The following is a 115,343-nucleotide window of genomic DNA, read 5'->3' on the forward strand; positions in this document are numbered from 1 at the left end:
ATATCTAAAAAAGGGAACAGGTACTTAAGAAAAGCTATGTACCTGCCTGCATTGACAGCGGTAAAATGGGATGATACTTTTAGGGCCTTATATGCCCGGATCGTTGCAAAACAGGGAATTAAAATGAAAGGATTAGTAGCAGTACAACGAAAGCTGCTTGAAACTATATATGTGATCTTTAAACGAAAAGAAAACTATGATAAAAACTATGAAGAAAATAAGCAAAAAAATAGAGCGCAGATACAAATAGTATAAGGCTCTATACAGGATAGCTCAAGGCTTCCTAAGAATACAAAAATAGAAAAAATTATTATTTTTCTTGTAAATCAACACAGAATCTTCGGAGAGGGGTTGGGTGAGGACATCTATTATCTATTATCTCTTATCTATTGCAGTCTCCCTTTAACATTACCGCACTGTATATTAACATTTTATCGCTGTAAAGTTAAATGCATCCTAAAGATTTAAATTTTAAGACAACCTTAATAGACACCCCGTTTAACAATAGCTAACTTAGTAAAAGAATTAGAAAACACAGTTTTATTATTTACTGATTCAGCCTTTTACTGGCGGGTCTATAAACTAAATACTATAATTATGATACAGTCTGATAACAAATTTGATCATACGGCTGAAGAGCATGGATCGCACGAAAAAAAGAGCCCTATTCCGCAGGACCACGATGGTGTAAATTATAACGAGAAAGCCCATTTAAGCGGCAACATCCAGAAAAACACCATTGCCCACGAGAGGTCTCAACTTAATGCTAACCAGGAACAAAGGCCGGATAGCAAAAACCCTGAAAGAAACAGGGATAAATAAGCTTTAATAAACTAAACAATAAAACCCATTAAAATTAAACATTATGAGTAACAAAAAGTTGATCTTAGGGATTGCGGCCGGAGTTGCAGCCCTTGCAGTTGTAGGTATTGTACTTAAAAGAAAAGGTTACCTTGACGGGGTAATTGAAAAAGCTGAAGAATTTGGTGGCGAAATTGCCGACAAATACAGCAATATTAAAGATAGCGCACGCAAAAAATTTGACGAGGTAGTACAAAAAGGTACTGAAATTGCAGATAAATACAAATCTGAAGGTGCTGATGCAGCTAAAGATGCTGCAAAAACAGCAGTTAACCAAGCTACTGTCTAAACTTATTAGCATTTCCTAATTAGTTATAAAAGGTGTCCGTTTAATAATGGGCACCTTTTATTGTTAACTTTATAATCTAAAACAGCACTGTTATGAGGTTTTATATACTAACTATTACCGCAATTATTGCCGTTGCAACCATAGCAGGCTGCAAAACTAATAATGATGCCATTACCGGCGTTGCCCAAAATGCAGTAACCACCACGCCTACTGCAAGCGACACGGTACGCATTGCAAACGACTCTTTAGAATATGAGGTTATCATTATAGATGCCGGGTTTACATCGTGGCTGGCATCGCGTGCGCGGCCAAGGGGCTACTATGGCGAACCTTATCTTAAAAACAAAAACATAATGTGGACAACCGAGTGGAACAACCGCGTTTTAAACCAGCAGCGCTATGGCGATATGTATCAATTACGGATAGATTATAGCTCGCAAATAGATTATGGTTACGAGGTAAACTACCTGTTATACAACTACCTGGTGTTTTTTCAGCAAAGTAACAACCAACGCCTGGGCGGTATTGTGCCGCAGTATTGATAATTGGGGCATCAGCAATTTTAATTTAAGAAATTGAATGCCGTAATTTTAAGCAGCCGTTAAATTTATAAATTACGCTAAACCAAGCAATAAAAGTATTGTACTGCAATAGTAAAACCTCTATATTTGCGGCTTTGGCTAATAAAATGGAAAAACTAAAGCAACGCTGGGGAATAACGCATAACTACCAACTGGTGGTTATTTTTATTGTTTTTGCCGTTACAGGTTCTACATCGGCCTATTTATCTAAACCCGTTTTAGCCTGGCTGGGTTTAAGCAAGAACGATATTTCGCTTTGGCTGTACTACCCTCTTTACATTATACTTATCTTCCCAATTTACCAGGTGCTATTGATAAGTTTCGGATTCATATCCGGCCAGTTTAAATTCTTTTGGGCTTTCGAAAAACGCATGCTTAAAACATTAGGTCTTGGTTTTTTGTTTAAAGAGTAACCCCGCCCATCCATATATAACTATGCTTATGAGATCGCTTCGTACCTCGCGAAGACGGTACCTGAAGAGTGTTATCCAATCTAAGTATTGAACTAACTGCACACTGTACCCGTAACCGTCTTTGCGGGCAAAGTACAACGGAGCCGGCAATCTATCCTATCAACAATCAGATCGCTTCGTGCCTCCCGAAGACGGTACCTGAAGAGCGTTATCCGACCTAAATATTGAATTTAACTGCACACTGTACCCGTAACCGTCTTTGCGAGCGAAGTGCAACGGAGTGCGGCAATCTATCCTATCCATAATCAGATCGCTTCGTACCTCCCGAAGACGGTGCCTGAAGAGCGTTATCCGACCTAAGTATTGAACCCAATTACACACTGTACCCGTAACCGTCTTTGCGAGCGAAGTGCAACGGAGCGCGGCAATCTACTTATCACAATCAGATCGCTTCGTACCTCGCGATGAATGCATTCCTACGCTTTTTCAGCTCCGGAGGAGCGGCATATTTATAGAACACACAAGCACAAATGCAAAGAGCTTCGGAGAAGCGGCATATAAAATCTATACCGCTTTTTCCGAAGCTCAAAAAATCCCCCTAAATTATCTTAACTAAATATGACGTTCCTCCTGGAACTCACATAGATGCTTCTAAAAACTTACTGTTTCAATTTATTCTTGTAATTCTTTTTTAGCTTATCCAGCTTTGGCGTAATAACCATCTGGCAGTACGGCTGGTTAGAATTCTGGGCATAGTAATCCTGGTGATACTCTTCGGCCGGATAAAACGTACTGGCAGAAGAAATTTTGGTCACCACCTTTTTACCTTCATAAATATTCTGGTCGGTTAACAGTTTAATAAAATTCTCTGCCGATGCTTTTTGTGCCGGGGTAGTATAAAATATCTCGCTGCGGTATTGCGTACCCACATCGGCGCCCTGCCTGTTTAGGGTTGTAGGGTCGTGGGTTGCAAAAAATATCTCAAGCAGGTCTTCATAAGCAACCTCCTCAGGGTTGTAGGTAATTTGTATGGCTTCGGCATGGCCGGTAGTACCGGTGCAAACCTCTTTGTACGTTGGGTTTGCTACAGTGCCGCCAATATAACCCGATGTTACCTTCTCTACACCTTTAAGGTCGGTAAAAAAGGCTTCGGTACACCAAAAACATCCGCCGGCAAAAATGGCAGTCTCTGTTTTACCGTTTTCCAACGGCTTGTTGCTATCTGCTACCTGAATTTTAGACCTTACATTTCCAATCCGGTCTTCGGGAGATTTTTCTTTAGACTGGCAGGCTACCGAAACCAGCGCCAGCACTATTGCAGCAATTTTTTTCATAAAATTATCTTTCTCTATTAGTTGATGTGGTTTAGCAAATACGTGTGTTAACTAAACTTTACAACTCTATATACGAAATATTGTGCCAAAAAAGATTTATTATGTTTTAAAATGTTTGTTTCTTTGTCTTAAAACCTAATTGATGATACAGGCCAGCAACATTCATAAATATTACGATAATCTGCACGTTTTAAAAGGCGTTAACCTGCACATTAAAAAAGGAGAAATAGTATCTATAGTAGGCGCATCGGGCGCGGGTAAAACCACGCTGCTGCAAATACTGGGCACACTGGATGCCCCCCTTGCCCAAAACGAAACATCGCTGCTTATTAACGGCGAGAACATACTGGGCATGAACGATAAAACGCTGTCCAAATTCAGGAACCTTAAGCTGGGCTTTATCTTTCAGTTTCACCAGCTGCTGCCGGAATTTACTGCTTTAGAAAACGTATGCATACCCGCTTACATTGCCAACAAACCAAAAGCCGAGACTGAGGCCGAAGCCAAACGCTTGTTAGAATACCTTGGCCTGTCGCACCGTATAGACCATAAGCCGGGAGAACTTTCGGGTGGCGAGCAGCAGCGTGTGGCCGTTGCGCGGTCGCTTATAAACAACCCTGCCGTTATTTTTGCCGATGAGCCATCGGGCAACCTGGATACCAACTCTGCCGAGAACCTGCACAACCTGTTTTTTAAACTGCGCGACGAGCTGGGGCAAACCTTTGTTATTGTTACCCACAACGAAGAACTTGCCAACATGGCCGACCGTAAACTTGTAATGAGCGATGGCCAAATAGTACAGCAATGATTGTAATAGCAGTATATTGGCTGTTTTTATTTATACTGCTGCTGCCACTGGGCATTTTAGCCAAACACGTGCTGCAACTGCCTACCCAAAACGCTGTTATAACCCTTTTGCTGGGCATAGTGTTGCTAACGTGTGGCTTTACACTAACAGCATTTTTCTTTAAGCTGGGGGCGGTAAATTTAGTGTGCTGGTCGGCTTTAAGCCTGGCATCCGGCATTTACTTTAAAGGCGAGGTAAAGCAATTGCTAACCAACTTCGGCACAAGCCTTAAACGCCTGCCTACCTACTCTAAAACGGCTATTGCTATACTAACCGTTGGGGCGTTGTTTAAAAGCGCGCAATATCCTTTTATTACCGATAACGAAAGCTACTATATACAAACCATAAAATGGCTCAACCAATATGGCTTTGTAAAAGGGCTTGCTAACCTGCATGTTTTTTTTGCGCAGAATTCGGCGTGGCATATTTTGCAGGCCGGTGTCAACTTTAGTTTTGTTACGAACAGGATTAACGACATTAACGGTTTTGTTTTTTTAATCTGTACTGTATTCTGCGTGTCCGAAAGTGAAATATTAACCCAAAAAACACGATATTGGCTGGGTTTTGTGCCGGTATTTTCGCTGCTGCTATTTTTGTTTTTAGATGTGCCCTCGCCCGACCTGCCACTTTTGGTAATTGTGCCTATAATTGTACATTTATTTGTAACAGAAGACAGCAACAACAGCAATTTTAAGATAGCACTACTGCTGTTTATATTCCTCGTATCCATAAAGTTAACCATACTTCCGTTAGGTATTTTGTTTGTGCCGGGGTTATTCAGGAAGGGAAATATAAAGTTTGCATTACTAACAGGCATACCTATTGCCACCCTGTGGATTGCTAAAAATACCATAATCAGCGGCTACCCGCTCTACCCCATAGCCTACTTTAAAACTGATTTTGACTGGGCCATACCCAACAATTTATTCAACGCTATAATCTCAGGAACAGCAGATTATGGATATTACCGCGATGGCAGCCTGCCTGCCGGAATCTCAATGACCGGTAAATTATTGCTATGGCTACAGCAACGCGACCTTGCCCGCATAGTAAATATAGCTACATTGTTGGTACTGGGCATTTTACCCTTTACAGGGATACTTAAAAACAAAAAATACCGATTGGTATATGTGGCGCTACTGGTAAACTTTATTGCCGTGCTGCTAACGTCGCCACAGTTTAGGTACTTCATTTACATTACGTTATGCGGTTCTTTGCTTGTAATTGCGGCGGTTTATAATTACTTTAGGGCCAAGCCGGTTTACTTTAAATTCCTGGCTATTGCGGGCACATTGGCCGCTTTTGTAAGTTTTGTAAACGTTGGATTATCAGATCTTACCAGAAACAAGCTGCACCAGGAGGTGGCGCAACCGGCAGTATCACAAATTTACCTGCCGGAGAGAACTACTAAATTACCTAACCTTAACTACTTAAAGAAAACAACAGGTAATTTGGACTACTATTCGCCTGAGTACAACTTTTTTAGGTATGGTACCGCCGATGGCCCCCTGCCCTGCGTAAATACCAACCAGCTGGAGTACTTTGAGAAGAAATTAGGCATACTGCCCCAACTGCGAGGCGAAACCCTTACAGAGGGGTTTTATTCAGCTAAAATTAAATAAGATAGTGCCATGGTATTGATATTTTTAAGCTGGCTCTACATAATATTCACAACAGTTAACCTTGGTTTTTTAACTGATAAGCTACTAAAAACCAACATAAAAGACTTTGTTGTGTTATCGGTTTTCGGGTTGTTTAGCGTGACCATATTAGCAGGTACCTGGGCCATTTTTGACCGTATTAACTGGGGGTTTCACGCTTTTTTATTGCTGCTAAATACCTTGATATTTTTTAGATACAAGACTGATATTGTGGGTATTTACAAAAACCTCTATACATCGTTACAACAACTGCAAGCCAGCTTAAAAATATTATTAGGAATTATTACGGTATTAATTATAGCACAGTGTTCGGCTGCGCCTTATGTAATTGATAACGAGACCTATTACATACAAACCATTAAATGGCTCAACCAATATGGCCTTGTAAAAGGGCTTGGCAACCTGCACTTATTTTTGGCACAGACAAGTGCCTGGCATATAACGCAGAGTGCTTTTAGCTTCTCTTTTCTGTATAAAAACTTTAACGACCTTAGCGGGTTTTGCCTGCTATTGGGTAACCTGTTCGCCATCAATAAATTGAATAGCTATTTTACCAACAATAATAAAATGTATTTGGTACTTGGGTTGTTACCGATAGCCAACCTGTTTATGTTTCAGTTTATAAGTGCGCCATCGCCAGATACACCTGTATATGTGCTATCATTCATCATAATTTTCTATTTTTCAGAATATTACAAAAATACAACTATAGAATCGTTCACAACACTTTCGCTACTGGTTGTGTTCTGTATCTTTATAAAAACTACCTCGGTAAGCATTATACTACTACCAATAATTATATTAGTTAAGCACTACAGCTACCTCATACTGAAAATCTGGAAGATAGCTGTAGTTTCGGTATTGGTACTGGCACTTTTTCTGATAAAAAATACTATTGTGAGCGGGCATCCGTTTTTCCCAATAATGTCTGATGCTTTCCATACAGAATATGCTATACCATCGGGCATAATAGACCTGCACAACACTCAGGCTAAGACGTATAGCTATCTTGTTTCAGATGGCAACTATCAAAGCATGTCAGTTACCCACCTGTTTATACGATGGTTAACACTGCCTAAACTAAACGGTTTACTAAACAAATTAGCCATTTTACTGATAGTAATTTGCCCTGTACTTATCTATCGTTTTTGCAATAAGAAAACGTTTTGGATGCTATATTTTGCAATGTGCCTGCAAATGGCTGTGTTGTTTTGGACGTCGCCGCAGTACCGGTTTTTCTTTAATTTTTTATTATTTTTTAGTCTTTTTATCGTCGCCATAGTATTTCATAAAAAACAAAACACTATAATTACACTCCTGTTTATCAGCACCTTTATCACAGCATTTGTATTGATAAATCCGGTAGACCCAAACAAATTCTCCAATAAAAAATTTGTTATTCCATTGAGCCGTTTCAATGTGGCAAACATTGTTTTTCCGCATAGCAATACAAAGTTCAATACCGGCTTTATCTTACGAAAACAGGGTAATTTAGAATATTATTCGCCTGTGGAAAATCCGGCTTTAAAGTATTTAGGCGATGGCCCTTTGCCGTGTGTAAATTATGATGCTATAGAGTACAATCGCACCCAATTTGGCATTGTGCCACAGTTAAGAAGCGCTGACCTAAAAGATGGTTTTTACCCCGTGTTTGTTAAGCCTGATTAATTTAACATACTGTTTTTGTACCTTTGCTACATGCAGGCTACTATGGATATTTTAGAGTTAAAATCGTTTTTAGACGAGAAGGTTTTACAATACAACAACCCCAATTTTATAGAATCGGACCCGGTACAGATACCCCATCTTTTTACCCTAAAGGAAGATGCCGAAATTGTCGGTTTTCTTGCCGCCACCATTGCCTGGGGCAACCGGAAAATGATTATAAACAACGCTAAAAAAATGGTTACACTTATGGGCAGCAGTCCGTACGATTTTGTTATGACCCATAAAGAGCACCATTTAGAACCGCTTGAAAATTTTGTGCACCGCACCTTTAATGGTGGCGATTTTGCTACTTTTATAAAGGCTCTAAAGCATATCTATCTCAACCATAATGGCCTGGAGGGTGTGTTTGCAGCCCATCAGCAAAATGATAGCCTTCAGCCAGCCATCAATCAGTTTAAAAAGGTATTTTTTGAGATCGAGCACCAAAACCGCACGCAAAAGCACGTGTCTGACCCATTGGCGGGATCGGCAGCAAAGCGAATTAACATGTACTTACGGTGGATGATCCGCAACGATAACGCGGGGGTTGACCTTGGCTTGTGGAAAACTATTTCTCCTGCGGCACTCTCCTGCCCACTTGATGTGCATAGCGGCAACGTGGCCCGAAAGCTGGGTATCCTTCTGCGAAAGCAAAATGATGCCAGAGCCCTTGCCGAGCTTGATGCCCAACTGCGCCTTATGGATGCCACCGACCCTGTTAAATACGATTTTGCCCTGTTTGGATTAGGAGTTTTTGAGGGGTTTTAACCGCAATAACTTTTTTTTACTATTTTTGAAATCAAATCCAACCCACTATGAAAGCCTTAAAACTTATCCTTATTGTTTTTGCAACGTTTTTAGTTAGCAATACTGTTAGTGCCCAGGAGCAAAAAACGGTTCAGACTGCTGTTATTAAAACCGCTATTTACTGCGACCATTGCAAGCACTGCGAAACCTGTGGCGATAAATTTAACCAAAAACTGATTAAAGAAAAAGGCGTACAAATGGTGGTTCTGGACGAAAAGGCCATGACTATTAAAGTTACGTACAACAGCAAAAAGACCGACCTTAATAAAATAAAACTGGCTATAAGCAAATTAGGCTATGATGCCGATGATGTTAAGGCCGAAGCCGTTGCTTACGAAGGCCTGGACGACTGCTGCAAGAAAGGATAAGCCTTTTTATCCCATCATAAAATTTAATATTTTGATGTTGCATACCGGCAATGATGTCTGCCCTGAACCGCTGCCCGCGCAGCTGATGACGTCTGTTTAATGGCCTATGCCACTATACATGTATTAATTCAAGGCAAATTATGACGCGTTTTAAAAGACACATTGCTCCGCTACAAAAAATTCCGTATTTACCGTACCTGCTTAAATGGCTGCTTTTGGCACTGGCTATTGGCGTTTGCAGTGGGTCGGCATCAGCATTTTTTTTAAATGCGTTAGACTGGGTTACCAACTTCCGCGAAAGCCATACCTGGATAATTGCCCTGCTCCCACTGGGCGGACTGATTATTGGCCTTACTTATCATTATTACGGTACCGGTATCGTGAAAGGCAACAACCTGCTGCTGGAAGAACTGCACACCCCAAAACAAATTATACCATTTAAAATGGCGCCACTGGTGCTTTTTGGCACATTGGTAACGCATTTATTTGGAGGTTCGGCAGGGCGCGAAGGCACCGCAGTACAAATGGGTGGCGCTATTGCCGACCGCTTTACCCACATCTTCAAACTGAATGATTCCGACAGGAAAATCATTATTATAATGGGAATCAGCGCCGGGTTTGCATCGGTATTTGGCACGCCGCTGGCCGGGGCTTTATTTGCCTTAGAGGTTATGATACTTGGCCGTATGCGCTATCAGGCCATTGCACAAAGCTTTTTAGTTGCTTACATTGCCCATTATACCTGCATGGCCTGGCAGGTGTCGCATACGCATTACCACATTCCGGTTGTGCCGGCTATGCAGCCTGTAACTATATTGTGGATCGTGTTAGCAGGGATACTATTCGGTATAACCGCCCTGCTGTTCTCGCAAAGCATGCATTTTTTCAGCAATTTATTTAAGAAGATAAACTACCCACCATTGCGCCCCGTAATTGGCGGCGTAGTTATAGCCTTAGCCGTTTGGGCGTTGGGCACCACTAAATACATAGGATTGGGCATCCCTACCATTTTAGAATCGTTCGAAACACAACAGCCAGCATACGCCTTTCTGCTCAAATTAACGTTAACGGCTTTTACCTTGGGTGCCGGGTTTAAGGGCGGCGAGGTTACCCCCCTGTTTTTTATTGGTGCTGCATTGGGCAATGCTTTGTTTTTGTTTGTGCCGCTGCCCATAGCTTTGCTGGCGGGGATGGGGTTTGTAGCGGTATTTTCTGGGGCAACCAATACCCCCATTGCCTGTACTATTATGGGCATGGAACTGTTTGGCTACCAGTGTGGCCTATATATTGGCCTTGCCTGCGTGGTGGCTTATTTTTGCTCAGGCAGTAAAGGTATTTACACATCGCAAATAATTGGCGGGCCTAAGTATTTTCTGTATAAAAGGTTTGGTACAAAATAATTTATTTTAATAAATTTACCTCATTATGAAAAAAGTATTTATTAGGCTTAGTATTTTTTTGGGTGCCTTAATTGTTGTTTTTTACGTTTGTAAAATTACCGGCATTTATAGATTGCACACCTGCGTAACAATGGCTAATGAGCCTGCCCTTATGCCAAATTCGTTATTTGCAACGTCTAATCTAAAGACCGAAAAATCGGGCGATCTTATTACATTTAAACACGATACTGCCCTGTTTGTTTTTAGGCTTGTGGCAAAAGAAGGCGATGTGTTATTAATAAAAAATGGCAGCCTGTATGTAAATAACGTTAATTTAGATACCAAAGCCACCAAACATTCTTATCTGGTCAGCGAGCAACAATTCTTAAAATTATCACCAAGGCCTTATGCAATGCCTTCGCCTAATGGCGGATATATTGTTTTAATGGAAGATAATATTGCCCGTAAAGCCGGATTAGCTAACTATAAACAAATTGCTCAACAAAACGAGTCTGACCCCTACATTGTTAAAATATATGGTAAAGCCTGGAATAAAGATTTTTTTGGCCCGCTAACAATTCCTGAAAATAAATTATTTGTGTTGGGCGATAATCGTGACAATGCTTTCGATTCAAGGTATTTTGGACTTGTTGATAAAGAAAATCTTGTTGGGGTTGTACTAAAATAAAACCCGGCACTTACACAAGAAACCGGGTTTACATTGCATAATTTAGTTACCGTAAACAGTTTGCAAATACGCTTTTAACGGAGTTGGTTCTCTATCCAAAAGTTTCGGAAGATCGGTATTTTGGGTGTTGAATTCATCGGCTTTAATGGCTTGGGCAAAATCGCTTAACATGCCCACGTAAAATGGCGGTACACCGGCGGCGGTTAAGGCCTGTGCAAATTCTTCAGAAGTCGGACTGATGTAAGGCACTTCCTTTCCGGAAATTTCTGAAAGGATTTGCGCGATCTCTGCAAACGAATACGAAACATCTGCTGCTATGGTATACTCTTTATTATCATGCCCGGTTGTGGTTAGCACATTGGCGGCTGCCTGTGCCATATCGCTACGTGTGGCAAAGGGTACCCTGCCCTCGCCTGCCGGAAAATACACCCCTGTTTCTACGGCCTTTTCGCCAATAAACTGGGGCAGAACATCGGCATACAGGTTGTTGTTAAGGAGCGTATAGGTAAGTTCGGACTTTCTAAGATAATCAGATGTCCTGGCATGCACATCGGCAATATCTCCGGTAAGCGAATTATTAATGTCTTTAACATCGGCACTGGTATAAATTACGTGCTTAACGCCGTTTTGCTTAGCCGCATCTATAACGTTGGCATGCTGCCTGAACCTGTCGTCCATATCGGCCGAAGAGATTAGCAGCACCGTATCTATCCCCGTAAGGGCGGTGTTTAGCGAGTTGGTATTTTTGTAATCGCCAATGCGAATATCAATGCCTTTTGCCTTAAAATCGGCTGCCTTGTTTTCATCGCGTGCCAGCGCTGCAATTTGCGATGCCGGAAGTTTTTCCAGTAAAAAATTTATGGTGGCGGTGCCCAAATGGCCGGTAGATCCTGTAACTAAAATCATTTTTATGTAATTAAGATGTTGTACATTATTTGTACTGCAAACTTATTTATATTTGCTATCTAAATTATAGTACTATGCTTTTGGATAGCGATACCCTAAAGGATAGCATTGTTAAAAACAACACGTTATGGAAACCCAGGATTGCCTGCCCGGAATAGTTAACTGCCCAAAAGAAGCTATTATGCCCGTAAAAGATGCCCTGGAGGCGTTGAGCGGAAAATGGAAGATACCTATACTGGTTTCGCTTAGCCGCGGTACAAAACGCTTTAAGGAAATTAGTAAAGAGGTTGGCGGTATTACCGATAAAATGCTGTCTAAAGAGTTAAAGGATCTGGAAATGAACCTGCTTGTGAGCCGCAAGGTGCTGGATACCTTTCCGCCCACGGTAGAGTATTCGTGGACAGACCATAGCCGTACGCTTGGCAAGCTGATACACGAGTTACAGTCCTGGGGCAAACTGCACCGAAAAAAGATTATAGAAGGGTAAGTTGGTTGTTGGTTGATGGTTATTAGTTGATGGTTGTTGGTTGATGGTTATTGGTTGATGGTTATTGGTTGATGGTTATTGGTTGATGGTTATTGGTTGTTAGTTGTTGGTTGTCGGCCTGCTGATTTCTATCATCTCAAGTCTATCATCTCAAGTCTATCATCTTAAGTCTATCATCTTAACTCTATCATCTTAAATCTATCATTTTAACTCTATAATCTTAACTCTATCATCTCCCCCTACCGCACCATACTAAAATGCCCTTTATACTGCTTGCCGTTGCTGCGTATTACCACAAACCAATAATCGGTGCTGGGTAGTGCTTGGCCGTTGTAGGTGCCATCCCACGCTTCGAGGTAGCTTAGCTCGGTTAACAGTTTGCCATAGCGGTCGAATATCCGTGTTTTTAAGCCCGGCTCGTAAGCGGCAAATTTTACGTGCCAGTTGTCGTGGCTGCCATCGCCATTGGGCGTAAAAAATTTAGGGTAATTGAGCAGGTATACCTCTTTATCTGTACCGCCGCAGCCGTTTTTATCGCGCACATAAATAGTATAGACACCAATTTCAAGATCAGTAAAAATATTGCTGTCCTGGTAATTGGCCCCGTCTATAGAATATTCATAACTACCAATACTTGCTGACGATACATACACCTCGACGGTATTATCGTCATCGGTCCAGTCGTTAATTTCGATGCTGCTTATTGTGGCACTGTTAGATAGTACCACCGTAAAATTTTTAGTAACCGTGCATACTACATCGCCGTGGTTTTGGGTAACGGTAAGCCAGTAACTACCCGCCTGGGTAATGGTAATGTAGTTTGTGGTTGCGCCTGTAGACCAGGTGTAGCTATCAAAAGTACGGCCGGCACTAATGGTTATCTGGCTGTTCTCGCAAAGGTACAGCGTATCTTCTATCGGGATAACCGGCACAGCAATCACCGTAAGGGTAATGGTAACCACCTGGTGGCATTTATCGGCAGAGTCTACCCTTACATAAATGGTATTAATGCCAACAGTAACAGCATAAGCCGCAGGGTCCGCTATTAACCCCGAGGTATCGGCAGTATTGGCAGCGATGGCCGATGTGTAGTAACTAAAGGTAACACCACCATCAACCGTAATTTGCGAATTATAAGCGGTAAGGTCTACAATTTCTGAATTATCGTTTAAATCATCGCACACATAATTGGCCACATCACTAACCGGTATACTCGGGCTAATTATAGTAACCGTAACGGCAAGCCTTGCCTGGCTTTCGCAGCCATCAATGGTTTGTGTGCCATAGTAGGTAGTTCCGCTGATCAAAGCGGTATCAGAAGCTAACAGGGTGCCCGAGGTGGCGGCATCGTACCATTGCAGGCCAGTGCCTGTAGCTTCTAAAAGGGCAACCGTTGGGTTTTGGGTGGTGCAAAATTGCTGTGCGGCGGCACCAGTTGGCGCGGCAACATCCAACACCTGTATGGTTATGGACACGCGTAGGCTTTCGCAGATGTTTACCGTTTGCGTGGCATAGTACGTGCCGGTTTGCAATAGCGCCGATGCCGATAAAGCACTACCTCCTGTAGCATTGGCGTACCATTGCACATTGGTTCCGGTAACGGAAATAGTACTTGTAGTGGCATTATTATAAACACAAAATATTTGTGGCGATGCCGCAACAGGCAATGGCTCGCCGTTAACATAAGCATTGATTATGGCAATGGCAGGATCTGAAACGCACCCTAAACTATTTTTGGTAAGAATGTTATACGTGCCCGGGGCAATATTGCTCAGCGTAGTCGTGCTAACCCAGGTAGCCCCGTTATTAAAGCTGTAGGCAGTTTGAGAGTCGGCAATGGTTATTGTTCCCGTTGGGGTAATACAGTCGGGTTGGGTAATGTTTAATATTGGCACCGGCGGAAACCCTGATGCCGCAGGTATGGTTGCAGTAGCCGCTAAAGACGCACAACCCGCAGCATTTTTAACCATTATCAGGTAATCTCCGGGCACGGCATTTAAGGTATTCGTAGTGACCCATGTAGCACCGTTATCAAAACTATAATAAGGCGAAGCATCCTGTACGGTAAGCGTACCCAGTGCATCGGCACAGGTTAGCGGGGCGGCAGCAGTAACGGTTGGCGTGGCAGGCAATGCACCTCCCAGCTCAACATGGGCAATGGTTATGGCCGATATACAGCCCGAACTATTTTTAGCGGTTACATTATAATCGCCTTCGGGCAGATTGCTAAAAAGTGTGGTGGCAACATAATTGGTACCATCTATACTGTAGGTATTTCCGGCAGGTGCGGTAATGGTTAGCGAACCGTTAGACGTGGCACAATCGGCGGGTGTGGTGGTAACCGTAGGCGCATTGGGGGCGGGGTTTACCACAATGGTAATTATATTAGAAACCACCCTGCAAGTGACTGATGTTATTGTTTCTGCCTGCGCCGTGGCCATGCGATACATATAAGTGCCTGCCGTTTGTGGCTGCACTGTAAGCGTTGTATTGGTCTCGCCTGGCATGTCGGTCCACGTGGTGCCGCTATCGGTGCTTACCTGCCATTGGTACGACGGGTCGGAATATACAGACGTGGTAATACTGCCCGTAAACGTGTATTGCGGCACCTGCCCTTCGCACACATTAAAGCTCGTGGCCGTATTGTTATTAACTACCGATGTTACCAAAGGCCCGCAGGCCCTAAAGGTAATATCGTCCAAGGCAATATCGTTGCCGGGGGCTGCCCCTACCTTGTTGTTCCGCATACGGATAACAACGGTATCTACGCCCGCAGGGGTATCAAAATAAAAACCGTACTGTGTCCACAATGCGCTACCGGCCATAGCTATATTACCCGTATTGTAAGATGCCAGTATAGTACCCGACTCACTTTCTATGGTAAAGGTAATGTTGGGCGTACTGGTATCGTTGCTTTTAAGCAGGTTCATAATCCAGGAAGCAAACTCGTAGGTGGTATCGGGGCAAAGGCCGGTTACGGTTTTTTTGTAAAAATAATCGGTTATGCTAAGGCTGGCGTTAACCACCATCATATAGCCGCCGCCGGTATGGTCGGTAGTGGTCCACCAGGTGCCGGGGGTATTGGTGGTGCTTTCTATAGTGTAGCTGCCATCGTTAGGAAAGTTAGCACTCGTGTAGGTATAGCTGGTAATTCCGCTGCCAAGCGCAGCGCCATGAATGGCGGTACCCGACCCAAAATCGATCTTTACAACAGGGTCGCCCAGGCTGCCAGAGCACAATTGCGCATGGAGTTGTGGTATATATAAAAGGCTAACTAAGAGACAGTAAAAACGTATACATTTCATGGTTGAATGATTTGTATGTACGAATGTATTGTATTACAATCCTCACAAATTAAATATGAGGTAAAGGGCTGCAATTTTGAGGTAAAGGCATCTTTATCACTTATTTTTACCCTCAGAAAATAATTAGTGTAAATAATACAATTATTTTTATCAACTTTGTTAGTATCCACCAACCACTTATAATTCAAACCTTAACAATGCATTTACAATTACGCAAATATCTCGCAATCGTTTTCTTATTATCAGTTACAACTACTATAAAATCGCAAACTACGCCCGCTGCCATAACGGTAGACCTTAAAAACGAAATAGCCCCAATGGAACCCGTTTGGGCTTGGTTTGGTTATGATGAACCCAACTATACCTACATGAAGGATGGCAAAAAGCTGCTATCGGAAATTGCCGCCCTTAGCCCCACCCCTGTTTATGTGCGCACCCACAGCCTGCTGGTTAGCGGCGATGGCGTTGCTGCCCTTAAGTGGGGGTCTACCAACGCTTATACCGAAGACGTTAAAGGCAACCCCGTTTATAACTGGACCATTGTTGACAGTATTTTTGATACCTATGTGCAGCGCGGTATGAAGCCCCTGGCGCAAATTGGGTTTATGCCCGAGGCTTTATCATCGCACCCGGTGCCCTACCGCCATTACTGGAAACCCGGCGACCCCTATACCGATATTATTACCGGGTGGGCCTATCCGCCAAAAGATTACGATAAATGGCGCAACCTGGTGTACGAATGGGTTAAGCACTGCGTGGCCCGCTATGGCAAAAAAGAGGTGGAAAGCTGGTATTGGGAGGTGTGGAACGAACCCAACGGCCATTACTGGAAAGGCACGCAGGAAGAATTTTTTAAGATGTACGACTATGCCGCCGACGGACTTAAAAAAGCCCTGCCAACCGCTAAAATTGGCGGTATTAATATTGCCGGTACCCGCACCAAGGGTGCCCTGGAGTGGACTAATAATTTTGTAAAGCATTGTATTAGCGGCACCAACTATGCCACGGGTAAAAAAGGGTCGCCTTTAGAGGCCATACTTTTTCATGCCAAGGGCTGGCCAAAATCGGTAGACGGTGTGGTGCGTATGGATATGGCGCCACAGCTGCAGGATATAGAGGCCGGTTTTAAATTAACGGCATCGTATCCGGAAACGGAAGACCTGCCTATTATCATTGGCGAATCTGACCCAGAGGGCTGCGCGGCCTGCGGTATGGCTACCAACCCGGAGAATGCTTATAGAAACGGCACCATGTATAGCAGCTACACGGCAGCAACCTTTGCCCGTAAATATTTACTGGCCGATGCTACTAAAGTCAACTTTTTGGGGGCCGTATCATGGTCTTTTGAGTTTGAGAACCAACCGTGGTTTTACGGCTTTAGAGACCTGGCCACTAACGGTGTCGATAAGCCTGTGCTTAATGTTTTCAGGATGTTTGGCATGATGACCGGTAAACGCATTAAGGCAGAGAGCAACCGTATGCTTCCGCTACAGGAGGTGTTGAAAAACAGCGTAAGGGGCGCACAATCGGATATTGGGGCACTGGCAAACAAAGATAAAAAGAGTGCCGCTGTTATGGTCTGGAATTATCACGATGATGACAAACCGGGCCCTACCGAAGCCGTTAGCGTTACGATAACTAACATACCGGCCAAGAGTGCTACGCTAACCATTTATATGATCGATAAAGACAACAGCAACTCGTATGAGGTGTGGAAAGCTATGGGTTCTCCTCAAAATCCGACACAGGAACAGATTGCCACGTTAGAAAAATCGGGCCAGCTAAAAAGTATCAGTACAAAAACCATAAAACCAACTTTAGGTAAAGCAATCATTTCGTTACAATTAGCCCGTCAGGGTGTAGCTCTGATTAAGCTGGACTGGTAAATTTCACCTTAAAATTTTTCGAAACATTCTTAAATCAAAAATAATTTATAAATTTGCGTAACTGATTACGTAATTTTATTACACATTATTTTTACAATGGAATTATTTAAAGAATTGGGCAAAGTAGCCCTTGGCAGCAAACTGCGCCTGTTTACCGAAATGTTTACTAACGATGCTGCCCGTATTTACAGTTTATACAATATAGACATGCAGCCCAAGTGGTTTCCCGTCTTCTATGTGCTATCTAAAGGCGCGTCTAAAACCATAACCAGCATTGCCAAAGAAATTGGGCATTCGCACCCCTCTGTAAGTACTATTGTAGGCGAAATGGCTAAAAAAGGCTATGTTTTTGAGGCGAAGGACACCAGCGATGGCAGGCGTAACCTTATTGCACTAACCGAAGCCGGTGCCGAAATTACAGCTAAGATTCAGGATCAGTACGCCGACCTGAATAGGGCTATTGAGGATATATCATCGCAAACTACCTACGATTTGTGGAAGGCGATTGAAGAGTGGGAATATTTACTGGGTCAGAAAAACCTGTTGCGCCGTGTTGAAGAGCAGAAAAAACTCCGCGAAAGCGGCAACGTTACTATTGTAGCATTCAAGCCGGAGTATTACGATGCTTTCAGGAGCCTTAATGTTGAGTGGATATCTGAGTATTTTAAGATGGAAGAAGCCGATTACAAGGCACTGGATAATCCGCAGGAATACATTTTAGATAATGGCGGGCACATACTGGTGGCGCTTTACAACGGCGAGCCTTTGGGGGTATGCGCCCTTATAAAATTAAAGGACAGCAAGTACGATTACGAGCTGGCCAAAATGGCGGTTTCGCCAAAGGCACAGGGCAAAAACATAGGCTACCTGCTGGGCACTGCTGCTATAGAAAAGGCCAGGCAACTGGGCGCCGCTACCCTTTACCTGGAAAGCAACACCAAACTAAAACCGGCCATTAACCTGTACAACAAACTGGGCTTTAAAAAAGTGGCAGGCAACCCCACCCCTTACGAACGCGCCGATATACAAATGCTGCTGGAGCTAAAGTAGAAGCAGTTTATACGGCTGATAATTTCTGCGAAAGCTAATGGTTACATTAACTATTATAACTTATTTTTGATGCACATACAAACCAAGCCTTAAACCATGAAATTATTATTGCCCTTATTTATAGTAACTATGTTTACAGCATGTACACAACAGGTAGCATCGCAACAGGTACTGCCGTTATATAAAACCATACCTAACAGCAAGCAATCGGCCAATAAAGAAAAGACCGAGATGGCCAGTTACGGTATAGAAATTACCACAAACGTATCGGTTCCTACGCTTACCGTTTACAAACCCGCCAAGCCTAATGCGCAGCGCAGTGCCGTTATTGTGGTGCCGGGTGGTGGCTATGGCATGGTTGCCACGGGCCATGAAGGTACCGATGTTGCCAAGGCACTAAACAGCTGGGGCGTTACTGCCTTTGTTTTAAAATACCGCCTGCCCAACGATACTATTATGCCCGATAAAACCATTGGTCCGCTACAAGACGCGCAAAGGGCGATACAGATGGTTAGGGAAAATGCCAAAGAATGGAACATAGACACCAACAAAATTGGCATTATGGGCTTTTCTGCCGGAGGGCATCTGGCCGCAACGGCTTCTACACAATTCGACAATGCGGTTATAAGCAATGATAAAAAGGTGTCGCTACGCCCTGATTTTTCGATACTTATTTATCCGGTTATAAGCTTTACCGATAACCTGACCCACATGGGCAGCCGCGATAACCTGATAGGTAAAAAGCCATCGCAAAAAAGCGTTAACCACTACTCCAACGAGTTGCAGGTAACCGATAAAACCCCGGCAGCGTTTTTGGTACATTCCGCCGATGATGGCGCTGTGCCGGTTGGCAACAGCATTGCGTATTACCAGGCATTGCTTAAGCACAAAATTTACAGCGAAATGCTGCTGTACCCCTTAGGCGGCCACGGCTATGGCATGAACAACCCCACCACCGCCGATAAATGGATGGACAACCTTAAAAACTGGATGATAGCCGGTAAATTTTTGTAGTGGTTTTGATTAGGTGGTAATTGTGTGAAAATTATTATAAATAAGCCGCAACACCATCTGCCCAATTAAAATATGGCGTATTTTTATTAACAAGAATTACATTGTTTATGTTAGTAGAAAAAAGACTGCCCTTTAGATACCTTTTTAGCACCGTAAAATACGAAATGCTCATAGTGCTGATACTCGGCTTTGCCATTCATTTTTTAACCGAGCACTTTTACAATTACCTGCCCGAAATGCCGCTTACCATTGCCACCTTTTTAGGTACGGCAATATCGGTACTGCTATCGTTTAAAATGAGCCAGAGCTACGACCGCTGGTGGGAAGCCCGCAAGGTTTGGGGTGCTATAGTTAACGATTCGCGTACGTTTGTACTTCAGTTACAGGCGTTTGTATATACCGGTAATGCTACGGCACAAATAAAGACTATGGCCTACCGACAAATTGCGTGGTGCTACTCGTTAGGTCAGTCGCTCAGGGGGTTACCGCCGTTAGAGGACTGTGATGCATTTTTATCAGCCGAAGATATTGCCACTCTTAACAAGCACAAAAACAAACCGTTGGGCATTTTACAGCTTAACGTGCACCAGATTAGCGACCTGAAAAAAGACGACCATATCAGCGATTTTATACACGCCCAGATAAACACTACCTGTGTAAAATTTTCTGATAGTATGGGGATGGCCGAACGTATTAACAACACGGTTTTTCCTACCACCTACCGCCTGTTTTTGCACTTTACCATTTACCTGTTTGTAATAATCTTATCTATTGGTTTAAAGGGTATTATGCTGGCGTACGAAATTCCGTTGCTTACGTTAATAGCATTGGTGTTTTTCCTGTTGGAAAAAACAGCCTACTACTTACAGGACCCTTTTAGAAACCGCCCAAGCGATACATCCGTCACTGCTATTGCAAGGACAATTGAAATAAACATAAGGCAACTATTGGACGAAGAAGAACTACCGGAACCGGTTACTAAGGAAACGTTTTATATTATGTAAGCTGTAACAAATCAGCATACAGGCTGTAATTTTCATCATCAAAACATACAAAGGTAACCTGCATTATACTGTTGTTTTGCTTCAGGAAATCCTGAACGGTGGCAACTGCTATTTGCGCAGCCCTTGGTTTTGGGAAATGATATACACCCGTGCTGATATTTGGGAACGCTATGGTTTTGATATCATGCTCTACCGCGAGCTTTAAACTGTTGCTATAGGCATTGGCGAGCAGTTGCTCTTTTTCGGCCTTATTGCCGTTGTAAACCGGGCCCACCGTATGTATAACATATTTGGCGGGCAGCTTACCGGCCGTTGTAATAACCGCCTCTCCGGTTTTACAGCCACCCTGGCGGTTGCGTATGGCAATGCAATCATCTAAAATGGCCTGGCCGCCTGCGCGGTGTATGGCACCATCTACCCCACCGCCGCCAAGCAACGATGAGTTGGCCGCATTTACAATAGCATCGGCTTCAATTTTTGTGATGTCACCTTTAACGAGTTTTAGCTTAGAATTCATCGGTTAAAATAAATGATTGCCTTTTATATTCACCATATTTATTGAAATTTGTACTTACTTAGATCGAGATGTTATTCAAGAATATCTGAAATAATTTTTGAATCTTCATCAGACAAATATTTGTAAAGATCGATGTCGCGAAAGGAAACATCATATACCTTCTTCCATAAATAGTGAGATTTGTTGGCGAATTTTTCTTCATTTGCAATATCATTAACGTTAGTTAGATTTACACTAACAACTTTTTTTCCATTTTCAGGGATCGTTGACATCGGAGGTGGATTATTATCTGCCTCAATCTTTACTAATTTTTCCCTCTCAATTAGATTCGAAAAACTTTTAGCAAGCGAATATTTATTTAATTTAGCAACCACTTTATTTTCGCAAATAACACGACCTTCTTTATCAATGGCAATTACCTTTCTTGTATCATTACCTTCAAAATTCTTGCTCCATTGAAATATGACACATTGATAAATTTCCCCTGTTTTTATCTCGGGAGTTTTTCCACATTGAAATGGAAACAGTACTATAAAGAAAATTAAAATTTTGAAATTCATGTTTTAATTTAAAATTATATTCGAAAATATTTTTCATTTATATTTTCGGCATTGAGACAAACTATAAATTTTATCTATGATAAAACACTTCTTAATCTGAGTAAATCTAAAATTGCTATAAAACATGCAATTTAGCCTGAAACCAAAGTCCCAAAGTGAAATATCAAAATAATACACCTTGATTTTCAATATATTAAATTTCGCTTATTTGCATCAAAAATCGAAAATCAGTACACAAAATATGCGATAGAGATTATCTATATCTTACCGTAATACATTGCCTTAACAATACCATCGGATAGCCCAATTTTAGGAACGTAAATATTTCTGGCACCGCTCCATTTCATGGCGTTAAGGTAAATACGTGCAGCATAGATAATTACGTCGGCACGGTCCGGGTTTAGGCCAAGGTCGGATATACGCTGCTCGTAGCTCAGGTTGTTAAGAAACTGATATTGAGCATTTACGTAGAAAAAAGACAAGGGCTTATCCTGCTTTTTGCCCGACATTTTAAACAACTTATTGATGTTACCACCAGATCCAATCAGCGTAACAGCCTCATATTCATCGGTTACTGACTTTATCCACTTTTCAATTTCCTGCCACACCACCTCGTTAACCATGTTGTTAAGCAGGCGCACCGTACCGTTTTTAAACGACCTGGAAGCCACTATTTTACCATTGGCAAATAATGAAAATTCGGTACTGCCGCCACCCACATCAACAAAAAGGTAAGTCTGGTCGGGCTTTATAAACTCGTGTAAATCAGTGGCTGCGATAATCGAAGCCTCTTTTTTACCGTCTATAATTTCTATTTTGATATCGGCCTCACGCTCAATCTGGTCAACAACTTCGGCAGCATTGTAGGCCTCGCGCATTGCCGATGTGGCGCACGCCATATAGCGCTCTACCTTATGCACCTTCATTAGTAGTTTATAGGCCTTCATGGCATCGACCATGCGGCTTATGTTCTCGTCGCTAATTTCGCCTACGGTAAACGCATCCTGTCCAAGGCGGATGGGCACCCGCACAAGCGAGCTTTTGTTAAACTGCGGCTCCTTGCCATCCTGCTCTACTATATTGCAAATCAGCAGCCTCATGGCGTTAGACCCAATATCTATAGCAGCGTATTTTTTTATGTTAATCATTTAGAAAAGGGACTGAGGGACTAAGGTACTGAGTAACTGAGGCTTTCTAAGAACCTAAGATGCTAAGAGCCTAAGAACCTTTCTTTTATAATTGTTCGTAAATAACTTCCAGTTGGTTCCTGTAATAATTGTAAGTTTCAATCTGCGCCCTGAAAGGTTTGGCTTTTGGCTGCTTACGGTACTTATTTTCAAGCGATTCCGAGTGCCAGCGTGCCTTAACGTTACCCTTCCAGCCCAGCTCAAACGTGTCTATAAGCTCCTGTTTTATGCCCTCATCATAAATTGGGCAGGTAACCTCTACCCTTGAGTCGAGGTTACGGGTCATAAAATCAGCCGATGAGATGTAAATATCAGGATCGCCCTCGTTACCAAAAATATAAACGCGCGAATGCTCTAAGTAATTGTCTACTATACTAATAGCCTCAATATTTTCGCTCATGCCCTCTACGCCCGGTATAAGGCAGCACATGCCGCGTATAACAAGCTGTATCTTAACACCTTCGCGGCTGGCTTCATACAGCTTATCGATCATTTTAAAATCGGTAAGACTGTTCATTTTCAGTTTAATATAGGCCTCTTTACCGGCAATGGCATTAAGTATCTCCCTGTCTATCAGCTTATAAAACTTAGAACGCGTATAGTGCGGCGATACCAGCAAATGCTTGTAGCGGTGCACGCGGTAGTTAACATCAAAAAACTCAAAAATTCGGTTAACTTCCTTAAGTATAGGGGCATGCGCCGTAAACAGGGTAACATCTGTATAGATCTTAGCGGTAGACTCGTTAAAGTTACCGGTAGATATAAAGCCGTAACGTTTTATTTTGCCATCTTCCAGGCGCTCTACAGAGCACACTTTGCTGTGCACCTTAAGGCCTTTTACCCCAAAAATAAGGTTGATGCCTTCGGTTTGCATTTGCTCTGCATAGGTAATGTTACTGGCCTCATCAAAACGGGCCTGAAGCTCGATTTGTACCGTAACTTTCTTGCCGTTTTTGGCTGCATTTATAAGCGAACTTACTATTTGTGAGTGCTTTGCAAGCCTGTATAACGTAATTTTTATAGATACCACCTTTGGGTCTAACGCTGCCTCGCGCATAAATTTAATTACGTAGGCAAACGACTGGTAGGGTGTGTATAAAAGGTAATCTTTCTTTTTAATTTTTTGAAGGATGCTGCCCTCAAGGCTCAGTCCGTTTACCGGAAGCGGGCTATTGCGCTGGTACAGAAGGTCCTGACGCCCAAGGGTTGGGAAATCCATATAATCCCTACGGTTGTGGTAGCGCCCCCCGGGAATGATACTGTCAGACGAATCAATTTCCAGGTTTTTAAGGAAATAATCCAGTGTATCCTGATCTATGGCCTGGTCGTAAACAAAACGTACGGGTTCGCCTATACGCCTGTCTTTTACGCCCGTCCAAATCTTTTCCATTAAGCTTTTACTCTGGTCGCTATCAATGTCAAGCTGCGCATCGCGCGTAATCTTGATCATGTGCGCCGATATGCTCTCGTACTTAAAGATATTAAAGATGTTATGCAGGTTATAGCGAATAACATCATCTAACATTATAATATGCTGCTTTTCGTTACCGGAAGGCAGTATTACAAAACGGTTAATGGTACGCGGCATCTCAATAAGTGCGTAGCGCACCTCCTGCTCATGCGTCATAACTCCCTCACTATCCATACACTTAGCCTTTATAACAAGCTTAACAGCAAGATACCCCGCAGTATCCCTAAGGATAGGAAACTCCTCGAGATCGTTAAGTATAATGGTTACCAGCTCAGGGCTAACCTTCTGGATAAAAAAATCTTTAATATAATGCTCCTGCTCTTTGGTTAACTGGGTTTCGTTAACCATAAAAATGTTCTCTTTTTCGAGCTCATTTTCTATAACACTAAGGGTACGAAGGCTTTCTGACTGTTGTTCTATAACAATCTCTGTAATTTCGTTAAGCAGTTTGTGCGCGGCCAGGGTACCGGGCAGCTCTTCGCTGGTGGTGCCCTCAAGGCTAAGGCGGCGTATGGCAGCATAGCGCACCCTGAAAAATTCGTCGAAATTATTAGAAAATATACCTAAAAATCTAAGCCTGTCTAATAGCGGTACATTTTCGTCTGATGCTTCCTGTAAAACCCTGGCATTAAAAGCAAGCCAGCTTTTCTCTCTGTCAATGTACCGGTTTACCGGTGAGTGGTGGATCATATTTTTTTAAATCGCTTGGAAATATTACTGTTTCTGTCGTTCCTTTTTGAATATCCTTCCAGTCTTTTTCATCAAAAGATAAAGATACAAACCCTGCTGTTGGCACATTTTCAAGAGCACGGTTTCCAAAGGTATTAACAAAATTAGTAATAGCACCGTTATGACCAAAAAGAATTAGGTTATCAAATTGGTTATTGCAGCTTTTTATTGCATTTTCCAGCCCTTCTTCGTCAAAAGTGTAAAGGTCGTCCTTAAAAGTTATGGTATCAACAGGTATCGATAGGTTTTCGGCAAAAATATAAGCCGTATTTTTAGCCCTTTGCGCTGTACTGCTCCACACAATAAACGACTTTGGCAAGTGCTCTTCTATATTAGATGCCACCAAATGCGCATCATCAATTCCCCTTTTAGAAAGCGGTCGGTCTTTATCCACCAGCGGTGCATCCCAGCTGGACTTGGCATGGCGAATCAGGATTAAATTTTTCATACGCGTTGTGTTGTTGTGTTTTAGTATTAAATGTCGGAAACTTAAATATCTAAAAAAATACAACGCGCCTTTGCCTATATTTTGTTAATTTGCTATTAAAATTTAGGCTATGGTGCCAGCCTTTCAATTTTCCAGGCAAAATCTTCCTGCAAAATAAATCGTATCCTGTCGTGCAAACGGTTGGGCCTGCCCTGCCAGAACTCTACACTTACAGGCTTTACAAGGTAGCCACCCCAATGCCCGGGGCGCGGCACTTCTTTACCCTCAAACTCGGCCTCCAGGGCCTTTAAATTATCTTCTAAATAATTGCGCGATGGCACTACCTGGCTTTGCGGAGACACCACAGCACCCAACTGGCTACCGTGCGGGCGGCTTTCAAAATAACCGTCGGACGTATTGGCCGATATTTTCTCTGCCACGCCTTTTATAATTACCTGGCGCTCCATTTCCTGCCAAAAAAACGACAGGCAAATGTTTGGGTTGGCCTCTATGGCCCTGCCTTTGTTGGAATTATAGTTGGTGAAAAAGATAAAACCCTCGTGCGTGTACTGCTTTAGCAACACCACCCGCGAATTAGGGAAACCATCGAGCCCAATGGTTGATACCGTCATGGCATTAACCTCGCCCCTGCTGCCGGATTCTTCTACCTCTATAAACCATTTTTTAAAGAGTGTAATAGGATCTTCGGGCAGGTGCTGCTCTGTTAATTCGCTTTTTTCGTATGATTTTCGGTAGTTGCTTAGGTCGCTCATTTTTTTAGATTGTTGGATTGTTGGATTTTTAGACATTTAGGTTATTCGACTTGACGCACTTTTAATAATCATCAAATCTAACAATCTAATAATCGAAATTAAAACTCAAACACCTTACCATCATCGGCAAGTTCTACGTTATCAAAAACTGTAAGGGCTTCCTGTTTAAAGGGCTCTATAGACCCGTAGCGGGTAGAATAATGCCCCAGCACCAGTGTGCCTGCATTGGCCTTTTTAGCTATTGTAGCGGCCTGTTGTGCGGTGCAGTGCATGGTTTTTTCGCAGTACTGCTCTTCGCTTTGCAAAAAGGTACTTTCGTGGTAAAGCACATCTACATTATTGATAATTGGCAGTATGCTTTCGGTATATACCGTGTCGCTGCAAAAGGCGTAGCTTTTTGCCGGTAGCGGATCGAACGTCAGCTCTTCGTTAGGGATAACCCTGCCATCATCGAGCGTAATATCGCCACCACTTTTTATTTTTTGGTAGTAAGCCGTGTCAATTTCGTAATTCTCAACCGCTTCGATATTCAGTTTGCGGTCGCCGCTCTTTTCCTGAAAATGATAGCCATTGGTATACACCCTGTGCTTTAGCGGAATGGTTGTAACCACCACCTTATCATCTTCGTAAACCACCTGAGATTCGGTGCTTTCCAACTCATGGAAATACAGGTTATAGGTAGTCCAGGAGTTGGACAGTTTTAGCTGAAGCAGCGTTACCTCTTTAACACCTTTGGGGCCGTAAACATGCAAATCGGTTTTTCTGCCCAGTAAGGCAAAGGTAGATATAAGGCCTATTAGCCCATAAAAATGATCGCCATGCAGGTGCGATATAAATATGTGGTTAATGCGGCTAAATTTAAGCTTATGCTTTCTTAACTGCACCTGTGTACCCTCGCCACAATCTATTAAAAACATGCGGTTTTTAATTTCCAGCACCTGAGATGTTGGGTTGGTTATGGTTCTTGGAGTAGCAGCGTAACAGCCTAATATGGTTAAAATCATGGATATTAAATTTTAAAGTTTGAGGTTTAAAGTGTAAGCCCTCAACCTTAAATGTATGCTGCCACAATTTACACCAAAAAGCAGCGACTAAAAAATAATTGGTTTAAAAGCCAAGATCGCGTTCAATCTCTTCCATCTCAATAATATCGTGGGCTTCTAAAACGGTGGGCACCACCAGCATTTCATCGGGCACCTCGTTAAAATCAAAATCGTTTACAACAATAACAAACGATTTTTTGTTTTTACGATGTTTGTCAGACAGTTGCAGGTACGCCAATACATCGGGTAGCTGTATGCCGGTATCCTGCGTTAGGTCTAAAATTATATTTTTATCTTTAAAGGTATTGTATTCGGCCGTAACCTTTTGCAGGAATGCACTGCTGCTGCCCTGTGTATCTTTAATGGTAACGGTATGCCCTTTTTGGTCTACTTTCATTATTTTGAGTATCAAAGTTGCAAAGTCGCAGCGTAGCAAAGTTTAATCAATACGCTAATTTACAAAGATTAGCCGTTGCAATACTATTGTTTTACATTACTTTAGGACAATGCCGCAATTCGTAATTTATAATTGGTAATTAAAAAAGAACTACTGTTTTATTTTGCTTGCCAGCAGATAGATAACCGCCATACGTATGGCAACGCCGTTTTCTACCTGGTTTAAGATAACCGATTGTTGCGAATCGGCCACATCGCTGGTAATCTCTACGCCACGGTTTATTGGGCCGGGGTGCATTATAACAATTTCTTTATTTAAGGAGTCTAACAGTTGCTTATCCAGGCCGTACTGCTGTGCATATTCGCGCGTTGACGGAAAGTAATTAACATCGAGCCTTTCGTTTTGTACCCTTAGCATGTTGGCCACATCGGCCCATTCTAAAGCTTTACGAAGGTTAGGCTCTACCTTTACCCCAAGCGAATCGATATAGCGCGGTATAAGCGTTTTTGGGCCGCATACCCTAACCTCTGCACCCTGCATTTGCAAGGCAAAAATGTTAGAAAGTGCCACACGCGAGTGTAGTATATCGCCCACTATAACCACTTTTTTACCGCCTACTTCGCCCAGCTTTTCGCGAATGGTAAACGAGTCTAAAAGGCCCTGTGTAGGGTGTTCGTGCGCGCCATCGCCGGCGTTTACAATACTGGCTTTTACATTTTTAGACAAAAAATGCGCTGCCCCGGGGCGTTCGTGCCTCATAACCACCATATCTACCTTCATAGAAAGTATGTTGTTTACGGTATCTATCAAGGTCTCGCCTTTTTTAACCGACGACTGTGCCGCCGAGAAGCTGATAACATCGGCGCTAAGCCTTTTTTGTGCCAGCTCGAACGATAGCCTTGTACGGGTACTGTTCTCAAAAAAAATGTTGGCTATGGTAATATCCCTAAGTGAAGGGACTTTTTTTATAGGTCGGTTTATAACTTCCTTAAACTGGTCGGCCGTTTCAAAAATAAGGTCAATATCGTTTTTGTTGATATACTTTATACCCAATAAATGATTAACGCTTAATTCTTTCATTTTTAGTTGTTTGTTGCAGTTTAGCCTTAAATTAAATACACAGTGTCTTCGCCATCGTTCTCTACCCACGATACCTTAACTTTTTCGCCGTTAATGGCATCTACCTGGCGGCCACGGTAATCTGGCTGTATGGGCAAATGGCGGCTAAAGCGGCGGTCTATAAGCACCATAAGCTCTATTTCGGCCGGGCGCCCAAACGATTGTATAGCGGTTAGCGCGGCACGAATGCTGCGGCCTGTGTACAGTACATCGTCTATAAACACTACTTTTTTGTTCTCTACAATAAAATCTATCTCGGTAATGTTGGCTGCAATATCGGTTCGGCGAAAATCGTCCCTAAAAAAGGCTATGTCTAAAAAACCAAGCTTAATTGGGGGTACGTTATATTCTTTTTCCAGGATTTGTTTAATGCGTTTAGCAACAAAGCCTCCGCGCGGCTGAACGCCAATAAGCACGGTATCGGAAAAATCGAGGTGTTTTTCTATTAACTGGCAGGCCAAACGATGAAGAATGATATTGACTTCGCGGGATGTAAGCAATATTTTATGGCTCATAATGCGGTATTGTGTTTGGTTTGTAAAAGTAGCAAAAAATTGGTTTTAGAAAAAACAAACCGGCACACAATTAATAGATAACCTTTTACCCGCCTGTAAATACTTAATTTTTACCCAATTAATTTATTTTTAAGAAAAACCTCTCAGCATAGTTTTACCTTTAATATTCAATAACCATTAAAAACAAAAAATTATGCAAAAAAGAGTCATAAAATTAGGTATGTTAGCCCTTATGTTATCGTTTCTAACAGGTTGCGAAGCTATAGGCGACATTTTTCAGGCCGGTATGAGCGTGGGTATTATACTCGTAATTGTAGTGGTAGTAATTATTATCTGGGTTATCAGTAAATTTAGAAAATAAAAAATGCCCCAATCGGGGCATTTTTTATTTAAAGTGTTAACCACTGTTTATGCTTTAGCTTGTTTTAAAGCTTCTACAGCCTGAGGGGCGTTAGAAAGCTCTGCATACCTAAGTGCGCTCAGGCCTTTTTCGTCGGTTAGCTTTAAATTAGCACCTTTTTCCAATAGTAGTTTAATAATTTCTACCTGGTTGTAACGGGCGGCAATCATAAGCGGGGTCATACCGTTAGATTTTTCGTTTACGTCTATACCGTACTCAATAAATTTCTTAACGGTTTCCACATCTCCTTTTGCAATCGCGGTTGCAAGCGGTGTAGCGCTTTTCATTTCTGTTTTAACAGACCTGAAAGTGTTTGAAGTTTCAGATACGTTTGCAATGGCTACATTACTAAATGCTACAAGAGCAAGGCTTAAATAAATGATCGTTTTTTTCATGATGATTGAAATTTTGATGATGATTGTTTTAAATTGTTTTTTGATTTTCTTGTTTCCCGATGATTAGCCGGTTATACAGTAATAGACGCCTATAACCCCGAAAACGTTACTGTAAATATTGATTTTAACACATATTTAACAATTACAATCTTACTATGCATGCCTATTATAAACACAAAAACCGCCTGATATAGGCGGTTTACAAGTATTTTAATGCTAAATTATTTTTTTAAATATTCCAGTATATTTTTTTCAATCCTTTCATGAATGTTAGAGATATCTGCCTTGGCAAACTTCTCTCCCAATATGTTTTCGTACAATTCTATATATCGTTCTGATACCGATTCGATGTATTCATCGGTCATTTCCGGAATTTGCTGGCCTTCTTTACCCTGGAAACCATTACCAATTAGCCACTGCCTTACAAACTCTTTAGACAATTGCTTTTGGGTTTCGCCATTGTTCTGGCGCTGCTGGTAGCCATCGGCATAAAAGTAACGGGAAGAATCTGGTGTATGGATCTCGTCGATCAAAACAATCTTGCCGTCTTTAGTTTTTCCAAACTCATATTTAGTATCAACCAGGATCAGGCCGCGTGATGCAGCAATCTCGGTACCACGCTGAAACAGGTCGCGTGTGTATTTTTCCAGCACTACATAATCTTCTTCGGATACAATGCCGTTGGTTAGTATCGCTTCACGCGAAATATCCATATCGTGCTCGCCATTATCTGCCTTTGTGGTTGGCGTAATTATTGGCGACGGAAATTTATCGTTCTCTTTAAGGCCTTCGGCCATTTCGACACCGCAAAGTACCCTTTTGCCTTCGGCATACTCACGGGCAGCGTGGCCGCTTAGGTATCCGCGAATAACCATCTCTACTTTAAATGGCTCACAAAGGTGACCCACCGCTACGTTAGCATCCGGAGTATCTATAAGCCAGTTAGGAACAATATCCTCTGTAAGGCGCATAAACTTAGTGGCTATCTGGTTAAGAATCTGCCCTTTGTAAGGTATGCCTTTTGGCAAAACCACATCAAAAGCACTAAGCCTGTCGGTAGCCACCATAACAAGCAATTCGTCGTTAATATTATATACTTCCCTTACTTTACCGCGGTAAACCGATTTTTGACCGGGAAAATTAAAATCTGTAGCCGTAATGGTGTTATTCTGTCCCATTGTTTTTGTTTGTAGTTTGAGGATGCAAAAATAAGAAAGTTATTAATTTAATTTTTCTTTTTATCAGACAGTTTATACCTAATAGCTAAAATAGTGTTTGTAACAAACGCTACAATGCCCAAAATACCCAAATAAATCAGGATCGTACAAGGCGCATCATACTTATGTAAAACTATTGATATTAGCAAAAGAATACTAACAATAGCAAGGTGAATGCCTGAAACCGCTTTGTTTACCCTTGTTTTAAATAATGATAATAGTCCGTAGCCTAACATAGCTGCTAAAACCGCTGCAACATTAAAAAAGAATATGAGCGAACATATATCTATTGCCCAGCCTATTGTTTTATTAACTCCATAAGTGGCAATAGTAGTAATACCTAACCAATCGAGAACAGTAAGGGTTACAAAAAAAAGTATCAGGATAATAAATATCCCCAATAATACTCCCGCCGGTTTTTTAAGATTGATCATCAATAACTTACTTTAACAACGCATAACACTCGTTGGCAATCTCTAACTCCTCGTTAGTTGGTACAATAAGTATTTTAACTTTAGAGTGGGGCGTATTAATCTCCCTTAAACCCGGTTTGCGGGTGGCATTTGCTTCTGTATCTAACTCAATGCCCAAATACCCCATATCCTTGCATATCAGGCTGCGGATAAGCGCATCGTTCTCGCCTACCCCTGCGGTAAACACAATGGCATCTATGCCGTTTAGGGTAGCCGCATAGCTGCCTATGTACTTTTTAATGGCATAGGCATACATATCATACGCCAGTTGCGCATTGGCATCGCCGCTGTTAATGGCTTTGGTAATATCGCGCATATCGCTGTAGCCGGTAAGGCCCAGCATGCCACTTTGCTTATTTAAAAGGTTGCTAACCTGCTCTATGGTGTAGCCAAGCGTGTTTACAAGGTAAAACACCACGGTAGGGTCTAAATCGCCCGTACGGGTGCCCATAATAAGACCACTAAGCGGGCCAAACCCCATGCTGGTATCTACCGCCTGGCCATTTTTAACGGCAGTAATGCTACAGCCATTGCCAAGGTGTATGGATATTATTTTACTTTCGGCTTTGCCCAAATACTCTATGGCTTTTGCCGAAACATATTTATGACTGGTGCCATGAAAACCGTATTTCCTGATATGGTTGTTGGTATAGTACGATTCCGGTAACGCGAAACGGTAGGCATACGCGGGCATGGTTTGATGAAAAGCCGTATCAAAAACCGCAACCTGTGTGGCGTTGGTAAATATTTTTTCGGCTACCTCTATACCACCGTAACCCGGTGGGTTGTGCAATGGGGCCAGCTGAAATGTTTTAACCAGCTCTTGTTTAATCTCCGGGGTTATAACCGTAGTTTTAGAAAACTGCTCGCCCCCATGTACAATACGGTGGCCAACCACGGTAATATCATCGGTGTTTTGTATTACGCCAAATTGGGTATTGGTAAGCAGGGCGTTAACCTCGTTAAGGCCAATTTCGTGGTTGGGTATGGCAAGCGTAAAGGTGTGCACCTGCTCCTCATTGCCATTATAAATTTTATGGGTAATTACGGCATCATCCAATCCTATGCGTTCTACCAGCCCCACACAAACCGGACTTGTAGATGGCATTTTAAACAATTGGTATTTTATAGAACTACTGCCTGAATTTATTACAAAAATATTCACTTATAAAAATGTTATAGGTTATTAATTATCCTGCCCCTGTATGGCAGTTATTATTACGGTATTAAAAATATCATCTACCGTGCAGCCTCGGCTCAGGTCGTTTACAGGTTTATTAAGCCCCTGTAGCATTGGGCCAATAGCAAGCGCACCGGTTTCGCGCTGTACCGCTTTATAGGTATTGTTGCCCGTATTAAGATCTGGGAAGATAAGCACACTGGCCTGCCCCGCCACTAAAGATCCCGGCAGTTTGCTGCTGCCCACGGTAGGGTCTACCGCGGCATCGTACTGTATGGGGCCTTCAATTTTAAGGTCGGGTCTTTTTTGCTTAACAATCTCGGTAGCAAGGCGTACTTTTTCTACATCTACGCCTTCGCCCGATGTACCTGATGAATACGACAGCATGGCCACCCTTGGCTCGATGCCAAAACGCTGGGCACTTTCTGCCGACGAGATAGCAATTTCGGCCAGTTGCTCTGCCGTTGGGTTGGGGTTAACGGCGCAATCTCCAAATACCGAAACCCTGTCTGGCAGGCACATAAAGAATATAGACGACACTACCGATATGCCCGGTTTGGTTTTAATAAACTGAAGCGCCGGCCTTATGGTATGCTGGGTAGTATGTACCGCCCCCGATACCATTCCGTCGGCGTGGCCTTTGTAGACCATCATGGTTCCGAAATACGAAACATCGGTCATTAAATCCCTTGCCATTTCCAGGGTTACATTCTTGCTTTTACGCAGTTCGAACAACGTATCTACATAGTCGTTATAATACCTGTCATCGGCCGGGTTTACAATGCGTACGGCATTAAGGTCGAGGTTAATATCAAGGCGGTTAATAATAGCCGTAATTTCTTTAACATCGCCAAGAATGGTAAGGTTTACAATATCCTGGGCAATAAGGCGTGCCGCAGCTTTAAGTATCCTCTCATCTGTACCCTCCGGCAACACAATGTGTTTTTTAGAGCTTTTAGCCCACTCGGTTAACTGGTATTGGAACATTCTTGGAGTAATGCCTGATGGTATAGAGGTTATAATACGCTTATCCAGTTCGGCGGTATCAATACAGCGGTTAAACGTATCTATAGCTACCTCAATTTTTCTTTTATTGTTCGATGTTATTTTAGAGCGTATGGCACCCACCTCGTTACTGGTCTGGAACGTACCCGCCTCTACTGCAATAATAGGCACTACCGTATCAAGACCGTTAATAAGCCTTGTAATAGGCTCTTCGGGCTTGTATCCGGCTGTTAAAATTATTCCCGCTACCTTGGGGTAGTTGGTAGATAAATTGGCCTGTAGCGCGCTGATTATAATATCGCCACGGTCGCCGGGGGTAATTATAACCACATTCTCTCTAATATAATTTAAAAAGTTGGGCACCTGCATGGCTCCCGTAACAAAATTGTCGGCCTGGTTGCTAAGGTGCTCTTCGCCAAACAGTAGCTGGCCTCCCAGTTTTTGATAAATTTCCATCATGGTAGGGCTTTGCAGGCTTAGGTCTTCCGGAATAATTGCCAGCAGCATCCCCTCAGGAAGCTGGCGTTTAAGCAAATCCTGAATGTCTTTAGCATGCTCTGCCTTGATTTTATTGGCTACCAGTGCCAGCACCTGTATTTCGCGGGCTTCGAAATTATGAAACGCCGTAAGCGCGCCATTAACCACCTGCGCGGTAGATTTACCCTCGCCCGAAACTACTATAATGGCCGGCGCCTGCAGGTTCTTGGCTATTTGTACGTTTATCTCAAACTCAAAAGCAGCACCTTCGCCTTTGTAATCGCTGCCTTCTACAACGGTAAAATCGTAGTTGTTCTCGTAATTTTTAAACTTCCTTATAATGGTGTCAATCATTTCGCCCTGGCTTTCGGTCTCCATTTGCTGCATGGCCTGCTGCCATGTAAACGAGTAGGTATCCTGAAAGGTCATAGGCAGCTCGAAGTAATTTAAGATAGCGTGTATGTGATTATCTTCTTCCGATAGCTGGTTATGACTGATTATGGGTTTGTAGTAGCCTATTTTTTGTGCCTTGCCTAAAAGCATGTTTACAAGGCCAATAGATATAATAGATTTGCCACTGTGGGGCTCTGTACTTGCAATAAAAACGGTTTTTATCATCAGGTATATTTTAAGCGATATTGATGTACCAAAATTACCGATAATTTATTTAAAAACGTTCTAAATAGCAGTTTTCGTTGTAATAAAAATGCGGTAAACAAAGTTAAAAATTGTGCGTATGGCCTGTAATCGCTAATATCCTTCAATAAACCATACAACTATTTATATTTTATTACTTTAGCAAAAGCAGAAGGCTATACTTTATGAAAAACATGTACTTTTTACTGGCTATTTTATTTGCCACTAACGCAATGCTGGCCCAAAAAATAACTATTAACCCTGATTTGGTTGTTGGAAACAGCGATTTTACAGTAACTTCTGATAAAACCGAGAGTAACAAAGCTAACCTGCATTTTGAAACTATACACAAAGACACTTTAACGTGCTTTATAGTAGTAAGAGGTTTTTGTATTTGGGGCTTACAGCTTGATTTTTATAAAAATTCAATTAAGCCAAAATATTATTTTTGGGATGACGATGGCGGCCATACAACAGTACTGGATTTTGACTGGTATGAGCTTAAACTTAACGCCAGCAGCTATAAAGCGGGAGATACGATGATAGGTAGATTTAAAGGTGTTGCTTCTGAACAAGCAAAAGACGGCAAGATCTATAAACATAAATTGAGCGGGAAATTTGTGTATACAGTAGATCCTGACAAGGCTAAAAGAGAGCTGAAAGAGCGACAGAATAACCCTGGTACAAAAATTTATAGAACCACCAATTTTTATTACGTTACCGATGCTGATAAGGGACTTAAAGCCGGCGCACCAACATACGAATTAACCGCTGCCGATGAAGAATATTATATATCTAAAGAGCCTTTATTAGGTTTAAATTTGTTTGATAAGGTTGCTGCCGTATCTGATAAAACAAATCCTGCCATCACTAATTTTATTTTCAGTATAGACAACAAATATACTGATTTATTTAAAGACCTGTCCAGAAATCCAAGAACTGTAGCTTTTGTTGTAGATAATGTACTTTGGCAGGTACAAAAAAGCATAACTATTGTAAAAGGCACATTTACATTACCCATTGCAATAAAAGGCAAAGAGAATATTAATGCTTTGGTGCAAAAAATAAATAGCGCTATACAAAAAAATAAGAAGCCACGTAAATCAATATCTGCAGGTTAATTTTGCTACGCCAACCGCAATATCCTCTCCCCCCACCCCTCTCCGAAGGAGGGGGAGCCGCAAACGGATACAGTGTGGCATACTATGTAATCAAAAGATCTGAGTGTAGCTCCTCCCTCTCCTTCGGAAAGGGGCCGGGGAGAGGACAAAACAGGCTTGTGTAAAGCTGAAAATGGTACAGTTTAGTAAATAAATAGTAAGTTTGTGGCTTAAAATCATTACTAAATGACCAAACTTTACTTATTGATTGTTTTTGTAGTTACAGGCGTAGCATGCAGCAATGCCTACGCACAACCCAATACGGGCGAGTTTATAAATGCTTCGGTTGGATTTGGCCTAAGCGCTCCTTACGATGAATCTGAACTTACAGGCTCCGGGTTTTATGCGCAGGCAGAATATGTATGGGCACCGTACAGCTGGTTTGGCGTGAGGCCGTATGCCGGGGTTATCATAGCATCGGGTTCGTTAGATGAAGATGGGTGGAAATCGCACATTGAATCGAACGCATTTTTGCTTGGCGCGAAAGTCAGGCTTGTGGCGCCTATCCCCTACGTTGCACCGTTTATAGAGTCGGGTGTTGGCCTCTCGGCAGGTACTTTTGAAACCTTTACCCCTTATACCGACCTTAAAAAAGATGGGGTACTTTTGCACATTCCCGTTACATTAGGCCTGGCTTTGGGCCGTCGACATAATATTGAGGTTAAATTTACGTATTACTACCACGAAGCGGTAGATCAGTTTGCCGGTGCAGCAGCGGTAGGATTCTCTTTTCCTATAAATGAGGATTAATAAAAGATAGATTAGTAAAGCATACTATAAATGAACAACCTTCTCGAAACCCCCATAGAATACCTTAAAGGTGTGGGTCCGGCGCGCGGTGAGCTGCTCCGGAAAGAGCTGGGCATTTTTAAATATGCCGATTTGCTGAACCTTTTCCCTAACCGATATATAGACCGTACCCGCTATTACCGCATTAACGAGCTGATGAACAGCGGCGCCGAAGTGCAGGTTGTGGGCAAAGTAATAAATATTAAGACAGTTGGCGAAAAACGCACCCGCCTGGTGGCCACTTTTACCGATGGCACCGGCGAGATGGAACTGGTATGGTTTCAGGGCCAGAAATGGATACGGGAGAATTTAAAACTCAACGCACCCTACGTTATTTTTGGCAAGTGCACGGCCTTTAACGGGCTGTTTAATATGGCGCACCCCGAAATGGAGCCCCTTGCCGAGCACGAGGCCAGCCTACGCAGTGCCATGCAGCCCATTTACCCCAGTACAGAGAAGCTTACGCAGCGTGGCATTACCAACAAGGTTGTTAATAAAATGATGCAGCAGCTGTTTACCGAAACGCAGGCCTTGTTTACCGATAGCCTTCCGGCAGCTATTATACACGAGTTGCAGCTGATACCCAAAAACGCGGCGTTGTTTAATATTCACTTTCCTAAAAGCCAGGAGTTGCTGGCTAAGGCGCAGTTCAGGCTAAAGTTTGAGGAGCTGTTTTTTATTCAGCTACAGCTTATAACCAAAAATTTAGTGCGCAAGCACAAGATTAAAGGCCACCCGTTTGGCAATGTGGGCGAATATTTCACCAACTTTTACAACAACCATCTGCCGTTTGACCTTACCGGTGCGCAAAAGCGCGTACTGAAAGAAATTAGAAACGATATGGGCCAGGCCGCCCAAATGAACCGCCTGCTACAGGGCGATGTAGGCTCGGGTAAAACCATTGTGGCGCTTATGAGCATGCTACTGGCGTTAGATAATGGTTTCCAGGCCTGCCTTATGGCCCCTACCGAAATTTTAGCCAACCAGCATTTTATCGGCTTAAGCGAACTGGCCGCCCCACTGGGCATCAACATAAAAATACTTACAGGCTCTACCAAAACATCCGAACGCCGCATTATTCATGAGGCGTTGGAAGATGGCAGCCTTCATATAATCATAGGCACCCATGCCCTCTTGGAAGATAAGGTACAATTTAAAAACCTTGGCCTGGCAATTATCGACGAGCAGCACCGCTTTGGCGTAGAGCAGCGCAGCAAGCTGTGGCAAAAAAACGAAATTCCGCCGCACGTACTGGTAATGACGGCTACCCCAATTCCGCGTACGCTGGCCATGAGCCTGTATGGCGATCTGGATGTATCGGTAATCGACGAACTTCCGCCCGGGCGTAAACCCATCCAGACAGTCCATAGGTTCGACAGCAACCGCCTAAAAGTGTGGAAATTCCTTAAAGATGAGATTGCAAAAGGCAGGCAAATTTATATTGTGTATCCATTGATTCAGGAAAGCGAAAAAATGGACTATAAAGACCTGATGGACGGCTACGAGAGTATTTCGCGCGATTTTCCGTTGCCGCAATACAGCGTAAGCATCGTTCACGGGCAAATGAAACCGGCGGATAAAGACAGCGAAATGGCCCGCTTCTCCGCAGGTAAAACCAACCTTATGGTAGCCACCACAGTTATAGAGGTGGGTGTTAACGTGCCCAATGCCAGCGTTATGGTTATTGAGAGTGCCGAACGCTTTGGCCTTTCGCAACTGCACCAGCTTAGAGGTCGGGTGGGCCGTGGCGCCGACCAGTCGTACTGTATTTTAATGACGGGTCAGAAACTTAGCAACGACAGCAAACTGCGTATGGAAACCATGGTGCGCACCAACGATGGCTTTGAGATTGCCGAAGTTGACCTTAAACTGCGCGGCCCCGGCGATATTATGGGCAAACAGCAAAGTGGCGTGCTTAACCTGCAAATAGCCGATTTGGTTAAAGACCGCGACATACTTATGCTGGCCCGCGAACATGCCATTAAACTGCTTAAAGATGATGCCCCTATGGCACGCCCTGAACATGCCGCACTTAGGCATGCCTATATAGAAATGACCCGCAAGAAAAACATCTGGAACCATATTTCTTAGTCGGCCACATCATTGCTTCTTACCGAAACATATTAACAACTCATTAACCTGTGGGATGCTTATTAGTGCGTAACTTTATGTAAAATTAAATTTACAAATTATGAGTACTTTTCAAGGTAAAACCGTTATAGTTACAGGTGGCGCTATGGGCTTAGGCCTGGCAGCCAGCAAGGTGTTGGCACAAAAAGGCGCTAACCTGGCCCTTGTTGATTATAACGAAGATGCACTTAATAAGGCTAAAGCCGAGATTGCCGGCCTGGCTCCAAATTCTAAAATTATTACGGTTGTTGCCGATGTTTCTAACGAAGAAGCGGTAAAAAACTATGTAGATACCACTGTGGCCGAATTTGGCACTATAGATGGTTTTTATAACAATGCCGGTATAGAGGGCAAGCAGGCCCCGCTTGTAGATTACGACCTGGAAGTGTTTAAAAAAGTTATCGATATTAACCTTATGGGTGTGTATTACGGCCTTAAGCATGTAATACCGGTAATGCAAAAAAAAGGCGGCGGCAAGATTGTTAACGTAGCATCGGTTGGTGGTATAAGGGGCGTTATTAACCAGATGCCGTATGTTGCCAGTAAGCACGCAGTATCGGGCATGACAAAAAATGCGGCTATAGAGTATGGTAAAGACGGTATTTATACCAACGCCATTGCTCCTGGTGCTATACTTACGCCAATGGTTGCCGAGGCCTTTAAACAGGTTAACCCGGCCGACCCAAAAGCTGCCGAAGCCGAATATGCCCAAAGAAACCCTACCAGAAAACTGGGCGACCCTAAAGATGTGGGTAATTTAGTAGCCTTTTTATTGAGCGACGAGTGCCAGTACGTAAACGGGCAAACCATTGCTATAGATGGTGGCGAATCTAACCTTTATGGTAATTCGTAACTCTCAAAAAATATAGTATAAACAAAAGGCCATCCGTTTACCCGAATGGCCTTTTGCATTGTAATTCATTTAATAAAATTGCCTGCCCAAACAGCAATACCATCACTTATCTCATATATAAGGGCAAACAACTATGGGTTGCTATGCGGCTTCGAGCGTAATGAGCCTGTAGGCAGGATCGTTTTCCAGAACCATACCGCTGGCTGCCGTGCTTATGCAGGCCGATAATTCTTTGTTAAGCGCTTTACCGGTTTTGGCCGGCTTTCGGTTAAACCGCATACTCACCAAAATATAGGTAGTAAACTGTTTAATTTTTCGCGCATGTTTTCTAAGATCTTCAGATACCCCAGTGTCCTGTCGGCGGCAAATAATCTTTGCACTACCTTGGCTTACAGTGGCTGCGGCGTTTTCCCAAAAGTCTCGGGGTACTGCCTGTCCTTCGGTCAGTTTTAGGTTGCTTTCCCCGGGCAATTCTAAAACAATAAAGTAGTGGTGTTTCATAGTGTGTGATTATGATATTTAAGCTGAAATTAACTCAAAGTGTAATATTAATCTATTTTTTTAATAAAACATTAACAAGTAATTAATTATTATTTACAAAATAGTTAACTCATATTTAAATATTAAATATTAGGCCGTAAATATGTGATATTTGTCACACACTCAACATCACTTACTTCCCGTTTTAGAGGGCTATTACGTATCATATGGTATAAAATTTTACCATAAAGCTATTTTGTGGATATTGATTGCGTTATATAAATAATTCAACCGTGCTGCATGGTAGCTTTCGCGAATAGAACCCCTGCCTTGTGCCCTTCCATCTTTAGATGGTTGCCTTCTCGGACTTTGTGATTATAGTAAATGTTAAGCTTCGTGCCTTTGTGGTAAAATTTTTAGAGACCCACGTCCATTCAAAAAATAATCTGTAATTTAAGGGTATGAAAATAGCAACTTATAACGTAAACGGTGTAAACGGCAGGCTGCCGGTACTGCTGCGCTACCTGGATGAGGAGAAACCCGATGTTGTTTGCCTGCAGGAGCTAAAGGCTCCGCAGGAAAAATTCCCTATCGAGGCTATAAACGCTGCGGGGTACAACGCCATTTGGCACGGCCAGAAGCAGTGGAACGGCGTTGCCATACTATCGCGCCACGAAATACAGGAGGTGGGCCGCGGCCTGCCCGGCGACCCGGACGATGTGCAGAGCCGCTACATAGAGGCTATGGTTAACAACATACTTATTTGCTGCCTGTACCTGCCCAATGGCAACCCCGCGCCGGGGCCAAAGCTGGACTATAAGCTGCAATGGTTTAAGCGCCTGCAAGCCCGTGCGGCGCAGTTGCTGGCCTTTAACATACCCGTGGTTATGCTGGGCGACTATAATGTGATGCCCACCGAACTCGACGTGTATAAGCCCGAACGCTGGGTAGACGATGCCCTTTTTAGGCCCGAAGTGCGTGAGGCTTTCCACACCCTTGTTGCCCAGGGGTGGACGGATGCCATCCGTAAGCTCTACCCTACCGAAACTATTTACACTTTTTGGGATTATTTTAGAAATGCCTATGCCCGAAATGCCGGCCTGCGCATCGACCATTTTTTACTTTCGCCCCAACTGGCACCCCGCCTTACTACCGCCGGTGTAAACACCAACGTTCGAGGGTGGGAAAAATCCAGCGATCATGCCCCGGTGTGGATTGAGGTTGGGGAGGGGTAATCAAGGTTAAAACATATTGTCATGCTGAGCCTGTCGAAGCGGGCAATATATTCTAACTTTTCAACTGAGTAATAAAATAAATGTCGCGCTTCGACAGGCTCAGCATGACATTTATTTTATTATTCTTGTATACTTATCTTTTCAATAACTAAACACGCTTGCCCCACGCTTAAAAATTTAGTAGTGCTGCCCAACACCCAATAATTCTTCTGCAAAGTTACGCCCGTTATTTGCCGGTAGTACTGAAGCCGGTTTTGCAGTACTGGGTAGCAAAAAAATTTGTAAAGGGCAGGTTGCGGGTTTAATATTGGCGGCATCAAAAAACAAAATTAGAGCTTGTGAATGCATTTTTGTGCAAAAGTAGCGTAACTCGAAGTCCGAAAGTGAAATATCAAAATCGACTAATCCTGATAATCAGTAGTTTATAAAAATAGCGATTTTTAGTAAAATAGCACATTAAAGCGAATATTCTGTAAGATTTTACTTTAATAAATAGCAATTTTTAGTCAGCGATAATTTTTGTAAATTCGCAATTCTTTAACATATCAAAAATGCTGTCGTATAATCCTAAAGAGTGGTTTTCGTTTATATTCAGGTTTCATAAAGGCGACACGTTTCGCAAGCTAATACCTGTAATGGTGGGCATTGGGGCGTATTCGGCTGCTATTGGCTACCTCGAAATTGAGTACTGGCAGCTATCGCAAACCTCTCACGTTAAGAACATTACGGTAATGCATACCATGCTGGGGTTTGTAATTTCGTTGCTCCTTGTGTTTAGGACTAACACCGCTTACGACCGCTGGTGGGAGGGCCGCCGCATGTGGGGCGCACTGGTTAATAACTCCCGAAACCTGGCCATTAAACTGGCCGTTATGCTTAAAGATAAAGAAGATAAAGACCTGTTTAAGAGGCTGATACCTGCCTATGCATCGATTCTTAACCTGCACCTTAAAAACGCCGACATTAGCCACGAGCTGTTTGATGATGCCACGCTATCGGCAGGCCATTACAACCACAAGCCTAACCAGGTGGCCAAGGCCATGATGGCTAAGGTAAACGAGCTTTACACGCAGGGTAAACTTACTGGCGACCAGCTGATTATACTCAACGCCGAGGTGCTTAGCTTTACTGATATTTGCGGTGCCTGCGAGCGTATTAAGAACACGCCCATACCCTATTCTTACAGTGCCTTTATTAAAAAGTTCATTTTTTTCTACGTCATGACGCTGCCCTTTGGGTATGTTTTCCAGTTGGGTTATTACGTGGTTCCGGTAGTGGTTTTTATATTCTATGTACTTGCAAGCCTAGAACTTATAGCCGAGGAAATTGAAGATCCGTTCGGTACCGATGCTAACGATTTGCCGTTAGATAAGATATCTGAGAACATTAAAAGAAACGTAGAAGAGCTGCTGTATTAGTCAACAATTAATACCAAATTAACACGGTCGAGGCCCAAAATTCATAATTTTACAATAAAACATACAATTATGACCGATAAAAAGCCATCTGAAGGCACCACCAGCGCCGATGATAACGTTAATAACAACATACACATAGACAAGAACGGAAACGTTACCCGCGAAGACGACCGCGACCGCCACGACTCCTCCACCGAGTGGAATGCGGAGGAAAGCCGCACAGGTCGAAATAAATAACTGACAACCAACAAGATAACACACAGGTAACATTGCATTTCATCGCAAAAAACTGCATTTTAGGCTAAATTTTAAGTTTATATTATGATTTACAAGGCGCAAAACATAACCATCTAAAGGGTGTAATTGCTTATATTTGTAATACCAACCATTTTTTCAATCTAAAACAATTGGTCATGAGAGAGGATTTAACGATATTTTATGCAGATGACGATCAGGATGATTTAGAGTTCTTTAAAGAAATTGTGGGTGAAATTGGAGAACACTACAACGTGGTTACCCAAAGCAATGGAGAAGAGCTACTTAAGGCTATAAATAACCCACCGCCACACCCTTACGTGGTATTTTTAGACATCAACATGCCCGGCATTACCGGCTTAGAGGTACTAAAAAAATTACGCGCTGATAATCAGCACAAAGAGCTTCCGGTTGTTATGTTCTCTACATCTAAAGATGACGATATTATAGAAAAGAGCCGCCAGCTGGGTGCCAGTTATTACATGCCAAAATCGGGCATGTTCGATCAGTTAAGGCAATCTATAGCCCACGCACTTTCCATTAACTGGCGCAGTTTCAGCGCTAACGACAAAAATTTTGTATACAACACATAGTTAACCCTCAATGAACGACACTGTATCTGCCCCGGCATTTTTAGACAAATTACGCGCTGCTACAACGCAATCGCACACCAACTTAGAAGCCCTTCCCGTTTCTTTATCGATAATGAATCCTGCTGTTACTAACGCACAGTACGCCTTGTACTTAGGGCTTATGCACGACGTTGTTAAGGATGCAGAAGAGAATATTTTCCCGATAGCTAAAAGCGATATACGCAATTTAGACGTACACCCTAAGGCTCAGTTTATTGAAGCCGACCTTGCCACTTTGGGCACGGCTAAACAAAACGCTAATTTTTTACCGTTGTCTTCTAAAAACCAAAACATTACTCCTGCTTTTGCATTGGGTGTTATGTATGTTATAGAGGGGTCGTCTTTAGGTGGGCGTGTAATACTTAATAATATCAACAGTGCTTTAGGCCACGATGCCGAAAATGGTGCTACCTACTTTGCAGGCTACGGCGGGCAAACAGGCAGCCACTGGAAAGCTTTTTTAGGTGCGCTTATACAGTATGAAGCCGTCCATAACAATGAAAATGAGATAATTGCAGGCGCTAATTTTGCTTTTGATGCCATTAGCAGCCATTTTACCGAAAACGCACACGTGTAGTACTTGTATATGAAGATAAAGGATATTGTAAATCGCGATATTGTTAACCTTACCAACTGCGAACAGGAGCCAATACACATACCGGGCAGCATACAGCCTCACGGCTTTTTGCTTGGCTTACAACAGGATACGCTGGTAATAGATTACTGTAGTGCCAACTCGGCAGAGTATATTAATTTATTTCACTCTGAACTGCTGGGCAAAAGCTTCGAGTCGGTTTTTGGAGTCGATGCTACCCAAAAGCTTAAGGATTACGTTGCTAATGAGCTAATGCTTTCGTCTTCGTTGCTAAAACTAACATTGGCAGGTGTCGATTTTTTATGCACACTGCACAACAGCGGCGGCATTTATATACTTGAGGCTGAGCCCGAAAGCATGCAACACAAACAGGCCAGCGAGGTTTACGACCAGACTGCCCAGTTTTTAGCTTACATGCATGATACCCACACGCTTAAAGAGCTTTGCCAGCTTATTACCAAAGGTACCCGCGATATTACCGGATACGACCGTGTAATGGTGTACCGCTTTGATAAAGACTACAATGGCGAAGTTTTTGCCGAATGCTGCCGCGAAGACCTTGAGCCTTTTCTTGGCCTTCATTATCCTCATACCGATATTCCGCCACAGGCAAGGGAGCTGTATATGCGCAACCTACTAAGGCTTATTACCGATATAGATTATACCCCCGTGCCCATTTATACCATAGATAATGCCGAGGGTAAAAACCTGGATTTAAGCCTTGCCATACTGCGAAGCACATCGCCTATACATGTGCAATACCTTCATAATATGGGGGTTGGAGCTACGCTAACTATATCGCTTATTTACAAAAAGAAGCTGTGGGGTCTAATTGCATGCCATCATTACTCGCCTAAAAACCTGAGTCCCGAAGTCAGGCTTGCAGCACAGCTCCAAGGTCATTTTATAACGTCGCAAATAGATTTAAGGCAGGCTTCTGAAGAATACGAGCTGGCGCGCAAAACCACTCAGGCTTTAGAAAGCATGAATGGCTATGGCCTAAATCGTGAATCTGATCTTCAGATACTTGCAGATAGCCACGATATTTTACAGCTGTGTAATGCAGCAGGTGTTTCTATCAGTTTTAACGGACAGGTTTATAAATGCGGACTTACACCAAGCGATGAAGAAATTAACCAGTTAGGAAGCTGGCTGGCTACATTTAGCAACAACAGCTCATTCCATACCGATAAATTAATAGACTACTTTCCGGAAGCTAAAGATATGTGTTCCAACACATCGGGTATTATTTACCATTCTTTAGATGTTGAAAGTGGCAACTGCATTATATGGTACAGGCCCGAAACGCATACCGAGGTTAACTGGGCCGGAGACCCTACCAGGGCTATTATTAAAGACCAAAAAGGCCTTTCGCCAAGAAACTCCTTTAAGCTTTGGAAAGAACTACTGGAATGCATTAGCAAGCCGTGGCTGCAACCTGAACTAAATACGGCATCATCATACGCCTACAGCCTTCAGCGTCAAATAAACTTACTGATCATCAGTCAGGAAGAAGAAAGATACCGTAAGTTAAGCGAGTTGCTGCACCAAACCAATTCAGAGTTAGAAAATATAAACTGGATAAGTACGCACGATTTACAGGAGCCACTTCGTAAAATACAGCTTATAGCCTCAAGGATATTAGGTAAGGATGAAGAAATGTCTAACAACGTTTTGGACTCTATTAAGCGCATGAATGCTTCGGCTAACCGCATGCAAACCTTACTGGTAGATATTCTTAAATACACCCGCCTTAAGCACACTGATGATAGCTTTGAACAGGTAGACCTTAACAGACTATTTGAAGAGGTAAAGTTGGATATGGCCGAGACTATTGCCGAAAAATCCGCCATTGTGCTTGCCGATAACCTGCCTACAGTTCATGGCATTCCGTTTTTGTTGAAACAATTGTTTGCCAACCTTATTGGCAACTCTATTAAGTATACAGAGCCGGGTACCAACCCGCAGGTAAAAATTACGCCAGACCATATACTTACACCCTATAATGCCGATAGTACAGACCTTTACCAGGTTATTTATGTAGCCGATAACGGCATTGGTTTTGAGCAGCATTTTGCCGAAAGCATCTTTAATATCTTTACAAGACTGCACTCTGCACCAGAGCTTAAAGGCAGCGGTGTTGGTTTAGCATTGTGTAAAAAAATTATGCAAAACCATGATGGTTACATTAAGGCAACCAGCGAGTTAGGCACCGGTACGGTAATGTCGTTATACTTTCCTGTAAAGACTTAATAATCAGGTATTATAAAAATAAAGAAGCCCCAAAAATTTTTGGGGCTTCTTTATTTTGTAAACAATAATTTAAATTATTGCTTATCTTTCTGTGCCTTTTTTTCTTTAATAAGCTCTATAGCACCGCCGGTTACCCAGTACATTACAAATGGTACAAGGAACATCATTAACCAAAAACCTATTGATATAATAGTTAAGAAAGCTAAAAAGCCTAAGTATTGAGAAAATTCAAACATGGTTGCGTAGTTTTACTGAATTATGCCCCAAATGTAAGGCGAATATTTTATTTTACCAACCCCGGCTATCTAAAAATTGACACAAAATTAATTACGAAATCATTTTCTTTACCCTGCATTTATGCTTATTTTTGGCTGGCTTTATAAAGCCCTGCACACAGCCAGGCTTTTAAGGGGCTGTTAACCTAAATAAACATTACAACCATAAACATTTTTAAAATGGAGTACAGGATTGAAAAAGACACCATGGGCGAAGTTAAAGTGCCTGCAGAGAAATACTGGGGTGCACAAACCGAACGTTCGCGCAATAACTTTAAAATTGGCCCTGTAGGCTCTATGCCTAAAGAAATTATAGAGGGCTTTGCCTACCTTAAAAAAGCGGCTGCTTATGCCAACCACGACCTTGGTGTGCTTAGCGCAGAAAAGCGCGATGCTATTGCACAGGTGTGCGAAGAGATACTTGAGGGTGGGCTGGACGACCAGTTTCCGTTAGTTATCTGGCAAACAGGCTCTGGCACACAGAGCAACATGAATGTTAACGAGGTGGTAGCTAACCGTGCCCAGGTTTTAGCCGGTGGTAAAATTGGCGAAGGCGAACCGGTTCTTAAAGCTAACGACGATGTTAACAAATCGCAATCATCTAACGATACCTACCCTACCGGTATGCACATTGCTGCTTACAAAGCTGTGGTAGAGGTTACTATACCTGGTGTCGAAAAACTTAGAGATACGCTTAAGGCAAAATCTGAAGAGTTTATGAATGTGGTAAAAATTGGCCGTACCCACCTTATGGACGCTACCCCCCTAACCCTTGGGCAGGAACTGTCGGGCTATGTGGCACAGCTTACTTATGGCATTAAAGCGGTTAAAAACACATTAGCGCACCTTTCTGAACTTGCCCTTGGCGGAACAGCCGTTGGAACCGGACTTAACACTCCTGATGGTTACGACGTTAAAGTTGCCGAATACATTGCTAAATTTACAGGCCTCCCTTTTGTAACGGCTCCAAATAAATTTGAGGCTCTTGCCTCTCACGATGCTATTGTAGAAGCTCACGGTGCACTAAAGCAACTTGCGGTTTCTTTAAATAAAATTGCTAACGATGTGCGTATGCTGGCTTCAGGCCCGCGCTCTGGTATTGGCGAAATCATTATTCCGGAAAACGAGCCTGGATCGTCTATCATGCCCGGCAAAGTTAACCCAACACAATGCGAGGCACTTACAATGGTGTGCGCACAGGTAATGGGTAACGATGTTGCCATTAGCGTAGGCGGTATGCAGGGCCATTACGAGCTTAACGTGTTTAAACCGGTTATGGCGGCTAACTTTTTACAGTCGGCACGTTTACTGGGCGATGCATGTATGTCTTTTGATGAGCATTGCGCACAGGGCATAGAGCCTAACTACACGCGTATTAAAGAGTTGGTAGACAATTCTCTAATGCTTGTTACGGCACTTAATACCAAAATTGGTTATTACAAGGCTGCCGAAATTGCCCAGACGGCACACAAAAATGGCACTACCCTTAAAGACGAGGCAGTACGTTTAGGTTACGTAACCCCTGAAGATTTTGATGCATGGGTTAAACCCGAAGACATGGTAGGATCTTTAAAATAATCCTGACCAATATATATATTTAAAAGGCCATCTGTACAGATGGCCTTTTTATTTTTATCCAAGAATAAGGTTTAATTCCGGAAACCTTTTTACCCTAAGCATCTTAGCACCTCAGAGACTCAAAACCTTTCTTAATCATGATTTTCAATACTCTTATAGGCCTCAATAATTTTCTTAACAAGGCGGTGGCGCACAATATCTTTATCGTCAAGATAAATAATACCTACACCCTCTACGTCTTTCAATATTAATATTGCCTCTTTAAGGCCACTAATAGTGCGGCGCGGTAAATCTACCTGGCCCGGGTCGCCGGTAATCATAAACTTGGCGTTCTTGCCCATACGGGTCAGGAACATCTTCATTTGCGAGTGGGTAGTGTTCTGGGCTTCATCCAATATCACAAAAGCATGGTCTAACGTTCGGCCACGCATAAAGGCAAGCGGCGCAATCTGAATAATACCTTTTAGCAGGTAGTCTTCCAGTGTTTGTGGTGGCAGCATATCCCGTAGCGCATCATATAAAGGTTGCATGTACGGGTCCAGCTTTTCTTTCATATCGCCAGGTAAAAAGCCCAGGTTCTCGCCGGCTTCAACCGCGGGACGGGTAAGTATAATACGTTTAACCTGTTTTTCTTTAAGGGCTTTTACGGCAAGCGCCACGCCCGTGTAGGTTTTACCCGTACCGGCAGGGCCAATGGCAAACACCATATCGTTTTTGCCCATATAGTCAACCAGCTTTTGCTGATTGGGCGTCATGGCCTTAATAAGCTTACCGCCAACACCATGCACTAATATTTTGTCAGACGGGTCCATTTGCTCAACCTGGCTATCGCTTTGTATAACGCGCTCAATAACATTGTCGTCTATAGTATTATAGCGCGAAAAATGCTGCATAAGGCGCTTAAAGCGTTTTTCAAACTCGTCCAGTATTTCTTTTTCGCCAAAGGCCTTAAGCGTGGTACCGCGTGCTACTATTTTTAGCTTGGGATAATATTTTTTAATGGTTTCAAGATGAGAATCCTGTGCGCCCCAAAAATCTTTAGGAGCGATGTCTGTCAGTTCAATCGTTCTTTCGTTCAAAAGCTGTAGGTTTTTAATTAAAAAATTAGCTATATAATTAGTAGCTTTGCATTCAAATTTAGTGAAATTTTATTCGCGTTTTTTAAAAGTTTTGCACAATTTTATGTCAATAATTACCCTTACTACCGACTTTGGCCTTAAAGACCATTTTGTAGGCGCCCTGAAGGGAAAAATCTTCTCGGGGTACGGCGAGGCCGTTGTGGTTGACATATCCCACCATGTAGACTTATTTAATGTATCTGAAGCCAGTTATATAGTTGGCGCTGCCTACAATAGCTTTCCGCAGGGCACCGTGCACCTTATTGGTGTAGATGCAGAGCTTACTAAAGAAAACCGCCACATTGCCATGCAATGGAACGGCCACTACTTTATTTGTGCCGATAACGGCATCCTGAGCCTGCTTACCGAAAAGATAGTACCCCAGAAAATAGTAGAAATAAACATACACGACCGCCTGCCCGACGGCGCTACCGATATGGATGCCTTTGTAACCGTGGCCTGCCACCTTGCAAAGGGAGGCCTGCTAAACGTTATTGGCCGCGAAATTACCGAGATTAAGCAAATACACGACCTTAATCCGGTTGTGGCTTCAGATAATAAATCAATAAGGGGTTATGTGGTGTACATAGACCATTTTGGCAACTGTGTTACCAACATTAGCAAAAAGCAGGTTAAAGAGGTGGCTAAAGGCCGCGATTTTGATATTACGTTTAGCACCAAGACCATAAAGTCGTTTAAAATGGGGTACTCTGATTTTACGGTAAACGAACGTTTCTCCTTAAAAGATTATGAAGGCGAAAAGCTGGCTATTTTTAACGAAGCCGGTTTTTTAGAAATTGCCATTTACCGCAGTAACCCTTGCACCGTGGGCACCGCAAGAACGTTGCTGGGGCTTAAATATAGAGATGTTATTAATGTGGTTTTTAAATAGATTTCAGAATTTAGATTGTAGAATTCAGATTAAGCACCGCACCGATAGCAGAGAAGATTAAGGTAAAATATAAACTAAAAAAACAGTATGTTTGTACGCATTGTTAAAATGGGGTTTCATGAGGAGCATGTTGGGCTTTTTCTGGATAATTTTAAAAAGGTAAAGCTGGATATACGAAACTTTCCCGGTAACCGTTTCTTAGAGTTGTACCGCGATAAGGCCGACCCTACCCTGTTTTTTACATACAGCTACTGGGAAACCGAAGCTGATTTGGAAACGTATAGAAAATCGGCATTGTTTTGCGATACCTGGGCCGTTACAAAACCCCTGTTTAAACAAAAAGCAGAGGCCTGGAGTGTTGATAAACTGGTGTCGTTACCGTAGAGACGCATTGAATGCGTCTCGCATAATAAAACAAAGCGCAGCAATGCGTTATAAGAAATTAGACGCATTCAATGCGTCTCTACTAAACATTAGACTATAAATGAAAGCATTGTTATTACGTGAAATCAAATCCTTCTTCGGTTCGCCGATAGGTTATTTGGTTATCGCTATTTTTCTTTTGCTAAATGGCCTGTTCCTTTTTGTGTTCAAAGGCGATTTTAATATCCTCGATAGTGGCTTTGCCGATCTTAGCCCCTTCTTTACCCTGGCCCCCTGGATCTTTATTTTCCTGATACCGGCGGTAACCATGCGTAGTTTTTCCGACGAAAAAAAGCAAGGCACCATAGAGCTGTTGTTTACCAAGCCCCTTAGCATTTGGGAGATTGTTAACGGCAAATTTTTTGGCGCGCTTATCCTTATTTTATTGGCTTTACTGCCAACTCTTATCTATGTATATGTACTATCTTACTTTGGTAACCCGGAGGGTAATATAGACATGGGCAGTACATTGGGTTCGTATTTCGGGCTGTTATTTTTAGTAGCAGGCTACACGGCCATAGGCATCTTTACTTCTACACTATCAGATAACCAGATCGTTGCGTTTATTGTATCGGTATTTTTGTGTTTTGCGTTCTATTTTGGTTTCGAAGGCCTGTCTGGCTACCTTGGTGGCGATTTTGTAGCAGCACTGGGCATGGATTATCATTTTAAAAGCATGAGCCGTGGCGTTTTAGACAGCCGCGATATACTGTATTTTATAAGCATTACGGTGCTGTTCTTGTCGTTAACCGTTTATAAACTTAAATCGCTTAAATGGTAATGGAAACAAGAAAACAACAAGGCCGTAAACAACTGGTTATTATACTGCTTGCCCTGCTTGCCGTAAATTTTGCAGGCTATTACTTTTTTAAACGTATCGATTTAACACACGATAAACGCTATACCCTATCGCAAACATCGCTAAATATTATAGAGAGCGTTCAGGAACCGCTTTATATCGACGTGTTTTTGGAAGGCGAATTTCCCGGGGAATTTAAACGCCTTCAGGACGAAACCCGCCAGATGCTGGAAGAGTTCCACGCTTATAATCCGAATATCATTTTTCAATTCGTAAATCCGCTGGAGGATGAAACCCAGCGCGAGGCTACCATGCGTCAGTTTTACGAAAAGGGCATGACACCTATAAACGTAACGGTAGAAGATAAAGGCAAATCGTCTCAGGAGGTTGTTTTCCCTTGGGCGGTGGCTACTTACAACGACAAAAGTACCAAGATCCAGTTGCTTAAAAACATGATGGGTGCTACTACTGCCGAGAAGGTGGTAAGTTCTGTGCAGCATTTAGAGTATGCTTTAGCCGAAGCACTTAGCAAAATTACTACTGCTAAAGAAAAGAAAATTGCCGTGATTAAAGGCAATGGCGAAATGCCCGACAGGCTTATGGCCGACTTTATTAAGCAGTTGCGCGAAACGTACTATATAGGTCCGTTTACGTTAGATTCGGTTGCTAAAAACCCGCAAAATGCGCTTAAATTCCTTAAAAAATACGATCTGGCCATTATTTCTAAACCCCGCGAAAAATTTACCGAGGAAGAGAAAGAAGTTCTGGATCAGTACATTGTAAACGGCGGCAAAACCCTTTGGATGATAGATGCCGTGCATATAGAAATGGACAGCCTTTATAACCAGAATGGCACAACACTGGCTTTTCCTAACGATTTAGGCCTTAACGATATGTTCTTTAAATATGGTGTCAGGATATTGCCCGACCTTGTTAAAGATGAAATGGCTACGCCCATAAAACTGGCAAGCGGATCTCAGGGCAGCGAATCGCAATACCAGGATTATACCTGGAAATTTGCTCCGTTCGCGTACCCTGACCCATCAGAATATAAAGGCGCATCGCACCCTATTGTAAAAAACATGAGCGGCATCCGTATGGATTTTGCTAATGGTATCGATACCCTTAAAAATAATATTAAAAAAACCATCCTGCTGCAATCGTCGCGCTACTCTAAAAGGGTGGGCACGCCTGTAGAGGTTAAACTGGATATGGTTGCCGAAGAGGTGAGCCAAAAAGATTACGACGGCCAGGGCGATATACCTATGGCGGTGTTGCTTGAGGGTAAATTCCGTTCTAATTACGAGAACCGTTTGCTGCCGTTTAAAGACCCTGCATATCAAACCGTGGGCAAGCCCGGTAAAATGATCGTGATATCAGACGGAGATATTGCCAAGAACCAGTTAGACGATAAAATGCAGCCCTTAGAATTAGGCTACGATAAATGGACGGGCCAGCTGTACGACAATAAAGGCTTTATGATGAACTGCGTTAATTACCTGTTAGACGATAACGGACTTATTAACATTCGCAGTAAAGATGTAGACCTGCCCATGCTTGATACCCAAAAAGTGCACGACAACTACACAATGGCGCAGTTAGTAACTGTCGGGTTGCCAATAGCAATTTTAGGGCTTTTCGGGTTGCTGTTTACCTACCTTCGCAAAAGGACGTATTCAAAGTAATGTTAATAAAAATTTTTCAGTATCTAATTTAGTTACGATATATTTGCTACTCGTAAAATGTAATTTTACGGTTAAAAAAACAAAAACACACAAATGAAATTTATAGTATCCAGTTCATATTTGCTAAAGCAGCTGCAGGTGCTTAACGGTGTAATTAACAGCAATAACACCCTGCCTATTTTAGACAACTTTTTATTTGAATTAGACAGTACAGCACTAAAAGTTTCGGCGTCAGACCTTGAAACTACTATGAGTGCAATGCTCGAAATAGATTCAGAAAGCAAAGGCAGCGTGGCCGTACCGGCTAAACTGTTACTGGAAACTTTAAAAACCTTTCCGGAGCAGCCGCTTACCTTTACTGTAGAAGACAACAATACTATAGAGATAAGCTCAAACTCGGGTAAATATGCATTGGCGTATGCTGATGGTAACGAATTTCCTAAAGCGGTAACGCTGGAAGACCCATCAGTAACTTTAGTTCCTGCCGAGGTTTTGGCAACTGCCGTTAGCAAAACCATTTTTGCAGCCGGTAATGATGATTTAAGGCCGGTAATGTCGGGCGTGTTTTTCCAATTTTCGCCGCAAGGCTTAACATTTGTAGCTACCGATGCGCACAAACTGGTAAAATATGCAAGAACCGACGTTGTTGCCTCTCAGGTGGCCGACTTTATTATGCCTAAAAAACCACTTAACATTCTTAAAGGAATCCTTGGATCATCTGATGCAGAAGTTAAGATTGAATATAACGATGCAAACGCAACATTCTCTTTTGATAATTACGTGCTTACCTGTCGCCTTATAGATGGTAAATACCCTAACTACGAAGCAGTTATCCCAAAAGAAAATCCTAATAAATTACTTATAGACCGTACACAGTTTTTTAGCTCTGTGCGTCGTGTGGCTATTTTCTCTAACAAGACAACCCACCAGATTCGCCTAAAAATTGCAGGTACAGAACTTAATATTTCTGCCGAAGATATCGATTACTCTAACAAAGCCGAAGAGCGCCTTACCTGCGATTACCAGGGAGACGATATGCAAATTGGCTTTAACTCAAGGTTTTTAACAGAGATGCTAACCAACCTGCAGAGCGATGAGATAATGTTGGAAATGTCTTTACCAAACCGTGCAGGTATACTTACACCTGTAGACGGGTTAGACGAAGGCGAAACCGTTACCATGCTTGTAATGCCGGTTATGCTTAACAGCTAAATAACCTATAATCAAATTTTAGGGTCAAAAATTTCAAATTAAGCAGAATCCTGCACAAATTGATAACCATAATTTGACTTTTTAATTAAAATCGCTATTTAATCAGCCTTTATATACCAAACCCCAAAGCAAAATTTGCTTTGGGGTTTTATTATTATGTTTAAATGCTTAAGAAAAATGTTACAAATTCTATTTTAACAATAAAAATGTAACTTAACCTACCCAATTTGTGTATTTAGTGTAAGTTTTTACAATTAGTTAAGATATTCCTTTCATTTAACATCATATTTTGATAATTTTAGGAACTTTAACTTATACTATTTACAACCCATGAAAAAATTTACATTATTGCTTTTCATGGCCTTGATTTCTTTATGCGGGCACGCGCAATTAGCGCCCCCCGAAGGATTTGAAGGCACATGGACAGATTTTACTGGTGCAATGGGCACAGGAGGCCCCGGAGGCCCTGCCGGTTGGGCAATTATTAACCAGGCAGGCCCCACGGTTTGGTGGACACAGGGCACTGTCGGAACTCAACAGGTTTTTGAAGGCGACCATTCTGCATTTCTTGAAAATGAGAACGTTCAAAACCTTACCACTACAGAAGACTGGCTTGTAACACCTGCTGTTACTGTCCCGGCAAACGGACAGCTGCGTTTTCAGTCACGATTATTCTTTAATGCTGATCAAAGTACGCAGTTTAGAATTAAGATCTCTACAATTACAGGCACTGCGGCAGACCAGATTGCTACTGTAAATTATGTAGATCTTGCCTCTTACTCTGAGCTTCAGCTTAACCCTACACAACAGGCATGGACAGAAAAGGTAATAGACCTTACCGCCTATGCTAACGACGAGGTTCATATTGCCTTTGTAATGATGGGAGATGCCGGCGAACGCTGGTATTTAGACAATGTTATGGTAGTACCAAATTGTGCTGCCCCAACTGCTTTAACAGCAACTAACATTGGCCTTACATCTGCCAATCTTAGTTGGGCAGGTAATGCCAGCCAATGGGAAATCGAAATATTACCACAGGCACCTACTCCAACTGGTGTAGGTACACTTTACAGCGGTGCATTGCCGTATGTTGCAACTACTACTACAGATGGTACAGCCCTTACACCAGATACGTGTTACAAATATTATGTACGATCTGTATGTGCGTCGTATAATAAAAGTGCATGGGTAGGGCCCTTTTCATTTTGCACACCTGCGCTGGGCGAAAGTTGTGCCGCCCCTATAGTGGTTTCTGGCTTGCCTTATACCACTACCGATAACACAAGCAACTATGGCGATAATACTGCCATAGAAGGTTCTCCCGGTGCAACGGGTTGCGGTACAGCATCTGCTTACCTTGGTGGTAATGATGTTGTATATGCCTATACCCCCACAACCACAGGATACATAGATATTTTAATGACCCCAACCGCTACATGGTCGGGTATATTTGTGTATGATGATTGTGCCGATATTGGCATAAACTGTATTGGTGGTGCATCAGGTTCTGACACCAATCCAAGAAACATAACCAACCTTGCCGTAACAGCAGGTACAACGTATTATATAGTTATATCTACATGGCCGGCTCCACAAACTACAGGATATACGCTTATTATACAGCAAGTTAACTGTTTACCTCCTGTTGGACAGGCAACTACAGCTGTTGGCCCAACAACGGCTACCCTTAACTGGACAAACCCTGGCAATGCATCGTCTTGGCAGTATGTTTTACAGGCACCGGGTACAGGTTTACCAACAGGCGCAGGTGTAACTGCTACTACAAATGCTTTAACGCTAAATACTTTAACATCTGCTACAGCTTACGAATATTATGTAAGGGCAGATTGCGGTGATGGTACTTTTAGCGTTTGGGCAGGCCCTTACTCTTTTATGACTACTCAAGTACCAACAAACCTGGATTATACTCAGGATTTTGAAGGTGTTCACGGTTGGTCTTTAAGCAACGGTACACAAACCAATAAATGGGTTGTTGGTACAGCTACAGCAAATGGCGGTACACAATCTTTATATATCTCTAACGATAATGGTGTGAGTAATGCCTATACAATTACTGCAAACTCTATTGTACATGCATACAGAGATATACAGGCTACAACTATAGACCAGCTTATGCTTTCTTTCGACTGGAAAAATGCAGGCGAAGTTAACGATAACGTTAGGGCCTGGATAGTGCCATCTACGTTTGTACCTGTTGCCGGTACTGCTATTACAGCCGCTACAGACCGCATACAAATTGCAGGACCATACTACAATGGCGCAACCTGGGCAACAGTAAATAATACGGTTTTTGCTTCGGCATTTTCTAACAGCATCTTCAGGATCGTTTTCGAGTGGAGAAACAACACCTTTACAGGTACGCAGCCACCGGCAGCTATAGATAACATAAACCTATCTGTAGTACCATGCCCTGCTCCAACAGGCCTGGTATCAAGTAACCCTACACAAAATGCAGGAACATTTACATGGGTATCGCCTACATCGGTTACACCAACGTTTGATTATTACATTTCTACATCAAACACTCCTCCTACAGCTACTACAACTCCAACAGCTAACCAGGCAGGTGTAACGTTTACAGATAGCACACTTAGCCCATCTACAACTTACTATTTCTGGGTAAGGAGTAACTGTGGCGACGGTACAAGTATTTGGGTTGGCCCTGCAACTTTGCAAACAACGCAAATACCTGCCGAACTTAATTTTGAAGAAGATTGGGAAGACAATGGTACCGGATGGACAATTAACAACAGCACCCAGCCTAACCAATGGGTTGTGGGTACTGCTGTTGCTAATAGCCCTACCCACTCGCTATACGTAACTAACGATGGCGGAACAACAAATAACTATAACACAAGTGCTGCATCTGTAGTACATGCATTCAGAGATATACTTATACCGGCAGACGCTGTAGATGTTAATATCTCTTTTATGTGGAAAAACGTAGGCGAAACAGGTTGGGATTACATAAGGGTATGGAATGTTCCTGCATCTTTTGTGCCAACGCCAGGCCAGCAAATTACTGCTGCCGCAGACCGTTTCCAGATAGGTGCTAACTTTGTTGGCCAAAGTGCATGGACTAATTATACAAATACTTTTAACGTATCTAACTACGATGGTACTGCAAGAAGGTTTGTATTTGAGTGGAGAAACGATGGTGTTATTGGTACACAGCCTCCGGCTGCTGTAGATAATATTTACATTACTCTAATAACCTGCCCTCAGCCAATTACATTAACTGCAACATCTACAGATGAAGTTGCAACATTAAACTGGATACCACAAGGTACAGAATCTGATTGGGAAGTATATGTTGTGCCAACAGGCCAGCCTGCCCCTACACCTACTACTGTTGGAGTATCGGCCGATGAGCATCCGTTTGATGTAGATGTTAACCCATCTACAACATATCAGGTATATGTTAGGGCAATATGCTCTGACGACGATAAGAGTTTATGGACAGGCCCAACATCATTTACTACCGCAATTGGTAATAACGAGTGTTCTGGCGCTACAACATTAACGGTTAACGCAACAGATGTATGTGCCGTTACAACAACTGCGCTTTATACAGGTGCTACTGCATCTACTAACGGAACTTTATGTACCGGTACAGTAAACGGTGCCGATATTTGGTATGAATTTACTGCTGTAGAGGCATCTCACGATGTATCGTTATCTAACTTTACAGGTACGGCACAGCCAATTGTAATTTCGCTTTATGATGGCAGTGCCTGCGATGCGCTTGGCACACCAATATATTGCAGCGTTAACAACGTTTTAAGTGCCGATGGTTTAGTACCGGGCAACACTTATACCGTAAGGTTAACTATAAATGTTGCTGCGCCAAGCCTTACCACTGCATTTGCAGTTTGTGTAACTACGCCATTAGTAAATGGCCAGCCAGACCCTAATGGTAACTGTAGTATTACTACAATTAATTCAAGTTTTGAGTTACCAGACATTACAGGTCCGTATCCTCCGCTAATCAGCGATTATACTATCCCAGGCTGGAGAACAACCGCTACAGACCACATGATAGAAATTTGGCCAGACCCTAATTATCAAAGTGTACCTGCATACGAAGGAACCCAGTTTATTGAGCTTAATGCCAATCAGGTATCGGGTGTTTACCAGGATTATACTTCGCCGGCAGGAACTGTATTCTCTTACAGCTTTGCCCACCGTGCAAGGACACTTAATACTACTGTAACAACCGATGTTGTACAGCTATTGGCAGGAACTCCTAACGGAACTTATATACCTGTAGGCCCACAGATATCATCTACAAGTGATGCATGGAACCTTGTTACAGGAACATACACAGTACCTGCAGACCAGCCAATAACACGCTTTATATTCCAGTCGATATCAAGTGGTAATGGTAACCCTACGGTAGGTAACTTCTTAGATGATATTACCTTTACTGCAAACAACGGTATCTTATCTGCCAACCCTGCCGAATTAGATTGCGATAATAACGTAGCTAACATACAGGCTGCCGGTGGTGGCGAATGGGTTGCACATGCTGATAACCCTATGGTAACTGTAATTGCAGATCCTACAAGTAATACAACTACAATTTCTGGATTTACAGTTCCTGGAACGTATGTTTATGACTGGGTAACCGATTTTTGTACCAGTTCGCTTATAATTGAATACGAAGGTGGCGATATACCATTACCTACCGTAGCCGATGTGGCTTACTGCCTTGGAGATACTCCTGTTGCCCTTACAGCTACACCATTAGCAGGTAACGTACTTAACTGGTATGCCGATGCTACCGGAGGCACTCCATTAGCGGGTGCACCAACACCGGATACTTATGTTGCCGGTACGTATACATTCTACGTTAGCCAGACACAAGTTGCCTGCGAAAGCCCAAGGGCTGCAATTAATGTAGTTGTTAACCCACTACCTACAGCTCCTGTAGCAGTAGATGTTGAGTATTGCCAAAATGCTACCGCTTTACCACTTACTGCAACTGCCGATGCTGGCAGCACATTAGTATGGTACGATGGCAATACACAACTTACAGGTGCTCCAACGCCTTTAACTACGGTTGTGGGTACAAAAGTGTATAGCGTAAGCCAAATAAATGCTGCTGGTTGCGAGAGTGCTACCACTCCGGTTTTGGTTACTATTAACCCAACAATTACTCCGGTAACGGCGTTTACGCTTCCTGCAACAGTATGTATTTCTGCTGCAACCGTACTGCCGTCTCTTGGTACAGGTTACACAACAGGTGGTACTTATACAGCTACAACAGGCCTTACAATAGACCCTGTAACAGGCGAATTAGACCTTACAACAACTACAGCCGGAGACTATGCGGTAACATATACCATCCCTGCAGATGCTGCTACATGTAATGTTGGTAGTACTACCACAGTAAACATTACTGTAACACCACTTGTAGCTACTGTTGCTACATTTAGCTATACTTCTCCAGTATGTGCGGGCTCAAGCCCAACGCCAATTCCGGCAGCAGGCTTTACGCCGGGTGGCGTTTATAGTACAGACAGTACTACTTTAGTTTTAGATAGCGCAACCGGTGCTATTACTACAACAGGTATTACTACAACAGGTACTTATAATGTAACCTATACTGTTGCGGCAGATTTGCCAAACTGTATCGATGGTTCTACTTACACTACTACAATTACAATTAACCCTGTAGTTGTATCGGTAGCAGAATTTAGTTTTGAAGATTCGTATTGCTTTGGTACTACTACTGCAATGCCATCTCTTGCGGCTAACTTTACTACAGGTGGTACATTTACAGCAACTACAGGGCTTAGCATTAATGCTACAACAGGCGAAGTAAACATTGCTGCAACGGCACCGGGTATTTACAGTGTAACCTATACAGTGGCTGCAGATGCTGCTAACTGTAATAGTGGTGCTACATTTACCGATACCTTTAGTATTGGCAGCGAACTTTTATTTGCTGTTGAAGGCAATTGCGAAGAAAGCAGCTTTATCCTTTCTGCTGTTGAAGTAGAAAATGGTACTGAGCTTACTGACGCCCTTACCTACTCTTGGACCACAACCGATGGTACTGTTGTTGGAACAGATAACCCTACATTTAACGTATCTGAATATGTTATGGGTACACCAACTACAGAAACATTCCCAATAACGTTTGTACTTACCGTAAACAATGGTGGTTGCGAAAGTTCGGTTCTGTATGAGGTACGTGATATTTCATGTTCTATTCAGCGTGGTATATCGCCTAACAACGATGGCCTTAATGATAATTTTGACCTTACATCTCTTGGTGTTAAGAAACTGAGCATCTTTAACCGTTACGGTAAAGAGGTTTATGTTAAGTCTAATTATTCTGCTGAATGGTACGGACAAACTAATGGTGGCGACGAGTTGCCAACAGGTACTTATTTCTATGTAATTGAACGCACTGGCGAAAGCAAAACAGGCTGGATTTACGTACAGAGACAGGAAAAATAGTAGTTACTATACCCTTCTAAATATTCTAAGCCCCGCAATAGCGGGGCTTATTTTTTTGCATTATTTATTAATTAAATAATATTTTATGCTTTTATTGTGAATAACACATTACTTCTCTTAAAGTCAGGTTAATGTTTTAATAAAACACCCTTAAAGGAAAAAACTATGCATGCATCATGGTATAATTTTGTATAAAATCACTAATTACTATGAAAAGAAAAATTACTCCTTCCAGGATTAATCCCTTTATGTTTTTTTTATTCCTGATTAATACCCTGGCTTTTGCTCAGCCATGCTTACCACCTGTAGTTGCATCTTTTAGCCCGGCATCGGGTCCAGCAAATACGGTAGTAACCATAACTGGCGTTGGGTTTGAAAGTGGCACCGGCACATCGGCCATTTTATTTAACGGTATGGCATCATCCGGCTTTACCGTAGTATCTAACACACAGATTAAAGCAGTGGTTCCGGAAAACGGCACCACCGGAAGTATTAGTGTAATAACCAATGGCTGTACGGCCACAACCTCATCATTTACAGTATTTAATTCTGTTTGTGCATCGGCAACAGCCTCTATAACGGCGCAACCTGCCAGCCAGGCCATCTGCGAAGGCAGCCAGGCACAATTTAGTGTTGCCCTTAGCAACAGTAGCGGTTTTACCTATCAATGGAAAATGCTAACTGGCAATAGCTGGATTTCTATATCAGATAATGGTTACTTTTCCGGCTCCAATACGGCAACACTTACTATTAACAATACACCATTGGCTTATAATTCGGCACAGTTTTATTGCGAAGCCACTTCTGTGGGCTGCTCTTTAGTGAGCAACGCTACACAATTAACAGTGTCGCCACTTCCGGTAGTTATATACCTTCCGGTACAGCCTACCTGTTTAATTACATCGGGCAGTGTATTGATTGTACCTTTAGTAGGCAACGACTTACTATATAGTATAGATGGCACCAATTTTCAGTCGGGTACAACATTCAGCAATTTAACGCCCGGCCAATATACACTTACCGTAAAAACATCGGCTAATTGTACTACAACTATGCCGTTTACAATAGACCCGTTACCAACATTACCGGCAGTAGCCAATGTAACATTAACGCAGCCGGATTGTAATGGCATTACAACTGGCAGCATCACCATCAATTCTCCAATAGATTTAGGGTTGAATTATAGCATCGACGGAACTAACTTCCAGTCGGGCACTACTTTTACAGATCTTGCACCGGGTACCTATACTGTTACAGTAATGACGGCTTTAGGTTGTATATCAGTATCGGCAACGATAACTATTAACGAGGTGCCTCTTATACCCGCAGTAGCTACAACAAGCGCTACACAGGCAAGCTGTACGGTACCAACCGGAACAATTACTGTAACTGCCCCAACCGGCACGGGCTTAACTTACAGCATAAACGGTACTGATTTTCAATCATCGCCCGTATTTACAGGCCTTGCGGCAGGAACTTATTCTATTACCACACAAAGTACAGGTGGTTGTACATCTGTAACTACTCCAATTACTATTAACGTAGCGCCAATAGCGCCGGTAGTAGCCACTACAACTGTAACACAGCCAACATGCGATGTAGCAACAGGTTCTATAACAATAACCAGCCCAACAGGTGCAGGTTTAGAATATAGTATTGACGGAACATCATTCCAGTCGGGTACAACATTCGCTAACCTTGCTGCCGGAATCTATACCATTACAACTCAAACTACAGATGGTTGTACCTCTCAAACTACTCCAATTACAATCAATCAGGCACCAATAGTACCGGTAGTTGCAACAACAACGGTAGCACAGCCAAGCTGTACGGTACCAACGGGAACAATTACAGTATCTGCACCAACCGGCGCGGGATTAACTTATAGCATAAATGGTACTGATTTTCAATCATCACCTGTATTTGCAGGCCTTGCACCGGGTAGCTACACTATCACTACACAAAGTACTGGTAGCTGTACATCTGAGTCAGCTTCGGTTACTATTAACGCAGCACCAACAGTACCTGTGGTAGCAACTACAACTGTTACACAACCAACGTGTATTGTAGCAACAGGCTCTATAACAGTAACTAACCCAACAGGTGCAGATGTTACCTATAGCCTTGACGGAACAACATTCCAGTCGGAAGCAACTTTTACCAACCTTGCTGCCGGTACGTATACCATTACAACTCAAAATGCAGGTGGTTGTACATCAGAGACATCTGAAATTACTATCAACATAGCACCAACAGTGCCTGCCGTTGCTACAGCAACAGCAATTCAGCCAACGTGTATTATACCAAGCGGACGTATTGATGTTACTGCTCCAACGGGCACAGGTATTTTATACAGCATAGACGGTACAACTTTCCAAACAGGATCAAGCTTTGCTAACCTTGCACCAGGCAACTATATTATTACAGTACAAAATGCAGGAGGGTGTACATCTCAAACTACTGCCATTACAATTAACGAAGTACCTTTAGCTCCTGCTGTTGCAACAACAACTGTTGCACAACCAACTTGTACTGTTACAAGCGGAACTATTACAATTACAAACCCGGGCACAGGCTTAACGTATAGCATTGATGGAACAACATTCCAGTCGGGTACAACGTTTGCCAACCTTACCGAGGGTACATACACTGTTACAACACTGAGCGCAGATGGTTGTACATCTGAAACTGCTACAATTACCATTAACGCTGCGCCTGTTGTACCGGCAGTAGCCACTACAACTGTAACACAACCTACCTGTACTGTTGCAACAGGTACTATAGCTATAACGGCTCCAACCGGAGCAGGACTTACTTATAGTATTGACGGAACAACTTTTCAATCTACCACTACCTTTGCTAACCTTACCGAAGGCAGCTACACGGTTACGGTACAAAATGCAACAGGATGTACATCTACATCAACCATCACAATAAACCAGGCACCAACAGCACCGGCTTTAGCAGTAGCCACTGTAACACAGCCAACGTGTACCGTTGCAGGCGGAACCATAGTTATATCATCGCCTACAGGCACAGGTTTGACTTATAGTATTAATGATACAACTTTCCAGACCGGAACTACTTTTGCTAACGTAGCCGAAGGGTCTTACACTATTACGGTACAAAACGCAGCGGGTTGTATCTCGCAATCATTACCGGTAACTATAAACGCCGCCCCAACAGCACCTGCCGTTGCAACTACTACAGTAGTACAGCCAGGTTGCGTAGTTAAAGGCAGCATTACAGTAACAGCGCCTTTAGAAGCAGGTTTAATGTATAGCATTGATGGTGTAAACTATCAGCCGGAAGCTTTGTTCGGAAATCTTGATCCGGGTATATACAATGTTACAGTTATGAATGTCGCAGGATGTACATCTCAAACAACAGCTATCATCCTTAACCCTATTCCTGCCCCACCGGCCGCTCCTGTAACTACGGTAACACAGCCAAACTGTACAGGTATAACAACAGGTACAATAGAAATTACATCGCCAACAGGAACCGATTTAACCTATAGCATTGATGGCACTACCTACCAGGCAGGTACTACTTTTGCTAACCTTACTACAGGAACATATAACGTTACGGTACAAAATGCTGCAGGTTGTACATCTGCCGCTGCACAAGTAACTATAGTTGCCCCGGTAACGCCTGCGGTTGCAAGCTTTACACCTGTTCAGCCAACATGCACCACTCCCGGTAGCATTGTAGTTACTGCCCCACTTGGCGCACAATATACTTATAGCATAGACGGTACAAACTACCAGGCATCAGCAACATTTGCTAATGTACAGGGAGGTACCTATACGCTAACCGTTATGGCCCAGGGCGGATGCACATCGGCCACAGCGCCAATAACTATCAACAATGCCCCTGCACCGGCAGTTGCTACTACTTATGTAATACAACCAACCTGCCTTAATAGTTTTGGCAGCATCATGGTAACATCGCCAATAGGCAGTGAATATACCTATAGTATAAATGGTGGCTTAACCTACCAGAGCAATGTATTGTTTGATAACCTTGTAACCGATAATTATACTATTACAGTTAGCGGTAACGGATGTACATCTGTAACGCCTGTAATACATATTGATGCTGTGCCGGAAATTCCGACAAACATTACCGTTAACGTAATACAGCCAACTTGCACATCTGCAATGGGCGGAACAATTGTTGTATCTACCCCTCCTGGAGCAACATATACGTATAGTATAGATGGTGTTAACTACCAAACAAGCGGAAACTTTAATGCTTTTCCCGGTACTTATAACGTAACGGTTAAGAGTGCGGGTGGTTGCGTTTCTCAGGCTATACCTACAGTGGTTAACCCTGCCAGTGGCGAAATACTTATTACAAGCACCGAAGGTTGCAGGCAGGTAGGATTAACATCCGGCTATGTTGCAGAGGTTACCTTAGTAGATGCCGCTTTTGCCGATGTTGTTTATTATACATGGAAAGATGCAAACGGAAATGTAGTAAGCAACGATAGTTACTTTAATGTAACACAATATGCTAACGATAAAGGTTTAACAAGCAGCAATTATCCGTTAGCGTTTACTGCAACGGTTACTTCTCTTGGCGGATGCCAGAGCACATTAAGCTTTAATGTTGCCAGTACGTTCTGCGATATCCCTAAGGGTATTTCTCCTAACAATGATGGTATGAATGACAACTTTGATCTTACAGGCTTAAACGCCTCTAAACTAAGTATCTTTAACCGCTATGGTAAAGAGGTTTACAGCAAAAGCTCATATAAAGATGAATGGTTTGGCCAAACCGATAATGATGAAGAATTGCCAACCGGAACATACTACTACGTTATTGATACTACCGCCGGTAACAAAACCGGATGGGTATATATCAACCGTCAGGATAAATAGATCAGGTACTTTATAAAACAATAGAGCCCGGCAATTGCCGGGCTCTATTGTTTTATAAAGTATTGAATGCTAAAATTTAAGGGCAAGGTTTAACCCTACCTGCTGCCCGTTGTAAAACGGTAATGCTATGGCGCTCATCTTATTTTCTTCGGTACCAAAAAATAGCTTTTGCATCGATGGGTAAAGCCAGTAGGCCAGCTTAGTACTCAGGATGCCTATACCCGCCCCTGCGGCAACATCGGTAACCCAGTGCCTGTTATTGTATATTCTAAGAAAGCCCGTGCCTGCCGCTACTACATAGCCCGAGATACCGTACCAAACCGAAACATCTTTATACTCCTGCCACATAAATTCGGCACCGGAAAAAGCAGTCGCGGTATGGCCCGATGGAAACGAATTATCGGTAGTGCCATCCGGCCTCTCTATCTTAGCTAACGACTTAACGCTCATAACCGTACCGCACATAATAAGTTGCGATGTAAGCAATATAACGGTCCTGTCTCTAAAATTGTGCTTTCCTTTAATGCCCATTGCATTAAGCGCATATACCGATAATGCCGGGGCATAACGGGTATAATCGTCTATTTTGGTACTGTTATCGTGGTCGCCAACTTTGCGTTGTACCTGCCTGTTAATGTCTCTTATCTCGCCGCTGGTCAATCCAACTAAACCGTAGCCCACTAATACAGTAGGTATGGCTATCTTTTTAAGTACGGAATGGTCTCTGGTAGCATTAGACTGGTTTACAAGGGTATCTTTACCAATAATAATCTGATCCTGCGCGCTTACTGCAAATACATTAAGTACAAACAGCGTTAACATGACTTTCTTCTTCATTAATATCCTTTACGTAATCATCAGCAGTACTTTAACACAAAGCATGCCAAATATGATATGCTTAATTTTTATTGCCTGCTATTTAACAATAAATAGTACAACGAATTACAAAGTGGTTTTAGTATAGCGCTTAAAGCATAAACGTTAAAAATTTAACATTTATGAGGTGTAAACAAATCAGCCCCGCATGTGCGGGGCTGATTTTTAAGGGTATTGTTGGATCAATACGCATTATTCCAGAACGGAATGAAAGTGGCACGATCGTGCCCTAACAATATTATTTTTAAGTAATTAGGTAACTATATCAACTCGCGCTGTGCCTCTTTAAGGCGTTTCTTCTGGGTGCGCAATACATCATGAACGTCGCGCACGGCATCGCGGGCACATTTTTCGGCCTTGCCAAGCTTTTTGGCAAAGGTTGTTAACTTAGCCTGCTCGTTCTTCTCTAATTTTTGGGTAACGGTTGTGGCAAAGGTTACAAATTCCTCAGCTACATTGTCTATCTCCTCATAGGCCGTTTTAAGGTCGGCATACAGCTCTTCCAGCTCTTTTACAGCCTCTTTGCACAGGTCAACGTTCTTTTCGCCAAGCCCTAACAGCAGCTTTTTCTCTTTTTTACTAAACAATCCCATCTTTTTGTGTTTGTGTTTTTACAGAGTGCAATCTCTACACTTATAATAAAATATGGGTTAAGGCAGGGTTATATTATGTTTATCAATGTAATTGGTTAGCAGTTGATAGTTGTTGGTTTTTAGTTGTTGGTTTTTGGCTTAATATTTCACTTTTGGAGTTCGAAATTGAGAGTGGATTTCAGATTTTAGATTTTAGAATTCAGATTTAAAATTCGAACCTGAAAAGTCAAATTTTAACAGTGATATTTCACTTTTGGAGTTCGAAATTGAGAGTGGATTTTAGATTTCAGAATTGAGATTTCAGATTTGAAATTCGAACCCGAATTTTGAGATTTGAACTTTCGACTTTTGACTTTTGACTTTCGAACTTCAAAATTATGTACCTTAGTAGTAACCAATCAAACCTTACTTTTTATGAATGCTCTTCCCTCTCCCCGCCGCGTTGCCATTATTGGCTACAACCGCATACCATTTGCAAGGCAGTTTACCAACTATGCCCAGGCCAGCAACCAGGACATGATGGTAGCCGCCCTTAACGGTTTAATTGACAAGTATAGCCTTGCCGGCAAGCAGCTGGGCGAGGTAGCCGGTGGTGCCGTTATTAAGCACAGTTGGGAAATTAACCTTATGCGCGAGTGTGTGCTGCATACATCGCTTAGCCCCAAAACCCCGGCCTGCGATATTCAGCAGGCATGCAACACCGGGCTGGAGGCTGCCATGTACATTGCCAACAAGATAGCCCTGGGCCAGATTGACTGCGGTATTGCCGGCGGGGTAGACAGCACCAGCAACGTGCCGCTTGTGCTTAACGAGCATGTGCGCAAAATTTTGCTTAGCGCCAGGCGCAGCAAGAGCGCTTGGGACAGGGTTAAGCAGTTCTCTAAGATTAAACTGAAGGATTTTACCCCCGAAGCCCCCATGAACCTCGAACCCGGCACGGGCCTGAGCATGGGCGGCCATACCGAATATACCGCTAAATTTTACAACATTAGCCGCGAAGATCAGGATGCGTTTTCGTTAGCGAGCCATAAAAACATGGCCGCCGCGACCGACAGGGGCTTTTACAAAGACATGGTTACCCCCTACCTTGGCCTTACCGAAGACAACAACATGCGCCGCGATACATCGTTAGAAAAACTGGCAAAGCTAAAACCGGCGTTCGATAAGGTTAACGGAACGCTTACAGCGGGCAATTCGTCGCCGTTAACCGATGGTGCTTCCTGCCTTTTGCTTGCCAGCGAAGAGTGGGCTGCGGCCAACAACCACCCTATACTTGCCTATATTACCTATGCCGAAATGGCTGCCATAGAATATGTTGATGCCAAAAAGAACCTGCTGCTTGCCCCCGTATATGCCGCGCCGCGCATGCTGCAAAAGGCAGGTTTAACGTTGCAGGACTTCGACTTTTACGAAATTCACGAGGCATTTGCGGCCCAGGTGCTGGCACTGCTTAAAATTTGGGAGAGCGACGCACTTTCGGCCGATTTTGGCGTACCGGCGCTTGGTGCCATAGACCGCAGTAAACTAAACATTAACGGCAGCAGCCTTGCCACCGGCCACCCGTTTGCCGCCACCGGCGGGCGTGTTATTGCCACACTGGCTAAACTGCTCGACGAGAAAGGCTCCGGCCGCGGACTAATATCTGTCTGTGCCGCAGGCGGGCAGGGCATGACAATGATACTGGAAAAGTAAATTAGATAGTTAGATTGTTGGACTATTAGATAGTTAGACAGCAACTACAACCATACACATAATTTCTAAAATCTGAATTCTCAATTCTAAAATCTCAATTCTCTAAATAATCACCTAAAATTCAAAAAGCTATGAAAAATTTTATGTATCTGGTGGTGTTCTTATCCTTGGTATTAACCTCCTGCCAGGATGATGACTCCGAAACCGACTCCCGCGAGTTCGAACCCTCAACCGTAATGGTTAAAACCTACGGCTCGGTTAGCACCATCGAAATGTTTAACCTTATCAACTCCTACGATCTTGAGGTAGACAATATTGATAATGAAGCCTATGTATCGGCGTTATCATCAGACAAGCTGGATTATGTTAAGCAGTATTTTAGCACCAAGCCGTACATTAACAACACTACCTGGCCGGTAACGGGCTACTTACATTATCAAACTAACGAGATTACTATCTTCCCAAGATTATTTAATATAACCAATCTTGCCCACCAGGCCGATTTTTTACAGGCGATGCAGGTGCTGCAGTTAACCGAAAAGGGAAATGGCCATGTAATAATATTTAAAGTACCTGAAGGGCAGGAACTAAGATGGGCGCAACATTTTAGGGGGCTTGATGGCGTAGAATGGGCAGAGCTCAATTATTATTATGAAGTAATACTTCATAATAATAATTGAAAGCGCTGGTTTTAGGCATAGTATTAATTGGCCTGTCGCCCTGCGCAACGGGTCAATTAGTCTACACCAATAATTCAGAAACTATATTTTTAGACCACCCTACAGTATTGCAATACATAAAAGGTTCACATCTTAAAACATCTGAAAGGCATACGTACTCTATCACAAACGATACCCTTACTATTACCACTCCGCTACTGCCCATTGCAGCCGACCCTTCTAAATTTAGCAACTCCATTACAGGCCAGCAATTTCTTTTTTCTAAAGACAGCCTTGTAAACACCACTACTGGGGCAACTTATTACAGTCCCAACGTCCAAAAGGCAAAGGAGCGTAAAGCCAGTAAGGGCATTTATGTTGTAGTAGACGGTGTTAAGCATAAAATACGTAAAAATTCTGACCGAAACATACTGACTACTATAAACATGGCCGATTATAATATAACCTCTCCCGATAAAGAAACGGCGTACAGGCTTTACAACATCAATAAAAAATATACCACCCTGGTGCTCACAAAAAAATAAGGTATGCCTTGTTTTATTTTGCAAAGCCGCACCCTTACACTACTTTAGCAGCCCATTTAAACGTTTGGCATGCACCACCATTTTATTATTTTTAAGCCCTATAACTACCTGAGCCAGTTTACGTATAACCTAAAACGTAACAAAAAACTGCTGGGCGAATTGCACGATTTTCCGGAAGGTACTATGGCCATTGGCCGGTTAGACGAAGATTCTGAAGGGCTTTTACTGCTTACTACCGATGGTATGATGAGCGAAATTGTGCGCAGCAAAAAGGTAGAGAAAGAATATTTTGCGCAGGTAGACGGCCTTATAACGCAACAGGCTATTGAGCAGCTGCAACTTGGTGTAGAAATTGGCTTTAAAGGCACTCGCTATGTTACACAACCCTGCAAAGCACGTATTCTTACTGAAGTTCCTGACTTTCCGGAGCGGGGTAAAAAAATAAGAGACGAGCGCCACGGCCCTACCTCATGGCTGTCTATTACCGTTACCGAGGGCAAATTCAGGCAGGTGCGAAAAATGACATCGGCAGTGGGGTTTCCTACCCTAAGGCTGGTACGCGTGCGTATTGGCAATACCCACCTTGGCAACTTACAGCCGGGTCAGGTTATTGAAGTAGAATGTTTTGATGTATAATAAGAGTATTCTTTTAATACAGGATTTCAATACTTAAGTATCTGTAAGACAAATTTTTGTTTAGCTCCGGAGGAGCGACATATTATAGCATCAATAAAAACATAATGGCATTGAGCCTTAGAGAAGCGGCATATAAATTATCTTCTGAGCACTCGTGCAATACGTAGGGCACAGCACATTTATCAAAAATTTGGGGAAAATTGGTTTTTAAGACGGTAAATTTATTTAACCAAACTAACCTTATGAAAACCTGCACCGCCCTGTTGTTACTGCTAATTACTCCCGCTGCTGCCCTTGCGCAGGACGAACCTATTGAGACTGACAGGCCCGACCAGACCGAAACTACGGCCACGGTACCCGCAGGCATGTTTCAGAGCGAAAGTGGCTTTACGCACCGCCAGGCCGAACGCAATGGCCGCGAGCTTATTTTACCCGAAACCCTTTGGAAATATGGCATTAACGATAAACTGGAACTGCGCCTTATAACAGAATTTGAATTCAATAAATACGGCGACAGCCTGGCACAGGGATTGGAACCCGTAGATATTGGCCTTAAAGTTAACCTTTGGGACGAGAAGGGTATTGTGCCCGAAACATCCATTATCCTTACCATTAAACTGCCCAAGGTAGCCAGTAAAGACCTTGCGGTAGATTATGTTGCGCCCGAGATACGATTGCTGTTCCAGAATACTATTACCGATAATATCGACCTGGGCTACAACCTGAGCGCCGACTGGGATGGTACATCGCCCAACCCTATTTTTGAGTATACCCTATCCCCTAACTTTAAGCTTAGCGAAACCATTTCGGCATACGCCGAAGCTTTTGGCTACCTGCCCGAGCAGCAACACGCCACGCACTGGATAGATGGCGGTTTTAAATATCTTATAACTAAAAACATACAGGTAGATATTTCCGGCGGTTACGAGCTTACAAGCCACAACCACTTTCATAGCTATTTCGAATCGGTTGGCTTTTCATTCAGAATTTAATGCCGGCGTATGAAAAAGCTCCTCATTGCCCTATCTCTTTTATGCTGTACACTTTCCGCGCAAGCGCAGGAGGAGATAGAAACCGCGCCCGACCAGTACGAAAACCCTGCGATGGCTCCGCAGGGGCATTTCCAGATCGAAAACCGTTTTACAGTGCAGCGTAACGGCAGTAACAATCACACACTTACAGTGCCCTCAACCAACTGGAAATATGGCATTAACGATAATGTAGAAGCTATTATAGTAACCAATTTGGTGTATGATAAAACGACTGATAGTACAGCATCGGGGCTTCAACCGCTGATTTTTGGCCTCAAAATAAAGTTATGGGATGGCAAAGCAGTATTGCCCGATGCATCGGTTTCCGTACAGCTGGCCTTTCCAAAACTGGCCTATAAAGACTGGCAGGCACAGTACGTTGCCCCTAACATACGGTTACTGCTTAAAAATAAAGTATCCGATAAAATAGGCATAGGCACTAACCTGGGCGCCATTTGGGATGGCGATAATCCTAACCCTCAATTTTTCTACACCCTATCCCCCAAATACAAACTCTCCAAAAAACTGGAGTGTTTTGTGGAGGCTTATGGCTATGTATCAGGCTATAATAACCCTGAGCATTGGACTGACACCGGCCTGATGTACCTAATAACCAACGACCTACAGGCTGAATTTTCTGCCGGTTACGAGTTAACATCACAACAAGATACCACCCACCGGTATTTTGGGTTATTGGGGTTAGCACTACGTATTTAAAAGTTGAGGGTTGAGGGTTTTGGGTTAGGAGTTACGAGTTTGGAGTTCGCGGTTTAGAGTTGGCCGACCCAAAACTCTCAACACTAAACTCTGTAACAATAAGCTGAATCTTGTAAGTTTTTTTAGCAAAACTTTAAAATACAACTGTTAAATAATGGCTATTTTTAGCATCAATGAATGCAAAACTAAAAAAATACCTTCGCAAAAGCATCAAGATTCTATTATGGATAATAGGATCTGTAATTGCATTATTTCTGTTAATCGTACTATTGCTGCAGGTTCCGGCGGTGCAAAATTATGTTAAAGACAAGGCTATCAGTTACCTTGAAGGCAAAATTGGCACCGAAGTCCGCATTGATAAAATAGAGATAGGCCTGCCCAAGAAGGTTATTTTAGAGGGCGTTTATTTTGAAAGCCAGCAGGGCGATACCCTTTTAGCCGGCGATAAACTGGCTGTAGACATTAGCCTTTTAAAGCTAATGAGCAACGAAGTCGAGATAAATTCGGTCGATTTGCAAGGCATTAGAGCCCATATAAGCAGAAATAAAGACTCGGTATTTAACTTTGATTACATAATTAAGGCATTCGATTCGGGCAAACCGAAGGATACCACCGCTGCCCCAATGAAAATATCGGTTAGTAAAATTAACCTCGACAAGATAAAGGTTAAGTATGATGACGATATTTCCAAAAACTACGTCAGTGCCAATATTTCACATTTCGACACCAAATTTAAGAAGTTCGACCTCGATAAAATGGAGTTCGACATACCAAAAATAAAACTGGACGGCCTAAAGGTAAAACTAAAACAGGGCATGGTGGCAAAAATTGCCCAGACCACCCAGGAAACCGCCGAAGAAGCCTCTAAAAAACCCAACCTGCAACTTAAGCTGGGCGAAATATCGCTTGCCAACATAGACATAGGTTACGACAACGAGGGCAGCCGACTGGATACCGGCCTTACCCTTAAAAAATTACTGCTGGAGGTTAACGAGGTTAACCTTAAAACCCAGCTTATAGATCTGGAGAACATAGAGCTTAACGGCTTAAAAGGCCAGCTGGCGTTTGGCAAATTCGAAAAACAGGTGCAGCAGGCATTGCCCGAAGAAACTGCCGCCGTACAACAAGCGCAATGGAAGTTTAAGCTTAACAACGCCGATATTAAAGATGTGGCCTTTAAGTTCGACGACCAAAACTCGGCACCCGTAGCAAAAGGCATTGATTTTAAACACCTTGATATTTCCAACTTTAATTTAGAGGCTAAAAACTTTTCGTATGGCCCTGATGCTATATCGGGTAACATAGGCAAGCTAACCGTTACCGATAAAAGCGGTGTTGATATACAGGAATTACGCACCGAGTTTTTCTACGGGCCTAAAGGCGCGCAGTTAAACAACCTGTATTTAGAAACCCCGCAAACACTGCTTAAGGATAAGATTGTAGTGGCCTACCCATCGTTAGACGCGGTTACCAAAGATATTGGCAGCCTAAGCGTAGATGCCAATTTACAGAGCAGCCAGATAGGCTTTAAAGATGTGCTGCTGTTTGTGCCAACACTGGCCGACACCAACCCGTTTAAGGGCAACCCTAACGGCAGCCTGTTCATTAACGGCAAGGTAGAGGGCAAAGTAAGCGACCTGCTTATTACCAATCTTGAGGTGCGTGGCATTGGCACTACCGTGCTTGCCGCAAGCGGCCGTATTAAAGGCCTGCCCGATGTTAAAACCGCTTATTTCGACATGAATGTGCGCGAACTGCGCTCTACCGCAAAAGACATCAACAGCTTTTTACCCCCGGGTACACTGCCTGCCAACATACAGCTGCCCACGGCGTTTTCGGCGAAAGCCACCTTTAAAGGCAGGGTTAACAACTTTAGCACCAACCTTGTGCTGGCCAGTACGTATGGTAATGCTAAGATCAATGCTAAGTTTGACCAAAGCCGCAAGGGCCGCGAAAAATACGATGCCGTTGTAGATGTAGTTAATTTTGATGTGGGCCGCCTTATTAAAAACGACTCGATTGGTAAAATTACCATTAGGGCCAATGTAAAAGGCACGGGCTTAGACCCGCAAACCGCCAATGCTACTATTAAAGGCAAGGTGGTTAAGGCCGATTATAACGGCTACACCTACCGCGACCTGATTATAGACGGTAAAATTAACAACGGCGCTTTTGATGTTACCGCCAACATGGACGACCCTAACCTGGATTTCGACCTTGTGGCAAGCGGAGGCTTTAAAGGCAAATACCCTCAGGGTAAAATTCATTTAAATGTAGATATTGCCGACCTGGACAAGCTTAACCTGCATGCCGGTCCGCTTAAACTACGCGGTAATGTAGATGCCGATATTGACGATGCCAACCCGGATAATCTTAACGGAAAAATTAGCCTGCACCATTTTATGTTCGTAAACGAGACCGAAGAGTTTGCGCTGGATTCGGTTAATGTAGTGGCAATTACCACGCCCGATTCGAGCTCAATACAACTAAGGTCGCAGTTTGCCAAGGCAGACATTAAGGGCAAGTACAAGCTAACCGAGCTACCTACGGCCATTACCAACACCATTTCTAAATACTATACCATTAACGATACGGCAGTTAAAAAAACAACATCGCCACAGCAGGTAAAATTCAGCCTTAAAATAGATAACGACCCTATTATATCTAAACTAATCCCGCAAATTACAAGGCTAGAACCCATTACCATAAACGGTAACTACAACAGCGAGGGCGATACCCTTGTTATTAACGGGTCTATTCCGCGTGTGGTGTATGGCGAAAATACCATTTCTGGCATCGAAATTAAAGCCGAAGCCAGGGATACCGCTTTGGTGTACGATGTTAAGATAGCGGGGGTTGAAAACGCACAGTTTCAACTGGCGCAAACCAGCCTTACCGGCGATGTTAAAAACAACATTGTAACTTACAAGCTTGAGATAGACGACAAAAAACAAAAAGAGCAGTACATGATAGCCGGCCAGATGAAGGCGGTTAACGGCAATACAGAGATTATACTTGACCCCGAAGGGCTAATGCTTAATTACGAAAACTGGGCCGTTGCGCAGGATAACCTGTTGCGTTTTGGCAAAGACGGTATTTATGCCAACAATTTTGAAATTAGCAAAGACAACGGGTCGATAAAAATACAGTCGGCTTCAGAAACGCCAAATGCACCGTTGGATGTAGCGCTGGATAACTTCCAGATAGAAACGCTTACCAATGCCGTGCAAAAAGAAGAAATGAAGTTTAAAGGCACCATAAACGGTACGGCAAATGTAAAAGACCTTTCAACATCGCCGGTATTTACGGCAGATCTTGATGTTACCAACTTCGCGGTAAGCAAAGACACCGTGGGCGACATCAAAATTAAGGTAAACAACGAAATTGCCGATACCTATGCTGCACAGGTTTCTATAACCGGCCAGGGCAACCAGGTTAATTTAGATGGTAATTATGTTACCACCAACAGCAGTTTTGATATGGCGCTGGATATACAAAAACTAAACATTGCAAGCCTGCAGGCACTTACTATGGGTGCGCTTAAAGACGGTAACGGCTACCTGTCGGGCGATTTTAAAATTAACGGTACCACTACCGACCCGAATGTTACGGGCGACCTGAAATTCAATAACGTAGAGGCAAGGGTTACACAGCTTAACTCGCTGTTTAAAGGCATGAACGACAACATCAGCTTTACCGACAGGGGTATCGAGATGAACAACTTTAAGGTAGAAGACGAGAAAAACAACCTGCTTACCATAGACGGCAGCATTGCCACCACCGATTATAAATCGTTTGGATTTGATATGAATGTTACTGCCGAGAATTTCAGGGCGGTAAATTCTAAAGCTAAAGACAACGACTTTTATTATGGCGACCTGTACATTGATGCCGACCTAAATATTAAAGGCACGCTGGAAAGCCCTGTGGTAGATGGCGACCTTAAAATTAACGAAGACACCAAGTTTACCGTAGTACTGCCACAGCAGGACCCGGGCATTGCCGACAGGGAGGGTATTGTAGAGTTTATAGACGAGGATAATGTAGAGATGCAGCAGCGCCTGCAAATAGAAGAAACTGTAAACACAGCGCAGTTAAAAGGCATGGATGTATCGGTTAATATTGAGATCGTAAAAGAGGCCGAGCTTAACCTTATTATCGATAAAGGCAATGGCGATTTCCTTCAGCTTAAAGGCGAAGCGCAGCTTACCGGCGGTATAGACCCATCGGGTAAAACCACCCTTACCGGCAGGTACGAATTTACCGAGGGTTCGTATGATATGACGTTTAACTTCCTGAAAAGGAAATTCGAAATTGAACAAGGCAGTTATATTTTATGGACCGGCGAGCCTACCAAGGCCGATATAAACATAACGGCTATTTACAAAACAGAAACAGCACCAATAGACCTGTTGGACAACCAGTTGGATGTACCGCCTTCAGAAAGGAATACCTACAAACAAAAGCTGCCGTTTAATACACTGCTTAAAATGCAGGGCGAATTGCTTAAGCCGGAATTATCTTTTGATATCCAGATTCCTGATGGCAATTACAACGTGTCGAGCACTATTATAGACAAGACCGAGGCCAAACTGGCACAGTTAAGGCAGGAACCGTCTGAGCTTAACAAACAGGTATTTGCCCTGCTCCTGCTTAACCGCTTTATTGGCGAAAATCCTTTTTCCAGCGAGGCAGGCGGCACCAGTGGCGAGGCATTGGCAAGGCAAAGTGTGAGCAAGATACTATCGCAACAGCTTAATAATCTGGCTGCCGATCTTGTTAGCGGTGTAGAGTTAAACTTCGACCTGGAGTCGACTGATGATTATACTACAGGCCAGCAGGAAAACCGTACCGACCTTAATGTGGGCGTGTCTAAACGTTTGTTGAACGACAGGCTTAAAGTAACGGTGGGCAGCAGCTTTGGGTTAGAAGGTCCGCAGCAGGCTAACGAAGAAACTACCAACATAGCAGGCGATGTATCTGTAGATTATCAGTTAACGCAAGATGGCCGCTATATGGTTAGGGCCTACCGCAAAAACCAGTACCAGGTGGCGTTACAGGGCCAGGTGGTAGAAACCGGCGTTGCCTTTGTAATTACTATGGACTACAATAAATTCAGGGAGCTTTTCCACAGAACGCAGGAAGAACGAGAAATGCGTGCCCGCGAAAAAGAACGCAAGACAAGGGAGAAAGAAGAGCGTATTAAAAAAGAGGCCGAAGAAAAAGAAAGAGCCAATAACTACGAAAACCAAACCGGCAAACAAAAAGAAGATTTACCGCCAAACAGCACTAAAGATGAGAATTAATAAGCCTTTATATTACCTTTTAATTGTACTGCTGGTAGCCTACGGCTGCAGCAACACTAAGTATTTGCCGGAGGGCGAAATGCTTTACGTGGGTGGCGAGGTAACCGTAAAAGATTCTTTAATTAAAAAGAAAGAGCGCAAGGCTATGGAAAAAGAGCTGGAAGCACTTTTGCGCCCTAAAACCAACAGCGCTTTTTTAGGGCTACGCTTTAAGCTATACATTTATAACCTTGCCGGAGAGCCTAAAAAAGAAAAAGGCTTTAAGCACTGGCTGCGTACCAAAGTGGGCGAACCACCCGTGCTTTTTAGCCAGGTAGACCTTGATTATAATGCCGATATACTCCAGAATTATGCCGAGAATAAAGGCTATTTTAAAACCCGCACCACGGCCGATTCTACTTCCAATAACCGCAGGGCAAAAGCGCTGTATACGGTTACTACGGGCAAGCAGTATCTTATTAATAAAGTTACTTTCCCAGATTCTACCGGCACACAACTGGATAGCGTTATTGGCCGTATGAGCCGCCGCAGCCTGCTTAAAAAAGGCCAGCCTTACGACCTTGATGTTATAAAATCGGAACGCGAACGGATTGATGCCCGCCTTAAAAATAAAGGCTACTTTTACTTTAACCCAGATTATCTTATCATTCAGGTAGACAGCACCATTGGCAAGTATGAGGTAAATTTAAAAGTAAAGGTTAAAGACGATACCCCCGAGGTAGCCAAAAATGTTTACACCATAAACAACATTTTTATATACCCTAATTATTCGCTTACCAGTAAAGATAGCGTGGTGTATCCGGCAAGTGCCATACAGGAGTATAAAGACTTTAAGATCATAGACACAGCCAACACGTTCAGGCCTATTATATACGATCGTACGATGTTTTTCCACAAGGGCGATATCTACAGCCGTCGCGATCATAATCTGTCGTTAAACAGGCTCGTAAACCTCGGGCCGTTCAAGTTTGTAAAGAACGATTTCCACCCATCCGATTCTGTTAAAAATGCATTGGATGCTTACTACTATTTTACGCCGCTAACACGTAAATCCATCCGAATAGAAACCCTGGGTAAAACCAATTCGGCCAACTATAATGGGTCGGAGGTTAACGTAAACTGGATCAACCGTAACACCTTCAGGGCGGCAGAACTGCTTACCCTAACCGTTTTTGGCGGACTGGAAATACAGGCATCGGGCCAGAATAAAGGGTACAACGTGTACCGCGTGGGTACAGAGGCCAGCCTTGTATGGCCGCGCTTTATATCGCCCATCCGTATACAGGATTCCAGTGCCTATGTGCCGCGTACCAAGGCATTGCTTAGTTACGAGTATCAAAACCGCCAAAAACTGTACTCTCTTAACTCATCCAGGGCGCAGTTTGGTTATTTATGGAAAGATAACATCCGTACAGAACACCAGCTGTTTGTAGCCGATATTAACTACGTAAGCTCTACCAACGTAACGCCCGAATATCAAATGCAGGCCGATACCGTACCTTCCCTGCAAAGGGTTATAGACAAGCAGCTTATTTTTGGGCCTACCTATTCGTACACTTTTACCAACACCATGCAAAAACGTAAAAAGCATACGTTTTACTACAAGGGTTCGTTAGACCTTGCCGGTACACTGGCGGGGCTTGTAACCGGTGCCAATGTAAAAAAAGGCGATACTATAAATTTATTCAGTGTGCCTTTTAGCCAGTTTGTAAAAATGGAACACGATTTTAGGCATTACCTTAAACTAAGCGATAACTCGCAGCTTGCCAGCCGAATAATTGCCGGTGTGGGTATGCCGTATGGCAATTCAGGCATATTGCCCTACATACGGCAGTTTTTTATAGGGGGTACCAACAGTATACGGGCTTTTAGGGCGCGGTCTATTGGGCCGGGTACTTACAGAAATGATGAGTTAGATGCCAACGCCTTTTTACCCGACCAGAGTGGCGATTTAAAACTAGAGATCAATACAGAATATCGCGCTAAGTTATTTAGTGTTGTACATGGGGCAGTGTTTGTAGATGCCGGTAACATCTGGCTCTGGAACAAAGACCCTGACAGGCCCGGAGCGCAATTTAGCAGTAAATTTTTAAACGAGCTTGCAGTGGGCACGGGTGCCGGTTTAAGGTTCGACCTTTCGTTTTTGGTACTGCGATTAGACCTTGCTTTCCCCCTACGTAAACCATGGCTACCTGAAGGCGAACGCTGGGTTTTGGGCGACATCGATTTTGGCAGCGGCGCATGGCGTAAAGAAAACCTCGTGTTTAATATTGCTATTGGATATCCGTTTTAAGAGTATTTATTTATATTTGAATAAATCACCTCTTATGAAAAACAGCCTGTTGTTATTATTTTGCATCATTGCTTTTACTGCTTGCGGACAATCTACATCTAACAGAACCGTATTGGGGCTAAAACAAGCCAAAGCCGAATTATCTGAAGCTCTAAATGGAAAGGACATCCATAATGTAGTAGATAACAAATCGCCCATCATAAAAGACAGCCTTACCGCAGTAGCAGTGGCAGAGCCCATCTTATTCGGGTTTTATGGCAAGCAGAACATCACAAAACAAAAGCCTTACGAAGTTTACCACATAGATAATTATTGGGTACTATCCGGCACACTCCCCGAAGAGTATATTGGCGGCACATTCGTAATAATTATAGACGACAGAAACAGCGAAGTGATAAGAATAACACATTATAAATAATTTTGTAACTACCTGAAAAATACCTATTAATAGGTATTTATTCACATTTTTGTAATGCCTACATTTAATTTAGTAACGGTACTAAATTAAATTTCGCTGTCATGGGTGCATATAAAAAAATTAAAAGGGAAGTACTTTTTGATGATACAATGGATTCGTGGAATGGCAAACAAACCATAAAGCGCATTATAAATTTTGGCATTTTAGGCCTTATAGCCGTTGTGGCATTTGCACTCAATTTTCCCGGTACCGAAATTTTAAAGGTAGCCAGTACTGCCATAATGCTTGCCGGGGCCTCTTTTATTTCCGGCGCATTTCTGGGGTTTTTGTTCGGCATACCAAGAACTGATGCCGCCGTACCTCCAACCGCAACGGGTAGCAACCCAAACGGAAATATATATAAGCCCAACACCAACCTCGAACAAATATCAGACTGGCTAACTAAGATACTTGTTGGTGTAGGCCTTACGCAAATTGAGGCTATTTCTGCCTGGTTCAGAGCCCTTATAAAACATTTTGAGTCGTCTATGGGCAATAATACCCCCATTATTGGGTCGATTATTATTTACTTTGCTATATGCGGTTTTATTTTAGGCTTTTTATGGAGCCGCCTTTACATGGCCGGTGCTATTTTAGAAGCCGAAATGGAGCAGCGCATTGCCGATACCGTACAGAACACAGTAGACGAAAGAGGTAAATTTGATGCCAAGGCACTTTCCATCGTAAACAATTTGCTCGATCCGGATATCTCGGTAGATCCTGTAACGCAAGATGAGCTAAATGATATTGTAAGTCAGGCATCGCCGGTTGTAAAGGTTACCATATTTAACCATGCCCAGAATTTCAGGCAAAAATACTGGAGAAAGCCTGAAGACCGCTTTAAAATTGAACGCACCATACCGGTATTTAAAACCCTTATATTTTGCGATACCGATGATAAGTACCACCGCAACCACGGGCAGCTTGGCTATGCGCTGAAAGACAAAAACAACCCCGATTACAAAGCTGCCGAAGAGGAATTTACCAAAGCAATGCAAATAAGGAACCGGCTTGGCAAAGAAGGCCATTGGCTGCTGTACGAATTTAACAGGGCCTTTTGCAGGATAAAAATTAACGAAATGGGTAACGCCATTTATGGTCAGGATCTAATTTACCAGGATATTAAAGCAGCTGCAAAAATGCCCGATATCAAAAATATAATTGATACCGAAGAGCCTTTTGTAAGCTGGTTAAAAACAAACAACCTATCGGTATAAACGATAGGTTGCTTGTTATAATTTAGTGTATTAAACCGTATGGTTAGGCTTGGTTTCGGGTATTTGCCTTGTTCTTTTCTCCGGCCTGATAATCATGCGCAGTGGCTGGTCCATAGAGAAGTACGACACCATCCAGTTCCAGAACGTTACCAGCCTGTTTCTAAACGTTATAAGCGACAGTAAGTGTATAAACAGCCACATTAACCATGCTAAAAAGCCTTTAAAGTGCAATGCCGGCTTAGGTAAATCAACTACAGCCTTGTTCTTGCCAATAATAGCCATAGAGCCTTTATCGTGGTATTTAAACGGCGTAAGCGTTTCGTTTTTTAGCGATTTTTTCAGGTTTTTAGCAAGGTGCTTACCCTGCTGTATAGCTACCTGTGCCACCTGTGGGTGCCCCTGCGGAAAGGCAGCATCGCTGGTCTGGAAACAGGTATCGCCAATGGCATAAATATTATTGGTATTGATAATTTTGTTGTGCTCATCTACAATAAGGCGCTTGGCACGGCCGTAGCATTCCATCGGTATGCCATCAAAGGCCTTAGCCGAAACCCCTGCTGCCCAGATAAGGTTTTTAGACTGTATGGTTTCGCCCCCTTCCAAGTAAACCACATCATCAATATAGTCTATAACGCGCGAATTCAGCTTTATAATAACACCCAGTTTGCTAAGGGCATCATACGTATCTTTTTGCGATTGCTTGCTCATAGGCGCCAGGAGTGCATCGCCACCATCTACAAGGTAAACGTTACTTACGCTGGTAGCCAGTTCAGGATATTCTTTACGCAGCACACCTTTACGCATCTCTGCAAACATGCCCGATACCTCAACACCTGTAGGGCCTCCGCCCGCAACAACAATATTTAGGTACTTACGGCGCTCGCGGCTGTTTTTATGCAGCGTGGCTTTTTCCATACGCTGTAACAATTTGTTACGCATTTCGAGCGCATCGTTAAGCGTTTTCATGGGTATGGAGTTCTTACGCACGTTTTCCATACCAAAGTAGTTGGTTTCGGCACCGGTGGCAAAAACAAGCACGTCGTACTCAATTTCGCCGTTATGAAGGATAGCAAGATTCTGTTCCGGTTTAACCGATACCAGTTCGCCCATCCTAAAATTTATGTTCTCTTTTTTAGCAAAATATTTCCTGAAAGGGTAGCTAATACTGGAAGGCTCAAGATAGGCAGTTGCCACCTGATAAATAAGCGGCGGAAAAAAATTATAATTATTTTTATCTACCAGCGTTACATCAAAATTCTTGTTGTCTGCCAACTCATTTGCCAAATTTATACCGGCAAAACCCCCACCAATTATTACTACTTTCATTGAAATTCTTTTAGTTACGGTTGTTAAAAAATAGCGTTTAAAACCACTATAAAGTTAGGTTTTTTACAGCTAACGGGCAACCGACTTGGCAAACCCTTATGTAATTTTATGAAATAATTGGGTTTTAAAATTTGGTTGTGGCATAACCATAAAAAAGGGCGGCTAAAATTATCAAGTTTATTTATATATATGTTAATATTGTAGTATTTGCCTGATGCTATATTTATTTTTATACTTGTTTATAAAGCCACCCGAAAATGAAGAATATATTTACCAAAACATCGCTTAAAAATAGCCTTACCGTACTTAAAGAAACCTTTAAGGGCTTTATGGCCGATAAGGGCCTTAAGCTAAGTGCATCGCTATCCTACTACACCTTGTTTTCGCTTGCGCCAATGCTACTGCTGGTAATATCGTTAGCAGGTGCTTTTTATGGCCGCGAAGCCAGCGAAGGCCGAATTTTTAACGAGATTAACAGCCTTATTGGTAATGAGGCCGCAGCCCAGATACAGCAGGTTATCAGCAATATGGAACTATCGGGCAAAACAACCCTGTCGTTATTTATTGGTGCCATTACACTTATTTTAGGTGCTACTACGGTATTTGGCGAAATTCAGGATTCTATAAACATGATCTGGAAGGTTAAAGCCAAACCCAAAAAAGGATGGCTTAAACTTATAAAAGACAGGCTGCTTTCAGGCTCTATAATTATAGGCCTGGGCTTTTTGCTAATTGTGTCGCTAATTATTAATGGGGCCCTTGTAGCACTAAACGACCTTATGAAATCGTGGTTCCCAGATTTTACCATATTGTTATTAAACATTGCAAACATAGTTGTTAGCTTCCTTGTTATAACAATACTTTTCGGCGTAATATTCAAGGTACTGCCTGATGCCAAAATTAAATGGAAAGACGTACGTGCCGGTGCCTTTTTTACCGCATGCCTTTTCTTATTTGGCCGCTATATAATTGGTTTATACATTACTACCACCGGGGCCGGATCGCCTTACGGTGCAGCTGGGTCTATTATAGTTATATTATTATGGATTTACTATACCGCCGCCATTTTATATTTTGGTGCCGAATTTACCCGCGCCTACGCCATTTTTAAAGGTAGGCACATTCGTCCGTCAGAATTTGCAGTATTTGTTGAGATGCGCGAAACCGAAAGCGATACTGCTGCTGTTACCATGCCCAAAAAACATCCTGAAGACGAGGTAAAGAAAATTTAACGCTTTAAGATTACGCGTGTTTTTCGTAACTGCCGTTGCATTTTCGACTTTAATTTTTGGTGATACAAAAAATAGCCGCCCACCGCACCTATGGCACTGCCTATTACAATATCGGCAAAACGGGCTATTACAAGTGCGTTAGGCAGATTGGCTATGGCGCTGCCAAACTCGGCAAGCATTAGGGTAAGCGTGGTTATAAACACAACGGCAAGGCCGTAGTTGCGGGTAATAAGCATTTCTACCACAAACTGCATAAGCACTATAACCAGGCAAATACACCATTCCGGCAAATGTAGTGTAAGTAAAAACCAGGCTAAGCCCAAGCCTAAAAATGTTCCTGCTATGCGCTGAAGGCTGCGCTGCCAAATATGCTTGGTACTTACACCCTGCATAACAGCAAGGCACGATACCGGCACCCAATACGGGTTATTAAGCTGCAACATTTTTGCCGTTAATAACGACAGCCCAATGAACAACCCAAATATGGCCGACTCGATACCGCCTAAAAAGTAACTGCGTTTTTTTACGATTATAATTTCCTGCGGGTTGTTGGTGCTCTCTTTACCCCTAACCAACACGCCATACAGCAATGCCAACAGGCAGGCACACATGCAACCCATACCTATAATCCCAGTTTGATACGGAATAAGGGCCGCATTAAACGGCATACACATAGCCACGGCAGCCAGCATTATAAAAAAGAAATTGCCCGGAGGCTTCATTTTAAAATAACGCGTAATGCGGTGCACCGAAAATGTAAAGCCTCCTAAAACCACCGCCGCCACTATGGGGTTAAAGCTGAATATTAGTCCCAGACAAAAAGAAGCCAGTAGCCCGAACGAGCATACCATAAGGGTAATCATCCTGTTGGTAAACGTAGCTTCGGGCAGGTATAAAATAACAAGGCCACCCAGGCTGGCTAATGCCCCGTTGTGTACATTGCCTAAAAAATAACCTGCAAGTAAAGGTACACCAACACACATTGCGGCTAAAAAAGGCACATGCCAGCTTCGCGCCGATTGCTTAAGGGCGTAGAGTTCTTTAAATTCTGATATTATTTTTTGATGGCTCATATACTATCTGCAAAATTAGTATATAATACAAAACAAAAACTCCCCTTGCGGGGAGTTTAGAAAAATAATAATATAACGATTTTAATAGTGGCCTTATACGTTTAACCTGCCTTCTATCCCACCATCATCTACATTGCCGGTAATGGCGCCAACGGCCATTTTAAGCACCGAGATCATTTTGCCATCTTTGGTATCCCAATAGTAGGCATCGGTAGGCTGTACTTTAATTACAGTAGCATCCGGGTCTTCTTTACCCTCTTCAAACCAGGTTTTGGCAATGGGGGTCCACACGTCTTCTACGTGCGCCCTGTCTTTATAAATGGTAGCTGTACCAAAAATCGATAAAAAGTGCGAATCGGCATTTTTGGCAAAAACCAGCTGCACATCATTATCATGCTGAATTTCGAAGTTTTTGTTACTCCTTTTAGAGCTTAAAAACCACAGGTTACCCTTATCGTCTACTTCTAATACGCTCATTGGGCGTGTAGGTATAGGCCTAACGCCAAGTTCGGTAAAAAACATGCATGTTTTTATATCTTCGGCTATCTCCTTAATTTTGGCTACGGCTTCGGTGCTGAAAAGATCTTTATAATTTCCCATTGTTGTAAAGTTTTAGGTTGTTGGTTACTTTTGGTCGGTTCGTTCAGAAACCCAGTTAACGGCCTGTTCGTATTCTGCTTTAGGATAGCCTTTAAATTCGCCCGGCATTACCTTGCTAAAAAGGTCGGTAAATTTAATAACAGATTCTGAGTCAGATACAATAGCGGCGCGGTTCCACTTGGCTATGTTGTTAATACCCAATAGTGCATCCTGAATCCAGGCACCCAGCGTAAAATCTTTAGGAGAATTATCTAAAAATAAAAGGTAGTTTAGTTTGCCGGTTTTTTCAACCAGTTCTTCTACACGTTTTTTTACTATTTCAAAATCTTCTTTGGTTACTTCGCCATCGGCCCTAAAGCCAACCATGGTATCCGGAACATTAGGAATTTGTACTATCATGATATTGAGGTTTAAATTTTAGCAATAACCAAATTTACCCTTTAACAACTTAAACACGTGTTATAGGCATCATAATCTAAACCCAAAGAAATGATAAAACTTTACAACGGCTTTTGCATAATATAGTCTTCCATAAGGTAGCCGTTGCCTATATTAATGTCTTCCTGGCCAATTTTAGCAAAGCCGGTTTTAAGGTAAAAGTTAACGGCCGGGTTGTAGCGGTTAACATTTAGCAGCAGTTTATTGTTGCCGTGAGCCTTAGCGGTATTTTCTATAACGGTAACCAGTGCCTTGCCAACACCCCTGCCCTGTGCACCGGGCAGCACATATAATTTGTGGATTTTAGTAGCCTCATACACACTATTTATTTCATACGATGCAAAGCCCAGGTACTGGCCATCTTCTGCGGCAAGCAAAAAATGATGCCCTTTAATAGATATCTGTTCGGTAATGGCATCATGGCTGTACATTAGGGTAAGCATGTAGTCTAACTGCTCTGCCGACAGTATGCTGCTGTAGGTATGTTGCCATGACGGAACGGCTATTGCATGTATTAAATCGTAGTCTTTTATTGACGCTTTTAAAATTTCCATAAATTATTTTTTTGAAAAGGCCTTTATTTACAAGGCTTTGCAGAAAGGGCAAAGGTAATAAAAAATTATTGGCACAGATATTGAATATTACATTACCAAACAACAAAATCGTTTTTTATAAGTATTAAAATTACTTTGACCATGAAAACTAAATTAATAAATACAGCCCTTTTTGCCTTATTTAGTATAGGCGGAATCTTTGCCCAGGACGTTACAACTGTTAAGGCAAATAACTCAGATATTAGCGATAACCTGGACCTTCAGGCGGTAGCCTCTATTTTTGGAGAATCTAACGACCTTGAAGATTTTGAGCGCAGGCTGAACGACCCCGATACTCAAATTTCTAACCTTGACCTTAACGGCGATAACCGTGTAGATTATTTAAGGGTTATAGAAGCTACAGAAAGCAATACGCACCTTATTATATTACAGGCAGTACTGGATGCCGATACTTTTCAGGATGTTGCCACTATAGAGGTTGAACGCGATAACAACAATAATGTTAGTGTTCAGGTTGTAGGAGACGTGTACATGTACGGACAAAATTATATATACGAACCCGTTTACGTAGCGCAGCCACCAATGTTTAATGTGTTTTGGGTTAGCAGCTACCGCCCATACTACTCACCGTGGTACTGGGGTTATTACCCAACCTATTATAACTACTGGGCTCCCTACCCTGCTTACAGGTACCGTACCCGAGTACACAACCACATAAACGTACGTAACACGTATGTATACGTAAACACAAGAAGAAGCACAAGGGCGGCCGCTATATACAGCAACAGGAGGTCTAACGGTTACGAAAGGCAACACCCTAACAACAGTTTTGCCAGCAGGAACAAAAACGTATCTAACAGGCACGACTTGGTACAAACCCGCAGCACAGCACAAGGCGGCAGAAGCAACGGTACAAGAAATACGGCTAAAAGCTCGGCTACCGCTGCACGCTCTAATGGTACGGTAAGAAGCTCTAACAATAATACGGTTAAAACAAACGGCGCAGGCAGGGCTGTAAATACCTCAAACAACAATACTGTTAGAAGCAACAGCAACACAGTTAGGTCTACATCTAACGGCACTGCACCTGTAAGAAGCACTAATAATACAGTTAGAAATAACAGCACTGCACCGCAAACCGTAAGGTCTAACAACAACAGTACAAGGGCTACAAGCGCACCTTCTACCGTAAGAAACAATACCCCCGCGGTAAATAATACCCCGGCTGTAAGGCAACAACAAAGTGCTCCCGCTGTTAGGCAGCAAAGTGCACCGGCACCAGCCGTTAGGCAACAAAGCGCACCGGCGCCTGCAGTAAGGCAAAGTGCCCCTGCACCACAAAGGCAAAGCGCTCCGGCCGCAGCACCTGCAAGATCATCGGGTAATAGCGGTGGTGGTGCAGCACGATCAAGAGGTTAATTAATTCGATTATATGTTTTATGTTAGTTGGTAAACCGGCCTGTTTTTACAAAAGCAGGCCGGTTTCTTTTTTATACCGTACGCCTGGTTTTAATGGCATGCACCCACTCTTTACGTGCGCACACCGTGCAGGTGCCCGTAGTAGGCTCCAGCGTTTGGGTATTGGCGCAAAAGGTGCAGGCATAAATGCCGGTTTTAGGTATAATGGTACTCCTTAAATTATATACCTGCGGACGGATGGGCAGGCCGTATTTAACATCGGCTTCCTCATAAAAAAATACGCTAATGGCACCGTTAGTTTCCATATAGGCGTTGCGAACCTGACCCAAATGCTCTATCGATTTTATACGCAATTCGGCAAAAAACTCATCCTGAGCCAAGTCTTCCTTTTCAAAAGTGGTTATAGAAAATTGGCCGTCTTCAATAATACAGGTTACTTTTCCTTCAATAAAATTCTCAAAGCGCTTGCTCTTGCCCAGCAGCCAGGTAACCGACCGGTACATAAACAATATTATCAAAAACACCAGGATGGCGGGCACAAGGCCCACATCTTCGTAAAACATCGGGTCGCCCGCGGCAGATCCTAACGATATTATTATTACCACCTCAAATATAGAAAGCTGTTTTACCCCCCTTTTACCGGCAAACTTCAGCGTTAGCAAAACCACGGTAAACATTATAATGGTCCTGAAAACAACTTCGGCTAAAAAGGTAAAAGGCAGGTCGTTAAACAAAAGGCGCTTCCACTCAAATATGTCTTTCATGTTTTTTAAAGATTTATCTTATAAAGTTATATAAGCTACCAATTACCTTAACAAACATTAGCACAACTTTAATATGCCCTTAGCGGTAGGTGCAAAACAGGTGGCGTAATTTTATACAAATCAATTTTACTAACTTAAAATTAAAATTATGAGTAAGAGGATAGCCATACTGGCAACACACGGATTTGAAGAAAGCGAACTAAAATCGCCAAAGGAATATTTAGAGCAACAAGGCTGGACTGCCGAGATTGTTAGCCCCGAAGGCGGCAGCATAAAATCGTGGGCAGAGAAAAACTGGGGCCCTGAATATAAGGTAGATAAAACGCTTAGCGAAGTATCGTCTAAAGATTATCATGCCCTTGTACTACCGGGTGGGGTTATTAACCCTGATAAGCTAAGGACTAACGAAGAAGCTATTGCTTTTGTAAAACAGTTTTTTGACGAAAAGAAACCCGTAGCGGCTATTTGCCACGGCCCGTGGACGCTTATTAACGCAGGCGTTGTAGATGGCAGGGATGTTACATCGGTTAAAGCTATCAGCCAGGACCTTATTAATGCAGGTGCCAACTGGAGCGATGCAGAAGTTGTTGTAGACAACGGACTTGTAACCAGCCGTACCCCTGAAGATTTACCGGCCTTTAATAAAAAACTGGTAGAAGAGATTAAAGAAGGAAAACATGAGCTGCAACACAGCTAAAAATAAAGTTTGTTAAGGTTAATTCCTAATTCAACGGAGGAGCTCTTACGCCATTGGTGTAAGAGCTTTCTTTATTATCTTTACTATTATTAAATTCAAAAACTTATAATGAAAAAATCTATTGTAATACTGCTGGCACTTATGTCGGCACAAATACAGGCTCAGTTAAAAGAGGTAGCTTATACAGAAGGTACCCAAAAACTTAAAGGTTTTGCTGCTGTACCCGCCAAAGCCTTAAAACAAAAACCGGGTGTATTGGTTCTGCCAGCCTGGTTTGGTATTAACCAACACGTTAAAGATGTAGCGCAGGAGCTTTCTGCGTTAGGCTACCACGCTTTTGTGGCCGATATTTATGGCGTAGGCAACTACCCCACTACCCCGGCACAGGCTGGGGAAAGAGCAGGCTATTACAAAAGCCACCCCGAAGAATATCAAAAACGTATTAAAGCTGCCCTTGATGCCCTGATTAAAAGCGGTGCCGATGCCAACAATATTGTGGTTATTGGCTATTGCTTTGGCGGAACCGGTGCCCTTGAGGCCGCCCGCGCCGGAATGAACATTAAAGGTGTTGTTACGTTTCATGGTGGTTTGGGTAAAGATGCTGCACGCAGTAATGTAGAAATTAAACCTAAAGTATTAGTGCTTAATGGTGCCGATGACCCGCACGTGCCGCAAAAAGATATTGAAGCTTTTGAGAAAGAAATGCGCGATGGCCATGCCGACTGGCAGTTTATTAACTATGCCAACGCAGTACACGCGTTTACCGAGAAGGAAGCGGGCAACGATAATTCTAAAGGCGCTGCCTATAACGAAAGGGCCGATAAACGTTCCTGGAAACACTTTCTGCTGTTTTTAGAGGAACTTTTTCCGACTAAATAAGGGTTGAAAATTTGATATAAGCCGGGCATAATGTCCGGCTTTTTTATTTTTTGAATGAATTTTAAGTCGGCTGTTACTAACCTGATATTTTTTTAATAATTTTAACATTTTTAAAAGCTAACCAAAAATTATGAGTAACCACGACCTTCGCGATGATACCGAATGCCAAAACTGCGGCCACACAGTAGAGCACAGCTATTGCGGCTATTGCGGACAAAAAAATACCGAGACCCGCCAAAGTTTTGCGCATCTTGCAGCCCACTTTGCCGAAGACCTTACCCATTACGACAGTGGCTTTTGGAGAACTATAAAGTACCTGCTATTTCGCCCGGCTAAGCTTACGCAGGAATATTTAATGGGTCGCAGGCAAGCCTATGTTCCGCCCGTTAAGCTGTATATTTTTATAAGTTTTGTAACCTTTTTTTTAATGTCGGTGCTGCCAAATGTTGGGCTTACAAATACATCGGTTAGTACGGTACATGATGCGAAAGAAGAAAAAGTAGTTGAGGCAGTTCCACATCAAGGCCATATAACCAGGCAATTTTCTTTTGGCGAGGTAAGTTTTTCTTCCGTTAAAGACCTTCAAAAATACCAGGATAGCCTGCCACAGGATAAAAAATACAGCAAACTGCAATACTGGTTAATGAAAAAGACCATTACAAAGTTTGAAGAAAGTGATACAGAAACCCTTACGCCTAAGTTTATGGAGGCGTTGGGGCACAACTTTCCTAAAATGCTATTTATATACATGCCCATATTTGCCTTTTGGCTATGGTTGTTTCACAGCAAAAAACGCTGGTATTTTTTTGATGCTGCCATATTTACACTTCACTACTTTTCGCTTATGCTACTGTTAACCACTATTGTAATGCTAATAGATCTTGTATTCTATGCATTGCATTTAGACAAAGTTAGCGGTACCGTTAGTGGCTTTCTTACGTTTGCATTACTACTTTACACCTTTGTGTATTTCTACGTGGCCCATAAAAAAATGTATCATGAAAGCATGGGCATGTCTGTTTTAAAAAGCACTGCGCTGTTTTTTATAAACTTTATACTAATGGGCATTGTGCTTATTGTTTTTGCCATGTACACCTTCTTTAATTTACATTAAGAGGCAGTTTTAGATTAACATTCATTTAATAAATTTCTGCGTATATTCGTTGTAATACGCTTAATACTCACTAAACATTTTTTAATGAAAAAAATATTCATTATTCCTCTTGCCTGCATGGTGCTATCATGTAGTTCGGCACAAAATGGCAAGCCGAAAGATTATGCCAAGGCCGACGTTACAAAATACATGAAAACCATTACCGATGCCGATCTTAAAAAGCATTTATATATTGTAGCTTCAGATGAAATGGAAGGCCGCAATACCGGCGAACCGGGACAAAAAAAGGCGGGTAAATACCTTATAAGCCAGTACGAGGCCAACGGGATATCTTTTCCTAAAGCCGCTGCCGACTGGTACCAAAAAGTGCCATCGGCATTTATGGCGCGCTCTTTTAGCCCCAAACTAAATGATTCTGAGAACATCTGGGCGTTTATAGAGGGTACCGAGAAGCCGGAGGAAATATTAGTAATATCTGCCCACTACGACCACGTAGGCATGAAAAACGGCGAGGTTTATAACGGCGCCGATGATGACGGATCGGGTACTGTGGCATTATTAGAGATTGCACAGGCCTTTATGCAGGCTAAAAAAGATGGTTATGGCCCCAAGCGCTCAATATTGTTTTTACACGTTACCGGCGAGGAGCACGGCCTGCATGGTTCGCGCTATTATTCAGAGAATCCGTTATTTCCTATCGCCAATACTATTGCCGATTTAAATATTGATATGATTGGCCGCCGAGACGATGCCCATAAAGACAACGGCAATTATGTATATGTTATAGGCTCTGACCGTTTAAGTACCGATTTGCACAACATTAACGAGGCTGCCAATAAAAAATACACCAACCTAACGTTAGATTATACTTTTAACGAACGCAGCGACCCTAACCAGTTTTATTTTAGGAGCGACCACTACAACTTTGCTAAAAAAGGCATCCCTATTATATTTTACTTTAACGGCGTACATGCTGATTATCATAAAGCTACAGATACACCCGATAAAATAGAATACGACCTGCTGGCAAAAAGGGCACAACTTGCTTTTGTTACCGCCTGGGAATTGGCCAATGCCGATAATCGCCCCGTAGTAGATAAAGACGGTAAGTAATTACCAACCTGCTTATAAACAAAAACTCCGGCAATTGCCGGAGTTTTTTATTGTTACGATTTAACTTTTTTAGAAAATCCGTTGGTTGCAAAATACAGTACCTTGTTTTTCTTTTGTTTATAAAGCCTGAAAAACTCCCAGTTAATTATAACACCTACAATACAAATTGTCATTAAGATAACCAGCAGCGAGGCATAAATAATATCATTTAGCCCATCTACATACGGTATCTCCAGCACAAAAAAGTACAGTGATACAAAAAACACTATTACTGATAATATGAGCGAAAATAATTTCATGTCCTTTTTCCTTTAAATAAATAAGTAAGGTAGTTGTACTAACATAAAGCGTGGGACTGCTTAAATTATTTTGTCAAACCTTTCATTCCTGCCCATGCAGTTGCTCCTTCATTCTTATAATCAGGACAAAAGTAAAAATTTTAAAGTTATTTTAACGTTTATTTGTGAAAAAATATTGCTCCCAATTTATAGTTAGATGGCCAGCATAACTTCCAGCATGTTTAAATAATCGCCTTCGCGGCCGGTAATGCGGTACCTGAAATTATATTCTATATCGCCATCTAAAAAATCTTTGTAATAACGCGTATCGTGTATCATGCGTTCCTGTCCGTGTACATCGGGTGGCAAAAGGGTTAGGTCTTTATTACAAACACCTTCGGCAATAAATTCGTACACCTCTTTCTCGTAGGTAGTAATAGTACCCGATAATAAAAAGTCAGGGCTGTCTACATTATTGTAAATATCCATATCCAGCTTAATACCGTGCTCTTTATATTCGGCAGTAATGCTGTGTTCGTTTTCTTTAAACTTAAAGTGGCCATCGGCTTTAAAAAACTCTTTAAAGCCATCAAATATTTTCTTTATCTCTTCGCGCTTAAGCTCTTTTCTTTTGTACTCGTATTTCTTTTTATATTCGTCGTGTTCGGCCTGTATATCAATCTTTATCTTAAGGTATCCTAAATCCATTGTAGTATTTTTTGGGGTTATAGTTCGGCAACTTTAGGTTCGAAAAAATTTACAAAGAAAAAATTATCCGGGTCTACCCCAGCCTCTATAAATAATGCTTTAATATGCTGAACCTTTTCAAAATCAGATGTTGGGGCATCCAACTCTAAAAATTGCAAAAATTCGGTAAGGTTGCTAAACTTAAAGCTCAGGTTGGTATTAAGCGAATATTCGGTAATACTGTACTGCGCCGTGGCAACATCTATACCGGCATCTTTAAAAGCCTGGTTTATGGTTGTAAAATTTTGATTCATGGCTGTATTTTTAAGCGCCTTACGGTTAATAATTTACTGGTTACTTTGCGGTTATCAAAGTGTATACAAATTATTAATTATCTTTTATACAGGCTCTTAAAATAGCCATAAAGTTTTACTTTTTAAGCAAAGTATCTATGGTAATTTTCATTGCATTTATAGTATCCTGCTGTGCGGCAATGGTTTTTAGCAGGGCTTCTTTCTCGGTAGAATTTGTGGTGTAACTGTTGTTTTCAGGCTCCTGTACTGTGGCAACCACTGTGGCAATGGTGTAGCCTTTGTTTTTAAGGTAAAGGTCCTGGTTTATAAAATCGTCTAAAGTAAGGCTATACTCTTCGCAAATTTTTTGCATAATTTCTACCTTCGGGTGCGATATTCCCCTTACATAAGTTCCTATAACACTCTTTTTGAGTCCGAATTTTGCGCCGAATTCATCCTGCGATAAAAAATTATTATCGCACAAGTACTTAATATTTAAACCTATATAATCTTTCATAACACTAAACAGTACTTAGAAAAACGAATAATATTTGTTTTTGCAATTATTTTTAATACATTTATCTTTATAAATATACAGAAAATTATTGCAAATTTAATTAAATATGACAGTTAGTGATTTTTTGAAAGACAGAAATTTAAAAATTTTAGCACGCTACAAGCAACTTAAAGCCGAAAAGCTTGATAGTACCGAGATAAAAAAAATAATAGGTAGGGAATTTGGCAACTTATCTGTTTATACCATCGAGCAGGTTCTGTATAATAAAAATTATTCTAACAGCCCCCATAAAAAAGAATAGTTTCCTGAGTTTTGCCCCCAAAACAAATATGCTATTGTAAGGAAACAAAAAGCTTCGGGCACAAACCCGAAGCTTTTATAGAATTAATAACAACATATATTTAGTATTATAATTTATCGTTCTTTACTATCTGTACTTTTCCTACAGGCACATCGCCCGATGTATCTTTTAACAAAAGTACCCCAAACACGTTAACCGGAATGTCTATCGGCTCGTCTGAGTTTTTAATTTCTTCGGTTAAATGCTCATAGTCCATAGGGTTTAACACGATAGAATCGCCCTTGTCTATTTTTTTAGCAAAGAGGTAATCACGTATGGCTGCTACGGAAATGGAATGGCCCACTACTACAAATTCTGACATATTGGTTTGTTTTATATAGCTAAGATAGCATCGTAAAATCTAAATTTTATAAAGGTTTTGTTAATTTATAAACGCCTTAAATTTCCAAAAAACCAATAAACACACCTTCTAACCGCCTATTTACGCTATCTTTGCACAAAATATAACGTAATGGCCACATTTATCGACTTCGACCTACCCAAATCGCTGCAAAAAGCTCTGGATGAACTGGGTTTTGAAAATCCTACACCCATTCAAGAGCGCGCTATGCCGGTAATATTATCGGGCCGCGACATGATGGGTATTGCACAAACCGGTACCGGTAAAACTTTTGCCTACCTGCTGCCTATCCTAAAACAATGGAAATTTGCTAAAACGCACATTCCGCGTGTGGTAATTATAGTACCTACGCGCGAACTTGTTGTACAGGTGGTAGAAGAGGTAGAAAAACTTACTAAATATATGAGTGTGCGTACACTTGGCGTATTTGGTGGGGTAAATATAAACACCCAAAAAACAAGGGTTTACGAAGGTGTGGATATTCTTGTGGGTACGCCCGGAAGGATGATGGACCTTGCCCTTGATAATGTTGTACGTTTTGACGAAGTGCAAAAACTGGTTATCGATGAGTTTGATGAGATGCTTAACCTGGGTTTCCGCGTGCAGGTAACGTCTATATTATCGATGATGAAAATGAAAAGGCAAAACATATTGTTCTCGGCTACAATGACCGAGGAAGTGGATGATATGCTTAACGACTTTTTTGATTTCCCTGAAGAGGTATCGTTGGCCGCCAGCGGTACTCCATTAGAAAAAATTACACAGCTGGGCTACAATGTACCAAACTTTCTTACCAAGATAAACCTGCTTAAGCATTTATTATCGAGCGATGAGTTAAGCCGTGTGCTTGTGTTTGTGAACAACAAAAAGATAGCCGACCTGGTTATGAACAGCCTTGAAGAAGATTTTGCAGGCCAATTTGGGGTTATACACTCTAACAAGTCGCAAAACTACCGTTTGCAAACTATGGCATCGTTTCAGGCAGGAGAATTAAAAGGCCTTGTTACCACCGATGTTATGGCGCGTGGTTTGGATATATCTGATATTACCCACGTTATAAACATGGAGCTTGCCGAAGCGCCTGAGCAGTACATTCACCGTATTGGGCGTACAGGCCGTGCCGATAAAACCGGTATTGCTATTAGCTTTATTGCCCCTTTTGAACAGGATATAATGGTGGAAGCCGAAGTTTTAATGGAAAAAGAACTTGAGATGCTTGCGATACCGGAAGAGGTGGTTATTGCCGAAAGGCTGCTTGAGTTTGAAAAGGACAGGAAGCAGGTAAAATTCCTGATGAAAAAGGTTAAGAAAGGCGATGGTGCTTTTCATGAAAAGAAAGAAAAGAATAAGAAAGTAAACCTTGGTGGCCCGGGTAAAACCAAGCCCCGTAAAACCAAACCTACCAACCGTGGTGTAGAAAGAACCCGTGCTGCTAAAAGAAAAAAAGGTAAATAGGATTTACGAATTACAAGATATAAAAAATGCCCTCGCTAAATTAGTGAGGGCATTTTTATTATGATGCAGTTGCAGCAATTAGTGTCCGGAAACACCTCCTACAGGATGCTCTACATTTTTAAGTTTGCGCGAGCAGTAGATACCAAAGAATAAGATGTACAGGTAACAGAATACCGGTACGATAAACGAATGCTGTACACCGTAAACCGGATCGGTATCGGCAATGGCGCCCTGGATAATTGGCACAATAGCGCCACCCAAAATAGCCATTACAAGTAACGATGATCCCTGGCTGGTGTATTTACCAAGTCCCGAGATACCTAATGTATAAATGTTAGAGAACATAATAGAGTTAAAAATACCAATGCCTAAAATGCTGTACATGGCAAGTTCGCCCTGGTTGAAAATAGCCGAAAGCAATAACAATACGTTGATGCTTGCAAATACAGACAGCGTTCTTGCCGGCGCCGATTTACCAATAAAGAAGGCAACAAAGTTTATGGCAATAAATACTATGAAAAAGCTAACCTGAGCAAAAGTAAGGTCAACAATACTATATATCAATAAGAAAACCAACGCCGCTGTAACCGCCATATACGCTGCTTTTTTTGCAGTACCAATACTGTGGTTAAGCGATATGGCTCCTAAAAACCTACCAATCATGGCGCCACCCCAATAAAGGGCAAGGTAGTTTTTACTTACTGCCTCGCTTAAGCCCATTATATAATCTTTTTCTAAAAAGCTAATGATAAAGCTACCCACGGCAACCTCGCCACCAACGTAGCAAAATAAGCCCAGTACGCCTAAACGCAGCTGTGGGAACTGTAAAGCACCCAATCCGCGCGATTCTACCTCCTCTTCTGCCTGGAACGATGGCAGCTTAACATTGTATATAAGTACGGCAACCAGCAATAATATACCTGCAAACACAAGGTAGGGTATACGTGTAGCCTCGGCAGTAATTTCATGATTGGCACTCGATCCGAAAATTAAAAAGCCACCTAATATAGGTGCAATGGTAGTACCAAAGGCGTTAAACGCCTGGGTCATGTTTAGTCGGCTTGAGGCACTGTCTTCGGTACCTAATAAAGATACGTAAGCGTTAGCCGTAATTTGCAGTATTGTAAAGCCAAGTCCCAGTACAAACAACGCTCCTAAAAACAGGCCGTAAGCACCAAAAGTAGCTGCAGGGTAAAACAACACACAACCTAATGCCGAAACAATTATACCGGCTATAATTCCGTTTTTGTAGCCCACTTTATTAACCGGGTCGCCTTTGTAGTACGATACGGCAAAATAAGCAAGGGAGCCTAAAAAGTAAGCACCAAAAAAGCAGAACTGAACCAGCATCGATTCAAAAAAAGTAAGTTCAAAAAGCTTTTTAAGGTAAGGTATCAGGATATCGTTCATGCAGGTAATAAAGCCCCACATAAAAAACAAGAGGGTAATAGTAATAAGCGGAACCGTATAATTGGGGCGCTTAGTATTCGAAAAATCATTCATTTGGGTTTGGGTTTATTGAGTTTAATTTGGGCTCCCAAATTATAAATTAATATCTACAATATTCCCCTGCCAAATAACATTTGAGGCATTCACAAAAAAAATAAGGTAATAAAACACATTCATTACCTTATTTTCTAATATTTTCTTATTTGTAATATGATTCTGTTTAAAAAACAAGAATTGCTTAATTTAGAAGCAATAAGTGTAAAATCATCACTTATTAAATTTACTTGTTTGGCGTAAATACCAGGCAAACCGGCTGGCACAACTCAATTTTTTTACCGGTATCAGTAAGCAGGCCGGTGCTTTTATCTCTCTTAAAAATAATAATGTTGTTAGTGTTCTGGTTAGCAACCAAAACGTAGTTATCATTAGGGTCCATTGTAAAGTTACGTGGCCCTACTCCCTGCGTGCTAATTTGCTGTATAAGGTTTATCTTTCCGTTAGAGTGCACCCTGAAGGTAGAAATAGAGTTACCATCCATCCTGTTGGTAGCATACAAATACTTACCATCTTTAGAAAAGTGAATATCGGCCCCGCCGTTCTTACCACCAAAAATAGCAGGTGCAACACTGGCTTCGTCTACTTTTACCAAAGTTTCATTCTCATAGCTAAAGGTTGTAAGCGTGCCATCTAACTCCTGTAAAAGGTACACAAAAATACCGTTAGGGTTAAACACCAAATGCCTTGGGCCACTGCCCGGCTTAACATCTATACTGCCTTTTAGCACCAAAGTTTTTGCTCCACCATTGGGGTTGTAGGTGTACATATATACCTTATCGGTACCAAGGTCGTTGGCAAATACGTATTTATTATCGGGCGAAAAATACACCATGTGCACGTGGGCACTTTCCTGGCGGCTTTTATTGGTACCGCTGCCGGTGTGTTGTACCACCTGTTTGGCATCGCTAAGGCTGCCATCGGGCTTTTTTTCAAAAACTGCAATAGACCCGCCGGAATAGTTGGCAACAATTACGTTTTTATCGTCGTTTATTATGTAACATGGGTCGGCGCCCTTAGAGTCGGTTTTGTTAATAAGATCTAATTTGCCGGTGGCAGGAGCATATTTAAAAGCGCTAACCGTACTTTTTTTACCGTCTTCGTTTACGCTGTAAACAAACTTTTTGTCGGACGATACGGTAAGGTAACTTGGGTTTATAACGCCATCGGTATTGCTTTTAAGCTTATATTCCAGTGTGTTGACGTTAAAATCGTATACGTAAATACCTTTGCTTGCGCAGGCATTTGTGTAAGTACCAACTATAAGGTTAAAATTATCCTGCGCTGCGGCGTTCATAAATACAAGTAATAATAGTGCTTTCGCTAATTTCATGTTATGCAATTTAGTACTTACAAATGTAAAGTATTTAAACATTATGTGAAATTTATACCCTGATTTTGCTGTTTCATTTAGAATAAAATTGTGTATTTTTGACAAACTTTCAAACGAATGCAGTTTAAACACCCGGAAATTCTTTACTTTCTATTCCTGCTGGTAATTCCCATACTGGTACATTTGTTTCAATTACGAAGATTTCAAAAGCAATATTTTACCAACGTACGTTTCTTGAAAGAGCTGAGCATGCAAACCCGCAAAAGCTCTAAAATTAAGAAATGGCTGCTGCTTTGTACCCGTTTATTACTGCTTGCCTGTGTAATTATTGCCTTTGCCCAGCCGTTTTTTAAGGCTAAAGACAACGAGAACAAAGGTAACGAGATGGTAATACTCCTGGATAACTCATTTTCTATGCAGGCCAAAGGCAGCCGTGGCGAATTGCTTAAACGCGCTGTCCAGGACCTGTTGGAAAACACACCTGAGAGTCAGCAATTTTCGCTTATAACCACCACCAATGCCTATTGGAACACCGATATAAAATCCATCCAAAAAGAGTTGCAGAACCTTACCTATAGCGATGTACCTTATAAACCCGATTTTCTGCTAACCAAAGCGCAGGCTAAAAACCCCAACACCGGTAAAGATGTGGTTTTAATTACCGATGCCGTTAACCTGGATAGTAAAGATGTTAGTAAGTTTGGCACCGGCAGCCCTGTGTACGCCATTGTGCCCGAGGCAGAAAACATTCGTAATATTGCTATAGACAGCGTATACATATCGCAAACCATGGATAACTTTTACGAAATAAAGGTAGACATGCAGGCCTATGGCGAGTTTGAAGACGATGTGCCTATTGCCCTTTATAACGGCAAAAACCTTACGGCAAAAACGCTGGTTAAGTTTAATGGCGAGAAAAAGAGCAGCACCTTTACCATACCTAAAAAAGATTTTCACGGCTATGTTTCGGTTACCGATAACAGCCTTGCTTACGATAACACCTATCACTTTAGCATCTCGAAACCGCAAAAATCGAACGTGCTGGCCATCGGCGAAAGCCAAAAGAATGCCTTTTTGGCGAAGATCTACACGGCCGACGAATTTAATTTTATTGATACCCCGCTAAGTGGCCTTGATTATAACAGCCTCGAAAAGCAAGATGCTATTATTTTAAATGAACTGAAAGAAATTCCGCAATCTTTGGTTACCACCCTTAAAGATTTTTATGCCAAAGGCGGTAATGTGGTAATTATACCCGCTGCCGATTGCAGCCTGCAAAGCCTTAACACCTTACTAAGTACGTTTGGAAATTCGGCTTACAAACCCTTAACCCAAACCGAAAGGCTTATTACCAAAATAGCGTTTAGCCACCCGCTGTACCAAACGGTATTCGAAAAAAAGACCGATAATTTTCAGTACCCAAAAGTAAGCGCTGCCTTTACACTTACAGGCAACGCCATGCCGGTGTTAAGTTATGACGATCAAACGCCTTTCCTGGCGTCGTTAACCAACAGGCTGGGCAATGTGTACATATTCTCGGCACCGGTAAACAAAACTAATAGCAATTTCCAAAATTCGCCGCTAATTGTGCCTACCTATTATAATATGGCTTTAAGCAGCGGTAAAACAGGCATTAGTGCCATAACTATTGGGCAAAACCAAAGCCTGCTACTGGATGCCGTATTATCTAAAGACGAGGTGCTTACCGTTAAAAACCAAGACGCGGACTTTATACCCATGCAGCAGGTGCTTAATAATAAGGTAAAATTGTCTTTTGGCAATTACCCGGAAACTGCCGGTAACTACAGCATTTTTAAAGGCGATGAGAATATTAAGAACATTAGCTTTAACCATGCGCGTACCGAAAGTAACCTTAACCAGCAAAACAAAAGTGTACTTAGTAGTTTTACAAAAGCCGACTCTGTGGCTACGGTATACAACGACATAAAATCTGAACGTACTGCAAGCGAGATGTGGAAATGGTTTATAATTGGCACACTCGTTTTCTTATTACTCGAACTCTTTATCCAAAAATTTGTAAAATGAACCTGATATTTAAAAACGCTACCATTATTGATAAAAACAGCCCGTTTAACAACAAGGCTGCCGACATTGTGATTGAAGGCGGCATTATAAAACAAATTGGAACTAACATTGCCCCTATTGATGGCTTTGATGTTATAGAACTTGATAACCTGCACATATCTCAGGGCTGGTTTGACAGCTCGGTTAGCCTTGGCGAACCCGGTTACGAAGACCGCGAAACCCTTGCCAATGGCCTTGATGTGGCTGCCCGCAATGGCTTTACCGATGTTGCCCAGCAACCTACCGGCGACCCAATTGCCGAGAAACAGGCCGATATTGCCTTTTTAGTAAACAGGGCTGCACATACTGCCACTGCTCTGCACCCTATTGGGGCGCTAACCAAAGGCAGCGAAGGTAAAGACATGGCCGAGCTTTTTGATATGAAAAACGCCGGTGCGGTTGCCTTTGGCGATTACAACAAATCGTTAAGCGATGCCAACATTCTTAAAATTGCATTGCAATACGTACAGGATTTTGATGGGTTGGTTATTGCCTACTCTCAGGATGATAAAATTAAAGGTAAAGGTGTTGTGCACGAAGGCGAAGTTAGTACCCGCCTGGGCCTTAAGGGCATCCCTACCCTTGCAGAGGAGTTACAAATTGCCCGCAACCTGTATCTTTTAGAATACACTGGTGGCAAATTGCATATACCAACTATATCTACAGCACGATCGGTACAATTAATTCGTGAGGCCAAAGCTAAAGGGCTTAACGTTACCTGTAGTGTTGCCGTGCATCATTTAATTTTTACCGATGATGTGCTTACTGATTTTGACAGCCGTTACAAAGTTTCCCCGCCATTGCGCCCGGACACCGAAAGGAAAGCGCTTATTGAGGGTGTGCTTGATGGTACGATAGACATTATAACATCGGACCACAACCCGTTAGATATTGAGCACAAAAAACTTGAGTTTGACCTGGCTAAAGATGGCACCATAGGTTTTGAGAGTGCTTTTGGGGCCCTAAACACCATACTGCCTTTAGAGGTTATAGTAGAGAAATTTACTGCCGGTAAAGCCATTTTCGGGCTTGAAAATACTGCAATTGCAGAGGGCGTACAAGCCAGTTTTACGCTGTTTAACCCTAAAGGGGACTGGACATTTGCTAAAAGCGATATACTTTCTAAATCTAAAAATTCGGCATTTTTAGGCGCTGCATTAAAAGGCAGGGCTTACGGAATTTACAACCGCGGCAAGTTTATACTAAATAAATAATCCGCATTAGTTTACATACAATGAAGAACACCGTTGAAGAAGGCAAAAGCATTGCCATTACCAGTTATATAATGGTTGTAGGCGCGCTTATTGCCATGTCTATGAATTCTGAAAATAAAAACCCTTATGCATCTTTCCATATAAGGCAGGCATTGGGGTTATCGATACTTTTTGTAGCCCTGGGCTATACCTTAAGCGGTTTCTGGAACCCTATGATCGTGTACCCATTCTGGATATTTATGTCGGTGTTATGGGGTTACGGATTGTTTACTGCTATAACAGGCCAGACAAAACCAATACCTTTAGTAGGCGGATTGTTCCAAAAAATATTTAAAAATCTGTAAGCATGGAACTATCATTATACCACCTTGTAAGACAGCCCAAAGTACAACAGGACAAGAGTCCGTTACTATTATTACTGCACGGTTACGGCAGTAACGAGGAAGACCTGTTCTCGTTCGCCGCTCAATTGCCCGATGAATATTTAATAATCTCGGCACGAGCACCCTATGCTATGCCCGGCGGCTACGGCCATGCCTGGTATGCCATAGATTTTGATGCCGACATGAATAAGTTTACCGATGATGTACAGGCGGTGCAATCGCGTGATGCAATTGCAGCATTTATAGACGAAGTTGTTGATGCCTACCCGGTAGATAAGGATAATATTACGCTTATCGGCTTTAGCCAGGGCGCTATATTAAGCTATGCTGTGGCACTAACCCATCCTGAAAAAACAAGCCGCGTAGCAGCACTAAGTGGTTACCTGCACAACACCATTATTGGAGACATTAATAGCAAAGACCTATCTAAACTGCGCTTTTTTGTATCGCACGGTATTGTAGACCAGGTTATACCGGTAGACTGGGCACGTAAAGCACCGGAATTTTTAAAAACGCTGGGGTTAGATGTAGAGTACCACGAGTACAATGTTGGGCATGGCGTGGCACCACAAAACTTTTACGACCTGCTTAACTGGCTAAACAAGTAATTATCGGTTGGGGTTTTGCTTAATGTAAACTTCGGTAGCGCCAAGGCCGTATTTTTGGTAGTCGGCATCCCTAAAGGTAATGCCCTCGTAGCGGCCCAGCATAAAATCGAGCTCTGCTTTAAGCACACCCTCGCCCACACCGTGTATAAACACCACTTTAGGCATGCGGTTTTTAATAGCAAACTCAATCTGGCGTTTAGCCGTTTCAGATTGCAGGGTTAAAATATCGTAGTTAGACATGCCCCTTTTATTAGGCACCAGCTTTTCTATGTGCAGGTCAATTTCCAGCACAAAGCCATCGCCCTTTACCTTTTTCTCTTTTACAAAGCTGCGTTTTTTAGGCTCTTCCTTTTCCCTTAACACAGAACCAAGGCTCTGGTTTGAGAAGAAAGAAGCCATATCGCGGGTATTGGTAATCTTAACCAGTTCTTTTTCATCAAACAACAACTCAAAACCATCGGTGGTTTCTATAAGTACTTTGTCTTTTTTATAGCCTTTTACACGGCCGTTAAAAGAATCGTCCAGTACGGTAACCTCATCGCCTGCCTTAAACTTCATCGCTACTGTTATTAGGGTCGTTCTTACTGGGCACTTTGCTCATAAGCTTCATAAGGCCCAGCATAAAAATTACTATGGCAATAACCATTATAACCACATTGGGTTTGGCTAAAGATTGCTCGTATAGCGCTACAAACGCAGCGGCAAACATCAATATTATATAAATGGTTTTCATACGGCAAAGGTACTAAATGTAGTTAAAAGTGCGAAAATTGATTTTACTGTTTTGCACTACATCGTTATACTGGTTTTTCCTACCCTAAAAATAAGTATGTTAACATGCATTAACAAGTCATTAACTTGTAAGTGGTATCATCTTTTCGTAATTTTGGCGGCATAATGAAGAAGCTGTTTATAAAATATTTCGTAACCCTGTTTATGTTCCTGCTGAGCGCTCACGGTCAGCTGCATGCTCATGCGCGTAACGAAATTGCTACCTACTCTACAGCAAACAGCCTTCCGGGTTCAGAAAATCAAACACACAGTGTTCCTCAAAAACACCATGCCGTTGTAAACAAATCATTCTCATCTTTTGCTGCAACCGATAAGATCGACGTTACAGACAGCGATGACGAAGACGATAAAAACACCGATAGCACCAAAATAATATCTCTAAAAAAACATTTAGAGACTGCTAATTATTTTGCTACCTTATTTGGTACTCAAACCCCTGAGTATTTTACACAATGCATTAAAAAGCGCCTGTTTGCTTTTAATCATTCTTATTACTTTCCCGCATCTAAGCGCTTTATTGTACTGCGCGTAATCAGGATCTGATTTAAAATCTTTACCAGGGTAAATTACATCTAATTTACCTTGACTTTGCACGTGCATTTTACTGTTTTTTCCCATCTGTTATAGTTATTCGCTATCATCAGGTATTCCATGCATTGTGCTCTAAACTTTCCCTTTAAGAAATTATTTAAAATTTTATCGTACTGCTAAAAAGCAAATTTATTATGAAGAGAATCCTGATTTTAATGGGCTTTTGTGCCTTTTTGTGCCTTACCAGCTGCGCAAAAAAAGAAGAAGAAAAAAAAGAGCAAACAAAATTTTTAGTCACCAATCCTATAACCAAGGATACTACTACTATTAAAGAGTATGTAGCCCAGGTTAAATCGATACAGCATATAGAGCTAAGGGCCCAGGAAAGGGGTTACCTGGAAAAAATATATGTAGATGAAGGGCAGGCTGTTAAAAAGGGGCAGCTGTTATTCCAGATTATGCCTAACCTGTACCAGGCAGATATGGAAAAAGCGAAGGCAGAAGCCAGCTTTGCCGAAATAGAATACAAAAACACGAAATCGCTTGCTGACAGAAACGTTGTTGCCCCTAACGAGCTGGCCATGGCCAAAGCCAAATGGGATAAAGCAAAAGCAGAGCTATCTTTATCTAAAGTGCACTTACAGTTTACTGAGATAAGAGCCCCGTTTGATGGTATTATAGACCGTTTCCACGTAAGGCTTGGTAGCCTTGTAGACGAAGGCGAGTTGCTTACAGAACTATCTGACAACAGCAAAATGTGGGTATACTACAACGTACCGGAGGCAGAATACCTTGACTACAAAGCAACAATACAAAGTAAAGAACAGCCCCATGTAGGCCTGCTTATGGCTAACGGCCAGATATTTAAACACGAAGGTGTGGTTTCTACCATTGAGGCCGATTTTGATAGCGAAACAGGTAACATTTCGTTCAGGGCTACCTTCCCTAACCCGGATGCTTTACTAAGACATGGCGAAACCGGTAACATACAAATGAAAGTGCCGTTTAAACATGCCATGCTTATACCACAAAAAGCTACGTTTGAGGTGCTTGACAAAAAATATGTTTATGTTATTGATAAAAACAACGAGGTTAAATCAAGGGAAGTTAAAATTGCCGGCGAACTACCCCACCTGTTTATTATAAGCGAAGGTTTATCGCTTGATGATAAAATTCTTCTTGAAGGCTTACGTCTTGTAAAGGAAAACGAAAAGATAGAATACAAAGTAGAGAAGCCGGACTATGTTATATCGCATTTGGAGCTTTATGCAGAATAATCGGATAACTTAAAAAGAAAAAACATGTTTACTAAATTCATACAAAGACCTGTATTTGCGATCGTTATTTCGATTGTGATCGTGTTTATGGGTTCCCTGGCAATTACGCAATTGCCAACCTCGCAGTTTCCGGATATTGCACCTACCACGGTAAATATCTTTATTGCATATCCGGGCGCCAGTGCCGACGTACTGGTAAAATCGACCCTTATTACGTTAGAGAATGCCATTAACGGTGTTCAGGACATGAGGTATATGGCTACCGATGCTACCAGTGCCGGTGAAGCTACACTTAGGATTATTTTTGAACCGGGCACCGACCCTAACCAGGCCGTTATCAGGGTTAAAACCCGGGTAGACCAGGTTATGCCACTATTGCCCGAACTGGTTCAGCGGGAAGGGGTTGTTATTACCCCTATCCAACCCAGTATGCTTATGTATGTTAACCTTTATGCTAAAGGTAAAAACATGGATGAGAAATTCCTTTACAACTACGCCAACGTAAAAATGCTTCCTGAAATTAACAGGATCAAGGGTGTGGCAAGGTCGCAAATATTAGGTAGTAGAACGTATGCTATGCGTATCTGGCTAAACCCTGACCGTATGAGGGCTTATAAAGTTTCGGTAGATGAAGTTATGAGCGCCCTTGGCGAGCAAAGTATTGTAGGCCGCCCTGGCCGTATTGGGCAAAGCTCCGGTATTAGTGCACAGTCGTTAGAATATGTGTTAACCTATAAAGGCAGGTTTAGCGAGCCGGAAGAGTATGGCAACATTATTATCCGTGCCAATTCAGACGGGCAGGCAATCCGCCTTAAAGATATAGGCCGTGCCGAGCTGGGTAGCGAATTCTTTGATATTTACTCTAACTTAGACGGGCACCCATCTGCCTCTATCGTACTAAAACAAAACTACGGCAGTAACGCGAGCGATGTAATCAGGGATGTTAAAGCCAAACTGGAGGAAATGAAAGAAACCTTCCCTCCGGGACTGGATTATAAAATTAGTTATGACGTTTCTAAATTTCTTGATGCCTCTATAGAGCAGGTAATCGAAACGTTACGAGATGCATTTATACTTGTTGCATTAGTTGTATTTATATTTTTAGGCGACTGGCGTTCTACGCTTATCCCAATCCTCGCTGTTCCCGTATCACTAATCGGTGCGTTCTTTGTTATCCAGTTTTTTGGTATTTCCATTAACATGGTTACGTTGTTTGCATTGGTACTGGCCATTGGTATTGTGGTAGATGATGCCATCGTCGTCGTCGAGGCGGTGCATGCCAAGTTCGAAGAGCATCCGCACATAACACCCTACCTTGCTGTAAAACAGGTATTAGGCGAAATTAGCGGAGCTATTATAGCAATTACCGCGGTAATGGTATCGGTATTCGTACCAATTTCATTCATGTCCGGTCCTGTAGGTACATTCTACCGCCAGTTCTCTATTACTATGGCGAGTTCAATTGTAATTTCGGCTCTTATTGCACTTACCCTTACACCGGTATTGTGTGCTATGCTGTTAAAAAACAACCACGGCAAAGAGAAAAAGAAAAACATCCTTACCAAAAGCTTAGATGGCTTTAACCGCGTGTTCGATAAACTTACCGGTAAATATGTAATCCTGCTACAACGCATTGTTAGCCGCAGGGTGGTAACATTTGCCATCTTAATCGCATTCTGTGTTGGTACATTCTATGTAAATAAAATTCTTCCATCAGGATTTATCCCGAGTGAAGACCAGGGTACCATTTATGCCATTATACAGACACCTCCGGGGTCTACGCTGGAAACAACCAATATGGTATCGCAAAAACTTCAAAAAATCTGCGAGCACGTAGAAGGTGTAGAATCGGTATCGTCTCTTGCAGGTTACGAGATCATGACCGAAGGAAGGGGTTCTAACGCAGGTACCTGTCTTATCAATCTTAAGCCGTGGGATGAAAGGAAACATAAGGTTACTGAGGTAATGGAAGAGCTGGAAGAGAAATCTAAAGGCCTTGGAGCAAAAATCGAATTCTTTGAGCCGCCGGCAATTCCCGGATTTGGATCATCAGGTGGTTTCTCGCTTCGTCTATTAGATAAAAATACAGCGACTGACTATCAGGATTTTGATAAGATCAATAAGAAGTTTATAGATGATTTGAGTAAACGTAAAGAGCTATCGGGCCTGTTTACCTTCTTTGCTGCTAACTACCCTCAGTACGAGCTGATAATAGATAACAACCTTGCCATGCAAAAAGGGGTATCTATAGGTAAAGCAATGGAAAACCTTGATATTCTGATTGGTAGTACCTACGAGCAAGGGTTTATTAAATTCGACCGTTTCTTTAAAGTGTATGTTCAGTCAGATCCTAAGTTCAGGAGGCTTCCGTCTGATGTATTGAACCTTTTTGTTAAAAACGATCATGGCGATATGGTACCGTATTCGGCATTCATGAAGCTTAAAAAGACGCAGGGGCCCAACGAGATTACCCGTTACAACATGTATAACTCTGCAGCTATCCAGGGCTTACCGGCAAAAGGCTATACCACTGCCGATGCCATCCAGGCCGTTCGCGAGGTTGCTAAAGAAACATTGCCAAAAGGGTATGATATTGCATGGGAAGGACTTTCTTATGATGAGTCGATTAGGGGTAACGAATCTATTTACATCTTCCTGATTGTATTAGCATTTGTTTACTTTGTATTGGCTGCACAGTACGAGAGCTTTATTATTCCGCTTGCCGTAGTATTCTCATTGCCGGTGGGTGTATTTGGTTCATTCCTTGTACTTGAAATGATGGGCCTTGAAAACGACATCTATGCTCAGATAGGGCTCATAATGCTTGTGGGGCTATTAGGTAAGAACGCGGTACTTATTGTGGAGTTTGCCGTCCAGAAGCACCACGAGGGGCTCACGATACTCGAGGCTGCCATAGAAGGTGCCAAAGTACGTTTCAGGCCAATTTTAATGACGTCGTTTGCCTTTATTGCCGGTCTTATTCCACTATTACTGGCATCGGGAGCAGGAGCTATAGGTAACAGGACACTGGGTTCTGCTGCACTTGGCGGTATGCTTTTCGGAACCATATTTGGGGTAATAATCGTGCCGGGCTTGTACTATATATTCGGCTCACTGGCCAACGGAAGAAAACTGATACAGTTTGAAGATGACAGTTCTTTATCAGAAGAATTTGTTCACTCAATAGATAATTTCCCTAAAAACGAAGACCATGATGCTTAAACGTAGCGTATATAATTATATAGCAGTAGCATGTATAGGGCTAACCTTTACAGGCTGTAAACTGCCCGGTGTTGTGCAAAGAGAAGAGAACACCAATGTGCCTGCGGCTTTTAGCAGCACTACCACCACGCAGGATACCATAAATTCGGCAACCGTAAAATGGAAAGAGTATTTTAAAGACCCTAACCTTGTTGCCCTTATAGACACTGCCCTGGCAAACAACCAGGAGCTTAATATTACCTTACAGGAAATAGAAATTGCCCGTGCCGAAGTAAGAGCCAGAAAAGGAGAATACCTTCCTTTTCTGGGCCTTAGGGGCGGTGCCGGTGTAGATAAAGTATCGCGCAACACCAACATAGGTGCCTTAGAGCACAATATCGAGATTGTTCCGGGCAAAGAAAACCCAGAGCCGTTACAGGACTACCAACTGGGCGTTTATGCCAACTGGGAGGCCGATATTTGGGGCAAGCTGCACAACGCTAAAAAAGCTGCCGTAAAAAGGTACCTTTCTACTGTAGAGGGCAGAAACTTTGTTATTACCAACCTGATATCTGAAATTGCCAATTCGTATTACGAACTGCTGGCTTTAGATACGCAGTTAGACATTGTTAAGCAAAATATCGATATCCAAAACAATGCTTTAGAGATTGTTAAGCTTCAAAAACTGGCTACCCGTGTAACAGAGCTTGCTGTAAAAAGGTTTGAGGCACAGGTGCTAAACACCCGTAGCCTACAATACGAAATCCAGCAAAAGATTACCGAGACCGAGAACAGGATTAACTTTTTGGCTGGCCGCTACCCACAACCGGTAGCAAGAGATGCTAAGGCATTCAGCACTTTAGTACCTACTACAGTGTATGCCGGTATACCAGCGCAACTGTTGGCTAACCGCCCAGATATTAAACAGGCAGAGTTAGACCTTGCAGCCGCTAAGCTCGATGTTAAGGTGGCCAAGGCAAGGTTTTACCCAACGTTAGGTATCTCTGCTGGTATAGGCTACCAGGCGTTTGATGCGTCTTATTTAATTAAGCCGCAGTCGTTACTATACTCCCTTGCCGGAGACCTGGCTGCACCACTAATTAACAGGAATGCCATTAAGGCGACCTATTACAGCGCCAACGCCAAGCAAATACAGGCGGTTTACAACTACGAGCGTACTATTTTAAATGCTTATGTAGAGGTAGCCAACCAGGTATCTAAAGTTAGCAACCTGGAAAAAAGCTACACGCTTAAATCGCAGGAGGTAGATGCACTAACCCAGTCTATCGAAATTTCCAACAGCCTGTTCCAGTCGGCACGAGCCGATTATATGGAGGTATTACTAACACAACGCGATGCGTTAGAGTCGCGTTTTGACCTTATAGAAACCAAGTTGCAGCAAATGAGTGCAACGGTTAATATTTACCACGCCCTTGGTGGTGGATGGAATTAATATTGAGTTGAGTTAAACTAAAAGCCTTCAAAGTAATGTACTTTGGAGGCTTTTTTATTTCCCGTAAGGTCAGCCATCACAATTGGATAATAGAATATGCATCAAATTCAGAAATCAAAATACGGTTGCAATATCAAATATTATATAACCCAGCATCATTTAAATTGAATATAATAAAAAAACTATATCGATTTTTTGCGAATTAAAGGCTTAACATTTACACCGAGTTTTCCTATATTTGCAGGCTTTGCTTTTACATTGCGGCATATTACAGCCCCCTAAAAGCAAACCACCAAAACAAACACACATAACGTATTAATAATCAGCCTTTCGGGCTTTTTTTAGGACGAAAGGATATTTAAAAAATTAAAAAATGTCTGATACATCAAAAATCATTTACACGATAACTGATGAGGCCCCAATGCTGGCCACCCACTCGCTTCTTCCAATTGTTCAGGCTTTTGCTGCTCCCGCAGGAATCGAAGTAGAGACAAGGGATATATCTCTTGCCGGAAGGATCTTAGCTAATTTTCCTGAAAACCTTAACGAAGATCAGAAAATTGGTGATGCCCTTACCGAACTTGGCCAACTGGCTAACACGCCCGAGGCTAACATTATCAAACTACCCAACATTTCGGCTTCTGTACCACAGCTTAAAGCAGCTATAAAAGAGCTACAGTCGCAAGGCTATAACATTCCTGATTTTCCGGAAGATGCAAAAACCGATGCCGAGAAAGACGCTAAAGCCAAATACAGCAAAGTATTAGGTTCTGCTGTTAACCCGGTATTGCGCGAGGGTAATTCAGACCGCCGTGCTCCACGCGCTGTTAAAAACTACGCTAAAGCACACCCACACTCTATGGGCAAATGGAGCGCCGACTCTAAAACTCACGTTGCCAGCATGAGCGAAGGCGATTTTTACGGCAGCGAGACTTCGGTTACTGTAAAAGACGCTACCGATGTTAAAATAGAATTTACTGCCCAGGACGGTAGTGTTACCGTTCTTAAAGCAAGCACGCCGCTTAAAGCAGGCGAAATAATAGACAGCTCTGCACTTAACCTTAACAAGCTTAAGGCTTTTGTTGCCAAAGAAATAGCCGATGCCAAAGAAAAAGGCGTACTGTTCTCGGTTCACCTTAAGGCTACCATGATGAAGGTTTCTGACCCTATTATCTTTGGTGCCATTGTAGAGGTATTTTATAAAGATGTATTTGAAAAATACGCCCAGCTTTTTGCAGATCTTGGTGTTGATACCCGTAACGGCCTTGGCGATGTATACGCTAAAATTGCAGGCAAGCCCGAAGAGGCTGAAGTTAAAGCAGCTATAGAGGCTGTTTACACTACTGCCCCTGCCCTTGCTTATGTAAATTCAGACAACGGTATTACCAACCTGCACGTACCGAGCGATGTTATTGTAGATGCTTCTATGCCGGCTATGATACGTACAAGCGGCCAAATGTGGAATGTAGAAGGTAAATCGCAAGATACTAAGGCTATAATACCAGACAGGTCGTACAGCGGCATTTATACGGCTACTATCGACTTTTGTAAAAAACACGGCGCCTTTAACCCTGCAACAATGGGTAGCGTGCCAAACGTGGGCCTAATGGCACAAAAAGCCGAAGAATACGGTAGCCACGACAAAACATTCCAGGCGGCTGCCAATGGTGTTGTTAAGGTAATAGACAACAACAATGGTACCGTTTACATGGAGCAGGCGGTAGAAAAAGGCGATATCTTCAGGATGTGCCAAACTAAGGATGCCCCTATCCAGGACTGGGTTAAACTTGCCGTAAACCGCGCACGTTTATCTGAAACTCCTGCTATTTTCTGGTTAGACGATAAAAGGGCACATGATGTTCAGCTAATCGAAAAAGTAAAAACATACCTTAAAGACCACGACACTAACGGCCTTGATATCCAAATTCTTGATCCTGTTGCAGCTACAAGCTTTACATTAGAAAGAATTATTAAAGGCGAAGACACTATATCGGTTACCGGTAACGTACTGCGTGACTACTTAACCGACTTATTCCCAATTCTTGAACTGGGTACATCGGCTAAAATGCTTTCTATCGTTCCGTTAATGAATGGTGGTGGCTTGTTCGAAACCGGTGCTGGTGGTTCTGCCCCAAAACACGTTCAGCAGTTTGTAGAAGAAGGTTACCTGCGTTGGGATTCGCTTGGAGAGTTCCTTGCCCTTGGCGTATCGTTAGAGCACCTTGGCCAGACACTTAACAACTCTAAAGCTTTGGTATTATCTGAAACTTTAGATGCTGCCAACGAAAAATTCCTTGAAAACGATAAATCTCCTGCCCGTAAAGTAGGCGAGATCGATAACCGCGGTTCTCATTTTTACCTTGCACTATACTGGGCACAAGCCCTTGCTGCACAGGATAAAGATGCCGAACTTAAAGCTAAATTTACTGAGATTGCTAAAGACCTTACCGAAAACGAAGCTAAGATCGATGCTGAATTGATAGGTTCGCAAGGCAAGCCACAGGAAATTGGCGGTTACTACCACCCTGATTTTGCACTTACAGATAAAGCCATGAGGCCAAGCGATACCTTTAACGCTATCCTTGCTAAACTGGTTTAATCAACTATAATTAGTTACAAATTCTTAGAAAGCTATCCTGAAAAGGGTGGCTTTTTGTTTTATATCCAATTACTTACGTAGGGCGATGCCCTACGCTAATTTATATCGCCCCTTCAGGGCTGAGAAAAATTTTGTGAGATTGGTATCAAAAAATCTGTGAAAATCCGCGATTGCGCAGCATCAGTGTTATCCGCGTTCCATCCTGACAACTACTTTCCAATACTGTTCAACAATATCTGGTATTTACGGCCAACAGGTATAACACTTCCGTTAGAAAGCCGTACCTCCTGCCCTGCTATAGTTTGGGCATGTAGTGTGTTGATAATAAACGATTTGTGTACCCGTATAAAATTAACATCCAGATCGGCAGCAATGGCGCTAAGAGCACCGTATACCACCACAGGCATCTGCTTGTCAACAACATATACTTTCAGGTAATTGCCATAGCTTTCAATATACACAATATCGGCGGTAGGCATGGCAATAGTACCTTTTGCTGTTTTAAGCTGTAGTGTGGTTTTATTTGGTGGGAGCGCTTTGGCATCGCAAAATATTTTGGCCTTTTCTACCGCTTTGGCAAAAGCCGCAAGGCTAATGGGCTTTACTAAATAATCAACGGCATCGTACTTAAAAGCATCCAGCGCATAATCAGAATAGGCAGTGGTTATAATAGTGGCCGGGCGAATGGGCAACTGCTGCATTAGCTCTATACCCGTAACAATAGGCATATTAATATCCAGAAAAACAATATCAAAACGCTGTTGCTCTAACAGTTGCAGCGCCTCTTTACCGTTAGAGGCACTGGCGGCAAACTCCAGGCCCGGTGTGTTTTTTATGTGCGATTGTATTACCAAATGTGCCGGAACCTCATCATCGGCTATCAGGCATTTGTAGGTAAGTCCCATAGCTGTAGTTTTAGTTTATAATGCTCGTTATC

Annotated in this window: 103 protein-coding genes and 1 riboswitch (1 of these 104 running past the window's edge); of the genes, 63 read left to right on the plus strand and 40 right to left on the minus strand. The window is 42.4% G+C overall.

Annotation, left to right across the window (positions count from 1 at the left end; all coding sequences use genetic code 11):
* The 5 genes from G509_RS21160 to G509_RS0100025 all read left to right on the plus strand — a co-directional run.
* Positions 1-255, plus strand: a 255-nt coding sequence (locus tag G509_RS21160; RefSeq protein ID WP_035738273.1) for a transposase, incomplete at its 5' end; no start/stop codon positions are given.
* A 342-nt stretch (positions 256-597) separates the two neighbouring features.
* Complete coding sequence (locus G509_RS0100010) at positions 598-822, plus strand: hypothetical protein (protein ID WP_026989648.1); 225 nt, start codon at positions 598-600, stop codon at positions 820-822.
* A gap of 43 nt (positions 823-865) precedes the next feature.
* On the plus strand, positions 866-1,150 hold the full coding sequence (locus tag G509_RS0100015) for a hypothetical protein (RefSeq protein WP_026989649.1): 285 nt from the start codon (positions 866-868) through the stop codon (positions 1,148-1,150).
* A 92-nt stretch (positions 1,151-1,242) separates the two neighbouring features.
* Positions 1,243-1,692, plus strand: a complete 450-nt coding sequence (locus tag G509_RS0100020; RefSeq protein WP_026989650.1) for a DUF6146 family protein — start codon at positions 1,243-1,245, stop codon at positions 1,690-1,692.
* Between the two features lie 146 nt (positions 1,693-1,838).
* The gene (locus tag G509_RS0100025) at positions 1,839-2,144 is read left to right on the plus strand and encodes a DUF6787 family protein (RefSeq protein WP_026989651.1); all 306 of its coding nucleotides are present in this window, start codon (positions 1,839-1,841) and stop codon (positions 2,142-2,144) included.
* 659 nt (positions 2,145-2,803) lie between these two features.
* Here G509_RS0100025 and msrA read toward each other — a convergent pair.
* Entirely contained in the window at positions 2,804-3,352 is a 549-nt protein-coding gene (gene msrA, locus G509_RS0100030; RefSeq protein ID WP_026989652.1) for a peptide-methionine (S)-S-oxide reductase MsrA, read from the minus strand.
* Between the two features lie 268 nt (positions 3,353-3,620).
* On the opposite strand from msrA, the gene G509_RS0100035 reads away from it, so the two are divergent.
* The 7 genes from G509_RS0100035 (at position 3,621) to lepB (ending at position 10,935) form a co-directional block, all read left to right on the plus strand.
* The gene (locus G509_RS0100035) at positions 3,621-4,286 is read left to right on the plus strand and encodes an ABC transporter ATP-binding protein (RefSeq protein ID WP_026989653.1); all 666 of its coding nucleotides are present in this window, start codon (positions 3,621-3,623) and stop codon (positions 4,284-4,286) included.
* The gene (locus G509_RS0100040; RefSeq protein ID WP_026989654.1) at positions 4,283-5,947 is read left to right on the plus strand and encodes a DUF8201 family protein; all 1,665 of its coding nucleotides are present in this window, start codon (positions 4,283-4,285) and stop codon (positions 5,945-5,947) included. The genes G509_RS0100035 and G509_RS0100040 overlap by 4 nt, the downstream gene beginning before the upstream one ends.
* Before the next feature lie 9 nt (positions 5,948-5,956).
* Positions 5,957-7,654: a DUF8201 family protein gene (locus tag G509_RS0100045; RefSeq protein WP_026989655.1), complete on the plus strand. Its 1,698-nt coding sequence runs from the start codon at positions 5,957-5,959 to the stop codon at positions 7,652-7,654.
* A 42-nt stretch (positions 7,655-7,696) separates the two neighbouring features.
* On the plus strand, positions 7,697-8,461 hold the full coding sequence (locus tag G509_RS0100050) for a TIGR02757 family protein (RefSeq protein ID WP_026989656.1): 765 nt from the start codon (positions 7,697-7,699) through the stop codon (positions 8,459-8,461).
* A 47-nt stretch (positions 8,462-8,508) separates the two neighbouring features.
* Positions 8,509-8,868 (plus strand): cation transporter, encoded by a 360-nt coding sequence (locus G509_RS0100055; RefSeq protein WP_026989657.1) that lies wholly within the window; start codon positions 8,509-8,511, stop codon positions 8,866-8,868.
* Between the two features lie 37 nt (positions 8,869-8,905).
* Positions 8,906-8,970, plus strand: a riboswitch (Fluoride riboswitch).
* 38 nt (positions 8,971-9,008) lie between these two features.
* Positions 9,009-10,268 carry a voltage-gated chloride channel family protein gene (locus G509_RS0100060; protein ID WP_026989658.1) on the plus strand — a complete coding sequence of 420 codons (1,260 nt, stop codon included), beginning with the start codon at positions 9,009-9,011 and terminating at the stop codon, positions 10,266-10,268.
* A 25-nt stretch (positions 10,269-10,293) separates the two neighbouring features.
* The gene (lepB, locus tag G509_RS0100065; protein ID WP_026989659.1) at positions 10,294-10,935 is read left to right on the plus strand and encodes a signal peptidase I; all 642 of its coding nucleotides are present in this window, start codon (positions 10,294-10,296) and stop codon (positions 10,933-10,935) included.
* Between the two features lie 42 nt (positions 10,936-10,977).
* Here the strand turns inward: lepB and G509_RS0100070 are convergent, their stop codons facing one another.
* Complete coding sequence (locus tag G509_RS0100070; protein ID WP_026989660.1) at positions 10,978-11,841, minus strand: SDR family oxidoreductase; 864 nt, start codon at positions 11,839-11,841, stop codon at positions 10,978-10,980.
* A 127-nt stretch (positions 11,842-11,968) separates the two neighbouring features.
* Between G509_RS0100070 and G509_RS0100075 the strand changes: the two genes are divergently transcribed.
* Positions 11,969-12,328 (plus strand): winged helix-turn-helix transcriptional regulator, encoded by a 360-nt coding sequence (locus tag G509_RS0100075; RefSeq protein ID WP_026989661.1) that lies wholly within the window; start codon positions 11,969-11,971, stop codon positions 12,326-12,328.
* 239 nt (positions 12,329-12,567) lie between these two features.
* Here G509_RS0100075 and G509_RS22660 read toward each other — a convergent pair whose 3' ends face one another.
* Positions 12,568-15,633, minus strand: coding sequence for a T9SS type B sorting domain-containing protein (locus G509_RS22660; protein ID WP_081663213.1), 3,066 nt, complete (start codon positions 15,631-15,633; stop codon positions 12,568-12,570).
* 197 nt (positions 15,634-15,830) lie between these two features.
* Between G509_RS22660 and G509_RS0100085 the strand changes: the two genes are divergently transcribed.
* The 4 genes from G509_RS0100085 to G509_RS0100100 all read left to right on the plus strand — a co-directional run bounded on the left by G509_RS0100085 (position 15,831) and on the right by G509_RS0100100 (position 20,587).
* A complete protein-coding gene (locus G509_RS0100085; RefSeq protein WP_026989663.1) occupies positions 15,831-17,519 on the plus strand; it encodes a GH39 family glycosyl hydrolase in 1,689 nt (562 codons plus the stop codon).
* Positions 17,520-17,615: 96 nt separating this feature from the next.
* Positions 17,616-18,569 carry a bifunctional helix-turn-helix transcriptional regulator/GNAT family N-acetyltransferase gene (locus G509_RS0100090; protein WP_026989664.1) on the plus strand — a complete coding sequence of 318 codons (954 nt, stop codon included), beginning with the start codon at positions 17,616-17,618 and terminating at the stop codon, positions 18,567-18,569.
* A 96-nt stretch (positions 18,570-18,665) separates the two neighbouring features.
* Complete coding sequence (locus G509_RS0100095) at positions 18,666-19,583, plus strand: alpha/beta hydrolase (RefSeq protein ID WP_026989665.1); 918 nt, start codon at positions 18,666-18,668, stop codon at positions 19,581-19,583.
* Positions 19,584-19,690: 107 nt separating this feature from the next.
* Positions 19,691-20,587, plus strand: a complete 897-nt coding sequence (locus G509_RS0100100; protein WP_026989666.1) for a bestrophin family protein — start codon at positions 19,691-19,693, stop codon at positions 20,585-20,587.
* Here G509_RS0100100 and G509_RS0100105 read toward each other — a convergent pair.
* From G509_RS0100105 to pyrR, 10 genes are all read right to left on the minus strand, one after another.
* Entirely contained in the window at positions 20,580-21,104 is a 525-nt protein-coding gene (locus G509_RS0100105) for an O-acetyl-ADP-ribose deacetylase (protein ID WP_026989667.1), read from the minus strand. The two genes, G509_RS0100100 and G509_RS0100105, sit on opposite strands and share 8 nt — an antisense overlap.
* Positions 21,105-21,175: 71 nt before the next feature.
* Positions 21,176-21,664 carry a hypothetical protein gene (locus G509_RS0100110; RefSeq protein WP_026989668.1) on the minus strand — a complete coding sequence of 163 codons (489 nt, stop codon included), beginning with the start codon at positions 21,662-21,664 and terminating at the stop codon, positions 21,176-21,178.
* Between the two features lie 257 nt (positions 21,665-21,921).
* Positions 21,922-22,812, minus strand: coding sequence for a Ppx/GppA phosphatase family protein (locus G509_RS0100115; protein WP_026989669.1), 891 nt, complete (start codon positions 22,810-22,812; stop codon positions 21,922-21,924).
* A gap of 85 nt (positions 22,813-22,897) precedes the next feature.
* The gene (gene ppk1 / locus G509_RS0100120) at positions 22,898-25,012 is read right to left on the minus strand and encodes a polyphosphate kinase 1 (RefSeq protein ID WP_026989670.1); all 2,115 of its coding nucleotides are present in this window, start codon (positions 25,010-25,012) and stop codon (positions 22,898-22,900) included.
* Positions 24,978-25,499: a SixA phosphatase family protein gene (locus G509_RS0100125; protein ID WP_026989671.1), complete on the minus strand. Its 522-nt coding sequence runs from the start codon at positions 25,497-25,499 to the stop codon at positions 24,978-24,980. The genes ppk1 and G509_RS0100125 overlap by 35 nt, the downstream gene beginning before the upstream one ends.
* 107 nt (positions 25,500-25,606) lie before the next feature.
* Complete coding sequence (pdxH, locus tag G509_RS0100130; RefSeq protein ID WP_026989672.1) at positions 25,607-26,251, minus strand: pyridoxamine 5'-phosphate oxidase; 645 nt, start codon at positions 26,249-26,251, stop codon at positions 25,607-25,609.
* Between the two features lie 98 nt (positions 26,252-26,349).
* Positions 26,350-27,255 carry a ribonuclease Z gene (locus tag G509_RS0100135; RefSeq protein ID WP_026989673.1) on the minus strand — a complete coding sequence of 302 codons (906 nt, stop codon included), beginning with the start codon at positions 27,253-27,255 and terminating at the stop codon, positions 26,350-26,352.
* A 103-nt stretch (positions 27,256-27,358) separates the two neighbouring features.
* Positions 27,359-27,691 carry a hypothetical protein gene (locus tag G509_RS0100140; protein WP_026989674.1) on the minus strand — a complete coding sequence of 111 codons (333 nt, stop codon included), beginning with the start codon at positions 27,689-27,691 and terminating at the stop codon, positions 27,359-27,361.
* A 150-nt stretch (positions 27,692-27,841) separates the two neighbouring features.
* Complete coding sequence (locus tag G509_RS0100145) at positions 27,842-28,771, minus strand: aspartate carbamoyltransferase catalytic subunit (RefSeq protein WP_026989675.1); 930 nt, start codon at positions 28,769-28,771, stop codon at positions 27,842-27,844.
* A 26-nt stretch (positions 28,772-28,797) separates the two neighbouring features.
* Positions 28,798-29,325, minus strand: coding sequence for a bifunctional pyr operon transcriptional regulator/uracil phosphoribosyltransferase PyrR (pyrR, locus tag G509_RS0100150; protein WP_026989676.1), 528 nt, complete (start codon positions 29,323-29,325; stop codon positions 28,798-28,800).
* A 193-nt stretch (positions 29,326-29,518) separates the two neighbouring features.
* Between pyrR and G509_RS23550 the strand changes: the two genes are divergently transcribed.
* A complete protein-coding gene (locus G509_RS23550) occupies positions 29,519-29,686 on the plus strand; it encodes a hypothetical protein (protein WP_165571297.1) in 168 nt (55 codons plus the stop codon).
* Between the two features lie 47 nt (positions 29,687-29,733).
* On the opposite strand, the gene G509_RS0100160 is transcribed toward G509_RS23550, so the two are convergent.
* The 5 genes from G509_RS0100160 to pta form a co-directional block, all read right to left on the minus strand.
* Positions 29,734-30,120, minus strand: a complete 387-nt coding sequence (locus G509_RS0100160; protein ID WP_026989677.1) for an ankyrin repeat domain-containing protein — start codon at positions 30,118-30,120, stop codon at positions 29,734-29,736.
* 221 nt (positions 30,121-30,341) lie between these two features.
* The gene (locus G509_RS0100165; RefSeq protein ID WP_026989678.1) at positions 30,342-31,298 is read right to left on the minus strand and encodes a phosphoribosylaminoimidazolesuccinocarboxamide synthase; all 957 of its coding nucleotides are present in this window, start codon (positions 31,296-31,298) and stop codon (positions 30,342-30,344) included.
* A 47-nt stretch (positions 31,299-31,345) separates the two neighbouring features.
* Positions 31,346-31,771 carry a hypothetical protein gene (locus G509_RS0100170; protein ID WP_026989679.1) on the minus strand — a complete coding sequence of 142 codons (426 nt, stop codon included), beginning with the start codon at positions 31,769-31,771 and terminating at the stop codon, positions 31,346-31,348.
* Positions 31,772-31,778: 7 nt separating this feature from the next.
* Entirely contained in the window at positions 31,779-32,975 is a 1,197-nt protein-coding gene (locus G509_RS0100175) for an acetate/propionate family kinase (RefSeq protein ID WP_026989680.1), read from the minus strand.
* Positions 32,976-32,996: 21 nt separating this feature from the next.
* On the minus strand, positions 32,997-35,090 hold the full coding sequence (gene pta / locus G509_RS0100180) for a phosphate acetyltransferase (RefSeq protein WP_026989681.1): 2,094 nt from the start codon (positions 35,088-35,090) through the stop codon (positions 32,997-32,999).
* Between the two features lie 203 nt (positions 35,091-35,293).
* On the opposite strand from pta, the gene G509_RS0100185 reads away from it, so the two are divergent.
* From G509_RS0100185 to G509_RS0100200, 4 genes are all read left to right on the plus strand, one after another.
* Complete coding sequence (locus G509_RS0100185; RefSeq protein ID WP_026989682.1) at positions 35,294-36,229, plus strand: hypothetical protein; 936 nt, start codon at positions 35,294-35,296, stop codon at positions 36,227-36,229.
* Positions 36,230-36,454: 225 nt separating this feature from the next.
* Complete coding sequence (locus G509_RS0100190; protein ID WP_026989683.1) at positions 36,455-37,018, plus strand: hypothetical protein; 564 nt, start codon at positions 36,455-36,457, stop codon at positions 37,016-37,018.
* Positions 37,019-37,048: 30 nt separating this feature from the next.
* Positions 37,049-39,148 (plus strand): ATP-dependent DNA helicase RecG, encoded by a 2,100-nt coding sequence (recG, locus tag G509_RS0100195; protein ID WP_026989684.1) that lies wholly within the window; start codon positions 37,049-37,051, stop codon positions 39,146-39,148.
* Between the two features lie 100 nt (positions 39,149-39,248).
* Positions 39,249-40,040, plus strand: coding sequence for a glucose 1-dehydrogenase (locus G509_RS0100200; protein WP_026989685.1), 792 nt, complete (start codon positions 39,249-39,251; stop codon positions 40,038-40,040).
* 141 nt (positions 40,041-40,181) lie between these two features.
* Here the strand turns inward: G509_RS0100200 and G509_RS0100205 are convergent, their stop codons facing one another.
* Positions 40,182-40,541 carry a hypothetical protein gene (locus G509_RS0100205; RefSeq protein WP_026989686.1) on the minus strand — a complete coding sequence of 120 codons (360 nt, stop codon included), beginning with the start codon at positions 40,539-40,541 and terminating at the stop codon, positions 40,182-40,184.
* A gap of 440 nt (positions 40,542-40,981) precedes the next feature.
* Between G509_RS0100205 and xth the strand changes: the two genes are divergently transcribed.
* From xth to G509_RS0100240, 6 genes are all read left to right on the plus strand, one after another.
* Positions 40,982-41,755, plus strand: coding sequence for an exodeoxyribonuclease III (xth, locus tag G509_RS0100210; RefSeq protein WP_026989687.1), 774 nt, complete (start codon positions 40,982-40,984; stop codon positions 41,753-41,755).
* A 551-nt stretch (positions 41,756-42,306) separates the two neighbouring features.
* A complete protein-coding gene (locus tag G509_RS0100220) occupies positions 42,307-43,173 on the plus strand; it encodes a bestrophin family protein (RefSeq protein ID WP_026989688.1) in 867 nt (288 codons plus the stop codon).
* Between the two features lie 69 nt (positions 43,174-43,242).
* Positions 43,243-43,410, plus strand: a complete 168-nt coding sequence (locus tag G509_RS23220) for a hypothetical protein (RefSeq protein ID WP_154657757.1) — start codon at positions 43,243-43,245, stop codon at positions 43,408-43,410.
* A 176-nt stretch (positions 43,411-43,586) separates the two neighbouring features.
* Positions 43,587-44,021, plus strand: coding sequence for a response regulator (locus tag G509_RS0100230; protein WP_035738278.1), 435 nt, complete (start codon positions 43,587-43,589; stop codon positions 44,019-44,021).
* 10 nt (positions 44,022-44,031) lie between these two features.
* The gene (locus G509_RS0100235; protein WP_026989690.1) at positions 44,032-44,637 is read left to right on the plus strand and encodes a biliverdin-producing heme oxygenase; all 606 of its coding nucleotides are present in this window, start codon (positions 44,032-44,034) and stop codon (positions 44,635-44,637) included.
* A 9-nt stretch (positions 44,638-44,646) separates the two neighbouring features.
* Positions 44,647-46,908 carry an ATP-binding protein gene (locus G509_RS0100240; RefSeq protein WP_026989691.1) on the plus strand — a complete coding sequence of 754 codons (2,262 nt, stop codon included), beginning with the start codon at positions 44,647-44,649 and terminating at the stop codon, positions 46,906-46,908.
* Positions 46,909-46,982: 74 nt separating this feature from the next.
* Here G509_RS0100240 and G509_RS23555 read toward each other — a convergent pair whose 3' ends face one another.
* On the minus strand, positions 46,983-47,144 hold the full coding sequence (locus G509_RS23555) for a hypothetical protein (RefSeq protein WP_026989692.1): 162 nt from the start codon (positions 47,142-47,144) through the stop codon (positions 46,983-46,985).
* Between the two features lie 219 nt (positions 47,145-47,363).
* On the opposite strand from G509_RS23555, the gene fumC reads away from it, so the two are divergent.
* Positions 47,364-48,761 (plus strand): class II fumarate hydratase, encoded by a 1,398-nt coding sequence (gene fumC, locus G509_RS0100250; protein ID WP_026989693.1) that lies wholly within the window; start codon positions 47,364-47,366, stop codon positions 48,759-48,761.
* A 131-nt stretch (positions 48,762-48,892) separates the two neighbouring features.
* Here the strand turns inward: fumC and G509_RS0100255 are convergent, their stop codons facing one another.
* Complete coding sequence (locus tag G509_RS0100255; protein WP_026989694.1) at positions 48,893-49,840, minus strand: PhoH family protein; 948 nt, start codon at positions 49,838-49,840, stop codon at positions 48,893-48,895.
* Between the two features lie 103 nt (positions 49,841-49,943).
* On the opposite strand from G509_RS0100255, the gene G509_RS0100260 reads away from it, so the two are divergent.
* The 7 genes from G509_RS0100260 (at position 49,944) to G509_RS0100290 (ending at position 66,265) form a co-directional block, all read left to right on the plus strand.
* Positions 49,944-50,771, plus strand: coding sequence for an SAM hydrolase/SAM-dependent halogenase family protein (locus G509_RS0100260; protein WP_026989695.1), 828 nt, complete (start codon positions 49,944-49,946; stop codon positions 50,769-50,771).
* Positions 50,772-50,858: 87 nt separating this feature from the next.
* Positions 50,859-51,155, plus strand: a complete 297-nt coding sequence (locus G509_RS0100265; RefSeq protein ID WP_026989696.1) for a putative quinol monooxygenase — start codon at positions 50,859-50,861, stop codon at positions 51,153-51,155.
* Positions 51,156-51,255: 100 nt separating this feature from the next.
* Positions 51,256-51,975: a gliding motility-associated ABC transporter permease subunit GldF gene (gene gldF / locus G509_RS0100270; protein ID WP_026989697.1), complete on the plus strand. Its 720-nt coding sequence runs from the start codon at positions 51,256-51,258 to the stop codon at positions 51,973-51,975.
* Positions 51,975-53,678 carry a gliding motility-associated ABC transporter substrate-binding protein GldG gene (gldG, locus tag G509_RS0100275; RefSeq protein ID WP_026989698.1) on the plus strand — a complete coding sequence of 568 codons (1,704 nt, stop codon included), beginning with the start codon at positions 51,975-51,977 and terminating at the stop codon, positions 53,676-53,678. The genes gldF and gldG overlap by 1 nt, the downstream gene beginning before the upstream one ends.
* Before the next feature lie 93 nt (positions 53,679-53,771).
* Entirely contained in the window at positions 53,772-54,890 is a 1,119-nt protein-coding gene (gene dnaN, locus G509_RS0100280; protein WP_026989699.1) for a DNA polymerase III subunit beta, read from the plus strand.
* A gap of 330 nt (positions 54,891-55,220) precedes the next feature.
* Positions 55,221-61,379, plus strand: a complete 6,159-nt coding sequence (locus G509_RS0100285) for a T9SS type B sorting domain-containing protein (RefSeq protein WP_026989700.1) — start codon at positions 55,221-55,223, stop codon at positions 61,377-61,379.
* A 209-nt stretch (positions 61,380-61,588) separates the two neighbouring features.
* Positions 61,589-66,265: a T9SS type B sorting domain-containing protein gene (locus G509_RS0100290; protein ID WP_026989701.1), complete on the plus strand. Its 4,677-nt coding sequence runs from the start codon at positions 61,589-61,591 to the stop codon at positions 66,263-66,265.
* A gap of 69 nt (positions 66,266-66,334) precedes the next feature.
* On the opposite strand, the gene G509_RS0100295 is transcribed toward G509_RS0100290, so the two are convergent.
* Both G509_RS0100295 and G509_RS0100300 read right to left on the minus strand, forming a co-directional pair.
* Positions 66,335-67,102, minus strand: a complete 768-nt coding sequence (locus tag G509_RS0100295) for a phosphatase PAP2 family protein (protein ID WP_026989702.1) — start codon at positions 67,100-67,102, stop codon at positions 66,335-66,337.
* Positions 67,103-67,401: 299 nt separating this feature from the next.
* Entirely contained in the window at positions 67,402-67,734 is a 333-nt protein-coding gene (locus G509_RS0100300; RefSeq protein ID WP_026989703.1) for a hypothetical protein, read from the minus strand.
* A gap of 414 nt (positions 67,735-68,148) precedes the next feature.
* Between G509_RS0100300 and G509_RS0100305 the strand changes: the two genes are divergently transcribed.
* From G509_RS0100305 to G509_RS0100350, 10 genes are all read left to right on the plus strand, one after another.
* Positions 68,149-69,426: an acetyl-CoA C-acetyltransferase gene (locus G509_RS0100305; RefSeq protein WP_026989704.1), complete on the plus strand. Its 1,278-nt coding sequence runs from the start codon at positions 68,149-68,151 to the stop codon at positions 69,424-69,426.
* A 131-nt stretch (positions 69,427-69,557) separates the two neighbouring features.
* Positions 69,558-70,106, plus strand: coding sequence for a hypothetical protein (locus G509_RS0100310; protein WP_035754947.1), 549 nt, complete (start codon positions 69,558-69,560; stop codon positions 70,104-70,106).
* The gene (locus G509_RS0100315; protein ID WP_026989706.1) at positions 70,103-70,630 is read left to right on the plus strand and encodes a hypothetical protein; all 528 of its coding nucleotides are present in this window, start codon (positions 70,103-70,105) and stop codon (positions 70,628-70,630) included. The genes G509_RS0100310 and G509_RS0100315 overlap by 4 nt, the downstream gene beginning before the upstream one ends.
* Positions 70,631-70,699: 69 nt before the next feature.
* Positions 70,700-71,266, plus strand: coding sequence for a pseudouridine synthase (locus G509_RS0100320; protein WP_026989707.1), 567 nt, complete (start codon positions 70,700-70,702; stop codon positions 71,264-71,266).
* Positions 71,267-71,508: 242 nt separating this feature from the next.
* Complete coding sequence (locus tag G509_RS0100325; protein ID WP_131450751.1) at positions 71,509-72,258, plus strand: transporter; 750 nt, start codon at positions 71,509-71,511, stop codon at positions 72,256-72,258.
* Between the two features lie 9 nt (positions 72,259-72,267).
* Entirely contained in the window at positions 72,268-73,014 is a 747-nt protein-coding gene (locus G509_RS0100330; protein ID WP_026989709.1) for a transporter, read from the plus strand.
* 173 nt (positions 73,015-73,187) lie between these two features.
* Positions 73,188-78,320 (plus strand): translocation/assembly module TamB domain-containing protein, encoded by a 5,133-nt coding sequence (locus G509_RS0100335; protein WP_026989710.1) that lies wholly within the window; start codon positions 73,188-73,190, stop codon positions 78,318-78,320.
* Entirely contained in the window at positions 78,310-80,613 is a 2,304-nt protein-coding gene (tamL, locus tag G509_RS0100340; protein WP_026989711.1) for a translocation and assembly module lipoprotein TamL, read from the plus strand. The genes G509_RS0100335 and tamL overlap by 11 nt, the downstream gene beginning before the upstream one ends.
* Positions 80,614-80,647: 34 nt before the next feature.
* Positions 80,648-81,031, plus strand: coding sequence for an NTF2 fold immunity protein (locus tag G509_RS21170; protein WP_035738284.1), 384 nt, complete (start codon positions 80,648-80,650; stop codon positions 81,029-81,031).
* A gap of 101 nt (positions 81,032-81,132) precedes the next feature.
* A complete protein-coding gene (locus G509_RS0100350) occupies positions 81,133-82,287 on the plus strand; it encodes a hypothetical protein (protein WP_026989712.1) in 1,155 nt (384 codons plus the stop codon).
* 30 nt (positions 82,288-82,317) lie between these two features.
* Here G509_RS0100350 and G509_RS0100355 read toward each other — a convergent pair whose 3' ends face one another.
* Positions 82,318-83,613 carry an NAD(P)/FAD-dependent oxidoreductase gene (locus tag G509_RS0100355; RefSeq protein ID WP_026989713.1) on the minus strand — a complete coding sequence of 432 codons (1,296 nt, stop codon included), beginning with the start codon at positions 83,611-83,613 and terminating at the stop codon, positions 82,318-82,320.
* Positions 83,614-83,870: 257 nt separating this feature from the next.
* Between G509_RS0100355 and G509_RS0100360 the strand changes: the two genes are divergently transcribed.
* Positions 83,871-84,845 carry a YihY/virulence factor BrkB family protein gene (locus G509_RS0100360; RefSeq protein WP_026989714.1) on the plus strand — a complete coding sequence of 325 codons (975 nt, stop codon included), beginning with the start codon at positions 83,871-83,873 and terminating at the stop codon, positions 84,843-84,845.
* Here G509_RS0100360 and G509_RS0100365 read toward each other — a convergent pair.
* The 4 genes from G509_RS0100365 to G509_RS0100380 all read right to left on the minus strand — a co-directional run bounded on the left by G509_RS0100365 (position 84,842) and on the right by G509_RS0100380 (position 87,510).
* A complete protein-coding gene (locus tag G509_RS0100365; protein WP_026989715.1) occupies positions 84,842-85,918 on the minus strand; it encodes an FUSC family protein in 1,077 nt (358 codons plus the stop codon). The genes G509_RS0100360 and G509_RS0100365 overlap by 4 nt on opposite strands.
* 93 nt (positions 85,919-86,011) lie before the next feature.
* The gene (locus G509_RS0100370; protein ID WP_026989716.1) at positions 86,012-86,518 is read right to left on the minus strand and encodes a pyridoxamine 5'-phosphate oxidase family protein; all 507 of its coding nucleotides are present in this window, start codon (positions 86,516-86,518) and stop codon (positions 86,012-86,014) included.
* A gap of 24 nt (positions 86,519-86,542) precedes the next feature.
* A complete protein-coding gene (locus G509_RS0100375; RefSeq protein WP_026989717.1) occupies positions 86,543-86,917 on the minus strand; it encodes a SpoIIAA family protein in 375 nt (124 codons plus the stop codon).
* 101 nt (positions 86,918-87,018) lie between these two features.
* Complete coding sequence (locus G509_RS0100380) at positions 87,019-87,510, minus strand: GNAT family N-acetyltransferase (RefSeq protein WP_026989718.1); 492 nt, start codon at positions 87,508-87,510, stop codon at positions 87,019-87,021.
* Between the two features lie 141 nt (positions 87,511-87,651).
* Here G509_RS0100380 and G509_RS0100385 point away from each other — a divergent pair, with 141 nt between their 5' ends.
* Complete coding sequence (locus G509_RS0100385; protein WP_026989719.1) at positions 87,652-88,929, plus strand: hypothetical protein; 1,278 nt, start codon at positions 87,652-87,654, stop codon at positions 88,927-88,929.
* A 71-nt stretch (positions 88,930-89,000) separates the two neighbouring features.
* Here the strand turns inward: G509_RS0100385 and G509_RS0100390 are convergent, their stop codons facing one another.
* Positions 89,001-89,693: a DUF421 domain-containing protein gene (locus G509_RS0100390; RefSeq protein WP_026989720.1), complete on the minus strand. Its 693-nt coding sequence runs from the start codon at positions 89,691-89,693 to the stop codon at positions 89,001-89,003.
* Positions 89,694-89,841: 148 nt separating this feature from the next.
* Here G509_RS0100390 and G509_RS0100395 point away from each other — a divergent pair, with 148 nt between their 5' ends.
* The 4 genes from G509_RS0100395 to G509_RS0100410 all read left to right on the plus strand — a co-directional run bounded on the left by G509_RS0100395 (position 89,842) and on the right by G509_RS0100410 (position 93,496).
* On the plus strand, positions 89,842-90,390 hold the full coding sequence (locus tag G509_RS0100395; RefSeq protein ID WP_026989721.1) for a type 1 glutamine amidotransferase domain-containing protein: 549 nt from the start codon (positions 89,842-89,844) through the stop codon (positions 90,388-90,390).
* Positions 90,391-90,498: 108 nt separating this feature from the next.
* Positions 90,499-91,269, plus strand: coding sequence for a dienelactone hydrolase family protein (locus tag G509_RS0100400; RefSeq protein WP_026989722.1), 771 nt, complete (start codon positions 90,499-90,501; stop codon positions 91,267-91,269).
* Positions 91,270-91,399: 130 nt separating this feature from the next.
* On the plus strand, positions 91,400-92,383 hold the full coding sequence (locus tag G509_RS0100405) for a DUF3667 domain-containing protein (protein ID WP_026989723.1): 984 nt from the start codon (positions 91,400-91,402) through the stop codon (positions 92,381-92,383).
* Between the two features lie 84 nt (positions 92,384-92,467).
* Positions 92,468-93,496, plus strand: coding sequence for a M28 family metallopeptidase (locus G509_RS0100410; protein WP_026989724.1), 1,029 nt, complete (start codon positions 92,468-92,470; stop codon positions 93,494-93,496).
* A gap of 53 nt (positions 93,497-93,549) precedes the next feature.
* On the opposite strand, the gene G509_RS0100415 is transcribed toward G509_RS0100410, so the two are convergent.
* From G509_RS0100415 to G509_RS0100430, 4 genes are all read right to left on the minus strand, one after another.
* On the minus strand, positions 93,550-93,795 hold the full coding sequence (locus G509_RS0100415) for a hypothetical protein (RefSeq protein ID WP_026989725.1): 246 nt from the start codon (positions 93,793-93,795) through the stop codon (positions 93,550-93,552).
* 192 nt (positions 93,796-93,987) lie between these two features.
* Positions 93,988-94,482, minus strand: a complete 495-nt coding sequence (locus G509_RS0100420) for a hypothetical protein (RefSeq protein WP_026989726.1) — start codon at positions 94,480-94,482, stop codon at positions 93,988-93,990.
* Positions 94,483-94,499: 17 nt separating this feature from the next.
* Entirely contained in the window at positions 94,500-94,775 is a 276-nt protein-coding gene (locus tag G509_RS0100425) for a hypothetical protein (RefSeq protein ID WP_026989727.1), read from the minus strand.
* A gap of 115 nt (positions 94,776-94,890) precedes the next feature.
* Complete coding sequence (locus G509_RS0100430; protein ID WP_026989728.1) at positions 94,891-95,271, minus strand: helix-turn-helix domain-containing protein; 381 nt, start codon at positions 95,269-95,271, stop codon at positions 94,891-94,893.
* Positions 95,272-95,377: 106 nt separating this feature from the next.
* On the opposite strand from G509_RS0100430, the gene G509_RS0100435 reads away from it, so the two are divergent.
* Positions 95,378-95,572, plus strand: coding sequence for a hypothetical protein (locus tag G509_RS0100435; RefSeq protein ID WP_026989729.1), 195 nt, complete (start codon positions 95,378-95,380; stop codon positions 95,570-95,572).
* Positions 95,573-95,678: 106 nt separating this feature from the next.
* On the opposite strand, the gene G509_RS0100440 is transcribed toward G509_RS0100435, so the two are convergent.
* On the minus strand, positions 95,679-95,933 hold the full coding sequence (locus G509_RS0100440; RefSeq protein ID WP_026989730.1) for a hypothetical protein: 255 nt from the start codon (positions 95,931-95,933) through the stop codon (positions 95,679-95,681).
* Positions 95,934-96,083: 150 nt separating this feature from the next.
* Between G509_RS0100440 and G509_RS0100445 the strand changes: the two genes are divergently transcribed.
* Positions 96,084-97,427: a DEAD/DEAH box helicase gene (locus tag G509_RS0100445; RefSeq protein ID WP_026989731.1), complete on the plus strand. Its 1,344-nt coding sequence runs from the start codon at positions 96,084-96,086 to the stop codon at positions 97,425-97,427.
* A gap of 78 nt (positions 97,428-97,505) precedes the next feature.
* Here the strand turns inward: G509_RS0100445 and G509_RS0100450 are convergent, their stop codons facing one another.
* Together G509_RS0100450 and G509_RS0100460 are read right to left on the minus strand one after the other, a co-directional pair.
* Complete coding sequence (locus tag G509_RS0100450) at positions 97,506-98,930, minus strand: sugar MFS transporter (protein WP_026989732.1); 1,425 nt, start codon at positions 98,928-98,930, stop codon at positions 97,506-97,508.
* Positions 98,931-99,156: 226 nt separating this feature from the next.
* Positions 99,157-100,263 carry a lactonase family protein gene (locus G509_RS0100460; protein ID WP_026989733.1) on the minus strand — a complete coding sequence of 369 codons (1,107 nt, stop codon included), beginning with the start codon at positions 100,261-100,263 and terminating at the stop codon, positions 99,157-99,159.
* A 117-nt stretch (positions 100,264-100,380) separates the two neighbouring features.
* On the opposite strand from G509_RS0100460, the gene G509_RS0100465 reads away from it, so the two are divergent.
* From G509_RS0100465 to G509_RS0100480, 4 genes are read left to right on the plus strand one after another with little or no spacing between them, the layout of a single operon-like run.
* A complete protein-coding gene (locus G509_RS0100465) occupies positions 100,381-102,309 on the plus strand; it encodes a vWA domain-containing protein (RefSeq protein ID WP_026989734.1) in 1,929 nt (642 codons plus the stop codon).
* Complete coding sequence (locus tag G509_RS0100470; RefSeq protein WP_026989735.1) at positions 102,306-103,562, plus strand: dihydroorotase; 1,257 nt, start codon at positions 102,306-102,308, stop codon at positions 103,560-103,562. The genes G509_RS0100465 and G509_RS0100470 overlap by 4 nt, the downstream gene beginning before the upstream one ends.
* A gap of 20 nt (positions 103,563-103,582) precedes the next feature.
* On the plus strand, positions 103,583-103,906 hold the full coding sequence (locus tag G509_RS0100475) for a hypothetical protein (protein WP_026989736.1): 324 nt from the start codon (positions 103,583-103,585) through the stop codon (positions 103,904-103,906).
* A 2-nt stretch (positions 103,907-103,908) separates the two neighbouring features.
* Positions 103,909-104,553, plus strand: coding sequence for an alpha/beta hydrolase (locus G509_RS0100480; protein ID WP_026989737.1), 645 nt, complete (start codon positions 103,909-103,911; stop codon positions 104,551-104,553).
* Here the strand turns inward: G509_RS0100480 and G509_RS0100485 are convergent, their stop codons facing one another.
* Positions 104,554-105,111, minus strand: coding sequence for a Smr/MutS family protein (locus G509_RS0100485; RefSeq protein WP_026989738.1), 558 nt, complete (start codon positions 105,109-105,111; stop codon positions 104,554-104,556). It lies immediately after the preceding gene.
* The gene (locus G509_RS0100490) at positions 105,101-105,286 is read right to left on the minus strand and encodes a hypothetical protein (RefSeq protein WP_026989739.1); all 186 of its coding nucleotides are present in this window, start codon (positions 105,284-105,286) and stop codon (positions 105,101-105,103) included. The genes G509_RS0100485 and G509_RS0100490 overlap by 11 nt, the downstream gene beginning before the upstream one ends.
* A 164-nt stretch (positions 105,287-105,450) precedes the next feature.
* On the opposite strand from G509_RS0100490, the gene G509_RS0100495 reads away from it, so the two are divergent.
* From G509_RS0100495 to G509_RS0100515, 5 genes are all read left to right on the plus strand, one after another.
* Entirely contained in the window at positions 105,451-105,888 is a 438-nt protein-coding gene (locus tag G509_RS0100495; protein ID WP_026989740.1) for a hypothetical protein, read from the plus strand.
* A gap of 182 nt (positions 105,889-106,070) precedes the next feature.
* Positions 106,071-107,153 (plus strand): efflux RND transporter periplasmic adaptor subunit, encoded by a 1,083-nt coding sequence (locus G509_RS0100500; RefSeq protein ID WP_026989741.1) that lies wholly within the window; start codon positions 106,071-106,073, stop codon positions 107,151-107,153.
* Positions 107,154-107,177: 24 nt separating this feature from the next.
* Complete coding sequence (locus G509_RS0100505; protein ID WP_026989742.1) at positions 107,178-110,375, plus strand: efflux RND transporter permease subunit; 3,198 nt, start codon at positions 107,178-107,180, stop codon at positions 110,373-110,375.
* Positions 110,368-111,807, plus strand: a complete 1,440-nt coding sequence (locus tag G509_RS0100510) for a TolC family protein (RefSeq protein ID WP_026989743.1) — start codon at positions 110,368-110,370, stop codon at positions 111,805-111,807. The genes G509_RS0100505 and G509_RS0100510 overlap by 8 nt, the downstream gene beginning before the upstream one ends.
* A gap of 373 nt (positions 111,808-112,180) precedes the next feature.
* Positions 112,181-114,406: an NADP-dependent isocitrate dehydrogenase gene (locus G509_RS0100515; protein WP_026989744.1), complete on the plus strand. Its 2,226-nt coding sequence runs from the start codon at positions 112,181-112,183 to the stop codon at positions 114,404-114,406.
* A 209-nt stretch (positions 114,407-114,615) separates the two neighbouring features.
* On the opposite strand, the gene G509_RS0100520 is transcribed toward G509_RS0100515, so the two are convergent.
* Together G509_RS0100520 and G509_RS0100525 are read right to left on the minus strand one after the other, a co-directional pair.
* Entirely contained in the window at positions 114,616-115,311 is a 696-nt protein-coding gene (locus G509_RS0100520) for a LytR/AlgR family response regulator transcription factor (RefSeq protein WP_026989745.1), read from the minus strand.
* Positions 115,287-115,343: the final stretch of a sensor histidine kinase gene (locus G509_RS0100525; protein WP_026989746.1), read on the minus strand. Its footprint extends 936 nt past the window's final position; the window shows 57 of its 993 coding nt (coding positions 937-993); its start codon lies beyond the right edge, outside the window — the gene reads right to left on this strand; it ends in the stop codon at positions 115,287-115,289. Before G509_RS0100525 ends, G509_RS0100520 begins: the two co-directional genes overlap by 25 nt.

This window comes from Flavobacterium subsaxonicum WB 4.1-42 = DSM 21790 (assembly GCF_000422725.1).
GTDB classification, from domain to species: domain Bacteria; phylum Bacteroidota; class Bacteroidia; order Flavobacteriales; family Flavobacteriaceae; genus Flavobacterium; species Flavobacterium subsaxonicum.

Excerpts from the sequence above, each read along its gene's own strand:
- G509_RS0100375 (WP_026989717.1), bottom strand. The coding sequence starts at position 86,917 with ATGATAGTACAAATTCCTAATGTTCCGGATACCATGGTTGGCTTTAGG.
- G509_RS0100385 (WP_026989719.1), top strand. The coding sequence starts at position 87,652 with ATGAAAACTAAATTAATAAATACAGCCCTTTTTGCCTTATTTAGTATA.
- G509_RS0100085 (WP_026989663.1), top strand. The coding sequence starts at position 15,831 with ATGCATTTACAATTACGCAAATATCTCGCAATCGTTTTCTTATTATCA.
- G509_RS0100435 (WP_026989729.1), top strand. The coding sequence starts at position 95,378 with ATGACAGTTAGTGATTTTTTGAAAGACAGAAATTTAAAAATTTTAGCA.
- G509_RS23550 (WP_165571297.1), top strand. The coding sequence starts at position 29,519 with ATGCAAAAAAGAGTCATAAAATTAGGTATGTTAGCCCTTATGTTATCG.
- G509_RS0100205 (WP_026989686.1), bottom strand. The coding sequence starts at position 40,541 with ATGAAACACCACTACTTTATTGTTTTAGAATTGCCCGGGGAAAGCAAC.
- G509_RS0100415 (WP_026989725.1), bottom strand. The coding sequence starts at position 93,795 with ATGAAATTATTTTCGCTCATATTATCAGTAATAGTGTTTTTTGTATCA.
- G509_RS0100115 (WP_026989669.1), bottom strand. The coding sequence starts at position 22,812 with ATGATTAACATAAAAAAATACGCTGCTATAGATATTGGGTCTAACGCC.
- fumC (WP_026989693.1), top strand. The coding sequence starts at position 47,364 with ATGGAGTACAGGATTGAAAAAGACACCATGGGCGAAGTTAAAGTGCCT.
- G509_RS0100395 (WP_026989721.1), top strand. The coding sequence starts at position 89,842 with ATGAGTAAGAGGATAGCCATACTGGCAACACACGGATTTGAAGAAAGC.
- G509_RS0100410 (WP_026989724.1), top strand. The coding sequence starts at position 92,468 with ATGAAAAAAATATTCATTATTCCTCTTGCCTGCATGGTGCTATCATGT.
- G509_RS0100110 (WP_026989668.1), bottom strand. The coding sequence starts at position 21,664 with ATGAATTTCAAAATTTTAATTTTCTTTATAGTACTGTTTCCATTTCAA.
- G509_RS0100440 (WP_026989730.1), bottom strand. The coding sequence starts at position 95,933 with ATGTCAGAATTTGTAGTAGTGGGCCATTCCATTTCCGTAGCAGCCATA.
- G509_RS0100260 (WP_026989695.1), top strand. The coding sequence starts at position 49,944 with ATGTCAATAATTACCCTTACTACCGACTTTGGCCTTAAAGACCATTTT.
- G509_RS0100355 (WP_026989713.1), bottom strand. The coding sequence starts at position 83,613 with ATGAAAGTAGTAATAATTGGTGGGGGTTTTGCCGGTATAAATTTGGCA.
- G509_RS0100100 (WP_026989666.1), top strand. The coding sequence starts at position 19,691 with ATGTTAGTAGAAAAAAGACTGCCCTTTAGATACCTTTTTAGCACCGTA.
- G509_RS0100320 (WP_026989707.1), top strand. The coding sequence starts at position 70,700 with ATGCACCACCATTTTATTATTTTTAAGCCCTATAACTACCTGAGCCAG.
- G509_RS0100425 (WP_026989727.1), bottom strand. The coding sequence starts at position 94,775 with ATGAATCAAAATTTTACAACCATAAACCAGGCTTTTAAAGATGCCGGT.
- G509_RS23220 (WP_154657757.1), top strand. The coding sequence starts at position 43,243 with ATGACCGATAAAAAGCCATCTGAAGGCACCACCAGCGCCGATGATAAC.
- G509_RS0100360 (WP_026989714.1), top strand. The coding sequence starts at position 83,871 with ATGAAGAATATATTTACCAAAACATCGCTTAAAAATAGCCTTACCGTA.
- G509_RS0100135 (WP_026989673.1), bottom strand. The coding sequence starts at position 27,255 with ATGATTTTAACCATATTAGGCTGTTACGCTGCTACTCCAAGAACCATA.
- G509_RS0100420 (WP_026989726.1), bottom strand. The coding sequence starts at position 94,482 with ATGGATTTAGGATACCTTAAGATAAAGATTGATATACAGGCCGAACAC.
- gldF (WP_026989697.1), top strand. The coding sequence starts at position 51,256 with ATGAAAGCATTGTTATTACGTGAAATCAAATCCTTCTTCGGTTCGCCG.
- G509_RS0100145 (WP_026989675.1), bottom strand. The coding sequence starts at position 28,771 with ATGAAAGAATTAAGCGTTAATCATTTATTGGGTATAAAGTATATCAAC.
- G509_RS0100405 (WP_026989723.1), top strand. The coding sequence starts at position 91,400 with ATGAGTAACCACGACCTTCGCGATGATACCGAATGCCAAAACTGCGGC.
- G509_RS0100290 (WP_026989701.1), top strand. The coding sequence starts at position 61,589 with ATGAAAAGAAAAATTACTCCTTCCAGGATTAATCCCTTTATGTTTTTT.
- G509_RS0100380 (WP_026989718.1), bottom strand. The coding sequence starts at position 87,510 with ATGGAAATTTTAAAAGCGTCAATAAAAGACTACGATTTAATACATGCA.
- G509_RS0100300 (WP_026989703.1), bottom strand. The coding sequence starts at position 67,734 with ATGGGATTGTTTAGTAAAAAAGAGAAAAAGCTGCTGTTAGGGCTTGGC.
- G509_RS0100220 (WP_026989688.1), top strand. The coding sequence starts at position 42,307 with ATGCTGTCGTATAATCCTAAAGAGTGGTTTTCGTTTATATTCAGGTTT.
- recG (WP_026989684.1), top strand. The coding sequence starts at position 37,049 with ATGAACAACCTTCTCGAAACCCCCATAGAATACCTTAAAGGTGTGGGT.
- G509_RS0100165 (WP_026989678.1), bottom strand. The coding sequence starts at position 31,298 with ATGGGACAGAATAACACCATTACGGCTACAGATTTTAATTTTCCCGGT.
- G509_RS0100465 (WP_026989734.1), top strand. The coding sequence starts at position 100,381 with ATGCAGTTTAAACACCCGGAAATTCTTTACTTTCTATTCCTGCTGGTA.
- G509_RS0100070 (WP_026989660.1), bottom strand. The coding sequence starts at position 11,841 with ATGATTTTAGTTACAGGATCTACCGGCCATTTGGGCACCGCCACCATA.
- G509_RS0100265 (WP_026989696.1), top strand. The coding sequence starts at position 50,859 with ATGTTTGTACGCATTGTTAAAATGGGGTTTCATGAGGAGCATGTTGGG.
- G509_RS0100495 (WP_026989740.1), top strand. The coding sequence starts at position 105,451 with ATGAAGAAGCTGTTTATAAAATATTTCGTAACCCTGTTTATGTTCCTG.
- G509_RS0100045 (WP_026989655.1), top strand. The coding sequence starts at position 5,957 with ATGGTATTGATATTTTTAAGCTGGCTCTACATAATATTCACAACAGTT.
- G509_RS0100025 (WP_026989651.1), top strand. The coding sequence starts at position 1,839 with ATGGAAAAACTAAAGCAACGCTGGGGAATAACGCATAACTACCAACTG.
- lepB (WP_026989659.1), top strand. The coding sequence starts at position 10,294 with ATGAAAAAAGTATTTATTAGGCTTAGTATTTTTTTGGGTGCCTTAATT.
- G509_RS0100365 (WP_026989715.1), bottom strand. The coding sequence starts at position 85,918 with ATGAGCCATCAAAAAATAATATCAGAATTTAAAGAACTCTACGCCCTT.
- G509_RS0100400 (WP_026989722.1), top strand. The coding sequence starts at position 90,499 with ATGAAAAAATCTATTGTAATACTGCTGGCACTTATGTCGGCACAAATA.
- G509_RS22660 (WP_081663213.1), bottom strand. The coding sequence starts at position 15,633 with ATGAAATGTATACGTTTTTACTGTCTCTTAGTTAGCCTTTTATATATA.
- dnaN (WP_026989699.1), top strand. The coding sequence starts at position 53,772 with ATGAAATTTATAGTATCCAGTTCATATTTGCTAAAGCAGCTGCAGGTG.
- G509_RS0100295 (WP_026989702.1), bottom strand. The coding sequence starts at position 67,102 with ATGAAGAAGAAAGTCATGTTAACGCTGTTTGTACTTAATGTATTTGCA.
- G509_RS0100285 (WP_026989700.1), top strand. The coding sequence starts at position 55,221 with ATGAAAAAATTTACATTATTGCTTTTCATGGCCTTGATTTCTTTATGC.
- G509_RS0100185 (WP_026989682.1), top strand. The coding sequence starts at position 35,294 with ATGAAAAACATGTACTTTTTACTGGCTATTTTATTTGCCACTAACGCA.
- G509_RS0100480 (WP_026989737.1), top strand. The coding sequence starts at position 103,909 with ATGGAACTATCATTATACCACCTTGTAAGACAGCCCAAAGTACAACAG.
- G509_RS0100190 (WP_026989683.1), top strand. The coding sequence starts at position 36,455 with ATGACCAAACTTTACTTATTGATTGTTTTTGTAGTTACAGGCGTAGCA.
- G509_RS0100470 (WP_026989735.1), top strand. The coding sequence starts at position 102,306 with ATGAACCTGATATTTAAAAACGCTACCATTATTGATAAAAACAGCCCG.
- G509_RS0100040 (WP_026989654.1), top strand. The coding sequence starts at position 4,283 with ATGATTGTAATAGCAGTATATTGGCTGTTTTTATTTATACTGCTGCTG.
- pyrR (WP_026989676.1), bottom strand. The coding sequence starts at position 29,325 with ATGAGCCATAAAATATTGCTTACATCCCGCGAAGTCAATATCATTCTT.
- G509_RS0100490 (WP_026989739.1), bottom strand. The coding sequence starts at position 105,286 with ATGAAAACCATTTATATAATATTGATGTTTGCCGCTGCGTTTGTAGCG.
- G509_RS0100055 (WP_026989657.1), top strand. The coding sequence starts at position 8,509 with ATGAAAGCCTTAAAACTTATCCTTATTGTTTTTGCAACGTTTTTAGTT.
- tamL (WP_026989711.1), top strand. The coding sequence starts at position 78,310 with ATGAGAATTAATAAGCCTTTATATTACCTTTTAATTGTACTGCTGGTA.
- G509_RS0100015 (WP_026989649.1), top strand. The coding sequence starts at position 866 with ATGAGTAACAAAAAGTTGATCTTAGGGATTGCGGCCGGAGTTGCAGCC.
- G509_RS0100475 (WP_026989736.1), top strand. The coding sequence starts at position 103,583 with ATGAAGAACACCGTTGAAGAAGGCAAAAGCATTGCCATTACCAGTTAT.
- G509_RS0100200 (WP_026989685.1), top strand. The coding sequence starts at position 39,249 with ATGAGTACTTTTCAAGGTAAAACCGTTATAGTTACAGGTGGCGCTATG.
- G509_RS21170 (WP_035738284.1), top strand. The coding sequence starts at position 80,648 with ATGAAAAACAGCCTGTTGTTATTATTTTGCATCATTGCTTTTACTGCT.
- G509_RS0100445 (WP_026989731.1), top strand. The coding sequence starts at position 96,084 with ATGGCCACATTTATCGACTTCGACCTACCCAAATCGCTGCAAAAAGCT.
- G509_RS0100050 (WP_026989656.1), top strand. The coding sequence starts at position 7,697 with ATGGATATTTTAGAGTTAAAATCGTTTTTAGACGAGAAGGTTTTACAA.
- G509_RS0100105 (WP_026989667.1), bottom strand. The coding sequence starts at position 21,104 with ATGAATTCTAAGCTAAAACTCGTTAAAGGTGACATCACAAAAATTGAA.
- G509_RS0100075 (WP_026989661.1), top strand. The coding sequence starts at position 11,969 with ATGGAAACCCAGGATTGCCTGCCCGGAATAGTTAACTGCCCAAAAGAA.
- G509_RS0100230 (WP_035738278.1), top strand. The coding sequence starts at position 43,587 with ATGAGAGAGGATTTAACGATATTTTATGCAGATGACGATCAGGATGAT.
- ppk1 (WP_026989670.1), bottom strand. The coding sequence starts at position 25,012 with ATGATCCACCACTCACCGGTAAACCGGTACATTGACAGAGAGAAAAGC.
- G509_RS0100515 (WP_026989744.1), top strand. The coding sequence starts at position 112,181 with ATGTCTGATACATCAAAAATCATTTACACGATAACTGATGAGGCCCCA.
- G509_RS0100010 (WP_026989648.1), top strand. The coding sequence starts at position 598 with ATGATACAGTCTGATAACAAATTTGATCATACGGCTGAAGAGCATGGA.
- G509_RS0100325 (WP_131450751.1), top strand. The coding sequence starts at position 71,509 with ATGAAAACCTGCACCGCCCTGTTGTTACTGCTAATTACTCCCGCTGCT.
- G509_RS0100160 (WP_026989677.1), bottom strand. The coding sequence starts at position 30,120 with ATGAAAAAAACGATCATTTATTTAAGCCTTGCTCTTGTAGCATTTAGT.
- G509_RS0100125 (WP_026989671.1), bottom strand. The coding sequence starts at position 25,499 with ATGAAAAATTTAATCCTGATTCGCCATGCCAAGTCCAGCTGGGATGCA.
- G509_RS0100510 (WP_026989743.1), top strand. The coding sequence starts at position 110,368 with ATGCTTAAACGTAGCGTATATAATTATATAGCAGTAGCATGTATAGGG.
- G509_RS0100140 (WP_026989674.1), bottom strand. The coding sequence starts at position 27,691 with ATGAAAGTAGACCAAAAAGGGCATACCGTTACCATTAAAGATACACAG.
- G509_RS0100335 (WP_026989710.1), top strand. The coding sequence starts at position 73,188 with ATGAATGCAAAACTAAAAAAATACCTTCGCAAAAGCATCAAGATTCTA.
- G509_RS0100235 (WP_026989690.1), top strand. The coding sequence starts at position 44,032 with ATGAACGACACTGTATCTGCCCCGGCATTTTTAGACAAATTACGCGCT.
- G509_RS0100240 (WP_026989691.1), top strand. The coding sequence starts at position 44,647 with ATGAAGATAAAGGATATTGTAAATCGCGATATTGTTAACCTTACCAAC.
- G509_RS0100020 (WP_026989650.1), top strand. The coding sequence starts at position 1,243 with ATGAGGTTTTATATACTAACTATTACCGCAATTATTGCCGTTGCAACC.
- gldG (WP_026989698.1), top strand. The coding sequence starts at position 51,975 with ATGGAAACAAGAAAACAACAAGGCCGTAAACAACTGGTTATTATACTG.
- pdxH (WP_026989672.1), bottom strand. The coding sequence starts at position 26,251 with ATGAGCGACCTAAGCAACTACCGAAAATCATACGAAAAAAGCGAATTA.
- G509_RS0100330 (WP_026989709.1), top strand. The coding sequence starts at position 72,268 with ATGAAAAAGCTCCTCATTGCCCTATCTCTTTTATGCTGTACACTTTCC.
- xth (WP_026989687.1), top strand. The coding sequence starts at position 40,982 with ATGAAAATAGCAACTTATAACGTAAACGGTGTAAACGGCAGGCTGCCG.
- pta (WP_026989681.1), bottom strand. The coding sequence starts at position 35,090 with ATGATAAAAACCGTTTTTATTGCAAGTACAGAGCCCCACAGTGGCAAA.
- G509_RS0100090 (WP_026989664.1), top strand. The coding sequence starts at position 17,616 with ATGGAATTATTTAAAGAATTGGGCAAAGTAGCCCTTGGCAGCAAACTG.
- G509_RS0100095 (WP_026989665.1), top strand. The coding sequence starts at position 18,666 with ATGAAATTATTATTGCCCTTATTTATAGTAACTATGTTTACAGCATGT.
- G509_RS23555 (WP_026989692.1), bottom strand. The coding sequence starts at position 47,144 with ATGTTTGAATTTTCTCAATACTTAGGCTTTTTAGCTTTCTTAACTATT.
- G509_RS0100170 (WP_026989679.1), bottom strand. The coding sequence starts at position 31,771 with ATGATCAATCTTAAAAAACCGGCGGGAGTATTATTGGGGATATTTATT.
- G509_RS0100505 (WP_026989742.1), top strand. The coding sequence starts at position 107,178 with ATGTTTACTAAATTCATACAAAGACCTGTATTTGCGATCGTTATTTCG.
- G509_RS0100450 (WP_026989732.1), bottom strand. The coding sequence starts at position 98,930 with ATGAATGATTTTTCGAATACTAAGCGCCCCAATTATACGGTTCCGCTT.
- G509_RS0100310 (WP_035754947.1), top strand. The coding sequence starts at position 69,558 with ATGAAAAATTTTATGTATCTGGTGGTGTTCTTATCCTTGGTATTAACC.
- G509_RS0100390 (WP_026989720.1), bottom strand. The coding sequence starts at position 89,693 with ATGAAAGACATATTTGAGTGGAAGCGCCTTTTGTTTAACGACCTGCCT.
- G509_RS0100060 (WP_026989658.1), top strand. The coding sequence starts at position 9,009 with ATGACGCGTTTTAAAAGACACATTGCTCCGCTACAAAAAATTCCGTAT.
- G509_RS0100460 (WP_026989733.1), bottom strand. The coding sequence starts at position 100,263 with ATGAAATTAGCGAAAGCACTATTATTACTTGTATTTATGAACGCCGCA.
- G509_RS0100520 (WP_026989745.1), bottom strand. The coding sequence starts at position 115,311 with ATGGGACTTACCTACAAATGCCTGATAGCCGATGATGAGGTTCCGGCA.
- G509_RS0100350 (WP_026989712.1), top strand. The coding sequence starts at position 81,133 with ATGGGTGCATATAAAAAAATTAAAAGGGAAGTACTTTTTGATGATACA.
- G509_RS0100430 (WP_026989728.1), bottom strand. The coding sequence starts at position 95,271 with ATGAAAGATTATATAGGTTTAAATATTAAGTACTTGTGCGATAATAAT.
- G509_RS0100035 (WP_026989653.1), top strand. The coding sequence starts at position 3,621 with ATGATACAGGCCAGCAACATTCATAAATATTACGATAATCTGCACGTT.
- G509_RS0100305 (WP_026989704.1), top strand. The coding sequence starts at position 68,149 with ATGAATGCTCTTCCCTCTCCCCGCCGCGTTGCCATTATTGGCTACAAC.
- G509_RS0100370 (WP_026989716.1), bottom strand. The coding sequence starts at position 86,518 with ATGGGAAATTATAAAGATCTTTTCAGCACCGAAGCCGTAGCCAAAATT.
- G509_RS0100500 (WP_026989741.1), top strand. The coding sequence starts at position 106,071 with ATGAAGAGAATCCTGATTTTAATGGGCTTTTGTGCCTTTTTGTGCCTT.
- G509_RS0100485 (WP_026989738.1), bottom strand. The coding sequence starts at position 105,111 with ATGAAGTTTAAGGCAGGCGATGAGGTTACCGTACTGGACGATTCTTTT.